This window comes from Shewanella woodyi ATCC 51908 (assembly GCF_000019525.1).
GTDB lineage: Bacteria > Pseudomonadota > Gammaproteobacteria > Enterobacterales > Shewanellaceae > Shewanella > Shewanella woodyi.
The window spans coordinates 1-115,343 of the sequence record NC_010506.1; the positions used below are offsets into that span (position 1 = coordinate 1).

93 protein-coding genes, 1 tRNA gene and 3 rRNA genes (1 of these 97 running past the window's edge) are annotated in these 115,343 nt (G+C 44.6%); 43 read left to right on the forward strand and 54 right to left on the reverse strand.

Annotation, left to right across the window (positions count from 1 at the left end; translation table 11 throughout):
* Positions 1 to 396: 396 nt before the first annotated feature.
* From dnaA to gyrB, 4 genes are all read left to right on the forward strand, one after another.
* Positions 397 to 1,785 carry a chromosomal replication initiator protein DnaA gene (dnaA, locus tag SWOO_RS00005; RefSeq protein ID WP_012322651.1) on the forward strand — a complete coding sequence of 463 codons (1,389 nt, stop codon included), beginning with the start codon at positions 397 to 399 and terminating at the stop codon, positions 1,783 to 1,785.
* A 19-nt stretch (positions 1,786 to 1,804) separates the two neighbouring features.
* A complete protein-coding gene (gene dnaN / locus SWOO_RS00010) occupies positions 1,805 to 2,905 on the forward strand; it encodes a DNA polymerase III subunit beta (RefSeq protein ID WP_012322652.1) in 1,101 nt (366 codons plus the stop codon).
* 221 nt (positions 2,906 to 3,126) lie between these two features.
* A complete protein-coding gene (recF, locus tag SWOO_RS00015; protein ID WP_012322653.1) occupies positions 3,127 to 4,224 on the forward strand; it encodes a DNA replication/repair protein RecF in 1,098 nt (365 codons plus the stop codon).
* A 1-nt stretch (position 4,225) separates the two neighbouring features.
* Positions 4,226 to 6,643 carry a DNA topoisomerase (ATP-hydrolyzing) subunit B gene (gyrB, locus tag SWOO_RS00020; RefSeq protein ID WP_012322654.1) on the forward strand — a complete coding sequence of 806 codons (2,418 nt, stop codon included), beginning with the start codon at positions 4,226 to 4,228 and terminating at the stop codon, positions 6,641 to 6,643.
* A gap of 449 nt (positions 6,644 to 7,092) precedes the next feature.
* Here the strand turns inward: gyrB and SWOO_RS00025 are convergent, their stop codons facing one another.
* Both SWOO_RS00025 and SWOO_RS25345 read right to left on the reverse strand, forming a co-directional pair.
* Positions 7,093 to 8,280, reverse strand: coding sequence for an MbnH family di-heme enzyme (locus SWOO_RS00025; protein ID WP_012322655.1), 1,188 nt, complete (start codon positions 8,278 to 8,280; stop codon positions 7,093 to 7,095).
* Positions 8,277 to 8,981, reverse strand: a complete 705-nt coding sequence (locus SWOO_RS25345) for an MbnP family copper-binding protein (protein ID WP_181950441.1) — start codon at positions 8,979 to 8,981, stop codon at positions 8,277 to 8,279. Before SWOO_RS25345 ends, SWOO_RS00025 begins: the two co-directional genes overlap by 4 nt.
* Positions 8,982 to 9,177: 196 nt before the next feature.
* On the opposite strand from SWOO_RS25345, the gene SWOO_RS00035 reads away from it, so the two are divergent.
* Positions 9,178 to 11,913 (forward strand): choice-of-anchor B family protein, encoded by a 2,736-nt coding sequence (locus tag SWOO_RS00035; protein WP_012322657.1) that lies wholly within the window; start codon positions 9,178 to 9,180, stop codon positions 11,911 to 11,913.
* Between the two features lie 30 nt (positions 11,914 to 11,943).
* On the opposite strand, the gene pxpA is transcribed toward SWOO_RS00035, so the two are convergent.
* The 3 genes from pxpA to pxpB are packed head-to-tail and all read right to left on the reverse strand — an operon-like array spanning position 11,944 to position 14,328.
* Entirely contained in the window at positions 11,944 to 12,684 is a 741-nt protein-coding gene (gene pxpA / locus SWOO_RS00040; RefSeq protein ID WP_012322658.1) for a 5-oxoprolinase subunit PxpA, read from the reverse strand.
* A gap of 25 nt (positions 12,685 to 12,709) precedes the next feature.
* Positions 12,710 to 13,651 (reverse strand): 5-oxoprolinase subunit C family protein, encoded by a 942-nt coding sequence (locus tag SWOO_RS00045; protein ID WP_012322659.1) that lies wholly within the window; start codon positions 13,649 to 13,651, stop codon positions 12,710 to 12,712.
* A complete protein-coding gene (pxpB, locus tag SWOO_RS00050) occupies positions 13,648 to 14,328 on the reverse strand; it encodes a 5-oxoprolinase subunit PxpB (protein ID WP_012322660.1) in 681 nt (226 codons plus the stop codon). Before pxpB ends, SWOO_RS00045 begins: the two co-directional genes overlap by 4 nt.
* 147 nt (positions 14,329 to 14,475) lie before the next feature.
* Here pxpB and SWOO_RS00055 point away from each other — a divergent pair, with 147 nt between their 5' ends.
* Complete coding sequence (locus SWOO_RS00055; RefSeq protein WP_041417421.1) at positions 14,476 to 15,537, forward strand: HDOD domain-containing protein; 1,062 nt, start codon at positions 14,476 to 14,478, stop codon at positions 15,535 to 15,537.
* Between the two features lie 35 nt (positions 15,538 to 15,572).
* Here SWOO_RS00055 and glyS read toward each other — a convergent pair whose 3' ends face one another.
* Positions 15,573 to 17,642, reverse strand: coding sequence for a glycine--tRNA ligase subunit beta (gene glyS / locus SWOO_RS00060; protein ID WP_012322662.1), 2,070 nt, complete (start codon positions 17,640 to 17,642; stop codon positions 15,573 to 15,575).
* Between the two features lie 11 nt (positions 17,643 to 17,653).
* Positions 17,654 to 18,559 (reverse strand): glycine--tRNA ligase subunit alpha, encoded by a 906-nt coding sequence (glyQ, locus tag SWOO_RS00065; protein WP_041417424.1) that lies wholly within the window; start codon positions 18,557 to 18,559, stop codon positions 17,654 to 17,656.
* A 164-nt stretch (positions 18,560 to 18,723) separates the two neighbouring features.
* Here glyQ and SWOO_RS00070 point away from each other — a divergent pair, with 164 nt between their 5' ends.
* Entirely contained in the window at positions 18,724 to 19,308 is a 585-nt protein-coding gene (locus SWOO_RS00070; protein ID WP_012322664.1) for a DNA-3-methyladenine glycosylase I, read from the forward strand.
* Between the two features lie 401 nt (positions 19,309 to 19,709).
* On the opposite strand, the gene SWOO_RS00075 is transcribed toward SWOO_RS00070, so the two are convergent.
* From SWOO_RS00075 to fadB, 7 genes are all read right to left on the reverse strand, one after another.
* A complete protein-coding gene (locus tag SWOO_RS00075) occupies positions 19,710 to 22,919 on the reverse strand; it encodes an amidohydrolase family protein (protein WP_012322665.1) in 3,210 nt (1,069 codons plus the stop codon).
* A 311-nt stretch (positions 22,920 to 23,230) separates the two neighbouring features.
* Positions 23,231 to 23,698: an MOSC domain-containing protein gene (locus SWOO_RS00080; protein ID WP_012322666.1), complete on the reverse strand. Its 468-nt coding sequence runs from the start codon at positions 23,696 to 23,698 to the stop codon at positions 23,231 to 23,233.
* 49 nt (positions 23,699 to 23,747) lie between these two features.
* Complete coding sequence (tusA, locus tag SWOO_RS00085; RefSeq protein ID WP_012322667.1) at positions 23,748 to 23,993, reverse strand: sulfurtransferase TusA; 246 nt, start codon at positions 23,991 to 23,993, stop codon at positions 23,748 to 23,750.
* A gap of 140 nt (positions 23,994 to 24,133) precedes the next feature.
* Positions 24,134 to 24,601, reverse strand: coding sequence for a Cys-tRNA(Pro) deacylase (gene ybaK, locus SWOO_RS00090; protein WP_012322668.1), 468 nt, complete (start codon positions 24,599 to 24,601; stop codon positions 24,134 to 24,136).
* A 13-nt stretch (positions 24,602 to 24,614) separates the two neighbouring features.
* Positions 24,615 to 25,097, reverse strand: a complete 483-nt coding sequence (locus SWOO_RS00095) for a GNAT family N-acetyltransferase (RefSeq protein WP_012322669.1) — start codon at positions 25,095 to 25,097, stop codon at positions 24,615 to 24,617.
* A 136-nt stretch (positions 25,098 to 25,233) separates the two neighbouring features.
* Positions 25,234 to 26,397 carry an acetyl-CoA C-acyltransferase FadA gene (gene fadA / locus SWOO_RS00100; RefSeq protein WP_012322670.1) on the reverse strand — a complete coding sequence of 388 codons (1,164 nt, stop codon included), beginning with the start codon at positions 26,395 to 26,397 and terminating at the stop codon, positions 25,234 to 25,236.
* Between the two features lie 21 nt (positions 26,398 to 26,418).
* Positions 26,419 to 28,569, reverse strand: coding sequence for a fatty acid oxidation complex subunit alpha FadB (gene fadB / locus SWOO_RS00105; RefSeq protein WP_012322671.1), 2,151 nt, complete (start codon positions 28,567 to 28,569; stop codon positions 26,419 to 26,421).
* 267 nt (positions 28,570 to 28,836) lie between these two features.
* On the opposite strand from fadB, the gene pepQ reads away from it, so the two are divergent.
* The 4 genes from pepQ (at position 28,837) to hemG (SWOO_RS00125) (ending at position 32,885) form a co-directional block, all read left to right on the forward strand.
* Positions 28,837 to 30,156, forward strand: a complete 1,320-nt coding sequence (gene pepQ / locus SWOO_RS00110; protein WP_012322672.1) for a Xaa-Pro dipeptidase — start codon at positions 28,837 to 28,839, stop codon at positions 30,154 to 30,156.
* The gene (locus tag SWOO_RS00115) at positions 30,153 to 30,788 is read left to right on the forward strand and encodes a YigZ family protein (protein ID WP_012322673.1); all 636 of its coding nucleotides are present in this window, start codon (positions 30,153 to 30,155) and stop codon (positions 30,786 to 30,788) included. The genes pepQ and SWOO_RS00115 overlap by 4 nt, the downstream gene beginning before the upstream one ends.
* A gap of 88 nt (positions 30,789 to 30,876) precedes the next feature.
* Positions 30,877 to 32,334, forward strand: coding sequence for a TrkH family potassium uptake protein (locus tag SWOO_RS00120; RefSeq protein ID WP_012322674.1), 1,458 nt, complete (start codon positions 30,877 to 30,879; stop codon positions 32,332 to 32,334).
* Between the two features lie 23 nt (positions 32,335 to 32,357).
* Entirely contained in the window at positions 32,358 to 32,885 is a 528-nt protein-coding gene (hemG, locus tag SWOO_RS00125; protein ID WP_012322675.1) for a menaquinone-dependent protoporphyrinogen IX dehydrogenase, read from the forward strand.
* 75 nt (positions 32,886 to 32,960) lie between these two features.
* Here hemG (SWOO_RS00125) and SWOO_RS00130 read toward each other — a convergent pair whose 3' ends face one another.
* Positions 32,961 to 33,266 (reverse strand): ArsR/SmtB family transcription factor, encoded by a 306-nt coding sequence (locus tag SWOO_RS00130; protein WP_012322676.1) that lies wholly within the window; start codon positions 33,264 to 33,266, stop codon positions 32,961 to 32,963.
* Between the two features lie 196 nt (positions 33,267 to 33,462).
* On the opposite strand from SWOO_RS00130, the gene hemG (SWOO_RS00135) reads away from it, so the two are divergent.
* Both hemG (SWOO_RS00135) and SWOO_RS25350 read left to right on the forward strand, forming a co-directional pair.
* Complete coding sequence (gene hemG / locus SWOO_RS00135; RefSeq protein WP_012322677.1) at positions 33,463 to 34,002, forward strand: menaquinone-dependent protoporphyrinogen IX dehydrogenase; 540 nt, start codon at positions 33,463 to 33,465, stop codon at positions 34,000 to 34,002.
* A gap of 89 nt (positions 34,003 to 34,091) precedes the next feature.
* Positions 34,092 to 34,802: a serine aminopeptidase domain-containing protein gene (locus SWOO_RS25350; protein WP_012322678.1), complete on the forward strand. Its 711-nt coding sequence runs from the start codon at positions 34,092 to 34,094 to the stop codon at positions 34,800 to 34,802.
* On the opposite strand, the gene SWOO_RS00145 is transcribed toward SWOO_RS25350, so the two are convergent.
* The gene (locus SWOO_RS00145; protein WP_012322679.1) at positions 34,792 to 35,238 is read right to left on the reverse strand and encodes a hypothetical protein; all 447 of its coding nucleotides are present in this window, start codon (positions 35,236 to 35,238) and stop codon (positions 34,792 to 34,794) included. The two genes, SWOO_RS25350 and SWOO_RS00145, sit on opposite strands and share 11 nt — an antisense overlap.
* A 396-nt stretch (positions 35,239 to 35,634) precedes the next feature.
* Between SWOO_RS00145 and SWOO_RS26345 the strand changes: the two genes are divergently transcribed.
* The 3 genes from SWOO_RS26345 to SWOO_RS00160 all read left to right on the forward strand — a co-directional run bounded on the left by SWOO_RS26345 (position 35,635) and on the right by SWOO_RS00160 (position 37,287).
* Positions 35,635 to 35,769 (forward strand): hypothetical protein, encoded by a 135-nt coding sequence (locus SWOO_RS26345; protein ID WP_267864804.1) that lies wholly within the window; start codon positions 35,635 to 35,637, stop codon positions 35,767 to 35,769.
* Positions 35,770 to 35,832: 63 nt separating this feature from the next.
* Entirely contained in the window at positions 35,833 to 36,261 is a 429-nt protein-coding gene (locus SWOO_RS00150; protein WP_012322681.1) for a DUF1493 family protein, read from the forward strand.
* Positions 36,262 to 36,810: 549 nt separating this feature from the next.
* Positions 36,811 to 37,287 carry a GNAT family N-acetyltransferase gene (locus SWOO_RS00160; protein WP_012322683.1) on the forward strand — a complete coding sequence of 159 codons (477 nt, stop codon included), beginning with the start codon at positions 36,811 to 36,813 and terminating at the stop codon, positions 37,285 to 37,287.
* Between the two features lie 157 nt (positions 37,288 to 37,444).
* Here SWOO_RS00160 and SWOO_RS00165 read toward each other — a convergent pair whose 3' ends face one another.
* Genes SWOO_RS00165 through def form a run of 5 tightly spaced genes read right to left on the reverse strand, consistent with a single transcriptional unit; the run spans position 37,445 to position 43,118 of the window.
* Entirely contained in the window at positions 37,445 to 38,887 is a 1,443-nt protein-coding gene (locus SWOO_RS00165; RefSeq protein ID WP_012322684.1) for a TrkH family potassium uptake protein, read from the reverse strand.
* A 53-nt stretch (positions 38,888 to 38,940) separates the two neighbouring features.
* Positions 38,941 to 40,350 (reverse strand): Trk system potassium transporter TrkA, encoded by a 1,410-nt coding sequence (trkA, locus tag SWOO_RS00170; RefSeq protein ID WP_012322685.1) that lies wholly within the window; start codon positions 40,348 to 40,350, stop codon positions 38,941 to 38,943.
* A gap of 9 nt (positions 40,351 to 40,359) precedes the next feature.
* Positions 40,360 to 41,637: a 16S rRNA (cytosine(967)-C(5))-methyltransferase RsmB gene (gene rsmB / locus SWOO_RS00175; RefSeq protein ID WP_012322686.1), complete on the reverse strand. Its 1,278-nt coding sequence runs from the start codon at positions 41,635 to 41,637 to the stop codon at positions 40,360 to 40,362.
* Position 41,638: 1 nt separating this feature from the next.
* Complete coding sequence (gene fmt / locus SWOO_RS00180) at positions 41,639 to 42,601, reverse strand: methionyl-tRNA formyltransferase (RefSeq protein WP_012322687.1); 963 nt, start codon at positions 42,599 to 42,601, stop codon at positions 41,639 to 41,641.
* Positions 42,602 to 42,608: 7 nt separating this feature from the next.
* Positions 42,609 to 43,118 carry a peptide deformylase gene (def, locus tag SWOO_RS00185; RefSeq protein ID WP_012322688.1) on the reverse strand — a complete coding sequence of 170 codons (510 nt, stop codon included), beginning with the start codon at positions 43,116 to 43,118 and terminating at the stop codon, positions 42,609 to 42,611.
* A 182-nt stretch (positions 43,119 to 43,300) separates the two neighbouring features.
* Between def and SWOO_RS00190 the strand changes: the two genes are divergently transcribed.
* The 3 genes from SWOO_RS00190 (at position 43,301) to SWOO_RS00200 (ending at position 46,010) form a co-directional block, all read left to right on the forward strand.
* Complete coding sequence (locus tag SWOO_RS00190; protein WP_012322689.1) at positions 43,301 to 44,410, forward strand: LysM peptidoglycan-binding domain-containing protein; 1,110 nt, start codon at positions 43,301 to 43,303, stop codon at positions 44,408 to 44,410.
* A gap of 128 nt (positions 44,411 to 44,538) precedes the next feature.
* Complete coding sequence (dprA, locus tag SWOO_RS00195) at positions 44,539 to 45,534, forward strand: DNA-processing protein DprA (RefSeq protein ID WP_012322690.1); 996 nt, start codon at positions 44,539 to 44,541, stop codon at positions 45,532 to 45,534.
* Between the two features lie 2 nt (positions 45,535 to 45,536).
* Complete coding sequence (locus SWOO_RS00200) at positions 45,537 to 46,010, forward strand: DUF494 family protein (protein WP_012322691.1); 474 nt, start codon at positions 45,537 to 45,539, stop codon at positions 46,008 to 46,010.
* A gap of 200 nt (positions 46,011 to 46,210) precedes the next feature.
* Here the strand turns inward: SWOO_RS00200 and SWOO_RS00205 are convergent, their stop codons facing one another.
* A complete protein-coding gene (locus SWOO_RS00205; RefSeq protein ID WP_012322692.1) occupies positions 46,211 to 47,974 on the reverse strand; it encodes a collagenase in 1,764 nt (587 codons plus the stop codon).
* A gap of 111 nt (positions 47,975 to 48,085) precedes the next feature.
* On the opposite strand from SWOO_RS00205, the gene SWOO_RS00210 reads away from it, so the two are divergent.
* From SWOO_RS00210 to hemF, 3 genes are all read left to right on the forward strand, one after another.
* Positions 48,086 to 48,649: a DNA topoisomerase family protein gene (locus SWOO_RS00210; RefSeq protein ID WP_012322693.1), complete on the forward strand. Its 564-nt coding sequence runs from the start codon at positions 48,086 to 48,088 to the stop codon at positions 48,647 to 48,649.
* Between the two features lie 74 nt (positions 48,650 to 48,723).
* A complete protein-coding gene (locus SWOO_RS00215) occupies positions 48,724 to 49,281 on the forward strand; it encodes an L-threonylcarbamoyladenylate synthase (protein WP_012322694.1) in 558 nt (185 codons plus the stop codon).
* 28 nt (positions 49,282 to 49,309) lie between these two features.
* A complete protein-coding gene (gene hemF / locus SWOO_RS00220) occupies positions 49,310 to 50,230 on the forward strand; it encodes an oxygen-dependent coproporphyrinogen oxidase (RefSeq protein WP_012322695.1) in 921 nt (306 codons plus the stop codon).
* A gap of 101 nt (positions 50,231 to 50,331) precedes the next feature.
* On the opposite strand, the gene SWOO_RS00225 is transcribed toward hemF, so the two are convergent.
* A complete protein-coding gene (locus SWOO_RS00225; RefSeq protein ID WP_012322696.1) occupies positions 50,332 to 50,781 on the reverse strand; it encodes a group II truncated hemoglobin in 450 nt (149 codons plus the stop codon).
* Positions 50,782 to 50,927: 146 nt separating this feature from the next.
* On the opposite strand from SWOO_RS00225, the gene aroE reads away from it, so the two are divergent.
* Together aroE and SWOO_RS00235 are read left to right on the forward strand one after the other, a co-directional pair.
* Positions 50,928 to 51,749: a shikimate dehydrogenase gene (aroE, locus tag SWOO_RS00230; protein WP_012322697.1), complete on the forward strand. Its 822-nt coding sequence runs from the start codon at positions 50,928 to 50,930 to the stop codon at positions 51,747 to 51,749.
* Positions 51,746 to 52,009, forward strand: a complete 264-nt coding sequence (locus tag SWOO_RS00235) for a DUF1488 family protein (RefSeq protein WP_012322698.1) — start codon at positions 51,746 to 51,748, stop codon at positions 52,007 to 52,009. The genes aroE and SWOO_RS00235 overlap by 4 nt, the downstream gene beginning before the upstream one ends.
* Before the next feature lie 19 nt (positions 52,010 to 52,028).
* Here SWOO_RS00235 and SWOO_RS00240 read toward each other — a convergent pair whose 3' ends face one another.
* Complete coding sequence (locus tag SWOO_RS00240; protein ID WP_012322699.1) at positions 52,029 to 52,571, reverse strand: gamma carbonic anhydrase family protein; 543 nt, start codon at positions 52,569 to 52,571, stop codon at positions 52,029 to 52,031.
* 779 nt (positions 52,572 to 53,350) lie between these two features.
* On the opposite strand from SWOO_RS00240, the gene SWOO_RS00245 reads away from it, so the two are divergent.
* The 5 genes from SWOO_RS00245 (at position 53,351) to SWOO_RS00265 (ending at position 61,485) form a co-directional block, all read left to right on the forward strand.
* Positions 53,351 to 54,895: ribosomal RNA gene (locus SWOO_RS00245) — 16S ribosomal RNA — on the forward strand.
* A gap of 311 nt (positions 54,896 to 55,206) precedes the next feature.
* Positions 55,207 to 58,101, forward strand: a 23S ribosomal RNA gene (locus SWOO_RS00250).
* A gap of 116 nt (positions 58,102 to 58,217) precedes the next feature.
* Positions 58,218 to 58,333, forward strand: a 5S ribosomal RNA gene (gene rrf, locus SWOO_RS00255).
* Together the 16S, 23S and 5S rRNA genes with 1 tRNA gene alongside form the textbook arrangement of a ribosomal RNA operon.
* Before the next feature lie 78 nt (positions 58,334 to 58,411).
* Positions 58,412 to 58,488, forward strand: a tRNA-Asp gene (locus tag SWOO_RS00260).
* A 492-nt stretch (positions 58,489 to 58,980) separates the two neighbouring features.
* Positions 58,981 to 61,485: a bifunctional diguanylate cyclase/phosphodiesterase gene (locus SWOO_RS00265; protein ID WP_229377277.1), complete on the forward strand. Its 2,505-nt coding sequence runs from the start codon at positions 58,981 to 58,983 to the stop codon at positions 61,483 to 61,485.
* 65 nt (positions 61,486 to 61,550) lie between these two features.
* Here SWOO_RS00265 and SWOO_RS00270 read toward each other — a convergent pair whose 3' ends face one another.
* From SWOO_RS00270 to SWOO_RS00300, 8 genes are all read right to left on the reverse strand, one after another.
* A complete protein-coding gene (locus SWOO_RS00270; RefSeq protein ID WP_012322701.1) occupies positions 61,551 to 62,552 on the reverse strand; it encodes an alpha/beta fold hydrolase in 1,002 nt (333 codons plus the stop codon).
* Between the two features lie 91 nt (positions 62,553 to 62,643).
* Entirely contained in the window at positions 62,644 to 64,419 is a 1,776-nt protein-coding gene (locus tag SWOO_RS00275) for a DUF885 domain-containing protein (RefSeq protein ID WP_012322702.1), read from the reverse strand.
* 193 nt (positions 64,420 to 64,612) lie between these two features.
* Entirely contained in the window at positions 64,613 to 65,989 is a 1,377-nt protein-coding gene (gene hemN / locus SWOO_RS00280) for an oxygen-independent coproporphyrinogen III oxidase (RefSeq protein ID WP_195742890.1), read from the reverse strand.
* A gap of 221 nt (positions 65,990 to 66,210) precedes the next feature.
* Entirely contained in the window at positions 66,211 to 66,678 is a 468-nt protein-coding gene (locus tag SWOO_RS00285) for a DUF2489 domain-containing protein (RefSeq protein WP_012322704.1), read from the reverse strand.
* A gap of 62 nt (positions 66,679 to 66,740) precedes the next feature.
* On the reverse strand, positions 66,741 to 67,277 hold the full coding sequence (yihI, locus tag SWOO_RS00290) for a Der GTPase-activating protein YihI (RefSeq protein WP_012322705.1): 537 nt from the start codon (positions 67,275 to 67,277) through the stop codon (positions 66,741 to 66,743).
* A gap of 63 nt (positions 67,278 to 67,340) precedes the next feature.
* Positions 67,341 to 68,003: a class I SAM-dependent methyltransferase gene (locus tag SWOO_RS00295; RefSeq protein WP_012322706.1), complete on the reverse strand. Its 663-nt coding sequence runs from the start codon at positions 68,001 to 68,003 to the stop codon at positions 67,341 to 67,343.
* On the reverse strand, positions 67,972 to 68,097 hold the full coding sequence (locus SWOO_RS26350) for a hypothetical protein (protein WP_267864813.1): 126 nt from the start codon (positions 68,095 to 68,097) through the stop codon (positions 67,972 to 67,974). Before SWOO_RS26350 ends, SWOO_RS00295 begins: the two co-directional genes overlap by 32 nt.
* A gap of 638 nt (positions 68,098 to 68,735) precedes the next feature.
* A complete protein-coding gene (locus SWOO_RS00300) occupies positions 68,736 to 69,356 on the reverse strand; it encodes a c-type cytochrome (RefSeq protein WP_012322707.1) in 621 nt (206 codons plus the stop codon).
* 169 nt (positions 69,357 to 69,525) lie between these two features.
* On the opposite strand from SWOO_RS00300, the gene yihA reads away from it, so the two are divergent.
* On the forward strand, positions 69,526 to 70,200 hold the full coding sequence (gene yihA, locus SWOO_RS00305) for a ribosome biogenesis GTP-binding protein YihA/YsxC (RefSeq protein ID WP_041417433.1): 675 nt from the start codon (positions 69,526 to 69,528) through the stop codon (positions 70,198 to 70,200).
* 1,358 nt (positions 70,201 to 71,558) lie between these two features.
* Here the strand turns inward: yihA and SWOO_RS00310 are convergent.
* A protein-coding gene (locus SWOO_RS00310; protein WP_195742808.1) for an IS3-like element ISShwo1 family transposase occupies positions 71,559 to 72,793 on the reverse strand; the annotation gives its coding sequence in 2 pieces (ribosomal slippage) (positions 71,559 to 72,436 and positions 72,436 to 72,793; 1,236 coding nt in all).
* Between the two features lie 108 nt (positions 72,794 to 72,901).
* Positions 72,902 to 75,661 carry a DNA polymerase I gene (polA, locus tag SWOO_RS00320; protein WP_041417859.1) on the reverse strand — a complete coding sequence of 920 codons (2,760 nt, stop codon included), beginning with the start codon at positions 75,659 to 75,661 and terminating at the stop codon, positions 72,902 to 72,904.
* Positions 75,662 to 76,060: 399 nt separating this feature from the next.
* Here polA and elbB point away from each other — a divergent pair, with 399 nt between their 5' ends.
* Complete coding sequence (gene elbB / locus SWOO_RS00325) at positions 76,061 to 76,714, forward strand: isoprenoid biosynthesis glyoxalase ElbB (protein ID WP_012322711.1); 654 nt, start codon at positions 76,061 to 76,063, stop codon at positions 76,712 to 76,714.
* Between the two features lie 36 nt (positions 76,715 to 76,750).
* On the opposite strand, the gene glpG is transcribed toward elbB, so the two are convergent.
* The 5 genes from glpG to SWOO_RS00350 form a co-directional block, all read right to left on the reverse strand.
* Positions 76,751 to 77,587 carry a rhomboid family intramembrane serine protease GlpG gene (glpG, locus tag SWOO_RS00330; protein WP_012322712.1) on the reverse strand — a complete coding sequence of 279 codons (837 nt, stop codon included), beginning with the start codon at positions 77,585 to 77,587 and terminating at the stop codon, positions 76,751 to 76,753.
* Between the two features lie 128 nt (positions 77,588 to 77,715).
* On the reverse strand, positions 77,716 to 78,024 hold the full coding sequence (gene glpE, locus SWOO_RS00335) for a thiosulfate sulfurtransferase GlpE (RefSeq protein ID WP_012322713.1): 309 nt from the start codon (positions 78,022 to 78,024) through the stop codon (positions 77,716 to 77,718).
* Positions 78,025 to 78,096: 72 nt separating this feature from the next.
* Positions 78,097 to 79,122 carry an L-threonine 3-dehydrogenase gene (gene tdh / locus SWOO_RS00340; RefSeq protein WP_012322714.1) on the reverse strand — a complete coding sequence of 342 codons (1,026 nt, stop codon included), beginning with the start codon at positions 79,120 to 79,122 and terminating at the stop codon, positions 78,097 to 78,099.
* 11 nt (positions 79,123 to 79,133) lie between these two features.
* The gene (locus tag SWOO_RS00345) at positions 79,134 to 80,327 is read right to left on the reverse strand and encodes a glycine C-acetyltransferase (protein WP_012322715.1); all 1,194 of its coding nucleotides are present in this window, start codon (positions 80,325 to 80,327) and stop codon (positions 79,134 to 79,136) included.
* A 262-nt stretch (positions 80,328 to 80,589) separates the two neighbouring features.
* Positions 80,590 to 81,237, reverse strand: coding sequence for a TetR/AcrR family transcriptional regulator (locus tag SWOO_RS00350; RefSeq protein ID WP_012322716.1), 648 nt, complete (start codon positions 81,235 to 81,237; stop codon positions 80,590 to 80,592).
* A gap of 277 nt (positions 81,238 to 81,514) precedes the next feature.
* Between SWOO_RS00350 and waaA the strand changes: the two genes are divergently transcribed.
* Positions 81,515 to 82,780 carry a lipid IV(A) 3-deoxy-D-manno-octulosonic acid transferase gene (gene waaA, locus SWOO_RS00360; protein WP_012322717.1) on the forward strand — a complete coding sequence of 422 codons (1,266 nt, stop codon included), beginning with the start codon at positions 81,515 to 81,517 and terminating at the stop codon, positions 82,778 to 82,780.
* A 596-nt stretch (positions 82,781 to 83,376) separates the two neighbouring features.
* Here waaA and SWOO_RS00365 read toward each other — a convergent pair.
* The gene (locus tag SWOO_RS00365; protein WP_012322718.1) at positions 83,377 to 84,135 is read right to left on the reverse strand and encodes a 3-deoxy-D-manno-octulosonic acid kinase; all 759 of its coding nucleotides are present in this window, start codon (positions 84,133 to 84,135) and stop codon (positions 83,377 to 83,379) included.
* A 136-nt stretch (positions 84,136 to 84,271) separates the two neighbouring features.
* Positions 84,272 to 86,230 (reverse strand): acyltransferase family protein, encoded by a 1,959-nt coding sequence (locus SWOO_RS00370; protein ID WP_012322719.1) that lies wholly within the window; start codon positions 86,228 to 86,230, stop codon positions 84,272 to 84,274.
* 303 nt (positions 86,231 to 86,533) lie between these two features.
* Here SWOO_RS00370 and SWOO_RS00375 point away from each other — a divergent pair, with 303 nt between their 5' ends.
* Both SWOO_RS00375 and SWOO_RS00380 read left to right on the forward strand, forming a co-directional pair.
* On the forward strand, positions 86,534 to 87,577 hold the full coding sequence (locus SWOO_RS00375; protein ID WP_012322720.1) for a glycosyltransferase family 9 protein: 1,044 nt from the start codon (positions 86,534 to 86,536) through the stop codon (positions 87,575 to 87,577).
* A 46-nt stretch (positions 87,578 to 87,623) separates the two neighbouring features.
* The gene (locus SWOO_RS00380; protein WP_012322721.1) at positions 87,624 to 88,520 is read left to right on the forward strand and encodes a polysaccharide pyruvyl transferase family protein; all 897 of its coding nucleotides are present in this window, start codon (positions 87,624 to 87,626) and stop codon (positions 88,518 to 88,520) included.
* Here SWOO_RS00380 and SWOO_RS00385 read toward each other — a convergent pair.
* The gene (locus SWOO_RS00385; protein ID WP_012322722.1) at positions 88,492 to 89,340 is read right to left on the reverse strand and encodes a glycosyltransferase family 2 protein; all 849 of its coding nucleotides are present in this window, start codon (positions 89,338 to 89,340) and stop codon (positions 88,492 to 88,494) included. The two genes, SWOO_RS00380 and SWOO_RS00385, sit on opposite strands and share 29 nt — an antisense overlap.
* A 322-nt stretch (positions 89,341 to 89,662) precedes the next feature.
* Here SWOO_RS00385 and SWOO_RS00390 point away from each other — a divergent pair, with 322 nt between their 5' ends.
* A complete protein-coding gene (locus SWOO_RS00390) occupies positions 89,663 to 90,418 on the forward strand; it encodes a glycosyltransferase (RefSeq protein ID WP_012322723.1) in 756 nt (251 codons plus the stop codon).
* A gap of 331 nt (positions 90,419 to 90,749) precedes the next feature.
* Here SWOO_RS00390 and SWOO_RS00395 read toward each other — a convergent pair whose 3' ends face one another.
* Positions 90,750 to 91,508 (reverse strand): glycosyltransferase family 2 protein, encoded by a 759-nt coding sequence (locus SWOO_RS00395; protein WP_012322724.1) that lies wholly within the window; start codon positions 91,506 to 91,508, stop codon positions 90,750 to 90,752.
* Positions 91,509 to 91,631: 123 nt separating this feature from the next.
* Between SWOO_RS00395 and SWOO_RS00400 the strand changes: the two genes are divergently transcribed.
* The 3 genes from SWOO_RS00400 (at position 91,632) to SWOO_RS00410 (ending at position 94,522) form a co-directional block, all read left to right on the forward strand.
* A complete protein-coding gene (locus tag SWOO_RS00400) occupies positions 91,632 to 92,378 on the forward strand; it encodes a glycosyltransferase family 25 protein (RefSeq protein ID WP_041417446.1) in 747 nt (248 codons plus the stop codon).
* A gap of 149 nt (positions 92,379 to 92,527) precedes the next feature.
* Positions 92,528 to 93,004 carry a pantetheine-phosphate adenylyltransferase gene (coaD, locus tag SWOO_RS00405; protein WP_012322726.1) on the forward strand — a complete coding sequence of 159 codons (477 nt, stop codon included), beginning with the start codon at positions 92,528 to 92,530 and terminating at the stop codon, positions 93,002 to 93,004.
* Between the two features lie 12 nt (positions 93,005 to 93,016).
* Positions 93,017 to 94,522, forward strand: a complete 1,506-nt coding sequence (locus SWOO_RS00410) for a capsule assembly Wzi family protein (protein WP_012322727.1) — start codon at positions 93,017 to 93,019, stop codon at positions 94,520 to 94,522.
* An 81-nt stretch (positions 94,523 to 94,603) separates the two neighbouring features.
* On the opposite strand, the gene mutM is transcribed toward SWOO_RS00410, so the two are convergent.
* Positions 94,604 to 95,419, reverse strand: coding sequence for a bifunctional DNA-formamidopyrimidine glycosylase/DNA-(apurinic or apyrimidinic site) lyase (mutM, locus tag SWOO_RS00415; protein WP_012322728.1), 816 nt, complete (start codon positions 95,417 to 95,419; stop codon positions 94,604 to 94,606).
* A 68-nt stretch (positions 95,420 to 95,487) separates the two neighbouring features.
* Positions 95,488 to 95,976 carry a hypothetical protein gene (locus SWOO_RS00420; protein ID WP_012322729.1) on the reverse strand — a complete coding sequence of 163 codons (489 nt, stop codon included), beginning with the start codon at positions 95,974 to 95,976 and terminating at the stop codon, positions 95,488 to 95,490.
* 803 nt (positions 95,977 to 96,779) lie between these two features.
* On the opposite strand from SWOO_RS00420, the gene SWOO_RS00430 reads away from it, so the two are divergent.
* Positions 96,780 to 98,267, forward strand: coding sequence for an SEL1-like repeat protein (locus SWOO_RS00430; RefSeq protein ID WP_012322730.1), 1,488 nt, complete (start codon positions 96,780 to 96,782; stop codon positions 98,265 to 98,267).
* 1,295 nt (positions 98,268 to 99,562) lie between these two features.
* Positions 99,563 to 100,954: a GIY-YIG nuclease family protein gene (locus SWOO_RS25355; protein WP_012322731.1), complete on the forward strand. Its 1,392-nt coding sequence runs from the start codon at positions 99,563 to 99,565 to the stop codon at positions 100,952 to 100,954.
* A 618-nt stretch (positions 100,955 to 101,572) separates the two neighbouring features.
* Here the strand turns inward: SWOO_RS25355 and moaA are convergent.
* The 6 genes from moaA to SWOO_RS00470 all read right to left on the reverse strand — a co-directional run bounded on the left by moaA (position 101,573) and on the right by SWOO_RS00470 (position 107,312).
* Entirely contained in the window at positions 101,573 to 102,559 is a 987-nt protein-coding gene (gene moaA / locus SWOO_RS00445) for a GTP 3',8-cyclase MoaA (RefSeq protein WP_012322732.1), read from the reverse strand.
* Positions 102,560 to 102,580: 21 nt separating this feature from the next.
* On the reverse strand, positions 102,581 to 104,386 hold the full coding sequence (locus SWOO_RS00450; RefSeq protein ID WP_012322733.1) for a bifunctional molybdopterin-guanine dinucleotide biosynthesis adaptor protein MobB/molybdopterin molybdotransferase MoeA: 1,806 nt from the start codon (positions 104,384 to 104,386) through the stop codon (positions 102,581 to 102,583).
* A gap of 14 nt (positions 104,387 to 104,400) precedes the next feature.
* The gene (mobA, locus tag SWOO_RS00455; RefSeq protein WP_012322734.1) at positions 104,401 to 104,991 is read right to left on the reverse strand and encodes a molybdenum cofactor guanylyltransferase MobA; all 591 of its coding nucleotides are present in this window, start codon (positions 104,989 to 104,991) and stop codon (positions 104,401 to 104,403) included.
* Positions 104,975 to 105,694 (reverse strand): ABC transporter ATP-binding protein, encoded by a 720-nt coding sequence (locus SWOO_RS00460; protein ID WP_012322735.1) that lies wholly within the window; start codon positions 105,692 to 105,694, stop codon positions 104,975 to 104,977. Before SWOO_RS00460 ends, mobA begins: the two co-directional genes overlap by 17 nt.
* Positions 105,695 to 105,697: 3 nt before the next feature.
* Positions 105,698 to 106,405, reverse strand: a complete 708-nt coding sequence (locus SWOO_RS00465; protein WP_012322736.1) for an ABC transporter permease — start codon at positions 106,403 to 106,405, stop codon at positions 105,698 to 105,700.
* 94 nt (positions 106,406 to 106,499) lie between these two features.
* On the reverse strand, positions 106,500 to 107,312 hold the full coding sequence (locus tag SWOO_RS00470; protein ID WP_012322737.1) for a substrate-binding domain-containing protein: 813 nt from the start codon (positions 107,310 to 107,312) through the stop codon (positions 106,500 to 106,502).
* 282 nt (positions 107,313 to 107,594) lie between these two features.
* Between SWOO_RS00470 and SWOO_RS00475 the strand changes: the two genes are divergently transcribed.
* Positions 107,595 to 108,974, forward strand: a complete 1,380-nt coding sequence (locus SWOO_RS00475) for a sigma-54-dependent transcriptional regulator (RefSeq protein WP_012322738.1) — start codon at positions 107,595 to 107,597, stop codon at positions 108,972 to 108,974.
* Positions 108,975 to 108,978: 4 nt separating this feature from the next.
* Positions 108,979 to 111,096 (forward strand): sensor histidine kinase, encoded by a 2,118-nt coding sequence (locus SWOO_RS00480; RefSeq protein WP_012322739.1) that lies wholly within the window; start codon positions 108,979 to 108,981, stop codon positions 111,094 to 111,096.
* Between the two features lie 566 nt (positions 111,097 to 111,662).
* Here SWOO_RS00480 and SWOO_RS00485 read toward each other — a convergent pair.
* Together SWOO_RS00485 and SWOO_RS00490 are read right to left on the reverse strand one after the other, a co-directional pair.
* Positions 111,663 to 112,127 carry a GNAT family N-acetyltransferase gene (locus tag SWOO_RS00485; protein WP_012322740.1) on the reverse strand — a complete coding sequence of 155 codons (465 nt, stop codon included), beginning with the start codon at positions 112,125 to 112,127 and terminating at the stop codon, positions 111,663 to 111,665.
* Between the two features lie 207 nt (positions 112,128 to 112,334).
* Entirely contained in the window at positions 112,335 to 113,006 is a 672-nt protein-coding gene (locus tag SWOO_RS00490) for a 7-cyano-7-deazaguanine/7-aminomethyl-7-deazaguanine transporter (RefSeq protein WP_012322741.1), read from the reverse strand.
* 300 nt (positions 113,007 to 113,306) lie between these two features.
* Between SWOO_RS00490 and SWOO_RS00495 the strand changes: the two genes are divergently transcribed.
* A complete protein-coding gene (locus tag SWOO_RS00495; RefSeq protein WP_041417863.1) occupies positions 113,307 to 114,047 on the forward strand; it encodes a substrate-binding periplasmic protein in 741 nt (246 codons plus the stop codon).
* Between the two features lie 44 nt (positions 114,048 to 114,091).
* Here SWOO_RS00495 and SWOO_RS00500 read toward each other — a convergent pair whose 3' ends face one another.
* Positions 114,092 to 115,343 carry the 3' portion of an isochorismate synthase gene (locus tag SWOO_RS00500; RefSeq protein ID WP_012322743.1) on the reverse strand. Its footprint extends 107 nt past the window's final position, so only the last 1,252 of its 1,359 coding nucleotides appear in the window; the start codon falls outside the window, past its right edge; it ends in the stop codon at positions 114,092 to 114,094.

The window sequence follows — 115,343 nt, forward strand, 5'->3', positions numbered from 1 at the left end:
TTAAGGTAAGGGCAAAAAAGAGGCCGAATTGTAATCACTTTAAGTTTGCTCGTCAACAAGCAAAAGCATCAAGCGTTAAAAATATCGGCAAATTATTCCTTAGTCAGTTATCCAAAGCTACCACTGAGTGTGGATAACTCTGTGCATGGACACTACATCTTGTGGATCCAGTGATCATAAAGCTGATCTAAGGCCGCCAATTATAGATCGATCTGGATCGCTTAATAAAGCTGGATTTAACGCTTTTTTAAAATAGGAGGATCCCGAGGGATCCTTTTGGATCGGTATTTACACAAAAAGACGATCTATCTGGGGATAAAGTTATTATAAGGATAGCGATCATTGTGATCTCACTATAGAATACCTTTCTTTGAGTGATCTTTTGGGGATAAGTACGTGGCGGTTTCACTTTGGCAGCAATGCATCGGGCGACTACAAGATGAGCTATCGGCTCAGCAGTTCAGTATGTGGATCAGACCTTTGCAAGCAGAGATGGATGGGGACACACTTGTTCTTTATGCGCCAAATCGCTTTGTACTCGACTGGGTTAGAGATAAGTACATCAATATCATCAATCAGTTCTTTACCGAACAGATGGGAAGCGATGCACCTAAGCTACGCTTTGATATTGGTAGCAGACCCTCTGCGCCTAAACCTATTCAGGCGACCGCTGCGGTGGTTAAGCCTAAGCTAGAGTCGAGCCCACAAAAAAGTCAGACTTCGTTTAATGTTAACGCTCCTGAGCCTGCAGCGACGGCTAATCACAGAAGTAATATCAATCCTACCTATCAGTTTGAGAACTTCGTTGAGGGTAAGTCTAACCAACTTGGTAAGGCGGCCGCTCTACAAGTAGCTGAAAATCCAGGTGGTGCTTATAACCCACTCTTCCTTTATGGCGGAACCGGTTTAGGTAAGACTCACTTATTACACGCTGTGGGTAATGGCATCATTAAGAATAAGCCGAATGCAAAAGTGGTATATATGCATTCTGAGCGTTTTGTGCAGGATATGGTTAAGGCATTGCAAAATAATGCCATCGAAGAGTTCAAGCGTTACTACCGTAGTGTCGATGCACTGTTTATCGATGATATTCAATTCTTTGCTAATAAAGATAGATCTCAGGAAGAGTTTTTCCATACCTTTAATGCACTATTAGAGGGAAATCATCAGATCATCTTGACCTCAGATCGTTATCCAAAAGAGATCGATGGTGTTGAAGATAGACTTAAGTCGCGTTTCGGTTGGGGCCTAACGGTTGCAATTGAACCACCAGAATTAGAAACACGTGTGGCGATCTTGATGCGTAAGGCACAAGAGAGTGGCATTAACCTCCCAGATGAAGTGGCATTTTTTATTGCTAAGCGTTTACGATCGAACGTTCGTGAGCTCGAAGGCGCATTGAATCGTGTTATTGCGAATGCTAACTTCACAGGTCGACCAATTACTATTGATTTTGTGCGAGAAGCCCTTAGAGATCTCTTGGCTCTGCAGGAAAAATTGGTCACTATAGATAATATTCAGAAAACCGTAGCTGAATACTACAAGATCAAGATGGCAGATATGCTATCTAAGCGTCGTTCGCGCAGTGTTGCTCGTCCACGTCAAGTGGCGATGGCACTGTCTAAAGAGCTAACGAACCATAGCTTGCCAGAGATTGGTGATGCTTTTGGTGGTCGTGACCATACAACTGTTTTGCATGCCTGTCGTAAAATTGCACAGTTACGTGAAGAAAGTCATGACACGAAAGAAGATTATGCTAACTTGATCCGTACGTTATCTTCATAAATCTGGGAAATTGGAACTGATGAAATTTTCAATTGATAGGGACGCCCTATTAAAGCCGTTGCAACTCGTTACAGGCGCGGTGGAGAGACGACATAACTTACCCATCCTGGCAAACCTTTTAGTAGAAGTGAGTGGTCACTCACTTAAGATGACCGGAACCGATTTAGAAGTTGAATTGGTTGGCCAGGTTCAGCTCGAAGGCGAGGTCCAAGAGGGACGCACCACGATTCCGGCGAAGAAATTCCTCGATATTGTTAAATCATTACCCGATCAAGTTGAGCTTAAAATTGAGCAACAGGAAAATCGCCTGTTACTCCGCTCTGGTCGTAGTCGCTTTACCTTAGCCACGCTTCCGGCGGAAGAGTATCCCAATGTTGAGGCATTCCAGGCTGAGATTGAGTTTACAATTAATCAGGGCACATTGAAGTCGCTGATCGATGCCACTCAATTCTCTATGGCTAACCAAGATGTTCGCTATTACCTTAATGGCTTGTTGCTTGAGACTGAGGGCAATGTGCTGCGTGCCATTGCGACCGACGGTCACCGCTTGGCGTTAAGTCACAGACAGATACAAGATACCTTGCCTGAAAAGCAGGTTATCGTTCCTCGTAAAGGTGTTGTTGAGCTTCAGCGTCTTTTTGAAGGTGAAGAGTTGGATATCACTATTGCGATTGGTGACAACGCAATTAGAGCGACGACAGCAAGCGCTGTGTTTACCAGTAAGCTGGTTGATGGCCGTTTCCCTGATTATCGTCGAGTTCTGCCTAAGGGCGGCGATAAGGTCGTGATTGCGAGCCGTAATCATCTAAAACAAGCACTACTTCGTGCCTCGATTCTGTCGAATGAGAAGTTCCGTGGTGTGCGTGTTCAGCTTGAAGAGAACTTAATTAAGATCACTGCCAATAACCCTGAACAGGAGGAGGCGGAGGAGATCTTAGATGTGGAGTATGAGAATACACCGCTTGAGATTGGCTTTAATGTGAGTTACCTGCTTGATGTGCTCAATAACCTACCCTCGGATGATGTGCGTATCACCTTAATTGATGGCAACTCTAGTGCCTTGATTGAGAATCACATCGAAGAGGACTCTATGTATGTTGTGATGCCGATGCGTCTGTAGAGCTTTACTGCAAAGCAATACTGAAAGTGCTTCTATTAAAAGACTGATTATTCAGTCTTTTTTTGTTTCTACTCCCCAGGTTAAATTTGGGCCTAATTTGATGATTTTTAGAGGCTTTGATGTCGCTTACGGATATGCTAATCTTCTTGGCTATTTTGCGTTTTATCAACAGACTTTCTTTGTTGCCTAAGCCAAGCATTTGGGTGTTAATTGAGTACTAAATGAGCCTGACACGTCTTCATATCGAAACCTTTCGAAATATTAGTTCTGCTCAACTGCATCCCAGTGACGGTTTAAATCTGATTTATGGGCAAAATGGCAGTGGTAAAACGAGTGTGCTTGAGGCGATCTACTTTCTGGGAATGGGGCGCTCCTTTCGGAGTCATCTATCTCAAAGGGTCATCCAGCACCAAGATGACAAATTAACCCTGTTTGCCAATCTGAGTTTGGGTGAGCAGGAGAGTAAAATCGGTTTGCGCCGTTTTAGAAGTGGCGAAACCGAGGTTAAGATCAATGGCGATAAGATAAAGCGTTTATCGACCTTAGCCGAGACTTTACCCATTCAGGTGATCACGCCAGAGAGTTTTTCTTTGCTGTTTGAGGGGCCGAAATCGAGACGTCAGTTTATCGATTGGGGAGCGTTTCATAGTGATAAAAGTTTTCACTCGGCATGGGCCAATGTGAAGCGAATTTTAAAGCAAAGAAATCAGCTACTTAAAAATCAAGTTTCCTATAGCCAGATTCAATTTTGGGATAAGGAGTTGGTGCGTTATTCTGAGCTGGTAACCCTGATACGAAAAGAATATGTAGACTCGTTAAATGAACAACTTAAGGGTATAATCGTAGAGTTTTTACCTCAGGTTGAAGTGAAAGTTTCATTTACACGTGGTTGGGACAGTAAAACGGATTTTGGACAACTGCTCGAGACGCAATATCTGAGAGATGTTGCGGCGGGAAATACAGGTAGTGGTCCCCATAAAGCCGACTTACGATTGCGTGTTGGCACCTTGCCCGTACAAGATGCCTTGTCTAGGGGTCAATTGAAATTGTTAGTCTGTGCATTACGTATTGCACAGGGAAAGTTGCTAAAACAACAAACAGATAAAAATAGTATTTATCTGGTGGATGATCTTCCATCGGAATTGGATGCGAAGCACAGGCAACTATTGTTGCAGCAATTGATGGATACCGGCGCACAGATTTTTGTCACCGCTATCGATCCTGCAGCGATAGTCGATTCGTTAACCACACCACCAAGTAAGATGTTCCATGTGGAACAGGGGTGTGTAACGGTAATAGATAAACCGACGAGAGAATAATATGTCAGAGAATAGTTACGATTCTTCGAGTATCAAGGTTCTAAAAGGCCTTGATGCGGTACGTAAGAGACCAGGGATGTATATCGGTGATACCGACGATGGTACTGGTCTGCACCACATGGTATTCGAAGTGGTCGATAACTCTATCGATGAAGCTTTAGCGGGCCATTGTAACGACGTTATCATCACTATCCATGCTGATGGTTCAGTATCTGTAAAAGATGATGGACGTGGTATCCCGGTAGCTATTCACCCTGAAGAGGGGGTTTCTGCCGCAGAAGTGATCATGACGGTACTGCATGCTGGTGGTAAGTTCGATGATAACTCTTACAAGGTTTCTGGTGGTCTTCACGGTGTTGGTGTTTCGGTTGTAAACGCCCTATCTAGCAAACTTCAACTTACTATTCGTCGTGATGGTAAGCTTTATGAGCAGTTCTATAACATGGGTGAGCCTGTTGAGCCGATCAAAGCGATTGGTGATGCAACAAACACAGGTACTGAGATCCGTTTCTGGCCAAGCAGTGAAACTTTCTCCGATACCCTGTTCCACTTCGATATTCTGGCCAAGCGAGTTCGTGAACTCTCTTTTCTAAACTCAGGTGTTGGTATCCGCTTAGTTGATGAGCGTGATAACAAGGATGAGTTTTTCAAGTACGAGGGCGGTATCAGCGCTTTCGTTGATTACTTGAATGTGAACAAGACTCCAGTTAACAAAGATGTATTCCACTTTATCCAAGAGCGTGAAGACGGCATTACCGTTGAAGTTGCTATGCAGTGGAACGATGGTTTCCAGGAGAATATCTTCTGTTTCACCAACAACATTCCTCAACGTGATGGTGGTACTCACCTTGCTGGTTTCCGTGGCGCGTTAACGCGTAACCTTAACTCCTACATGGAGCGCGAAGGTTATAACAAGAAAGGTAAAACTGGCGCGACTGGCGATGATGCCCGTGAAGGTTTGACCGCTGTTATCTCTGTTAAGGTTCCGGATCCTAAGTTCAGCTCACAGACCAAAGATAAGTTGGTATCGAGCGAAGTTAAGTCTGCCGTTGAACAGACTATGGGTGAGCAGTTAGGTGATTACCTAATGGAGCATCCAAACGAAGCTAAGCTGATTGTCGGTAAGATTATCGATGCAGCCCGTGCCCGTGAAGCGGCGCGTAAAGCACGTGAAATGACTCGTCGTAAAGGCGCATTAGATTTAGGTGGCCTGCCAGGTAAGCTTGCAGATTGCCAAGAGAAAGACCCTGCTCTTTCTGAAATATACATAGTGGAAGGGGACTCTGCTGGCGGTAGCGCCAAGCAGGGGCGTAACCGTAAGAACCAAGCGATTTTGCCACTTAAAGGTAAGATCTTAAACGTTGAGAAAGCCCGTTTCGATAAGATGCTTTCATCTCAGGAAGTGGTCACGCTTATTACCGCCCTAGGTTGTGGTATTGGCCGTGATGAATACGATCCTGATAAGACCCGTTACCACAACATCGTTATCATGACCGATGCGGACGTCGATGGATCGCACATTCGTACTCTGTTACTGACCTTCTTCTTCCGTCAAATGCCTGAGCTAATTGAACGTGGTTACGTTTATATTGCACAGCCACCGCTATATAAAGTGAAGAAAGGTAAGCAAGAGCAGTATCTTAAAGATGATCCTGCATTAACTGAGTACCTAACTAACTTGGCACTTGATGGTGGTGAGATCCATCCATCTGCCGATGCGCCTGCTATGTCTGGTGCACCGTTAGAGAAACTGGTTTATCAGTACCGTGAAGTTGAAGCTATCTTTGAGCGTCTTGAGCAGAGATATCCAAAACTATTGACTGAGCGTATGCTTTATCACCCAGCTCTAAGCCATGAGCTATTGAGTGATGAGGCTAAAGTTAAGCAGTGGTGTGATACCTATGTGGCAGATCTTGAAGATCGTGACACTGGTGGCGTTCACTACAGTGCTGAAGCGTTCCTCGATCCTGAGCGCAAGGTTTACCTACCTAAGGTGACTATCCGTAAGCATGGTATCGACACTAACTTCTTGTTTACTTATGACTTCCTTAACTCTCATGATTATGAGTTGATGACCAAGCTAGCCAATGCGCTTGAAGGTTTGATTGAAGAGGGTGGTTACGTTAAACGTGGTGAGCGTATGAAGGAGGTGACAACCTTCGTTGAAGCGCTTAACTGGTTAATGAATGACTCTAAACGTGGTCTATATATCCAACGTTATAAGGGATTGGGTGAGATGAACCCTGAGCAGTTGTGGGAAACTACAATGGATCCTGAGTCGCGCCGTATGCTAGTTGTGACTATCGAAGATGCGATTGCCGCTGACCAACTGTTTACCTGTTTGATGGGTGATCACGTTGAACCGCGTCGTGACTTTATTGAGTCTAACGCGCTGAACGTAGCTAACTTGGACGTTTAATAGATCTGCTACGCATCTCTATTGAGACCACTGCGTGGTAAAGATTTAGATTAAAGAAGAGCCTCAGAGAAATCTGGGGCTTTTTTATGTCTGGAACATTTATGTCTATTTGACAGGGATGTATACAAATAGACGTTGTATAGGGATATACTTATCCCCGAAGTACAGGATGTACTAGGAGGGGATTTATGTCTGGCCATGTAGTACATTTCCATACATCCATGTTGGTCACAGCGTTAGAGGGGGTTTATGTCTGGCCATTAATCTTCCCTCGGTAACAGCGTCCTGCGTTACTCTACCTTCTGAGTCCATTCAGTCGTACATTAATTGGCATTTCCGCCATCCGTGGCAGTCAGAACATTTATGTCATTCTTTGTATGTAAAAATACAGGGATGTATACAAATAGACGTTGCACATGGCAGCAAGTGTTCCTACCTCGCTGTGCAATTTACTTTGTATCTAACCAAGGATCACTAAAGGCTGGATTGTTGATAAACTCTTCATCGGTCAAGCTATGCAGAAAGGCCAGTAGCTGTTCTTTCTCTTTATCAGTTAAAGTAAACCCTTTAATAAATGGGCTCTTTAACGGGTTAAGTCTGCCATCACCTTGGTAGTCTCCATCGGTAATATTACGCCCACCAGCAGCATAGATCTCTAGTACCTCCTCGAGTGTTACCACGCTTCCATCATGCATATATGGTGCGGTTAATGCGATGTTTCGTAGGCTTGGCGCGCGAAAGCGACCATCATCCATGGGGTTTATCGTGATCTCTGCAAGTCCTCTGTCTTTTTCTGGATAGCCTAAATTTTGTGTCATTGTACCGCTGGTGCTAGCTAAACTTGGGCGCTCAGTATAGTAAAGCCCAGTATTGTGGAAGGGGCGTTTATCAAGAGGTTGCTTTTCATGGCTGGTGGATTGAGTAAAGTTAAAGCCTCCATGGCAGTGGTGACACTCTAGTCTTTCGGAAAAGAATAGATCCATACCAGCTAATTCTTGAGTGTTTAAAGCCTCATCCTGACCTTGATAGGCATAACGATCGAATGGGGAGTTTAGAGATAGCAGGCTACGAACAAAACTAGATAGAGCTTGAGTCACCTGAACAAAATCAACTTCTGACTTTGTGTTTGGAAACGCTTGTTTGAATAATTCGGGGTAGGGACTGCGTTGTAATCGAGCAAGTATCTCATCTTCATGCCCTATGGCACCCAACTCGATGGGGTTTTCACCAAAAATAGGCAGTAGTAGCTGCTGCTCTATATCGGTTAACCCATCGTGTGCCCAAGTTAAGGTTTTATTGTAAGCGATATTAATTAACCCTGGAGAGTTACGTCGGTGAAACTCCCCCGTGCTACCAACCGATACTGGCTTAGCTTCAGAGAATGCCAATGACTGTATGTGGCAACTGGCGCAACTTTGAGTCTGATTAGCTGATAGGGCTTTATCGTAAAAAAGGTAGCGTCCTAGCTCTACTTTAGCTTGGCTCATGGGGTTACTTTCTGGTACTTGTGGTTTGGGAAAACCCTGTGCAAGTGGCCATCGGTAATCTGACTTAGGTTCTGGTTGGCTTAATGTTGTGGCTAGATAGATCAGGGGAATAGAAAATACTAATAGTCCTAGCCATATCAATTTATTCATGACTGCCAACGCCAGATTTCAGAGCTGCTATTTATGCCTATTCTAGGTAATAGCTCTCTGCAGATAAGTGTGTGCGGGTCTGACATGCATGAGTCTTGCGTGATCTTTTGGTTATTTAGAGTTTCAGATAATAGGGGGGCGAGATCGAGCACTAAGCTGTTGTCACCTTGATAGGTTAAAGTGAACTTTGGTCTGTTGGGGTGATCGCACTCCTTCGTTGGTGCTCTCATTACACTGGCAGACTTACAACCTGTTGAACCTAAGTGAAATTGCCAACCTGTTTGGGGTTCTGTTTCCCTCTTTTTTGATTCATGTTTGGTGAGATCAAGTCTGAAAAATTTATGTCCCATCTGCCAAGTCCAAAACATATCGCTTTGATTCAGCGGGGATTGGCTTTTGAGCGGAGCTTGATGGTTCTGCTTAAAGGGAACACCTAGATTAAAACTGAACTCTCCTGGTTCTAGCGTGTGTTCAAATACGATTTGCCACTGGCCATCAGAGCGACAATCACTGCCTAGAAGTGCTAGGTTTTTCTGTTGTGTGAGGTGGCCATCTTGTACAAGGTAGATTGGTCTACCGTTATTTTTGAATTGACTCAGGTAGAACTGAATATTTTCTAGCCGCCATTGTGGTAGCTCTGGTAGAGCTTGATTGCAGTTTAATTCCTGCTCCCCCCACATAAGTTTAATGGGCAGTGTCATAGGTTTAGGGCTACACCCGCAAGAGAGTATGACTACAATTAAGACTATTGATAACTTTTTTATACGCTCAAATATACTTCCAACCCTACTGTTACTCACCACTCGCATTGTTACTTTCTTGTTGTTTGTATGTTAGCTTCTGAGCATACGAAATCTCAGCGTAAATTTCACTGAAATAATAGGAATAGAGGTGGATATGTCGACTAGATTGCAGATAAACCGAGTAATTACAGCTATATGGATTATATTTACTAGTTGTTTAGTTTGTAACTCTGCTATTGCACACTCGGAACATGATAAAGCTCGCTTTGTCAGTAATCAGGGGGAAGATACTGGTCTATGTGACAAAGTATTGCGCCCCTGTAAGACCATAGCTTATGCCGTAAAACACGCAAATAAAGGCGATCGTGTTTTAGTGGCTGATGGTGAGTACCACTTAAAAGATGTTGAAGATATCTTTCTGCTCACCAGTGGAATAGTGCCTGTAATGGGTGGCTATAACCGTTTTGACCACTATCAATCCCAAGCTCCACAACTCAATAAAACTCTGCTTGTCGGCGTTCCGACTGAGTTTGCAGATGAGCTTAGACTGAAAGGGTTTAGAGTGATCAATGATGGTATTGGTCAGTATGGAATTGAATTAGATGAGATGCTCAGCGCTCATCAGTCACTGCAGCAAAGCCATAGTAGTCAAACATGTGAGCAGGGAAAATCCGGTAACTTTAGCTGTGAGAATATCGATCTCGTTTCCCATATGGCTTTGAGTGCTTTTTCATCTTCACCGGCCGCAGCTAATGATATTTGGGGTCATGTTGATCTTAATACGGGTACAGAATACGCCTTGATAGGGTTGAGAAACGGCACCGCGGTAGTGAGTTTGGCCGATCCTGCCAATCCGGTAGAGGTTGGAGTTATCCCTGGTACTAGAACAAGTTGGCGAGATATCAAAGTATATCAATGGTTTGATAGTGACACTCTGCGTTGGAAGGCTCATGCTTATGTCGTATCAGAAGAGGATGCTGATCAGGTTCACATTATTGATTTGAGTCAGCTACCTAACTCTATTTCGAAAGTTGCGACCGATCGTGCCGTCACTTCGGCGCATAACGTCTACATTAGTCATGTCGACTATACGACCAATACAGCAATGGATGGTTTGTCTCCAGCATTACACATTGTGGGTCAAGATAATCAAGGGGGGGCATTTAAAACCTATGGGTTAACTGATCCCAAAAAGCTAAATACGCTATTTTCCCATTCAGGTGCAACGCGAGCTAATTATACCCACGATGCGGCTTCCATGGTGGTTGGTGATTCTCGGGCTCAATCGAGTTGCCAAACTGCTTTGTGTACTGTACTCATGGATTTTAATGAAAACTCCATGAGTCTGTGGAATATCTCTAATCATTCTCAATCTACTCAGCTTGCCGATGTAACTTACGATAACGTTCACTATGTACATTCAGGTTGGTGGAGTGAGGATAAGCGCTATGTTTTTGTTCATGATGAACTGGATGAGCAAAGGGCAGGCTTAAATACCACATTACGGGTATTTAACTTAGATAATCTTAAGTCACCTTCGCTAGTTAAGGTTTGGACGGGACCAACTAAGGCGATTGACCATAACGGTTATGTACGTGGAAACCGTTACTATATGTCTAACTATCAGCGTGGTGTGACAATTCTGGATATCAGTGACCCAACTGATCCACAACATGTGGGTTACTTCGATACTTTTCCTGCATCTGATGGCAATGCATTTAATGGAGTGTGGGGTGTATATCCTTATCTACCTTCTGGTTTGATCTTAGCGAGCGACATAACAAGTGGTCTATATGTGCTCAGAGATAATACTCAGAGTGCAACCTATGGTTCGAGCTCGTTCTCTACAAAAGAATCTACTCTCGCTGCTGGTGAAAGTGTGACTGTCACTGTTAATAGGCCTGCTGGAACGGGAGTTGTTAGCGTGGGGTATGAAACGTTAGGCGGCTCGGGTGTTATCAATCGAGATTTTGAACCGCTAGTTGGACGTTTAACCTGGGCGGCTGACGATAACGCTAGTAAGAGCATTGTGGTTAATACCATAGATAGCGGTCAAAATAAGGAGTTATTGGTTTTTGTTCGTTTGTTTGATCCGCAAGGTGGCTTAACCCTCGTAGCACCTAGCTATCACACATTAAGAGTGGGGAAGAACCCTGCTAAACCTGGGGTATTAGGATTTGCTGAGACAACTCAGAGCTTAAACGAAGGTGATAGCGCGACTAATGTCTCTGTGGTTAGGCTCACGGGAAGTGCTGGTGAGGTTAAGCTTGATTACAGCTTAGTGAGTGGAAGCGCTGTCGTCGGTGACGATATCGCCGATACCAGTGGCCAATTAGTTTGGGCTGACGGAGATGATGAAGCTAAAACAATTACGATTACGCCTATTGAAGATAACTTAGTTGAAGGCTCTGAAACGTTTCAAGTTGTACTTAAAAGTGTTGCAGGGAGTGAGCTCGGTGAATCTGAGTTAGCGGTGACCATAATTGATAACGATAGAGCCAATACGGCTCCAACGGTCAATGCGGGTGAAAACCGTGAGGTGAATGCTGGCGAAACAGTGACACTGTTAGCGACAGCAACTGATGCTGAAAATGACCCTATTACTTACTTATGGGAGCAGTCTGGAGGTGATAGCGTTTCACTGTCGGCAAATAACCTTGCTGAGATTTCGTTTGTCGCTCCAAGCCAGAGTACGTCACTAAGCTTTACTGTAACTGCTACGGACTCTTTTGGTGCGAGTTCGCAGGCTAGTGTGACTATTGAGGTTAAAGCTGCTGTCGTTGTCCCACCAACAGAGCCAAGTGGCTCGGGCGGTGGAGGCGCGATAACCTGGTTTGCACTATTTATGTTGTTCTTAATTGCAGGTTACCGAAGGACAAAATTCGATTAATAATAAAAAAGAGACTTTAAGGTCTCTTTTTTATTGGGTTTGAATGATCTGGTAAATGGATCTGGCAAACTCTAGCGCGTGTTCATTATCACCGTGGAGACAGAGGGTATCGGCTTTAACTGTCAAAGGTTGACCATCTAAGCTGGTGATTGGTTGCTGAGCGATAAACTGTTTCACTTGGGTTAATGCGGTCTGCCTATCGTGTATGACAGCCCCTTCCCGGTCACGGGGGGCTAGTGAGCCATCATTTAGATAGGCGCGATCGGCAAATGCCTCCTGAATCACAGTGAGTCCTGCAAGTTCAGCTTGCTTGACTAAAGGACTTCCCGCCAAGATCATCAACTTAAGGCTAGGATCTACCTGTTTAATCACCTCTATTAAAATAAGCCCCATAGCCTCATCCTTAGCGACTTTATTGTAAAAGGCACCATGAGGTTTCACGTGGAACATTTCGGCGTTCAGTCGCTCACAGACACTCTTTAATGCCCTGATCTGCTCTGATATAGACTCACGCAATGCCTGATTTGAGATATCCATGGGAGCGCGTCCGAAATTAATGGGATCCGGATAACTGGGGTGGGCGCCAATCTTGACGTTATTTTCGACTGCAGCTTTAACGGCAACAGTCATGGTTTGCTGATCGCCAGTGTGACCACCACAAGCGATATTGGCGGAAGTGACTATTTGGAGTAGGGCTTCATCATGGAGACCTCCTTCACCCAGATCGGCGTTGAGGTCGATAGGGTAGCTCTTCACGTTTACTCTCACCATAACCATATAACCTTATTAATATTTTCTACGAGCCATCGATGGCTCTTTGGAGGCGATAAAAGTATTGCTGCCACTCGTAGTTTGCATCATCGGCTTGGCTTGGGCTGACATGAACGAATCGAATGGTTTGTCCAGGTCGAGTTTGAGCCAGCTTCCATAAGTCAGCCTCTATCACAGTAGCAATTTTAGGGTATCCACCTGTAGTTTGTGCATCGGCAAGCAGAATGATGGGCTGACCCGATGGCGGTACTTGAACTACGCCTGGCATCACCGCATGAGAGTTAAGCTCATTGGCTGTACTTAGAGATAGCGCTTCGCCATTAAGCCGAGCTCCCATGCGGTTGCTGGCATTCGTTAGTTGCCATCTGTTGTGCCAGAAGGCTTTGCGGGATGCGGCTGTAAAAAGTGACATCTCTGGCCCAGGTAAAGCGCGGATCTCATCACTGTAACCTCTTTGCACTGCACCGATAGGCTTGGCGATAGGAAGAGGCTTACCGAGCTGTAGTCTGTCTCCTCGCACAAGCATTTGGGAGGTAGAGCCTTGCTTGTTAAGAGGTGAGTGCTGAATAATTCCGCCATCTATCGTCAAGTAAGCGCGCATTTTGGAACTTGGACCTTTGAGAGTTAAGGTTTCGCCAGCTTTGATTCTATTACGCCAACCATTCCAGATATTTCGTTCACCTATAAATATTTGATATTGAGCGCCGGTGACGACAAACCAGCTGTCACGGTTAAACTTAAGCTCCACTTTTCCGCTGGTCAGTTCAACTCCTTGAGTATCATCTGGATTGCCTAATAGTCGGTTTCCTAGGAGCAGTGCGTGACTATCCAGCGCACCGCCAATGGGGATCCCTAGATGCCGATATCCTGTTATACCTATGCCTTGGACTGTGCTAAATAGCCCTGGGGTGAGTACTTCAATATCCTCACTTGAGAGCGACACCTCTTTCTGGAGTTTGTTTATCATTGGGTAAACTCTAAACTGCTGACTTGTGTAAACCGTACCCTGTATCCGGGAGCAAGAAGGGTTGGATTCTTTGGGGTGTCAGGTGTGAACAGGGGAAGGTTGGTGCGGCCGATGAGCTGCCAGCCACCCGGTGCCTCTTGGGGGTAAATACCCGTTTGCTCGCCACCAATACCTACAGAGCCTGCCGGTATGGATAATCTTGGTGTGTTAAGTCTTGGGGTGAATAAGTGATTGTTAAGGCCATCTAAGTAGGGAAATCCCGGCTGGAAACCAAGAAATAGCACAGTGTATTCAGGGGCTGTGTGCATGCGGATCACCTCATTCGTGTCCAGCTGGTGGACTCTGGCAACTTCGTCGAGATCTGGCCCATATTTTCCACCGTAAACGACAGGGATCTCTATGCTTGGGTTATCAAGCTCTATGCCTGTGGTATCTCTCCAAAGCTCTGGCAGCCTCGCAATCCAGTCTGTCAGTTGATTGGCATCTTTAATAAATAGGGTCAGGTTATTCATCCCAGGGACAAGATCGGTAAAAGTGTTGTCCTCTCTGCACTTTTGAGCCAATTCCCAGATCCTGCTCTGAATGGTTAGCTTTGAGAGTGCTGGGAAAAGTTCGCTGCAGTCGAGTACGATTGCCCTCTCCCCTAAGCGATATACCTTAGGGCTGGTATTGCTCATTCTTGACCTTATTCATATTACATATTGTGTTTTAATAGTGTCGGTATTTGTCACTAGGAAAACAAGCTAGAAATCTTTTAATCTCATCGAGAGCCAATATATTTTGCTATACTTTAATACTATTAAATCGATAATTGGTCATAAAAATTGGTTAAGAGAATCATTAAAAAAATCTTTAATGTAAGAGACAAAACTCAGGTAGAGATGCCTAAGGCGCTCTCTACTGATCTCGGTTTTCAAACGCTTTCCTCTACACCGAAAAAAGAGCCGCTTAAGAGTAAAGCTCCCTCTTCTGAGCCATTAAAACTAGAGAGACGGGTTGATGTTTCTGCCCTGTTTTATGGCATGTTGTTTCCCTCTCAAAGTGGGGCCGAGACAGGTATTGCTAATAATCTTGAGAAGAGTGTTATCTCAGAGGTTGAGAATGCGCTTACCAGTCCTGCTGACATTGCAGAGAAAGTATTGAAGCTTCCCAGTCAATTGGCCGTTTTAGACCAAAAGCTTAAAGACGACAGTGTTGATATTGAGACTCTGTTGGAGGTGTTTAAGACTAAGCCTGTATTGAGCATTGAAGTACTTAAGCTATGTAACTCTCCTGCTTTTAAACGCTCAGATAAAGAGGTGACTAACCTGCAACAAGCTTTTGTTCAGCTAGGCCGGGAGCAGATTAGGCGCCTGGTTACGACATCTCTTATGGGAGAGATCGTCGAGATTAAGCCGATCTATTATCGCCGTTTTGGTCTACAGATATGGCGCCACTCTCAGCAGGTCTCCTATCTATCGGCAGAGTTTGGCAAGTGCGACCCTGACACGGCATTTATGCTGGGTCTGCTCCATGATGTGGGGAAAATTGCGATCTTTAAGATGCTATTAGATGCATTTCAATTGGCTGAACCCGGTGAGCAGCCTAGCTCTTCACTGTTTAAACAGGTGATGACCACAAAGTCGCTCAGCTTAAGTGCTTTGTTGGCAAAGCATTGGCAGCTTCCTGCTATCTTTGAAACGTCATTGAGTCAGCTTGCCAGTAGCCACTCTAAGCCATCAGATGAGCTTGCACTGGCTGTTTGGCGAGCAAACTTAATTAGCGAATGCTCAATGCTACTTCAGGCTAATCAGCTGGATGAGGATGATCTAAGCAGGTTGCTGATGGATGCAGGTTTGACCCGTGAGCAGTTCGATACCTACCATGAGAGGTTGAAAATGTTCTAAAAAAAAGCCCCAGTCTAGCTGGGGCTTAATCTTATTTACTGAAGCAGTGAGATATCTGCAGCGTGAAGGAACTGTTCGCGCAGGCTTGATAACAAGGCTAAGCGATTGTTCTTTAGGGCTTCATCATCTGCCATCACCATCACATCTTCGAAGAAGGTATCGACGCTTTCACGTAGATCGGCTAGCAAAGATAGCGCTTGCTGGTAGTTAGCTGCAGCAAACAGAGGTGCTAGTTGAGGTTGAAGCTCATTTAGCTTTTCAGCTAGTGCCTTTTCAGCGTTTTCCACCAATAGCTCACTGCTGATATCAGTGGCTAGTTCACCTTCAACTTTTGCCAGAATATTTGATACACGCTTATTCGCTGCTGCAAGTGCAGACGCCTGTTCAAGGCTTCTGAAGTGAGCAACGGCTTTAATACGGCTATCGAAATCAGCAGGGGCTGTAGGACGGCGAGCTAGTACTGCTAAAATCACATCTACGCTAACACCTTGATCTTGGTACCAAGCGCGGAAACGTCCCATAAAGAACTCAAGTACCTGCTCTGCGGCTTTATCATTCGTGAGATTATCACCGTGTAGCTCTTGTGCTTTAGCTATTAAATCAACAAGATCTAGTGGCAGATTATTCTCTAAACAGATACGCAATACACCAATTGCTGCACGGCGTAGTGCAAATGGATCTGCTGCACCTTTTGGTGCTTGTCCGATACCGAAAATACCGACTAAGGTATCTAGCTTTTCAGCCAGTGCAACACAGACTGAGATAGGCGCTGTTGGTACAGTATCGCCAGAGAACTTAGGCTTATACTGCTCAGCAAGGGCAACAGCGACGGCTTCAGTTTCACCGTTAAGGCGCGCATAGTGCATGCCCATAGTGCCTTGAAGATCGGTGAACTCCATTACCATGTTCGTCATCAGATCTGACTTAGAGAGTAGACCTGCACGTGAGGCTTCATCGCTATCTGCATCTATTGAGGCCGCAATATAGCCCGCAAGTTGTGAGATACGCTCAACACGCTGCTTGATTGTGCCAAGTTGTTTTTGGAAAACTACCGTTTCTAGGCTAGCAAGGCGAGACTCAAGAGTTTGTTTCTTGTCGGTTTCGAAGAAGAACTCTGCATCGGCAAGACGTGGACGAACCACTTTCTCATTACCAGATATGATCACTTGAGGATCTTTCGATTCGATATTAGTCACGAAGATGAAGTGAGGTAGTAATTGGCCAGCTTTATCGAAGACTGGGAAGTACTTCTGATCGCCTTTCATGGTGTAAACCAGGGCTTCTGCTGGTACATCGAGGAACTTCTCTTCGAAGTTTGCCGTTAGCACAACCGGCCACTCAACTAGGGAGGTAACCTCCTCAAGTAGATCATCTTCAAGATCTGCAACACCACCAATCTTAGCGGCTGCAGCCTCTGCATCTGTTTTTATGATCGCTTTACGCGCTTCATAATCGGCAAGAACCATGCCTTGCTCTTTGAGTGCAGACAGGTAGTTATCAGCATGATCTAACTCAAAACTCTTTTTACCCATGAATCGGTGACCACGAATAACACGAGCCGATTTAACGCCAAGGAGCTCACCTTCAACGAGCTCACTACCTAGTAACATAGTGACTGTGTGTACAGGACGGATAAATTGAGTCTTGCTTGTTCCCCAACGCATAGGCTTAGGAATTGGCAATTTATCGAGGGCGCGTTGTGCCATGTCATTGATAAGGCTTTTGGTTTCTACACCAACAACTTTAGCTTGATGAAGTAGCCATTCACCTTTATCTGTTTTTAGGCGCTCAGCTTGTTCAACGCTAATACCGTTACCACGAGCCCAGCCCATGGCGGCTTTAGTTGGGTTGCCATCGGCATCAAATGCTTGGGCAATCGCAGGCCCACGCTTCTCAACGACCTTGTCAGCTTGCGCTAGAACTAATTGGTTTACAGTAAAAGCTAGGCGGCGAGGGGCTGCGTGCCACTGGGCCGATTCGAAGCTTAGTTCTGCTTTTTCAAGCTCATCGGTAAAGTTGCTAACAAAAGATTCTGCCAGTTTGCGCAGGGCTTTTGGAGGCAGCTCTTCGGTACCAACTTCAATGAGTAAGTTTTCATAATTCATTCTATATACCTCTACTTACACATTGGGAAGCCAAGGGCTTCACGGGCTTGATAATAGGATTCTGCTACGCCTTTGGCCATAGTACGAACGCGGAGAATATAACGTTGGCGCTCTGTTACTGAGATTGCGTGGCGAGCATCTAGCAGGTTAAATGCATGGGATGCTTTCATTACCTGCTCATAGGCTGGTAGTGGAAGTGGCTTCTCTAAGGTCAACAGACGCTGACAAGCGACTTCACAGTCATCAAACATCTTAAATAGTACATCGACGTTAGCATGTTCGAAGTTATAGGTTGATTGCTCAACTTCATTTTGGTGGAAGATATCACCATACATTACTTTGCCCATAGGGCCATCGGTCCACACTAGGTCGTAAACACTGTCTACTTCCTGAATATACATAGCCAGACGCTCAAGACCGTAAGTGATCTCACCGGTTACTGGGCTACATTCAAGTCCGCCAACCTGTTGAAAATAGGTGAACTGTGACACTTCCATGCCATTTAACCAGACTTCCCATCCTAGGCCCCAAGCGCCCAGTGTTGGTGACTCCCAGTTATCTTCTACGAAGCGGACATCATGGACGTTCATATCGACGCCAAGGGCTTCAAGTGAGCCTAGGTAGAGCTCTTGAATATTGCTTGGTGAAGGTTTTAGAACGACCTGATACTGGTAATAGTGCTGAAGGCGATTTGGGTTTTCACCGTAGCGACCATCAGTAGGGCGTCGACATGGCTGTACATAAGCACTGCTCATTGGCTCAGGACCTAATGAACGTAGGAAAGTTTGTGGGTGGAATGTACCAGCACCAACCTCCATGTCCAGAGGTTGAACGATAGCGCAACCTTGCTGCGCCCAGTATTCCTGCAGGGTCATAATGAAGCCCTGGAATGTCTTTACGTCATGTTTCGTCGTCATGTCTACTATCTACGCCGTCAAGATGAAACCAACCTCTCAATTATGCTATTTCAGCATGCTGAGCTAGTTTGGAAATTTAAAAAATGGTTTCGATTATACCTTGAAGAAAAAGGCATATGTAGGTTATTTTTTATCTCATCAAATAAAATTTGGAATTTATTACCATGGAAAAGCAACGTTGTAGCTGGGTTGGGGCTGATGATCTATATCAAGCCTATCATGATGAGGTGTGGGGAAGGCCTGTTTTTGATAGCCAAGAGCTGTTTGCTAAGCTCTGTCTCGACGGTCAACAGGCAGGTTTATCTTGGATCACTATCCTTAAAAAGCAGCATAATTATGAAGCCGCTTTCGCTAATTTTGATCCTGCCATCATCGCTAAGTTTGATGATGACAAAGTTGAGGAGTTACTGCTTAATAAAGGGATTGTGCGTAACCGATTAAAGGTTAACTCGATCATCAAAAATGCTCGTGCTTATATGACTCATTTTTCTGACACCCAGGGTGATGATTTCTCTAGGTTTATTTGGAGTTTTGTCGGGGGGAAGCCCATAGTTAACAAGTTTAACTCTATGTCAGAAGTGCCTGCTCAAACCCCTGAGTCAGAAGCTATGTCTAAAGCTCTGAAAAAACTAGGTTTTAATTTTGTTGGACCAACTATCTGTTATGCCTTTATGCAAGCTGTGGGCCTGGTGAACGATCATACAACAGATTGTTTTTATTATGATTTAAGCGAAAAGAGGAAAAGCTAAGAAAGATCCTAGGTACTAGGAAGGGTATAGGCTGAATGCTTTGCTCACGGATTACGGAACGCTCGCAAGTTCACTTACGGAAAAGGTGAAAAGATTAGGATCTCATTTTAATCAAATTATGCTATTAGATTAAAAGTTACCTTATAAGGACAATTTTTTATCCGTCATTCAGAACTTGTTTGAGGATCTACTTTCTTTGCTTTTGTCTTTATCAGCTTATAAATAAAAAGGAGTGTTCCACGTGGAACACTCCTTTTTACATTTGGAAGTCTTTGGCTTTTCACAAATCTACATCGCGAAGCGATTTCAATTATTTTTTAGCTTTTTCACTTAAAAAATAATTTTTATGAAATATAATTTCGCGCCCAAAGTTAGCCAGATTTTAAAATTCAAAACCGCTCTTAAAGTTCAAAAAAGAATGGCTTTCGCTTATCTTCCTCTCCATTTAATTGATCCATGGTCTCGGCATTATAAAGTTTGCCATTGACCATAGTGTGGGTGACTCTGTCTGTGACTCGAATATCTTCCAGCGGATTACCGTCAATAACTATCAGGTCAGCAAGTTTCCCCTGTTTGATCGAGCCAATTTGATGATCCATTGCAAAATGTTTTGCAGGATTGATCGTGGCAGTTTTGAGCACTTCGAGATTACTCATTCCACCTTGAGCAAACATCCACATCTCCCAATGAGCAGCCAGACCTTCACGCTGACCATGGGCACCGATATTTGGCTTAATGCCTAAATCGTTCATCTCATTGGCAACTCGTGCCACATTGAAATGGTTGTAATGTTCATCTGGTGCCGTTGGTCGACGCATAGAACGCGCTTGTAGTAGATCCCCTGGCACATATTGAGAGAGACGAGGATGAGACCAAACATCTGTTTTATCATACCAGTAGTTCTCACCCGAGATACCGCCGTAAGCAACTACCAGAGTAGGGGTGTAACCCACTTCAGTCTGACTCCAGAACTGCTTAATGTCATTGTAGATGGCACCAGCTGGAAGTGAATGCTCGATACCTGTATGACCGTCAGTAATCATCGTCAGGTTATGTTGCAGTAAGCTTCCGCCTTCTGGAACCACCATCATCTCAAGTTCACGGGCAGCTGCTATCACTTGTTGTCTTTGGTTACGTCTTGGTTGGTTGTAGCTCTTAACGCTGAAAGCACCGACTTTCTTAAGACGTTCTAGATGGAATTTAGCATCGTCGAGTGAGTCTATGTGTGAGGTATAACCCGGTGCATTTGCACCATATAAAATGGTACCGGTTGAGAAGATACGAGGGCCAGCAATATTACCTGCTTTCTGCTGTTCAGATGCGGCAAAGATCTCGGTTGTGTCATTGGATGGATCATGAATGGTAGTGACACCCAGTGCAAGATTTGCGTAGAGCTCCCAATTTTGCTGCGGGATAATCTCATTTTCGCCCTGTGAGCCATGAGCGTGAGCATCAAATAGACCCGGCATCAAACTCTTACCTTTAATGTCGATCACCTGAGCATCACTTGGTATCTCTATACTGGCATCACCAACGCTGACAATATGGTTATCTTTGACTATTACGACGCCATTTTCTATTACTTTATCATCTTCCATTGTGATGATATTGCCACCGACAAATGCAACTGTTCCACGTGGAACATCTGCTTTTTGGGTAAATCCAAGATCGGTAATTTTTGGCTCTGTTGCTTTATCTGCTTTACTATTAGAAGCAGTGGTATCCGTTCCATAGGAGTTGTCGACTGCCACTTGGTAAAGTTCGGGGCCTAAAGTCCAGTAAAGTTGGTCACTATCATTGTTCCAGCTAATACTCTCACCAGCACGAACGCTGAGTTGAGTTACTGGAAGGTTATTGGCTTTAGGACCGATATTGATGGTCTCACCATGCTTAGCAAAAGGGGTGACAAAAACTTTAAAGCGCTCAGCGAAGGCTAATTGCTTTCCATCGGGAGAGACACGAAACTCTGTGGCATGCTTACTGGTATAGTGAACACGTTTTTGAAAACCGTTTAGGTTGATGGAAGCAAGTTCTGGTGTTTCACCGTGATCCATAAAGTAGACACGATCTGAGTCAGCACCAAATTGCGGTTGATAGCCGTCAGGAGTGATCTTAATACTCTCTTTACCTTTGATATCGACGCGGTAAAGTCCGGTTTCTTGAGACCAAGTTCTCGGAGTGATATAACCGCCTTTAGCCTTGCGATAAACCACGAATGAACCGTCAGGAGAGAAGGTGGGCTCTACATATTTGCCAGGCTCTTTGGTTAAGGTTTTAACCCGCTTGTTTCTGACATTAACGATACGAATACTACCTTGCTCTTCATCATCCCATGTTGAAAAGACAATGCTTTTCCCGTCACGTGACCATTGAGGAAATAGTTCTCTTAGTTCGGAATCGAGTTTAGTTAGTCGTGTTCGCTTGCCATTAGAGAGGGATTTGACCCAAAGTTTACCCAATGCTTCATAGACGACTTTTTTACCATCTGGTGATACCTGCGCCATTCGTAGCATCTTCACATCGAACTTATCTTGATCTAAGTTTTGAGTGAAGCGCACTGCAGGTTGCACATCGAGTTTAGTCTTAATCGAGAAGGGGATCTGCTTAACTGACTTTGATTCAACATCTAGCTTATTGATCTTGCCGCCAGCCCAGAAGACAATCTCTTCGTTGTCACTGGTCCAACTCATGCTTGGGTAGACACCATGAATAGCCCAAGTCTCCTGCATATCTCTGTCGAGTTTACCGTAAAGCTTATCGATTTTACCTGACTTAAGATCTAGCAGGTATAAAGATGACTGAAATCCATCGCGTTTGATATAGGCGAGTTTAGTACCATCAGGACTTGGTGTTGGGCGAATGGCACCACCAGTTCCTTCGATTAATACCTCAATATCACCGGTTTGAGTATCATAACGCTTTATCTTGTAGATCCCTTTGACCGAATCTTTTGAGTAGTGGAAGGTTTTTCCTGGGGTCGCATCTTGGCTGAAGTAGATATAACGGCCGTCTGGAGAGTAGGCGGGTTCACCTAGATCTTTCTGTTCATTAGGTCGCTCTGTCAGTTTGACGCCTTCACCACCAGCAACATGGTACATCCAAACTTCACCAGCGCCTAAGCTACGTGAACCTGTGTAGTGTTTACGGGCAACTAGGTATTGAGAGTCAGGGCTCCAGGCTGGGCTATTGAGCAGCCTAAATGTTTCCTCTGTTACCGCTCTAGGCTTGCTACCATCTGCTTCCATTATCCAGATATTATCGCCACCATCTTCATCTGAGGTGAAAGCGATATATTTACCGTCTGGGCTATATACTGGCTGCATCTGCCAAGCGATACCTTCAGCGAGCACTTTGGCTTCGCCACCCTCTATAGGCATCTGGTAGATATCACCTAGCATGTCGAATACGATATTTTTACCGTCAGGGCTGACACTGACGTTCATCCAAGTGCCTTCGGTTACATTGATATCGACTTTCTCTAATGGTGCATTGGCTGGTGCATTGACCTGCCATTTGGCCTCTTTTTTATCACTAGGTTCTTCGGCAAAAGAGGGAGAGCTGAAGCTGAGTGCTATCGCGGCGCATAGCGGCGTTAATTTATGTTTTAACATTGGGTCCCTGATCCTTATTATTATTCATTTAACAGCGCTTTCTTTATTTGGTTTCGGCTGCGTTTGAGTGCGTGAAATATGAAATTTTTAACTTACCTGACCTGTCATTACTTTGTTATATGTAACAAGGCTGTTTTTGTATGCTGTATGCAGGTTAAATATTTGACGTTATTTATCGCATATTTAGCCGAGTAGGAAAACAAAAACAGTGTAGTAATTTTGTTAATGAATGTTGAGTTGAGCCTAATACTAGGCTCAAAAAAGGATGGATAACTTGGGGCTGATACTGATGACTGTTAATGTATTTAAGATTAGCTGATAAATGAAAGTTGCTCTGGAACCTCTGAAATGGTGACAAGGTCGCCTTGAGATATTTGTGCATCATTGAGTACCCGGCAGGTAACACCACCTCGCCAATCTGGAGTCAGGGCTTTCTCTAAGCCAGCTTGTGCTATCTCCATCTTTTTGCAGGGATCGGTTTCTCCTGTGATAAGCAGCTCTAGGCTTCCAATCTTTAATAGCTTGCCTCTATCTGAAGATGAAAAACTATAATCTTGGATAAGTAGGTTGGCGCGCCGTGTTACCCATGGAAGTGGTTTATCAAGCTCAAGACAGACTAGGTTCCATTGATCCTGTGACATTACGGTGACCTGTCGCTTTCCTGGTCGGCCAAAAAAATCCTGTTCCACGCCAGCTGATTTGGTAACTTGAGCGGTCTCGACAAGCGTCATTGGACCTTGCCTTACCGGTTTAAATCCTATGGCAGTTAGTGTTGGCATTTTGGCTCCTTGCTTTCATGTTCTTAAACAACTGAAAGCTTAGGTTCGCCTATAAGCCTTTTTGGATCAAGTATTGATATGGTGTTGTTTCTGTTTGGCTGGCAAGCAACTTATGATCCATAAACTCGCAGAAGCTTGGAATATCACGGGTCGTTGCAGGGTCATCAGCAATGATAAGTAAGGTTTCACCTTGAGCCATCTTACGCACTGATTTGCGAACCATCATTACCGGTTCTGGGCATCTAAGTCCAAGTGCGTCGAGTTGATGTTGTGCTTCTGAAAATTGATTGCTCATGTGTGTAGCCTAATTGCCAAGGTCGTTTTAACAGGGGAGGCTAATATTACGCTAGCCTTAAAAGTATGCCAAGTTAGGCAAGTGATTTTGTGAAGTTATGCCTCACAAGTGGCAGATGTTCCACGTGGAACATTTAGATGCTAAACCGTAAGAGGGGTAAAGTTTGCCTTGGTTAACTGCTGCAAACTCATAGGAGTCAGCTCGATATCAAGTCCACGCTTACCACCACTGACATATATCTGTTTAAGTGATTCTGCACTGATATCAATGAAAGTGGCAAGAGGGCGTTTTTGACCTAATGGACTGACGCCACCAAGCACGTAACCCGTTGAGCGTTCCACCTCCTGAGCGGATGCCATCGCAGCCTTCTTTACTCCAGCAGCTTTGGCTAAGAGCTTCATATTGAGCTTCTCCGCTACAGGAATGATGGCGACAACGAGTTTTTCATTGTCGAGTTTGGCCACTAAGGTTTTAAAGACCAATGAGGGGGCTAAATTTAACTTAGCGGCAGCCTCAATCCCATAAGCGCCTGCATTGGCATCATGGTGATATTCAAGGATACGATACGCTAGTTTTGCACGTTTCAGGCTGTTGATTGCTGGTGTCATAACTCAATGCTCATTAGGTGATTAGATCTCGCTGCATGATCAATAAATCGATGCCACAGTATTTTACCTCCTCTACAGCTTTCCACCCCATCTTTTTATAGAGTCCCCCTGAGAGGTCTTCAGTTTGTAAGTAAAGCTGTTGGACGTTTAACTGCTTAGCCTTGGTAACGATAGCTTCTATTAGAGCTTGGCCTGCACCATTACCACGATGAGACTCACACACATAAACGCCTCCTAACCAATGTGAGTCGCTAGGGTAGCGAGAATTTTCCTGAAATCTAAGTTGAGCAGCGGCGATTAAAGATTGGTTTTTAGTTGCGACTAGCATCAATGGAATAGTGTCGGAATTGAGATACTCGGCGAGTTTGATCTCAAGAGCAGTTGTGGAGCGACTCTCCTTGCCAGAACCATCATCGATATAGCCCCACTCATCGCTATACCATTTTGCGATTTTAGGAATAAGATCAGGCTTATCCTTAAGTAAGTTAATCTCCATATTATCTACCTAGTTATCGTATGTTTATGGATACAATAGCTTGATGAATTTTTACTGTAAATAAAAACGGCAAGCTCACAGAGCTTGCCGTTTAGTTAATACCGATTGGTATAAACGCAATAAAACCTATTGGGAGTTATGGGCGCTCAAATACCGTTGCGATACCTTGTCCTAGGCCGATACACATGGTCGCTAAACCATATTTTGCATCTTTCGCTTCCATTAGGTTGATCAATGTTGTCGAGATACGAGCGCCAGAACAACCCAGCGGATGACCCAGTGCAATAGCGCCGCCGTTAAGGTTAATCTTCTCATCAACTACATCCATCAAACCAAGATCTTTAACACAGGGTAGAGACTGAGCGGCGAAGGCTTCGTTAAGCTCGATAACATCGAGATCATCAATTGTTAGGCCTGCACGCTCAAGTGCTTTTTTGGTTGCAGGTACTGGGCCGTAACCCATGATTGCGGCATCACAACCTGCCACAGCCATAGAACGAATGCGTGCACGAATAGGTAGGCCTAACGCTTTGGCTTTCTCCTCTTCCATAACTAGCATGGCTGATGCGCCATCAGAGAGAGCCGATGAGGTGCCTGCGGTTACTGTGCCGTTTGCTGGATCAAAAGCTGGGCGAAGACCCGACAGTGATTCCATTGAGGTCTCAGGACGGATCACTTCGTCATGCTCAACCTTGATCAACACGCCGTTAGCATCATGACCTTCGACTGGGTGGATCTCATTAGCAAAGCGACCCTCAACTGTTGCTGCGTGAGCACGTTGATGAGAACGTACTGCAAACTCATCTTGCTGCTCACGGCTTATGCCATGCATCTTACCTAGCATCTCTGCAGTAAGACCCATCATGCCTGAAGCTTTTGCAACATTGTTGGCAAGACCTGGGTGGAAATCGACACCGTGGTTCATCGGGACGTGACCCATGTGCTCGACACCGCCAATAATGAAAGTATCACCTTGGCCTGTCATGATGGCACGCGCCGCTTGATGTAGGGCATCCATAGATGAGCCACATAGGCGGTTTACGGTAACTGCACCAGCCTCTTTCGGAATGCCAGCAAGTAGAGCGGCATTACGAGCGATATTGAAACCTTGCTCTAAGGTTTGCTGTACACAGCCCCAAATTACATCTTCGATGTCTTTTGGATCAAGTTTTGGATTGCGAGCCAAGAGGGCTTTCATTAACTCTGCAGAGAGTGTCTCTGCACGTACATTTCTAAATACTCCAGCCTTAGAACGGCCCATGGGAGTACGGATGCAATCTACGATAACTGCTTGTTTCATTGTTCTATTCCTTCCCACTTATTAAGCTTGATAGTAGCTGCCATTATTAGCGGCGAGTTCGCGCATCGCATCTGTCACTTGGTAAAGTCCACCTAAGTGGGCGTACTTATCAGCAAGTGCAACGAAATTAGCGACACCCATGGTATCGATATAGCGGAATACACCACCTCTAAATGGTGGGAAGCCAAGACCAAATACTAGCCCCATATCAGCTTCTGCAGGCGTTGCGATAATTCCCTCTTCGAGACAACGAACTGTTTCGATAATCATAGGGATCATAGTACGAGCGATAATCTCATCGGACTCAAATGCTTTAAGATCACCAAACTCTGCGCCAAGTAGCTCATAGCTTGTAGGATCGAGATCTTTCTTTGGTTTGCCGCGGCGGTCTACTGAGTAAGCGTAGAAACCTTTGTTGTTCTTCTGACCGAAACGCTCTGAGTCAAACATGATATCGATAGCATCTTTGCCATCTTTACCCATGCGATCAGGGAAACCTTCTGCCATTACCGCTTGAGCATGATGGCCTGTATCGATACCGACAACATCAAGCAGGTATGCAGGACCCATAGGCCAACCAAACTGCTTCTCCATCACCTTATCGATTGCCGCGAAATCTGCGCCATCGGCGAGTAGACCGCTAAAGCCTGCAAAGTAAGGGAAGAGTACGCGGTTTACGAAGAAACCTGGGCAATCATTAACAACGATTGGTGTCTTACCCATTTTACTGGCATAAGCCACGACCGAAGCGATAGTCTCTTCAGAGCTGTTTTCGCCGCGGATAACTTCAACAAGTGGCATCTTATGCACTGGGTTAAAGAAGTGCATTCCACAGAAGCGCTCAGGCTTCTTAAGGCTCTTAGCGAGTAGGTTGATTGAGATGGTTGAGGTGTTTGATGTGATGATGGCATCGTCACTGACATTTTGCTCAACTTCAGCAAGCACCATGGATTTTACTTTTGGATGCTCAACAACGGCTTCGACTACAACATCGACATCTTTAACCGGCGCGTAGTCCAGTGTCGCGGTGATGTTGTTCAGTACCTTAGCCATCTTCTCTGGTGTAGAGCGGCCACGCTTAATTTGAGCGGCTAATAGCTTAGACGCTTCACCTAGACCAAGATCAAGCGCTGGCTGTGCGATATCTTTCATCACAATTGGTGTGCCTTTGCTGGCACTCTGGTATGCGATACCACCACCCATGATGCCGGCACCAAGTACAGCAGCACTGTCGACATTTTTAGCTAACTTACCCGCTTTCTTAGCTTTGCCTTTGACCAGTTGGTCATTAAGGAAGATACCGATTAGCGCTTGTGCTACGTCGGTTTTAGCGAGCTTGATAAAGGCTTGATGCTCGACCATTAATGCGTCAGCGCGTTCACTGCGAGCAGCTTGCTCGATAACGCTAATGGCTGTCATTGGCGCAGGGTAGTGTTTGCCTGCAACCTTAAATACCATGCCCTTGGCGGTGGCGAATGACATCATAGCTTCAAGCTTAGGTAGGTTTAGCGGAGCTTGCTTTTTAGCGCGGCGTGCCTGCCAATCTAACTTTTCACTTAAGGCTTCTTTCAGCATGGCGATAGCCGATGCCTCTAAATTCTCTGGTGCGACAACTGCGTCGATAGCACCAACTTTAAGAGCGGCTTCTGGCTTATGATCTTTACCAGTTGTGATCCACTCAAGTGCGTTATCGGCACCAATAAGGCGGGGAAGACGAACTGTGCCGCCAAAACCTGGAATTAATCCAAGCTTAGTTTCTGGTAGGCCAAGTTTGGCTGTGGTATCAGCAATACGGAAATCCGTTGCGAGTACGGTTTCAAAACCGCCACCCAGTGCAAAGCCATTAATGGCTGAGATCGTGGGGAATGGCAGGTCTTCAATTTTATTGAAAACAACGTTTGCTTCAGCAATCCAAGGAAGAAGAACACTCTCCTCTTGAGCAAATAGACCGAGAAATTCAGTGATGTCAGCACCGACAATAAAGGCGCCTTTTCCTGAAGTCAGAACGAGACCTTGAATATTCGTGTCTTGCTTAATTGCGTCTAATGCAGCATTGAGTGAGTCTATTGTCTCTCTGTCTAGTTTATTGACAGAGCCGGCAGCGTTAAAGCATAACCGAGCAATATTGTCTTCAAGTAACTCAACCTGAATCGTAGGACTTTGGTAGATCATTGCTTGCTTCCTTTTGCGTGATACCCGTCTTAGAATGTTGTGACTGTAGGGTCAGTTTACCCGGGTAATTTCTCTATCTCGCCTTAGGTCATCATCTGACCAGTTGCTGTCAGTGTGCGACGAAATCAAATAAATTACAACACCCAATTTAAACACTTGTTTGATTGTTGCTTTGGTGGAGTGATTTTTATGCTTTATGTTAAACTGTTTTTAGTTACAGATTTGCTTCCGATTTAAAGAATTAGAATTAATAATAGGATAAAAGATATGGATCAACTGGCTAATCATTTTAAATCTCATATAGCAGAATTAAATCATCGTGTTGCTGAGATTATCTCCCGTGAAAACCTCTCAGGTTTAGTGATCCATTCCGGTCAACCTCATCGTCAGTTTCTTGATGATATGGATTATCCCTTTAAGGTGAATCCGCACTTTAAAGCTTGGCTACCTATTTTAGATAACCCTCACTGCTGGTTATTGGTCAATGGTCGCGATAAACCGCAACTGATCTTTTATCGCCCAGTTGATTTTTGGCACAAGGTTGCCGACCTTCCAGATGCTTTCTGGGCAGAACATGTGGAGATTAAACTGCTTACTAAAGCCGATAAAGTGGCTGAACTTTTACCAAGTGATATCAGTCAGTGGGCTTATATTGGTGAGCACTTAGATGTGGCTGAAGTGCTTGGATTTAAAACCCGTAACCCAGATGCTGTGATGAGCTATCTTCATTATCACAGAGCAAGTAAGACACAATATGAGCTGTGCTGTTTACGTAACGCAAACGAGATAGCTGTTAAGGGTCATCTTGCTGCTAAAAATGCCTTCTTTAATGGTGGAAGTGAGTTTGAGATCCAGCAGGAGTATCTGACTGCAACAAATCAGGGAGAGAATGAGGTACCTTACGGTAATATCGTGGCCCTCAATGAGAACGCCGCTATCTTGCATTACACCAAATTAGAGAGTGTGCGCCCAGAGAGTAGACACTCCTTCCTTATCGATGCTGGGGCTAACTTTTTCGGATACGCTTCAGATATCACCCGTACTTACGCTTTCGAAAAAAATATCTTCAGTGAGCTTATTGAAGCCATGGATAAGATGCAGCAGGAGATCATCTCCATGATGCGTCCCGGTGTGAAGTACGTGGACCTGCATATTGCAACTCATCAAAAGCTGGCCAAGATATTAGTCGATTTCGATATCGCCTCAGGGGAGCCTCAGTCACTAGTTGATCAGGGCATTACCAATGTTTTCTTCCCCCATGGACTAGGGCATATGTTGGGGCTTCAGGTTCATGACATGGGGGGATTCCTCCACGATGAGCGCGGCACCCATATTGCCGCTCCTGACGCACATCCATTTTTGCGATGCACACGTACATTAGCCGCAAATCAGGTACTGACTATCGAGCCGGGTATTTATATCATTGACTCTCTGCTAAATGAGTTAAAGCAGGATAGTCGTAAGAAGCAGGTGAACTGGCAGACTGTTGACCTTTTGCGTCCATTTGGTGGGATCAGAATTGAAGATAATGTCATCGTTCATGCTGATCAAAATGAGAATATGACCCGTGATTGTGGTTTAAATTGACTGACAGTTATCGGATCCCGTCGGCTGAATTGATCATAGAAGAGGAGATAAAGCATAGTCGCTTTATCTCTTTTCTTTTTCACTGCCAGTCTTACGAAGAGCTGAAGTGTGCACTTACTAACATAAAGGCAGATTACCCAGGAGCTAACCATTATTGCTATGCTTTTGTCGCTGCAGAGCCTGGCAATACCCTTGCTATGGGCTCCAGTGATGATGGTGAGCCATCAGGCAGTGCTGGTCGTCCTATGTTGGCCACTTTGCAGGGCGCTGATGTGGGCGAGATAGGCGCCGTTGTGGTGCGCTATTTTGGTGGCACTAAGTTAGGTGTTGGTGGGCTAGTGAGAGCATACAGTTCAGGGATAAAACAGGGGCTGACTCAGTTAGAAACTCAGCTAAAACAGATCCGTTATCCCGGTTTACTGGTATGTGATTATAATCAGCTTAAAGATGTTGAGTATCTATTAGCGCAATATGATGGAGTGATAGAGGAGCGGGACTTTATGGAAAAGGTTACCCTCAACTTTGCGATCCCTAAGCGGTTTCAAACTGAATTAAACCGCGATCTGGCTACCATGAGCCAAGGGCTTTTAGCGGCTAAGTTTGATTTTCACAAGAGTGATTCAACCCATTAATTTGTTTCTGTGATGGGTTACCATTTTGTGAGAAACTAGCTTAGTGGCCGAATTGCCATCTATGGAAAATGGACGTGATAAAACCTGAATGCAATATAGAACAATAATAAGAATCACTGGATTCTTAATGGGACTCTTCTCCCTGTCACTGCTTCCTCCAGCCTTGGTTGCGGTGATCTACAAAGATGGTGGTGGTACCGCTTTTATCCAGGCTTTTTTTCTCAGTCTCTTTTTAGGCTTCCTGCTCTGGTACCCTAATCGGAGGCATAAAAAAGATCTTCGAACCCGTGAGGGCTTCTTGCTGGTTGTATTGTTTTGGGCCGTACTGGGATCTATCGGTGCCGTGCCATTCATCTTCACTAATCAACCAGATCTGAGCATAACCGACAGTTTTTTTGAATCCTTCTCTGCACTCACGACTACAGGGGCAACTGTGATTGTTGGCTTGGATTCTCTTCCAAAAGCTATTCTCTTCTATCGACATCTGCTGCAGTGGCTCGGTGGCATGGGGATCATTGTACTCGCTGTGGCCATTTTGCCTATGTTAGGTATTGGGGGGATGCAGTTATATCGGGCGGAGATGCCCGGACCTGTAAAAGATAGCAAAATGACCCCACGTATTGCCGAAACCGCTAAGGCGCTTTGGTATATCTATTTTGCACTGACTATCGCCTGCGCCGTGGCTTACTGGCTGGCTGGAATGGATGTGTTTGACGCCATCTGTCACTCATTCTCAACCATAGCAATAGGCGGTTTCTCGACCCATGATGCCAGTATGGGTTACTTTGATAGCACTGCGATAAACATGGTTTGTGTGGTGTTTTTATTGATCGCAGCGCTCAATTTTAGTTTGCACTTCGCCGCGTTTACTCGGCGGGGAATCAATCTAAAGATCTACTTTAAAGATGCGGAATTTAAAGCCTTAGTGATAGTGCAGTTGGTGCTCACGGGGATCTGTTTTGGTGTGCTATACCACTCGGGGATCTATGACTCCCCCGAACAGACATTAGATTTCGCCCTGTTTCAGGCGGTATCTATCTCGACGACGGCAGGTTTCGGTACCGAGAGCTTCCATATGTGGCCACTGTTTCTTCCTATGCTACTCATCTTCTCCAGCTTTATCGGTGGCTGTGGCGGCTCTACCGCTGGTGGCATCAAGGTGATACGTATGATCTTGCTGTTAAAGCAGGGCTCAAGAGAGCTAAAACGTCTTGTCCACCCCAGAGGCATGTTCTCAATTCGTATCGGTGATAAGGCCCTGCCTGATAGAATTATCGATGCTGTGTGGGGCTTCTTCTCTGCTTATGCTTTGGTATTTGTGCTCTGTATGCTGCTATTGATGGCGATGGGAATGGATAACATCACTGCGTTTAGTGCCACCGCTGCTTGTCTTAATAACCTAGGTCCAGGGCTTGGTGAAGTGGCGAGTAATTACGCCAGTATTGGTGACGGTGAGAAGTGGGTGTTGTTAATGGCCATGCTGTTTGGTCGACTTGAGGTATTCACCTTGCTCGTGCTGTTTACCCCGACATTCTGGAAAAACTAGCAAAAACTACTTTAGGATTATCGATGAATAAGACGCTTATTATCTACTCGACGGTTGACGGACAAACCCGTGCAATTTGTGAGCTAATGAAAGGGGTGAATCAGGCCGCTGAAAGTGAAGTGACATTGGCTTCACTTGAGGAGGCAAAAGCGTTGAGTTTGGCTGACTTTGATAAGGTGATGATTGGTGCCAGTATTCGATATGGTAAGCATAGGCCTGAACTTTATCAGTATATCAATAATCACCATGCGGTATTGAGTGCCAAGCCTAACGCTTTTTTTACAGTGAATGTAGTGGCAAGAAAGCCTGAGAAAAACACTCCAGAAACGAACCCCTATATGAAGAAGTTTCTCGAGCTATCGCTGTGGAAGCCTCAGCAGTTAGGTGTGTTTGCTGGTAAGATCGATTATCCCAAATACCGTTTTTTTGATAAGACCATGATACGTTTTATCATGTGGATGACAAAAGGCCCCACGGATACATCGGGTACTTATGAATTTACCAACTGGCAGCAAGTTGAGGAGTTTGGCAAGGCATTTGCCGATAGATAGATTTTGGTTTTCGCCGATAAAAAAGCCTGCTTTAAGCAGGCTTTGTTGTCTCTGTAACTCTCAAGTTCATAAGTATTAGGCGCAGTACTGCTTATGCAGTATGGAGATCACTTCGGTGACCTGCTCATTTTTAAGCTTATAGAAAACAACCTGAGAACTCTTGCGTGTTGAGACAAGATCTTGTGCCCGTAACACTGCTAAGTGCTGTGATAGTGCAGATTGGCTTAGTGGGACAGTTTCATTCAACTCAGTGACGCTATATTCATTCTCAAGTAATAAACATAAGATCATCAAGCGGTAGGGATTGGCAATCGCCTTTAGCCACTTTGCTGCATTTTCTGCATTAGATACCATCGCATCTACATCGATTTCTTTTTGCATAGGGTGACTCACTCCTAGGATTAGCCAATTCTAATTGAGTTGTTCTGTAATGACAATGATACCGACCCTAGTCGAGATCTCAATTTTGAGTGTAAATTATATGAGCTAGCGCTAATTTGTGATCAATTATCCTGTTTATTCTTCGACAGACTGAAACAATAGAGCAAGCAATCAAGATTATAAATTAGGCATATGAATGAAATCTATTCTCGTACTGTATTACTCCCGAGGCGGGCATACCGCTAAAATTAGTCGTGCCATTGCTGAGCATATTGAGCATCAGGGGCATAAATCTCGGGTGATGCATATTAGCGAAGCGGTAAAAGAGGGATTAGATTGGGCCAAGTATGACAGTGTCGCACTGGGAGCTTGTGTCATGTATGGCAGCTACGATAAAAGTGTCTTTGCATTTACGACCGAGCATCAAGCAGCCCTTAGCGAGAAACCAAACAGTTTTTACAGTGTTAATGTGGTGGCTCGTAATCCAGAAAAACGTGTTCCAGAGAATAATAAATACCTGCAGAAATTCATTGAGCTTTCCCCTTGGAAGCCTAATGATGTCAAAGTGATCGCTGGTAAAGTAGATTATCCAGCATGGCGCTGGTGGGACAGACTCGCTATTCAGCTAATTATGAAGATGACGAATGGCCCAACTGATCCTAAATCAGTCATCGATTACACCGACTGGGATGACGTTAAGCTTTATGCTGAACATCTGATCCGTTTGGCTGATTAGTTACTCTGCATTATATTCCTGTTATTGTGTCGTAATGCAATGAAGTTTAGCGGCTTAACCTGTTGAGCCGTTATCAGGAGTCTGTATCTTTGAAGCTAGTACTATTGCCTGGAATGGATGGAACAGGGGAGCTTTTTTCTTCGTTACTTTTTTCCCTATCGGAATATGAGTGCGAAGTTATAGCATTACCGCAGACAGGGCCTCAAGATTACGCATCAATAACTGAATATGTAAAAGAGAAATTACCCCAAAATGACTTTATCTTAGTGGCGGAGTCATTTTCTGGCCCCGTGGCTGCTAGGCTAGCCAAAGAGGGGGCAGAGCATTTGCAAGGGGTTATCTTCGTAGCCACTTTTTTATCAAAACCTCATTGGTTACTTCTCTCTATTGCCAGAGCTCTTCCTTTAAAGTTACTTTCGGCTTTGCCATTTGCAAAACTCTTTGTTAAAGCGTTATTTCTAGGTTCTGCTGCAAGCAATGAGTTGGTTGAACAGTTTCAATCGATTGTTGACTCACTTCCCCCTCGGGTCATCAAGGCAAGACTAAGTTCAATGCTATCACTCTCATTCTCTGCTGAGTTAATTGAGCTTCCAGTAGGATATATTCAAGCGACTTCAGATTATCTAGTGTCGTCAAATAAGGTCACTGAGTTTAGTGCCTGTTTTAGAGAGCTACAGGTTAGAAGCGTTGAGGGGCCTCACTTTATACTGCAGGCAAACCCAGCTAAATCTGCTGAGGTAATCTCTGAGTTGGTTACTCTTTTTGGCAAGCAAACAGGTAAAGGGCGAGTTACTTTTTAGATCTTCTTAGAGATATATCACCGCTGATGACTTCGGCGTGTTCACCTATGATATTGATAAGCTTTGCTTCTATGTGCATCGACATAGGAAAATTCATATCTGGCTGCTTGATAATCACCTCTGCATAGGTTCTATGTCGATTAGATAGAAAATAGTATCGCCCATCCCACACACAGTCGAAATAGAAATTTGGCTCGCTTAGGTTGATGTTCTCTAACCTATTTTTTGCATTAACAAGATAGTTTTCAGTGGTGATAATACTGCAGCGGTTTTGCTGCGAACCGTCACTGAACTTGTAGATAAGCGCAGGTTTATTAGCCAGCTTTCCTTCGCTGCCCCCTAGGTAAGTGTTGAGTTCAATAACCGTGGCATGTGTCTTTATCGGCAATATGATAACCGGGAATATTATTGAGGCAGTTTGAAACAGAGATCGCATTATGAGCTCTTTTCCTCTTGCTAGATTTCAATTTGGTCTATTTAAAACCTCACTAGCCTATAGAATGCTCTTAGATAGTCTTTTGCGCAATATCTTATTGATATAAATAGTTTAATTTGTTTTTGCTAATTCAGGGAGAACTTGTTCTTGATGAGCGATGAAGTCGATATAAGGTTGGTATGTTACTGATTAATAATGGCTGGCTAGTGATTTTTTCTGCTTAGTCCATAAGATAGAGAAACTACAACCTAGGATGCATAAAAGGCAGGTAGCCTTTTTGCTATCAAAATCAGCTGAGAAAAATCTATAACAGTCATAGAAACTTCGATACTGTCCTTGTATGGTATTAAAAATCAATTAAGAACGAGTAATTCTACAGGCTCGTTAGGCATCTATATGAACTTAGATGAGTTGGCCAACTCTGTGTCAGAATCAGAGTTAAGAGAAAGACTCATTCACTCGGTAGGAGAGTGGAAGCAAGATGATCAAGATATTGAGGAGCTCGCTTATCTAATGGGAAAATGGCAATGAATCTACACAACAACGCTTGCGTAGCAAACTCCATGTAAATGCCTAACAAGGCAAGGCAGTCGGATGGCTTTAGGTATACCTTTGGATATTGCAGAAATTCTAAACTTTGTAGCGATTGAATCAGGTACAAAGATCGAAAAAGTTCATCTTAATAGCAATATATCTGATGAGCTTGGTATTGTTGGTGATGACTTTCACGAATTAATAGAAGCATACTCAAACAAGTATCACGTAAATATGGATGAATATCTGTGGTATTTTCACTCAGAAGATGAGGGGGTAAATATCTGGTCTTTTATTTTTAAACCACCATGGAAAAAGGTAGAAAAAATTCCAATAACACCTCAAATGCTCTTAAACTTTGCGATTAAAGGCAAGTGGCTAGTTGTTTATCCAGAGCATAAAGTACCAACTAATCGAAATGACATTACATACAGTAATTGTCTTTGGTTAGTTTTAATTATCGGTTTTTTGGTAGCGTGTTATACCTAATGGACTAATAAATAAGAATAAAAAAGTTTGTTGTTTTCGTTGTTCAACATTTTAGCAAACAATCTTTTGCCCATTATTAGGGCGCTATAGCTACTGGAGGATCGGTGGTAGTTTTAGATGAAGAGCACATGTCATGGATTCTTTTCCAAAACACAAACGATATGTATTTGTCAGTAGTTTGTGGAACTGTCGGCATGTTTACCGTAGAGATTCAATTAACCAATTCTGAAGCAACAAGTTATAAATTAACGGGCAAATCATATATCGATCAATTTGCTAGTAGTATCTGCGCGAAACCAGACTATTTTACACCTAGGAAAGTAGCCAATTTCAAAACTAAGTTTAACGTCACTGAGGCGCTATCTGAATGGCGAAATTCGTAGAGTTGTAGCTATAACAAGTGACTCAAAATGACGCAAAATGCTTGGCTGGCTAGTGATTTTTATCTGTTTAAGCATTAATACGAGAATCACTTTAGCAAATGGTTATTCTCTCGAAATCGAAGAAGCGATAAGATGATGAAAAAAGTCCAATAATCATGGAGATCTCATGATGAATATAGTGAAAGTAGACGATAGCAATGCTCATGTTTACGCTAATCTTTACCAAGGATATAGTGCTGAATTTTCAAAAATTATTGACGACAAACCAGACGAGAACGGTGTGTTTGAGATTTATCCTCGGCTAAAAGGTAGTGTTACAGGCTACTTACTTTACGTGGAGGGTATTCCTGCTGCTATAACAGCCATAGATGAAACATCACCAAAAGCGTATGAGATTTGTGACTTTTACGTTTTGCCTTGCTTTCGTAAAAACAAAGTAGGGAAGCGCTTTATTTCTAGTTTGTTTGAATGTCTTGGAGGTTCGTGGGAAATCAAGCAAGTAGCGGGGGCGGAGCATGCTATCAGTTTTTGGCGTGACGTAGTGAGTGACTATACATCTGATGATTACGTAGAAGATGTGTATGAAGACCATAAGTGGGGAACGGTAACAAGGCAACGTTTCGCACACGCCAAAAATGCCTAAAAACGACTGTGGCGACTTTTTAGGCCTGGTAATTCTAAGTTGTGGTCGAGCTTCAGTATAGTGAGCAATCAGTTCGGCATATAACGTTAGTCAGAAGCTATGCTTCACTCATCGTGTCGAATTGGCATTTCCGCAAAGGCTTTCGCTAATACTTCCGCTAATATTTCCAAAAGCTGGGATGGAAGAGCACTGCCACGGTCAGTATCTCTAAGCGTCCCAAAAGCATACCGATGGCAAGTGCCCATTTGGCCACATCTGGTAGGGTAGAGAAGTTTCCTGCCGGGCCAATAACGTCACCAAGTCCTGGACCTACGTTGGTGACTGCTGTGATCGCACCAGTAAAGCTGGTCATTGGATCGAGTCCAGTTAATACCAGTATGATTGATAGCAATACGATAACGAACGCAAACAACAAGATAAAGGTCACCAGAGAGCGGACAATATCGTCGCTGATGATTCGGTTATTGTAGCGCTCTTTAAACACACCGCTGGGGTGAAACTGTTGCTTTAACTGCTCTCGCATGATGGCGCCGGCTATCTGGAAGCGGAAAATTTTTATCCCGCCTGAGGTCGAGCCTGAGCAGCTGCCAGCGAACATTAAGAAGAGGAAGGCGATATTGGCCAGTGCGCCCCAGGCTGTGTAGTCCGTGAGACCATAACCTGTGGTGGTAACAACTGACACGACATTGAAACTGGCGAGTCTAAGGGCATCGAGTGGGCTCATCTCATGACCTAGCCAGAGCCAGAAGGCTAAGCTCATTGATACCAATGAGATAAACAGGATAAAGCCTTTAACTTGTGCATCATTCCACACCCAGAGTGAGCGTTGCTGAATGCTGTTAACGAACATTAACAGCGGCAATCCGCCAGCTGCCATAAATACCACGCCAACCCAGTGAGCTTGATTTGAGAATGCCGCCATTGAGCTGTCTGAGGTGGAGTAACCGCCAGTAGAGAGCGTGGTCATGGCGTGATTAATGGCTTGGAACCAGTTCATTCCCGACAGATGATAGGCAATCCCACACAGTACAGTGAGGAGGATGTAGATATAGAAAAGGTGTTTCGCCATATCTTGCGTTCTGGGGATCGCTTTATCGCTCCAGTCTGAAGACTCGGTTCTAAATAGCCTCATACCACCGACATTGAGGAAGGGCAGTACAGCCACAGCCATCACGATAAAGCCAATTCCCCCCATCCACTGCAGTAGAGAGCGCCAGATCAGAATACTGTGATCCATTGAATCTAGACCAGATAGAACCGTTGAGCCTGTGGTGGTGATCCCCGACATGGTCTCGAAAAATGCATCGGTATAGTTGATGCCGTGATACAAGGTAAAGGGCATGGCGGCAAAGAAGCTGACGATCAGCCAAGTTAAGCTGGTTAGTAGAAACATATCTCGAATATTGAGGTGCAGGTTTCTACTTCGTCCCTGATGTATGCACGCACTGGCACAGGTACCAGTAAATAGGGAGGAGATCATAAATGCACCCACAGTCTCTTCGCCATAGAAGAGGGCGAAGATAAGTGGGATAAACATAAAGACTGTCAGTGTCGACAGAAAAATGCCTAAAATAAATAGCAGAGGTCGAAGGTTTAGCATAGTGCTTAAATCCTTTGAAATCGTATGACTAGCGGTTAGCTGCTATGCAAACCTTAGAAGAAGAAAGCACTGGGTTGGAAGAGTTTTTCAACTTCACCAACAAACTTCTTATTCACCAGGAAGAGAATAACGTGATCTCCCTGCTCAATAATGGTGTTATCGTGGGCCATCAACACCTCATCGTCACGGACGATGGCACCGATAGTCGTGCTGGGCGGCAGCTTTATTTCGCCTATCTTCTTACCTACCACTTTAGACGTTTTAGCATCACCGTGGGCGATAGCTTCAATGGCTTCCGCTGCTCCACGCCTTAGGGAGTAAACGTTACAGATATCGCCCTGCCTGATATGGGTCAGTAGTGCAGAGATAGTGGCTTGTTGTGGTGAGATAGCTATATCGATATTGGCTTCCTGAACGATATCCACATAGGCTTCACGCTGAATAAGTACCATGACTTTCTTAGCGCCCATGCGTTTTGCCAGTAACGCAGCCATGATGTTGGCTTCATCGTCGTTGGTAACCGCAATAAATACATCGGTTTGATCGATATGCTCCTCTATGAGTAGCTCTTGATCTGAAGCGTCACCACAGAACACCGTCGTGTTTTCGAGCTTTTCAGATAGCTCTTCTGCGCGCTCCTGCTTATGTTCAATAAGCTTGACCGAGTGATTACGTTGAAGCTGCTTAGCTAAGCCTAAACCTATGTTACCCCCGCCAGCAATCATGATATTGCGGTAGGTGTTATCCAGCTTCTGCATCTCACTCATAACTGCGCGCACGTGGCGGCTATCGGCGACAAAGAATACCTCATCATCGGCTTCGATAATGGTGGTACCTCTCGGCATAATTGAGCGGCCTTGTCTGAAGATTGCAGCTACCCGGGTATCAATATTGGGCATATGTTCTCGCAGTGCGGCGAGAGCGTTGCCCACTAAAGGACCACCATAATAGGCTCGAACTGCCACTAAGCTTAGGCGACCTTCGGCAAACTCTAGCACTTGCAGCGCGCCTGGGTACTCAACCAAGCGGCGGATATAGGAGGTGACAAGCTGTTCGGGGGCGATCAACTCATCGATAATAAAACCACCACGGGGACTGTTATCATTTTTCTTGGTTTCGCTATTAATAAATAGCTTATCGCGAAGGGCTAAATACTGCTCAGAACGGATCCGTGCGATTTTAGTTGGGGTTCCAAATAGCGAGTAGGCGATCTGACAGGCTGCCATATTACACTCATCGCTGTTGGTTACTGCGATCAACATATCAGCGTCTTCAGCCCCTGCATCTTTTAAGGTGTTGGGGTGAGCGCCATGTCCGAATACCACCCGCAGATCATACTTATCCTGCAGTGAGCGTAATCTTCGTCTGTCGTTGTCGACTATGGTGATGTCGTTATTTTCACCAACTAAGTTTTCAGCTAAGGTGCCACCGACTTGGCCAGCACCTAAAATGATAATCTTCATGGCCTTGCTTTATCCCTTTACTAGGCGTGCGTAATAGAATCCGTCCATATTCTCCGTGCCCGGAGTGATCTGCCAGCCTATGTCGTCAGGATTTGGCTGCTGCGAGATAGCAATGAGCGTAGCATCATGCGTTCTTTCAAGGAAAGCACTAATCTGCTGTGCATTCTCTTGTGGAAGAATTGAGCAGGTTGCGTATAGCAGTGTGCCACCAGGTTTAAGCCACTTCCAGCAATGATCCAATATCTTGCTTTGAAGCTGGGCTAACTCTTCAATATCAGCCTGTTTTCTTAACCACTTGATATCTGGATGACGACGAATGACACCTGTTGCTGAGCAAGGGGCATCGAGCAAAATTCGGTCAAACTTATCACCTTGCCACCAGGAATCGATATCAGCCGCATCGCCATGAACTAGCTTAGCGTTTAGTGAAAGGCGGTCCAAATTCTGCTGTACCCGCTCGAGTCGGTTAGCATCGAAGTCCACCGCCACTAACTCTGTGTCAGCGCGCTCAAGTATGTGGCAGGTTTTACCGCCAGGAGCGGCACAAGCATCGAGAATTAACTCGCCATCGGCAGGGGCCAATAGGGTGGCAGCCCATTGCGCTGCGCCGTCCTGAACTGAGGCCGCACCTTGTTCAAAACCTGGCAATTGCATCACGTCTTTAGGGCTCTCAAGTAAGATAGCATCGCTACTTTGTCCCGCTGAAGCTGATATCTCAGCCTCTGCTAGCAGTGCTAGATATTCATCGCGAGTTTGAGAGCGAACATTGTTGCGTAACCACATTGGTGGACGTTGATGACTGTTTTCAATGACTGTTTGCCAACTGTCTGGGTAGGCCTGTTTGAGGCTTTTTATTATCCAAGCTGGAGTATTGTAAGTCAGCGTATCGTTGTCAGTCGGCAGTGGCTTCTCTTGACGCTGAATATTACGCAGCACTGCGTTGATCACTTTTACTAGGCCATCGAACTTTAGCTGGCGACAAGCTTCCGCAGTTTCTGAGATCGCCGCATGGCTTGGGATACGGGTAAAGTAGAGTTGATAGCAGCCGACCAAAAGCAGTTGGTGCAAAATCCTCTGCTTCCCTTTAAGTGGTTTAGCCATGCAATCGCTGATCAGTTTATCGAGTTGTGGCAGTTGACGCATCACCCCGTAACTTAGCTCTGCTAATAGGGCTTTATCTTTACCGCTTTCGCAATGTTTCTGCTGTTCAGGCAGGGCAACAGAGAGGGAGATCCCTTTCTCCAATACCTGAAAAACGACCTTGGCCGCAAGTGCACGCAAATTCATATTACTCAGCCTCTTTTGTGCTGTTTAAAACTGTGCCAGGGGTAAACCACTCGCTACGGGAGTTGAGAATATCTGCAACACTCAGTGGTTTCTTGCCCGGTAACTGCATATTAAGCAAGGTCAGTACACCGTCACCAGTGGCTATCTCTATGCCCTCTTTGCCTGCCGAGATAATTGTGCCTGCTGGAGCCTGTGACTTAGATTGGCTGACGTGGGCTTCTCTTACCTTGATGCTGGCATCTTGGTGAGAAAAGTGGCTAATAGGCCAAGGGTTAAAGGCTCTGATCTCACGCCAAAGTTGAGCTGCAGACTTATTCCAATCCAGCTCCGCTTCCTCTTTACTTAGCTTCTCGGCATAGTTTGCCAGTGCTTCATCCTGCTTTTCTGCAGCCAGTTCACCTTTGGCGAGTCCCGTCAAGGCTTCGACCAGTGCTTCTGGTCCCTGTTCGGCCAGTTTTTCATATAAGCTGGCTGAAGTATCGCTATCTTCGATTGGCAACTGAGTTTTTAGCAGCATATCACCAGTATCTAGGCCGATATCCATCTGCATTATGGTAACGCCAGTTTCTGTGTCACCAGACCAAAGTGCTCGTTGGATAGGTGCTGCACCGCGCCAGCGCGGTAAGATTGAGCCATGTACATTAATACAGCCAAGTTTTGGTGTATCAAGCACGACTTTAGGTAAGATCAACCCATAAGCTACAACAACCATGATATCGGCATTTAAACTGGCCAGTTCTGCTTGCGCTTGCTCATCCCTTAAGGAGGTAGGTTGATATACCGGGATCTCATTTTCCAGCGCCAACATTTTTACCGGGCTGGCCTGTAACTTTTTACCGCGTCCAGCAGGTTTATCTGCTCTGGAGTATACGGCGATAACATTATGTTCAGAGTTGATAAGAGCTTGAAGGTGGCGAGCTGCAAAATCTGGTGTACCCGCAAAAATAACGTTTAATGGTTTCAAGAGCTCTCTATCCTTTCTTTTCTTGGCGGGCAGCTTTCTCAAGCTTCTGCTTGATTCGTTGACGCTTTAGTGGCGATAGGTAATCGACAAACAATTTACCTTTAAGGTGATCTAATTCGTGCTGTAAGCAGATCCCAAATAGACCATCCGCCTCTAAGGTAAACTCATTACCTTCGCGATCTAGTGCTTTGATGGTGACATGCTCGGCGCGCTCAACATTGGCGAAGATGCCTGGAACGGAGAGGCAGCCCTCTTCATTTTCGAAGTGGCCGCTGCTAGCAACTATCTCCAAATTAATGAAGACTTTTGGTCTTTCCACTTCATCTTGAAGATCCATGACTATCAGCTGGTGATGGTAATCCACTTGTGTGGCTGCCAGCCCGATACCTTTCTCTTCGTACATGGTTTCAAACATGTTATCGATCTGCGTTTGTAAGTCAGCATTAAACTCTGTTACTGGCTTGGCAATCGTGCGTAATTTCTCATCTGGAAAACGTAAAACTTTTAATAAACTCATACATAAACTCTTAACAAGTCTGTCAAATCTTTATCAGTTGGTTATACTGACTCTAGCTAATGCTTCAATTTTAATCCTTAGTGGCATTCAATAACAGCAAAAGCTCTATATATACGTAAACTAGTTCAAAGTGCTTTATATATCGTACTCGGTTCTGCTTTAGATATTAAAGAGCTATCAGCATGGAAAACCCCATGAAACGACTAATTTTATTCGCTTTAATGACATTTAGTTGCTCTATATTCGCAGATACCCTCACTTTGAAGTCCGGTCATCCAGATTCCTATGTTGTTGTGAAGGGAGACACACTCTGGGATATCTCTGAACATTTTCTTAATGACCCTTGGCGCTGGCCTAAGTTATGGGGCGTTAATCCTCAAATTGCGAACCCTCACCTCATCTATCCAGGTGATCGGCTGACTTTAGTTTTCATTGATGGCGAACCTAGATTAGTCGTTAAGCCCCATAAGCGTAAGAGCCCTGAAGGCAGAATTCATGCTAAGGGCGATGCGATACCAGCGATTGATCTTTCGTTAATTGGTCCCTACTTAATTCAAAATCGTGTTGTCGATGGTGATTGGTTTGATAAACAACCTATGGTGCTGGGTGGGGAGAGCGAATCTAAACATCATATCGTTGGCGATATTGTTTATGTACAACAAGTTCTGACCTTAGGTGATAAGTTTGGTGTTTATTCTGAAGGTCGTGAGTTTGTCAGTAAAGAGAATGAAGTGCTTGGGAAAGAGGTGGTTTTAACTGCCAGTGGACGTGTGGTTGAGTCTGGCCCTATCTCTAAGATTAAGCTACTGAGCAACTTTCGTGAAACTAAAGCGGGATACCGTATTTTACCCATCGAGAGTGATTCACTGCTCTCCGCTTACTTTATGCCCAAAGCTGCGACAGTGACTGAGCCTGGCTCAATCCTCGCCTCTGAAAAGCACCTAAGAGAGATGGGTAAACTGGATGTGGTCTATCTTGATAAAGGGGTAGAGGATGGGGTTGAACCTGGTGATGTTTTCTCAATCTATCGAGATGGCATCGATGTGGTGATAAATGGTGATGGACAGCCTGTACTGCCTGCAGAAAGAAGTAGTTATGAAGATCTGCTAAGTGGTGTTTCCTCCGATAATGCCATTAAGATGCCTGATATCTTCCGTGGTCGATTAATGGTGTTTAAAGTTTTTGATAAGACCAGCCTTGGTCTTATCATGGCGAATAAGAAAACTGTCCGGGTCGATGATAAGTTGGTCCAGCCAGATTCGATAAACCTATTAAAAAGTTTTGCTGATTAACGTTAACTGAGAGGTTATCTATAAGCGACAAACTGGTCGATTGGCTAGTTGTTAATGCAGTACCCGGGCTTGGACCTGCTCGGATAAAACAGCTACTAAACTACATGGATGTAGAGGAACTTAGGCAGATGTTAGCGCATGAAAAGTCAGCGCTTCCTCTGCCGGAGAGTCTACTTGAGCGTGAGCTTGCCCCTAATCTTAATTTAGTTGAATCGGCTTTAGCGTGGCAGGAGTCTGCTGATAACCACGCCATTATCTGTTTCGACGATCCACACTACCCTAGTTTTTTAAAGCAGATATCTGCTCCTCCCCCCATCTTGTTTGTCAAAGGTGAACTGGATGCATTTTTTCCTCCGGCACTGGCAATTGTTGGCAGCCGAGCAGCGTCAAAAGCGGGTTTACAGCTTGCTTATCGGTTTGGGAGTGAGTTGGGTGAGCTAGGGTTCGGTGTTTGTAGTGGAATGGCTGTAGGCGTTGATGGTTCAGCACATCAGGGTTGCCTCGATAGTGGTGGTAAAACTCTGGCAGTGTTGGGTACGGGAGTTGATGTCATCTACCCTAAGCGGCATCGAAAAATCTATGAGGATATTCAGGCTCATGGTGCAATTGTGAGTGAATTTTGGCCTGGCACTAAGCCCTTTTCGGGGAATTTTCCGAAACGAAATCGAATTATCAGCGGTCTATCTATAGGAACCTTAGTGGTTGAAGCCTGCAGGAAAAGTGGTTCATTAATAACTGCCAGATTGGCCCTAGAGCAGGGGAGAGAAGTTTTTGCTATTCCTGGTAGTGTCTTGGCAGAAAATAACCAAGGCTGCCATGATTTGATTAAAGATGGAGCCAAACTTGTCGAGAATGTGGCCGATATAATAGAAGAAGTATCAGCTTTATGTGATTTTCACCTTGAAGAACTGAAAAGCAGTCACCATATAGGGGAAGAGAACGCTTCTGATTTGCCATTTGCCTCACTGTTAGCTAGTGTTGGATATGAGACTACACCAATTGATGTTGTGGTTGAGCATAGTGGAAAGGCCATAGAGTTAGTATTAGAGCAAATGCTTGAACTTGAGTTGCAAGGTTGGGTCGCTGTAGTACCCGGTGGTTATGTAAGAATAAAGAGGAGCTAGCCATGTTTGATATCCTCATGTATCTGTTTGAAAACTATGTTCACAGTGAAGTTGAGTTCCTGGTGGATGAAGATGAGTTAACGCAAGAGCTAACTCGTGCTGGCTTTCACCAGTCCGAAATTATCAAGGCTTTGTCTTGGCTTGAGAATTTAGCTGAGTTGCAGGAAGGGGATAAACCTTACTTATGCAACCATGCTCAACACTCCTTTAGGATCTACACTCAAGATGAGATGGATAAACTCGACGTCGAATGTCGTGGTTTCATCCTATTTCTTGAACAGATTGAGGTTCTAAATGTTGTGACGCGAGAGATGGTTATCGATCGTATTATGGAGTTAGATGAGAGCGCGTTAATTCTCGAAGATCTCAAGTGGGTTGTACTTATGGTGTTATTTAATGCCCCTGGTAATGAATCAGCTTATGAGCAGATGGAAGATCTAATCTTCGAGCAACCTGATGGCAGACTTCATTCATAGTGAACCCCAGTCATAGTGATAAAGAAAGGAGGCTTAAGCCTCCTTTTTTGCACATGGATGTGCTTATCCCTGAACGCAAGGGTGCAAGATGTTCCCTACATCTGTGGCACATTTCCACACATCCATGTTGGTCATTGCGTAAGAAGGGATTTGTGTCTGATACCCATCGTCTCTACACCCCCCTTTAAGATTAAAGCCACTTAATAGTGCAGGTGTTTCTTATCCTGTACTAAGTGAGTTGGTTTTAAGTATTCCCGATAGCTGTAACGGTTTAGTTTATTGATCTTAACCTTAACCTTATTCTTATCTTGGTTATCATCAAATTGGTTAACTTGAGTGTTAAGCCAGTTAGAGAACTCTGGCTGATATTGAGTGAGTGACTGCAGCAGTTGTTCATAGCCCTCAAAGTAGTCGGTTTTCAGGAATTGACTTAGCTGAACAAAATCACTGTGGTGGTGCTCAGCGAGAAAGCGAACCGCCATATAGCTCCACTTATAGGTCCTGTCTTGGCCATCATCATATTCTGTGGCAAAAATCTCCTCAAGAGTCGGCGCTTTTTCTATATCACGTTTGATGACTTTTAGTGTGTTTGGGTTGGAATCACCTTTAGCGATATATTCCGCTAACCCTTCAGACCACCAGACCATTTTAGATGGGAAATGACCGAAGCCTCCATATTTTACAAAGTGACCATCTAGGTAATGAACGTATTCATGATTTAAGTTCCAAATTGCAAACTCTGGTTGGATCCAAAATTGGCGATAGGCAAAGAAGGTGGCTTGGTTTCCAGGCTTAGAGGGAGTGCCTTCGATATACATACCACCATTGTCGGTATTGATATCAAATAGTAGCTGACCATAAGCGTTATATTGGCTCCAGTTTTTAAAGGCAACGACTCTAAGCGCTGTATTAAAATCATTTGGCGTTGCTTGATGCCCTGTCTCGAGTATCTGGTGGAAGTTTGCTTCTTGTGAGGTCAATTTGGTGCAGCTGCTTGCCAGCTCCTCTTGATTCAGATCTTGGGCCAAGATAAACAAGCTGTCGGAGCAGGGGTGATGTATGGGTAAAATGTCGGTTAGTTCTGGGATGCGGCAGATATCACTGTTCTGTTCACAACGATCTTTTCCTGCAAAGGCATTTACATGAAACCCTAAGGTGTATGTGTCTTTGGCATCATCCCCTCTTATTGAGATATCTACTTTGGCGATCTCAGCAACTGCTTTATCTATTCTATCTTCAGCTAATGTGGGTTTATTCTCGTCGCTAGTTGGTAGGGCTAGGCGATAGAGGCCAAGTGCCCAGTATGCGTTTGCCTTTGGCCAGTCGTTACCCTCTCTGATGCTGGTATTTGAAGAGGCAAAGTCTAATAATGGCTTGGCCAGATCTAAAGCGACAATTTGTTGATTCAACTCTCCGTCTACATCCTTTCTTGCACTGTTAAATAACATGCCGTAGGCCCTGAGTGTTTCCCAAAGTCCGTAGTCGTTAGCTAAGTTAGTATTGCTTTCACCCAGTGAAATAAGTTGAGCCTCAAGCATGGGTAGAAGCTTTGCGAGTTGCTGCGCGTTGTCATTATCACTGTAGTAGCGATAAATCGTCACAGCAAAATGCTCCTGTAGGCGAGGGGAACGAGAAAAAAATGGTTTATTTGTGAGTTCAGATAGGCCAAGAGTGAGGGCTTCAATGCTGGAACTGTCGAGTAGTTCTTTAGGGCCAAAATAACTAAAAGCACGGAGGTAATAGAGGAGCTTATCTGCTTGTTGCTCATCGTTAACACTCGCTAATGCTAAACTTACCTGTATAAATATATCTTTAGTTAACAGTGGACTATCTGCTTTAAATAGAGATTGCTCTTGAGCTTCCATGATCTTGTTTATCTGTGTGTTATCTAAACTTATCTTTGCAGTTGAGCTGCAGCCAGAGAGTGAAAGAAGCGCAAGAGCAATAACTGATTGGCGAAACATAATAATCCTTAATCTTTTTGGATACAATATACTGATCTTTTGTCGATATAACTAGTGGTATTACCGCCATAGCTTGATAAAATATGAGCATATAAGGTAAGTGAGATAAGCATGTCTAAGATCGATCAACAGCTATTTAGCTCCCATGAACACGCTTTAGAGAAAGAGTACGAGCTCTGTCCTAAGTGCGGTAGTGAGCTCTCTGTGAAAAATAGCAAACATGGTGGTTTTATTGGCTGTAATAACTATCCCAATTGTGATTACACCAGACCGCTTGTTCAACATGAGTCGATAGAGACTCAAGTGATTGAGGGCTCATCATGCCCTGAATGTGGTAATGAACTGGCTGTTAAATCTGGTCGATTTGGTATCTTTATCGGTTGTACTCACTACCCTGAATGCAGACATATTGAGAAGCATGATCAAGAGGAAGCGGGTAACGAGATCCCTTGCCCGTTATGCAAGAAGGGTCATGTAGAGCATAGAACAAGTCGTTTTGGTAAAACCTTTTATGCCTGTAGCGGTTACCCTAAGTGTAAATTCCTTGTCAATTATCACCCCGTCAATGAAGCTTGTCCTGAATGTGGTTTTGGTATTTTAGTTGAACGAAAAGGTGCTGCTGGTGGACGCCTTGAGTGTCCGCAAAAACAGTGTAAGTACAAGCGACCCATATAGATTGGTAGTTACCCATCATTTGCTCTTTGGCATAGTCCATTAAGAGTCGTTTATTGATTATTGAAGGTTTTAATATGTTAGAGCAGGCTCCTGCTGAAGTTAAACAGGTGATAGAGAGTGGTGGGGTGGTTGCGTACCCGACAGAGGCGGTTTATGGCCTAGGTTGCGATCCCGATAATGATGCTGCTATTACTAAATTGTTGGCGATAAAGAAGCGGCCTTGGGAGAAGGGATTGATTTTGGTTGCAAGCGATTATCAGCAACTGCTTCCCTATATCGATGATTCACAACTGACCGAAGAACAGCGTGAGCGGGTATTCAGTAAATGGCCCGGTCCGTTTACCTTTATCATGCCGATTAAACCTGGCATCTCTAATTTGTTATGTGGCAGTTTTAATTCACTCGCAGTAAGAGTTTCCGACCACCCGACAATTCAAGCGATATGTCAGCAGCTTGGAAAGCCATTAGTCTCTACCAGTGCCAATCATTCAGGTGAAGAACCAGCAATGAGCCATGAAGAGATCCTTGCCAAATTTGAAGGGGAGATAGACGCTTTAGTGGCAGGTAGCTTAGGGGAACAAAGAAAGCCTTCTACTATCATAGATGCCATCAGCGGCAAGATATTACGTTAGTAAATAATAATTAAAAAAGGGAAATAGCATGTCTGTACCAGACGTAAGTGTAGTTAAAGCGTTTTTGCTCGATCTTCAACAGCGGATCTGTGATGGATTGGAGCAGCTTGATGGAGAAGCCAAGTTCAAAGCTGACTCGTGGAAGCGCGAAGAGGGTGGTGGTGGAACTAGCCGGGTATTAACTCAAGGTAAGGTGTTTGAACAGGCTGGTGTAAACTTCTCTCACGTTACCGGTGCGGCTATGCCCGCTTCTGCAACTGCTCATCGTCCCGAGCTCGCAGGGCGTAGTTTTGAGGCCATGGGGGTCTCACTCGTTATCCATCCAAATAATCCTTATATTCCCACTACTCATGCTAACGTCCGCTTTTTTATTGCGAAAAAAGAGGGAGCTGATCCTGTGTGGTGGTTTGGTGGTGGTTTCGATTTAACACCTTACTATCCATTTAAAGAGGATGTGATTGAGTGGCATCAAAATGCTCATGATCTTTGTCTTCCTTTTGGCGAAGAGGTATACCCTAAATATAAGAAGTGGTGTGATGACTATTTCTACCTACCTCATAGGGATGAGACTCGCGGTGTGGGCGGGCTATTCTTTGATGATCTCAATGCCGAAGGCTTCGACACTAGCTTCGCCTTTATGCAAGCAGTAGGTAATGGCTTCTTAACTGCTTATGCGCCTATTGTTCAGCGCCGTAAAGAGACACAATATGGAGAGAGAGAGCGTGAATTCCAGCTTTACCGTCGTGGCCGTTACGTTGAGTTTAATCTGGTGTACGACAGGGGCACCCTATTTGGATTACAAACTGGCGGGCGTACTGAGTCGATTCTAATGTCGATGCCACCTTTAGTTCGCTGGGAGTATATGTACACACCAGAAGAGAACTCACCAGAATCATTACTCTATTCTGACTATCTGACTCCAAAAGATTGGTTGTCGTTGAATAAATAGCTGTAGCAGATTTTGTCATAGACATAGAAGCCCTACCTCAATTCTACTGTCTATGACCTATCTTTGTGTGAATATACTAATCAAATAGCACTATTTAATGCTTATTGGTTACGCATATGGTCAGCGAGAGTGCTGATTGCTTGGTAGATTGCGGCTTGATGTTCAGGGTGACTAATCTCTATCTCAATGGCCCGCTTCATACAAAATAACCACTGGTCTCGCATCTCTTCATCTATTTGAAATGGCATATGACGTGCCCTTAATGCTGGATGACCGTATTTTTGTTCGAACAATCCAGGCCCGCCTAACCACCCACTAAGAAATTCAAATAGCTTCTGCTCCGACTCTGTTATTGGTGCTTTATGGATAGAGAGCAGTTCACTGGCTCGGCCTTGTTGCAGCATCTGCAGATAAAACTGGTGGGCTAAAGCGCGTATTACAGGTTCGCCGCCAATCAAATCATAGGCATTAGATTGTTGCGGATCTCTGACACTATCCTCACTCTGAGGTGATTTGGGGCTATTTTGAAAGATTTTTTTAATCCAATTCATAATGACTATTCGATAAGAGCTTAAGTTTGCCGTGATTATATCAGTTCAAAATAGAGGAGTAATATGCAGAGTTAGTGATTGCCCCGAGAGTCAGTCTGGGTAGAATGATAGCTCCTTTGTATACCAGTTAGAGACAGAGAAGAGTAATGACCGATAGATATGCCGTTTTTGGAAATCCCATATCCCATAGTAAATCGCCTCTGATCCACGGGATCTTTGCTAATGAAACTCAACAAGTTCTGGACTATGAAGCGATACTTGCACCTAAAGATGGCTTTGAGAGCTGTTTGAAACTGTTCTGGTCTCAAAACGGCAAAGGCGCAAACGTCACCGCCCCCTTCAAAGAGCAAGCTTTTAATCTCTGTGATGAACTGAGTGAAGAGGCCAAGTTAGCTGGTGCCGTCAATACGCTAACCCTGCTCACTAATGGTAAAGTGCGTGGAGATAACACTGATGGTCTAGGTTTGGTTGCCGATCTGATAAGAAATATCTCAAGTCTAGAGGGAAAACGAGTGTTACTTCTTGGTGCTGGTGGTGCGGCAAGAGGTTCAGTACTTCCCCTACTGAAAGCGGGATTGAAGGTCTATATACATAACAGAACTCAGGAGAAAGCTGAAAAGTTAGTAGAGATCTTTACTCCTTTCGGTGATGTTAAAGCTCTATCTATTGCTGAACTTATTGCGCCATTTGATATTATTATCAACTCCACATCCTCAAGTTTAAGTGGTGATGTACCTGCAATACCAAGTTGTGTGATTGGTGTTGAGTCACTCTGTTACGACATGATGTATAGCAAGGAGATGACCTCATTTAATAGCTGGGCTCTGGAGCTAGGAGCTGTCAAAGCAATAGATGGTTTAGGTATGCTTGTTGGTCAAGCTGCAAAGAGCTTTGAGTTGTGGCGAGGAGTGACACCTGAAGTCGATACGACAATCAAACTGTTAAGAGAGAAGATTAAGAGCGAATGAATCAGAGTATTTTATTTCCGGACTTGCAGGAGTGGAACGAAGAGCTACAGGAGATCCATTTTCCGGCTCAAGTACAAGGAGCTAATATTGAATGTAGGATCTCTCTTGCACGTTTAGTCAAACTTGAGGGGAAAGAAGTTCAGAGCCAACAGGAGGCGCTTAAAGTATTTGATGCTTATCGTTTCGATATTGAGGATGAAGTTGAGATGCTCATCGAACAAGAGGAGTTTGATGAGCAAGGTAGAGTTGTACTGATATAGGTGCTATTTACTAGCGTGTTTAAACGCTTTCTTGTAAATACTCGTTTTTCAATCTGACATAGTTTTCTGCCGACTCAGGTAGGAACTTGAGTTCAGCTTCAGTCAAGGGGCGGATCTGTTTAGCTGGGCTGCCAACGTAGAGAAACCCGCTCTTTAATACCTTATTTGGTGGAACGAGCGATCCTGCGCCTAAGATCACATCATCCTCCACTATCGCACCATCTAATATGATGGCTCCCATTCCAATTAAAATACGATTACCAACAGTGCAACCATGTAGCATCGCCTTATGGCCAACAGTGACATCATCACCAATTAAAAGTGGGTGACCATTGGGGTTGGAGGCTGACTTGCGGGTGACATGAAGAATTGTGCCATCTTGTACATTGGTTCGTTTGCCTATCTTCATATGGTTGACATCACCTCGCGCGGCAACCAAAGGCCAAATACTCGAATCGTCATCAAGATCAATGTCTCCTACGAGCACACAAGCCTCATCGATATAGACATCTTGATGAAGAGTAGGAGTGACTCCCTTATAAGATCTGAGTGAGCTAGACATGAATGAGTCCTTAAAATGGTAATTTGAGCATTATGATACCAGTTCATATAGGTGTGTGTTCAGTTCAAAGCTCCTCATAACTTTCAATTTTAGGGACATTTAGGCAGAAATGTTTATTCCCTTACTAGGTTTGTGTATGAAAAATGACTGAAAAGGATGTTTTGTCAGCAAACAGTATGAGAATGGATATTTTCTTAATAAAAGCCCTTGCACAGTTGCGAGTAATCCCTATAATGCGCATCCACTGACACGGCACAGCAGGCCAATCGCTCTTAGCAAACGCTAGATAGAATGGGACTTGCAGCATAGTCGGTACCTCTTCTCTGTTGATAAACAAGAGTTGAGGTTGAATCAAAACTCTTTGGAGATTTGATTCAGGTGACAAACGCTTTAAGGGCTTCGGGTTTGTTTCTTTTTACGAGAGTGTTAACTCTGCTGATTAAGAAATCATCGCTTGAAAAACTTCTTCAAATAAGCGCTTGACGCCAACCACGGAGAGTGTAGAATACGCCTCCTCAAGCCAACGACCAAGCGTCAACGGCCACACAATAGTGTGATGCTCTTTAACAATTCAAAACAAGAAATCTGTGTGGACACTCACAGGTGTTGAGTTATTCGAAATTGCTTTCTTGTCCTTCGGGATGTAAGCAATCAAAAATTTTCTCAATGAACCACTGAGTGACCATAGCAATATGTAAACTATGAATCGCAAGATTCATAAAACAGTATAATTCATTGAGCCGTTCTTCATTCTTAATCGGATGAGAACAAAAAAACTTTAATTGAAGAGTTTGATCATGGCTCAGATTGAACGCTGGCGGCAGGCCTAACACATGCAAGTCGAGCGGAAACAGGAGAGTAGCTTGCTACTTTCGCTGTCGAGCGGCGGACGGGTGAGTAATGCCTAGATATCTGCCTAGTCGTGGGGGATAACAGTTGGAAACGACTGCTAATACCGCATACGCCCTACGGGGGAAAGGAGGGGACCTTCGGGCCTTTCGCGATTAGATGAGTCTAGGTGGGATTAGCTAGTAGGTGAGGTAATGGCTCACCTAGGCGACGATCCCTAGCTGTTCTGAGAGGATGATCAGCCACACTGGGACTGAGACACGGCCCAGACTCCTACGGGAGGCAGCAGTGGGGAATATTGCACAATGGGCGAAAGCCTGATGCAGCCATGCCGCGTGTGTGAAGAAGGCCTTCGGGTTGTAAAGCACTTTCAGCGAGGAGGAAAGGTTAACGGTTAATAACCGTTAGCTGTGACGTTACTCGCAGAAGAAGCACCGGCTAACTTCGTGCCAGCAGCCGCGGTAATACGAGGGGTGCAAGCGTTAATCGGAATTACTGGGCGTAAAGCGTACGCAGGCGGTTTGTTAAGCCAGATGTGAAAGCCCCGGGCTCAACCTGGGAATTGCATTTGGAACTGGCAAACTAGAGTCTTGTAGAGGGGGGTAGAATTTCAGGTGTAGCGGTGAAATGCGTAGAGATCTGAAGGAATACCGGTGGCGAAGGCGGCCCCCTGGACAAAGACTGACGCTCAGGTACGAAAGCGTGGGGAGCAAACAGGATTAGATACCCTGGTAGTCCACGCCGTAAACGATGTCTACTCGGAGTTTGGTAACTTAGTTACTGGGCTCCCAAGCTAACGCATTAAGTAGACCGCCTGGGGAGTACGGCCGCAAGGTTAAAACTCAAATGAATTGACGGGGGCCCGCACAAGCGGTGGAGCATGTGGTTTAATTCGATGCAACGCGAAGAACCTTACCTACTCTTGACATCCACAGAACTTTTCAGAGATGAATTGGTGCCTTCGGGAACTGTGAGACAGGTGCTGCATGGCTGTCGTCAGCTCGTGTTGTGAAATGTTGGGTTAAGTCCCGCAACGAGCGCAACCCTTATCCTTATTTGCCAGCGAGTTATGTCGGGAACTTTAGGGAGACTGCCGGTGATAAACCGGAGGAAGGTGGGGACGACGTCAAGTCATCATGGCCCTTACGAGTAGGGCTACACACGTGCTACAATGGTCGGTACAGAGGGTTGCGAAGCCGCGAGGTGGAGCTAATCCCAGAAAGCCGGTCGTAGTCCGGATTGGAGTCTGCAACTCGACTCCATGAAGTCGGAATCGCTAGTAATCGTGGATCAGAATGCCACGGTGAATACGTTCCCGGGCCTTGTACACACCGCCCGTCACACCATGGGAGTGGGCTGCACCAGAAGTAGATAGCTTAACCTTCGGGAGGGCGTTTACCACGGTGTGGTTCATGACTGGGGTGAAGTCGTAACAAGGTAGCCCTAGGGGAACCTGGGGCTGGATCACCTCCTTACCTATACGACTAACTCGATGTTTGCTGAGTGTTCACACAGATAACTTGTTCTTGTTAGAGCGAGTGGCATACCTAAACGGTAATGCTTGTTCTTTAAAAATTTGGAAAGCTGATAGTATTAATTTAACGATTAATGCGAAATAAATAATTGAGTTCTCAAACACTTAAATCAAGTGCCGAACGATTTACCTTAGGGTAATGAATTCATGAGTATTCTTTTGGCGAAAGTAAACACCATTAGTTGCGATACAACGACTGAGCTTACCCGCTTGGTAGAGTTTGTTTCCTTGTGAAACTTATTTGGGTTGTATGGTTAAGTGACTAAGCGTATACGGTGGATGCCTTGGCAGTCAGAGGCGATGAAGGACGTAGTAACTTGCGAAAAGCGTTGGCGAGCTAGTAACAAGCATTTGAGCTAACGATGTCCGAATGGGGAAACCCACTTACATAAGTAAGTATCATTAACTGAATACATAGGTTAATGAGGCAAACCCGGGGAACTGAAACATCTAAGTACCCGGAGGAAAAGAAATCAACCGAGATTCCCCTAGTAGCGGCGAGCGAACGGGGATTAGCCCTTAAGCGTAGAGGGTGTTAGTGGAATGAGTTGGAAAGCTCAGCGGCACAGGGTGATAGCCCCGTACATGAAAACTAACTTTACGTGAAAACGAGTAGGACGGGACACGTGACATCTTGTCTGAACATGGGGGGACCATCCTCCAAGGCTAAATACTCCTGACTGACCGATAGTGAACCAGTACCGTGAGGGAAAGGCGAAAAGAACCCCTGTGAGGGGAGTGAAATAGAACCTGAAACCGTATACGTACAAGCAGTGGGAGCGGTTCTTGAGACCGTGACTGCGTACCTTTTGTATAATGGGTCAGCGACTTACATTTTGTAGCGAGGTTAAGCGAATAGCGGAGCCGTAGGGAAACCGAGTGTTAACTGCGCGTTTAGTTGCAAGGTGTAGACCCGAAACCCGGTGATCTATCCATGGGCAGGTTGAAGATTGAGTAACATCAATTGGAGGACCGAACCGACTTATGTTGAAAAATGAGCGGATGACTTGTGGATGGGGGTGAAAGGCCAATCAAACCGGGAGATATCTGGTTCTCCTCGAAAGCTATTTAGGTAGCGCCTCGAGCGAATACCATTGGGGGTAGAGCACTGTTAAGGCTAGGGGGTCATCCCGACTTACCAACCCTTTGCAAACTCCGAATACCAATGAGTACTACTCGGGAGACACACGGCGGGTGCTAACGTCCGTCGTGAAAAGGGAAACAACCCAGACCGTCAGCTAAGGTCCCAAAGTTATTGCTAAGTGGGAAACGATGTGGGAAGGCTTAGACAGCTAGGATGTTGGCTTAGAAGCAGCCATCATTTAAAGAAAGCGTAATAGCTCACTAGTCGAGTCGGCCTGCGCGGAAGATTTAACGGGGCTAAGCAATACACCGAAGCTACGGGTTTGCACCTTTGGGTGCAAGCGGTAGAGGAGCGTTCTGTAAGCCGTTGAAGGTGAAGGGGTAACCCACACTGGAGGTATCAGAAGTGCGAATGCTGACATGAGTAACGATAAAGGGAGTGAAAAACTCCCTCGCCGAAAGACCAAGGGTTCCTGTCCAATGTTAATCAGGGCAGGGTGAGTCGACCCCTAAGGCGAGGCCGAAAGGCGTAGTCGATGGGAAACGGGTTAATATTCCCGTACTTCTGCTAACTGCGATGGAGAGACGGAGAAGGCTAGGCTAGCGCGGCGTTGGTTGTCCGCGTTTAAGGCTGTAGGCTGTTCACTTAGGCAAATCCGGGTGAACATTAGGCTGAGAGTTGATGACGAGGTCCTAAGGGACTGAAGTAGTTGATGCCATGCTTCCAGGAAAATCTTCTAAGCTTCAGGTTAGCAGGAATCGTACCCCAAACCGACACAGGTGGTTGGGTAGAGAATACCAAGGCGCTTGAGAGAACTCGGCTGAAGGAACTAGGCAAAATGGTACCGTAACTTCGGGAGAAGGTACGCTCCCGACGGTGATGAGACTTGCTCTCTAAGCTGTTGGGAGTCGCAGATACCAGGTGGCTGCAACTGTTTATCAAAAACACAGTACTGTGCAAACTCGCAAGAGGAAGTATACGGTATGACGCCTGCCCGGTGCCGGAAGGTTAATTGATTGGGTTATCTTCGGAGAAGCTCATGATCGAAGCCCCGGTAAACGGCGGCCGTAACTATAACGGTCCTAAGGTAGCGAAATTCCTTGTCGGGTAAGTTCCGACCTGCACGAATGGCGTAATGATGGCCACGCTGTCTCCAGCCGAGACTCAGTGAAGTTGAAATTGCGGTGAAGATGCCGTATACCCGCGGCTAGACGGAAAGACCCCGTGCACCTTTACTATAGCTTGGCACTGAACATTGAACCTACATGTGTAGGATAGGTGGGAGCCTTTGAAGCAGGAACGCTAGTTCTTGTGGAGGCAATCTTGAAATACCACCCTTGTAGCTTTGATGTTCTAACTCTGGCCCCTGAATCGGGGTTGAGGACAGTGCCTGGTGGGTAGTTTGACTGGGGCGGTCTCCTCCCAAAGAGTAACGGAGGAGCACGAAGGTTGGCTAAGTACGGTCGGACATCGTACGGTTAGTGCAATGGCATAAGCCAGCTTAACTGCGAGACATACACGTCGAGCAGGTACGAAAGTAGGTCATAGTGATCCGGTGGTTCTGAATGGAAGGGCCATCGCTCAACGGATAAAAGGTACGCCGGGGATAACAGGCTGATACCGCCCAAGAGTTCATATCGACGGCGGTGTTTGGCACCTCGATGTCGGCTCATCACATCCTGGGGCTGAAGTCGGTCCCAAGGGTATGGCTGTTCGCCATTTAAAGTGGTACGCGAGCTGGGTTCAGAACGTCGTGAGACAGTTCGGTCCCTATCTGCCGTGGGCGTTGGATGATTGAAGGAAGCTGCTCCTAGTACGAGAGGACCGGAGTGGACGAACCGCTGGTGTTCGGGTTGTTATGCCAATAGCATTGCCCGGTAGCTACGTTCGGAATCGATAACCGCTGAAAGCATCTAAGCGGGAAGCGAGTCCTAAGATGAGTCATCCCTAGGAATTAAATTCCTCTAAAGAGCCGTTCGAGACTAGGACGTTGATAGGTCAGGTGTGTAAGCGTTGTGAGGCGTTGAGCTAACTGATACTAATGACTCGTGAGGCTTAACCATACAACCCAGATGGGTTTTATGAGTAGCTAGTGTGATTACTTCATAAGCACAAAAGAATACGAACTTGATTTAAGTTTGAGACAATTATTTAAAGCTTTCTAAGTTTACCCAATTAGTCTGGAAACAATAGCATTGTGGTCCCACCTGATCCCATCTCGAACTCAGAAGTGAAACGCAATCGCGCCGATGGTAGTGTGGGGTCTCCCCATGTGAGAGTAGGTCATTTCCAGGCGCCTAATAAGCTCAAAAGAGCACGTCTCCTAACCATGACAAGTTAGCGACGGTAAAAGAATTTAGACTTCGGTCTAAAGGAGCGGTAGTTCAGTTGGTTAGAATACCGGCCTGTCACGCCGGGGGTCGCGGGTTCGAGTCCCGTCCGCTCCGCCAACACAAAGACGAAAGCCTCTGCAGAAATGCAGAGGCTTTTTTCGTTTTGAGGAAAAAGGAGCGGTCACTTTCAACCATCCATGGTCTACGTGACATTTGTACATCCATGCACTTTACCGTTCGCGACCATCCTTGGTCTTCACGGCATTTGTACTTCCATGTACTTTGTAGTTCAGTTGGACTAAAATTGTTCCAGACAATTTTTAGCATACACTCCATCCATGGAGATATTAGGGCTTTTCATTAGAGATAGTCTTTATATATCCTGTATATAGCTAGTTCCGCATCTCAGTCTCTCGTTTAGAGCATTTATCTGTGTGTCATTCCATGGTGTTTGAGGCCTATTAGAATATGGTCTTTTTGGCTATAAAATTGTGTGTTTTCCATTTACCTAGTTATTAAATCATGGGTTATTTTGCCTCACAGGAGAATTATCGTTAGCATAGGGTATGTGCGTTTTTATGATTATTTGTTCTTTTAGGTATTTTGCTCTTGTTTAAAAAGTTTAGGCCTTCGTTAGCCTATGGTATTCCGATCTTTACATCCCTCCTCTATCTCTGTCTGATGACAGCGGACTATTTTTATGAGCGCAGTGAGAAACGGGAGGAGGCGATCTCCACTGAAGTTGCTCATATCGAGCAGCACCTGATTAGAATGCAGCACATTGTTGAGTCTGCACTTTCTATGCAGGATTCAGCAAGAATAGAGCAGGAGATCTCTTTAGCGGCAGCAGATTTGAGTATCATGGTTTATACGGTACTAAACAGTAAAAGCGTGATACGTTTTGCTAATCATCTAGTATGGCGAGACAGTTTAGCGACTCAAGTTATCGATGGTTATGATCTGGAGCTTCATCGTCGTACGACTAAGGAGAGCGCTCCGACAACCTTCGTTAACTCAGAGCGGTTGTCGATACAGACTTATTATCCTCTGCACACTAACTTTCAAAATGATAAAGCAGATCTCCATGATCTTATCTATATGGAGTATGACATCTCCCCTTTGATAAATAAGGTAGATAATGATGTGCAATCTAGCTTTATACGATCAGTCGCTGTGAGTCTGATCGGTATCTTGTTATTCCTGCTTCTTATGCATATCTATCTGATACGCCCCTTGAGAACTTTGGGGCTGAAAGCAAGTAGTTCGGCTCAGTTGCCTAATGGCTTAGGTTCAAACGATAAACCTGTTACTGCGATATTTAGTGAAGTGGTGGCGATTCAAGAGCACCTTAGAGATTTTTCAGAGAAATTAAGCCACAGCAAAAAACAGCTTAATGATAGCCAGAAGAGGTGGCTGTTTGCCGTTGAAATTTCGAAAAACGGTATTTGGGACTGGAACTTAAAGAGTAATGAAGTGTTTCTTTCTGATCGGTGGAAAGAGATGCTTGGATATGAAGTCGATGAGTTAAAGCATGAGTTGAATACCTGGCAGGAACTGCTGCACCCAGAAGATAAGATAGAAGCACTAAAGCTGTTAAATCAATATCTCAATAATGAGATGGAGGAGTTTGAGAGCGTACATAGGCTTAGGCATAAGGAAGGGCATTATATCTGGGTATTGGACAGGGGAATGGTTGTTGATTGGGATGAAACTGGAGCACCAGTTCGGATGATCGGTACTCACACTGATGTTTCTGATGATGTGAGAAATCAACAAGCGATTATTCACCAAACTAAGCATGATATTTTAACTGGCTTGGCAAATCGAAGTGCCCTACTTGATGAGCTTTATGCGCTTAAGGTTCAGCAACAAGGTGATTTCGCGGCACTGTTTGTGATCGATCTTGATAATTTTAAGATGATTAACGATGCCCTAGGTCATCACAGAGGTGACAGGATTCTAATTAAGGTGGCGGCGCGTTTATCGAGCCATTTTTCTACTAATGTTTTGATCGCTCGTTTAGGCTCTGATGAGTTTGTTTTATTAGTTAAGTCATTAGGAGATGATCTGACTAGCGTAAACAGACGTACAGTCGCTTTGGCTAGTCAGATCCGTCAGATGGTGGGTAGAAGTTTTCATATTACTAACCAGACAATAAACATCTCTGCCAGTGTTGGGATATGTGTTCTTAATGATCTTGCCAATATGGAGCCGGAGCAGATGCTGCAACATGCTGATCTTGCAATGCATCAGGCAAAAGAGAAGGGGCGAGATGCCCATGCAATCTATAACACTGAAATGGAGGAGATTGTGCAAAAGAGTTTGTGGATCAGCAGCGAGTTAAAACGTGCAATCGTAAAAGAACAGCTCTCTTTAGTATTCCAGCCGATCCTTGATAGAGATGGTGAAATTGTGTGTGCTGAAGTGTTATTGCGTTGGACACACCCCGAGAAAGGCCCTATTTCACCAGCTGAGTTCATCCCCGTTGCTGAGGGGAGCGGTCTGATTCAAGAGATAGGGTATTGGGTGCTAAAGGAGACCTGTTACTTTATCAATAGACTGAAAGCGCGAGGCATTGTTTTATCTTCAGTAGCCATAAATGTCAGTGCAAGACAGTTCAATCAAGATCTCTTTGTTGAAAATCTACTTACTGAGATCATGGAGCAGGGTCTTGCAGCCGATACCATTGAGCTTGAGTTGACCGAATATGCTTTATTGACCAATCTGGATATCATCAAGCAGAGGATGCATGTGTTGAAAGAGTCAGGGATCTCAATTGCAATTGATGACTTTGGTACAGGTTACAGTTCGTTAAGTTATCTGCAAACTCTACCTCTATCTAGACTTAAATTGGATGCGGCTTTTGTGAGTAAAATAGGCGAGAACGATGCCTCTAATGCTATCGTTAAAGCTATCATCAATATGGCTCACAGCTTAAACCTCAAGGTTGTGGCTGAAGGGGTTGAAACGCAGGAGCAACATCAGTTTTTGCGAGATCATGATTGCGACACATTTCAAGGCTATCTGTTCAGTCGCCCCTTAGATGAAGAGGCGTTTATTCAATCTCTACTTAAACCAAATACAATTCAAGATGGCAAGTTAACCTGCTTATAAGTGTCGCCGTGAATTAGTTCGCCAAAAGACACTCTGAGTAGATCAGCTTCTTATACTGATTGCTATTACGGCTTCGCAGAATACTTATCAAAGAAGTTAATTAGCTCTGTAAGCGTCAAGTTTCTGCTCTCATCTCGCTCCATAAAGAGCTCATGACGAGCATTAGGGATATTGATAAGCATACAGCGGTCACTGACGGCGTGGTACTGGGCGAAGTTATCGACAATAGTATCTTCATCAGCCTGAAGGATTAAGATGGGCGTATCACTGTTTTTAGCCGCTTCAACCGTCTTTTCCCCTGCATCAATTGATTCAAATAACCAGTGGTTGGTTGGTGACCCGAGCTTTAACTCTGGGTGGATCTCATAGAGTGTGCGGTAATTTTCGTAACGCAACTGACTATGGGTAAGATCATTTTTGGCAAAAGCTACAGGGTCGTAATCTTTACCACCCAAAATATAGTTGGGCTCTTTGTTGGGCGAGCTAGTATCTAGCTGTTTAGCCAACCAGCGGATAAAGCGGCGACTAATAGGCAGTTTAATGCCATACATGGGGGCTGAAAAAACAGCCGCCTTGAATGTTTGTGGGTGTTTATTCAGATAAAGAGTACCTATGGCCCCACCCATAGAGTGGCCAACTAGAAACAGCTCCTGATGCTGATTTGGTGTCACTATTTCGTCGATAAAGAGGGCGAAGTCTTCGACATAGGTATCAAATCTGTCTATATGGCCTTGGTGTGTGTTGGCTGTGGTTCTACTTGAAAGGCCTTGGCCACGATGATCGATGGCGTAAATGCTATAGCCCTGCTGATAAAGATCAAATATCAGCTCTTGGTATTTTAAATAAGATTCAACTCTACCATTACTGATCACGATAGCCTTGGTGCTACCTGGATGTGCTACATAAGCATAAGCTAAGTTGATATTGTCAGAGGTTTTGATGACCGATTGGGTGACTGTTTGCCAAAATGCTTGCTGCTCAGCTGTGTTGAGTGCGTGCTCCGATGAAAAAGTGTTATCAGCAGCTTGAGGTTGAGCGTGTGTTTGTTGATCTAGGGCTAGAGACATATCTTCTATAGAGTTCGTTATGCTTATTAGCCAGTGTATACCGAAACTGTTTGTGAGCCACTATGTTTCTCGTGACTCACAAACTACTTATCTATCCTTTTTGGGTCAAGATAAAGTCTTGGATCTGCTGCTCCAGCACCGACATGGGCACAGAGCCATTTTCGAGTATAGCGTCATGAAAGGCTCTGATATCAAACTTTTCTCCTAGCTCTTGCTCGGCTTGGGCACGTAGTCGCTTAATGGTGAGCTCACCCACTTTATAAGAGAGCGCTTGTCCTGGCCACGAGATGTACCTGTCTATCTCTGTCGTGACGTTGTGTAGCGATAGCGCGGTGTTGTTCGCCATAAAGTCCAGTGCTTGTTGACGGCTCCACCCTTTAGCATGCATACCTGTGTCGACAACGAGTCGCGCGGCGCGCCACATCTCATAGGTCAGTCGTCCAAAATTACTGTAGGGATCTTGATAGAAGCCCGCTTCTAATCCTAAGTACTCGGAATAGAGGCCCCAACCTTCACCGAAGGCTGAGATATAGCTGTAACGGCGAAAGTTTGGTAGTGAAGTCAACTCAGTATTGAGGGCTATCTGCAGGTGGTGACCAGGAACAGCTTCATGAAGTGTTAGGGCTTCCATCTCGTAGAGTGGACGTTTGTCCAAGGCGTAAGTGTTGACCCAATAGTAACCTGGTTCATCATCTCGGCTCGAACCTGAGTAACGTCCCGTGGTGTACTTAGGGGCAATCTCTGCTGGTACTTCCTGAATGCCATAGGGAGTGCGTGGCAGTTTCCCGAAATACTTAGGCAGCATTGCATCGGCTTTCTTGGCGATATAGGCGGCTTCTTTTAGTAATTCCTCCTTGGTTTTGGGATAAAACTGGGGATCGGTACGAAGAAAGTTAAGAAACTCAGCAAATGTTCCCTTAAAACCCACCTCAGCAATAATTGCTTCCATCTCACCGCGTATACGTTTGACCTCCTCTAGCCCTAATTCATGGACTTGATCTGAGGTCATCTCTAAGGTGGTGTAGTACCTAACTCGGTTTTCATAGAAGGCTTCGCCATCGGGTAAACTTGCCGTGGCTATGCTAGTGCGGGCGTTAGGGATATAACTTTGAGTCATAAAGTCATAGAACTGCTGGTAAAGAGGCAGAACTTGTTTCTCAATCAGCTTATGGCCCTGTTTTTTTAGAGCTGTTCTTTGTGCCTCACTAAAGTGCTTGGGGAACTCAGTGAAAGGTTTGAAATAGCCACTCTCCTCTACAGGTACCAGAAAGGCGCTGATGCTGTTTTCAAATCCATTGAGGGTGACCTTAGGCGGGGTGATACCTGCTGCTAAGCCCTGCTCGAGCCAATAAGTCTGCTGGGCAAAGTATTGAGGCAGTGCTGCGAGTTTTTTTAGGTAGTTGGTGTAATCCTGTTCATTAGCAAAGCGATCCTTAGCTATTGAGCCTATGTAGGCGTGAAAGCCGCTCTCCGATGAGATGGGAAGGTAGTGGTCTTTATAGCGGTAGAGGTCGACATCGTTTTGGAGCTGATCTTGTAGGATGCGCGCGTTAATCGACTCCTCTTTTGAAAGTGCCTCTCTGTCGAGGGCTTTGAGTTTGTTAAGTACGACTTGGCGTCTGTTATCTAGCTTAGCTAGGCTGTCAGGAGATAGATCAGTGAGCTTGCCCGCCTGAGCTAAATCTCCTTGGGAATAAGCAAAGTCGGGGCTGGCATCTAAGGTTATCTTCCAGGCTTCATCAATCATACTTTGCAACGACAGGTTTGGCTGAGTTTGAACTGTTTGACTCGTTGCCTCTGGTGCAGTATTTACCTGGCAGGCTGTTAAACTGATAGCGAGTAAACTAGGTACAAGTATTCTGTACATAAAAAGTCCTTTATCTGTTTTTATAATTTGGATTTTTAAGCAGAAGAGACCCTAGCATTATTTTAGAATTTTGTATGCAATCTTGTTAGTTTTCGCTGTGATTATCACTTTGATGAGCTGCTAGTGTGGGCGTTTATGGATAAAAAAAGCCGACACTCAGGTCGGCTTTTTATGGTTTAACTTTTACTTCTCGTTAAATAACGCGAGAGAATTGCTGCTGTCTTGCCTTTTCACGGTAGTAAACATCAAAACAGATACAGATATTACGGATCAACAAACGGCCAGTAGGGCTGATGGTGATCTTTCTGTCTGTGATGTCGACTAGCTTATCATCGATAAAGGTTTGCAGTAGTTTAAGGTCTTCACTGAAGTACTCTTCAAAGTTAATACCTAGTTTCTCATCGATTTGAGCCATATCAAGGTCAAAATGACAGATAAGCTGCTTAATCACCACACGACGGATCTCATCGTCACGGTTTAAGCTACAGCCTTTCCACAATGCATGACCTAACTTATCTACTGACTCATAGTAAGGGCGAATGTCTTTTTGGTTTTGAGCGTAACAGTCACCGATCTGGCTGATTGATGATACACCCAGTCCCAATAGGTCGCACTCCTCTTGAGTGGTATAACCTTGGAAGTTTCTGTGCAGACGACCTTCATTTTGCAGAATCGACAGTTCATCATCTGGCTTAGCAAAGTGATCCATACCTATGTATTGGTACCCTGCACCCGTTAAGGTTTCGATAGTCTGGTGGAGCATATCTAGCTTCTGCTGAGGTGATGCTAGATCTTCATCTTTAATCTTACGCTGAGCTGCAAAACGGGCAGGCAGATGTGCGTAGTTAAAGACAGATAAACGATCTGGGTCGAGATCTAGCACGCGCTGCATTGTCTCTGCGAAAGTCTCAGGTGTCTGGTGTGGCAGGCCATAGATAAGGTCAATGTTTGTTGAAACAAAGCCTAGCTCTTTTGCTCTGGCCATCAGGTCAAAGATGAACTGCTCATCTTGCTCACGGTTTACCGCGATTTGAACCTTTTTATTGAAGTCTTGTACACCGATAGAGATGCGGTTAAAGCCCGCTTCTTTAAGCGTATCAAGCATAGAGAGCTCAATCTCACGTGGATCCACTTCGATAGAGTATTCGCCTTTATCAGCGACATTGAAGTGCTCTTTGATAAGTGAAGAGAGCTTTAGGATCTGATCTGGGCTTAAAAAGGTCGGTGTACCGCCACCCCAGTGAATTTGAGTTACAAGGTAGTTCTTAAACAGCGGAGCACGTTTAACGATTTCAGCAGCTAGGTATTCGATATATTGATCGGCTTTATGTTGGTGACGAGTGATCACCTTATTACAGCCGCAGTAGTAGCAAAGCTTAGCGCAGAAAGGGATATGCAGATAAAGAGATAACTTATCGCTTTTGCTGTTTGCAATGGAAGTGAGTAGCTTCTCTTCAGTAAAAGAGTCATCAAATTCCAATGCCGTAGGGTATGACGTATAACGGGGACCGCTGTAATTGTATTTTTCGATCATTGACTGATCCCAACTAATTTGGGTGGGCTGCTTCAAGGCGTGTCCTCCGGGTAGTAATTTAGCAAGGTGTAAAGTATGCATCGTTATTCATTGGATAACTATGATCCATGTTATAAAAATGAAGTCTGCATAATTAAAGAGTGAAAGAATATCCCTGAAATCGAGGTGAATGTCAGTGTTCCTGTGGAGAATTTGTGCACGGACTCACGCCTTAACCCTTTTTATCCTATTTAATTCTTAGCTTTACCTAAAAAGTGTTAATGCAAAGGAGTAGGGGTAAACGTGGTGAGCTGCTTAGCTTCTTGCAAAATTTCTGTCTCTAATTCGGCTTCTGAGCGCATACGAGCATAGTCGAGCTTCATGCGGGCTCTTTTCTCAAGCTGCTTACGCTCGGCCATAATGGGGTGAGACTCAATCACGGCAAAGTGTTTAAAGATAGCTGGGTAATCGTTGGCCACCTGCTCAGATAGCGAGATAATATTGAATAAGTTGGCAATTCTCATCACACCTTCAGATAGCTCACACCTATCCTCCAACATCGCGGTGGCGATATAACGGATACTATCTAAGTGCTCTTCGAGTTTAGCTTTATGGGCGGCATCTAGCTCAGCCTGTTTTGCTAGTCTATCGGCAGTCTGCTTACGTAGTTTGAGTATTAATATGGTGGCGTAGCAGGCTAGAGAAGCTACGATGATAAAACCGAGTATAAGCAGTACTGTTGTCATCTTTTATCCATATATAGAGAAATGGCATCAATATCGATGCCATTTTAGAAGGTAGAAAGTCTTTATTCTTTGTTTTGGAAATCTTTAAGCAGATCAGCGCCCGATTCAAACTTATCGAATAGATCGTCATCGCTGTTGGTGACTGATTTCATCACATGCTCAAGATCATCCTCTTCGGTAATGCCTAAACGCTCCATTAGTGCTTCGATCTGGTTTAGTTGCTTCTCTAACCACTTTTGATCATCTTGTGGTAACTCTCGTCCCTCTTCAAGCATATCAAGAAGCTGGTTTAGTCTTGGATCGTCTTCTAATTTAAGTAACTTCTGCTCATCAGTGAGCTTAGGCCCTTTCTCTTTTTTAGGTGCAACAACCTTAGAGGGAAGATCGAGTTTTACAGCCACTTTGCTACCGTGACGAGGATCTTTTTTCTGAGTCGCAGTGCCGTTTACACTACCTACAACCTTTTTGTTGTGGCGGCTACCGGCTTTATTGCCTGTGTCTTTCTTTTTACCAGAAAGAACACGTTCGTTCTTCTTGGTTCTGGGAGCTAACTTAGGTGAGTTTTCATTAGCTTTACGCGATTTTTTAGAGTGTGCCATGGGTTTTCTCAATAACTGGTAATACGAATTTGGTATGGAAGCGCCGATGAAATATCAAGCTAGCTAACTTTGGCCGCGTGTTATATCAGATCCTGATGGTTTTTGCACCAAAATGAGATCATTTGCTGCGAATAATAGCTTAAAACCCGCCTGCTCGGCTAGATACTCGAAAGTTGAGCGTTGATAAAAGCTGACATGGGTCAGGTTGTTCTTGTGGTGCCATTTATCGAAAGAGTGGATATCTGTGAGTAATTTGGTGCTAATGGCGAGCCAGCCTCCAGGTTTGAGCATGGTGCCTAGCAGAGACCACTCTTTAAAAGGAAAGCGGAAATGTTCAAATACTTTGTAGCAGCAAATATAGTCATAATGCTGCTTTAATAGGTGGTGATCGGGTGCAAAGAAGGGATCATATTGTTCAATATGGTGCTGATGTAGTCCCGTACTTGAAAGTGAGCTTGAGTCTAACACTCGGCCAAAGTTAAGGCCGGATAGTGGTGCTGATGAACCTTGTTCACATTGCGCAATTAAACTGATTAGAAATTGAGTCAGTGCAGCCTGCTTCTTTCTGTTGCTTTCAAGATATCTATTCTTCTCAACTTGAGGGGGAAGGTGAGAGGTCGCATCGGAAAAAATTAACTGGCAGTGGCTGCATGTATACATGTCGCGTTTTTTGTTGCGGTGAAATAGAGAGGTATCAGTGTTGTGGCAAAGGGGACATCTGTGCATCTTCAGCATTCACTAATCGAGATAGGTCGTAGGACAAAGTAGCATAAAAAAAGGCGACAGTATGACTGTCGCCTTCAAAAAGTGTCAAAGACACCAATTCTTGTTCCAAGTTTCCGTACTTGCTATGCGACTTTCCCGGTCAGTATCCATCTTTTTTTTGGCTGCTTTCCATGCATAGTATTTTAGTTGTCGGTCATCCAGACACTTTCTTAATATCCTGAGTCATCCTGACCACAGCTTCCGTAGATGGTCTTCATGACACATCACTATCCAAATCGTCATCTTTGACGTTTAATAAACCATCCCTGTTTGGTTTACTGTTAGCTTAGTTAATCATTACTCTAAAACAGCAAGCTGCGAAGTAATCTTCTCTAAACCTGTAAGGGAGCGCTACTAGAGCTATTTGGCCTTCCTAACCAAGTTCCTTACAAAAGTTTTACTGACCTGGATTTCAAGTGAAATCACGACTCTTTATTATTTTTAGAGAGTGGTCTTAATTATATTATTGTTATTGAATATATTTATTCTTATATCTTAAATGTAATTGTAACCGAAAACTGTAAGTTGTTATTAGATATTTTATACAAACAGATGGGTTCATCTCGGTACGGGCTCAATTAAACCTAAATCTGTGATCACTGTCAAGCATGTTTTTAAGGTAAGTTTACGTAAAGGTAATGCTAAAGTACAAAAAAAGGTGGCCTCGCCACCTTTTTTTAACATGCCTAAATACTACTTAAGGCTTGATATATATTTAGATAATGCTTCTGCATCTTCAGTTGTAAGCTTGCTAGCAATATCTTGCATCATGCCATTTAAATCGTTGTTACGACTTGTATCACGAAACTTATTTATCTGGATCGTGAGATAATTAGCATGTTGTCCACCGATTGCAGGGAAACCTGCTAGTTCAGAACCTGCTCCACTAGGACCGTGACAAGCGATACAGGCAGTAATGCCACGAGCGACATCACCGCTCTTGTATAGTTGCTCACCTAGTTCAGGAATATCTGCGACTTCCACTTGAGTTTGTGTCTGTGAAGCGTAAAATGCCGCGACATCTTTAATATCTTGGTCGCTAAGCATCATGGCCATTCCGCCCATGATTGGATCGTTACGACCCTCTTTACCACCTGTCTGAGCAGCGCTGCGGAAATCGCGCATCTGCTTTTCAAGGTAAGTCGCTTGTTGACCGGCAAGTTTTGGGTACATGTCTATCATGCTGTTACCATCAACACCGTGACAGGCAGAACAAACGACGGCTTTCGTTTTTCCTGCTTCAGCATTACCTTCTGCCATTGCAGGTGAAGAGATTGAGGCTAAAACAGATAGCGCAAGAGCTAACTTTTTCATGGCGTTCCAACTTATTTGTTAAATTTTTTGTCCTGAGCTTACTAGCATAGCTCGCAAGCGTGATAAAATGTACTTATTGTGATCGAGGTAATATTTTACACGAAATTGTGAAAATGTAAGCAACTCTTCGATATTTAAAGTGCAAAACATCATATTTTTGGAGTCGGTAGTGACTGAATCTCGTATGGATTTTCGTAAAGCAAAGTTTTTAATCAGTGCTCCTGATATTGCGCATCTTAACCAGTATTTACCGGGAGATGCAGGGGTTGAGATCGCGTTTGCGGGTCGTTCAAATGCCGGTAAATCGAGTGCATTGAATATGCTAACCGACCAAAAAGGGTTAGCAAGAACCAGTAAAACCCCAGGAAGAACACAATTAATTAATGTGTTTGAGTTAGATGAACACCGCCGATTGGTGGATCTGCCTGGTTATGGTTTTGCTCAAGTTCCTTTGGCGCTGAAGAAAAAGTGGCAGTACGCCCTAGGTGAATACCTGCAAGAGCGCCAATGTTTAACTGGCGTTGTGGTTTTGATGGATATTAGACACCCTCTTAAAGATCTCGATATGCAGATGATTGAGTGGGCAGTTGAAAGCGAGATCCCTGTACTTGCTCTGTTAACCAAAGCGGACAAGATGAAGCAGAGTGAGCGGATGAAGATGATTAACGAGGTGAGAAAACACCTTGGTGATTATGATGACCGAGTCAAAGTTGAAGCATTTTCATCGCTAAAAGGCTTAGGTAAGCCTAAAGTGCTGAGTATTTTGAATGAGTGGTGTCATCCTGAATGGTTAATGGAAGCGATAGCCGAAGCTGAAGCCGCTGATGAGAGCGAAAATGATTAAGTAATACCAATTACTATAAGTATCGAATAACCAAAGCCCCGATTTCATTTTATGAGGTCGGGGCTTTTTGTTGCCATAAACAGATGCCGTTAAACCATTATGTAGTGATAAACGGTATTGTTTTACTTAAGGGAGGCTTTATCTAGGAGGTTGAATTTTAGATAAAAAAATAGCCGACGGAAAAACCATCGGCCCAATTAGCTCTTTTGGGGAGAAGCTAAATTCAACAAGACTCAAGTACCAACTAGCTAAGCTTTTTGACACTCAATATCGATAGCATACATGGAAAAAGGGTGGTTTTAAAGTAAATGCTCTAAATTAAATTTTAGGCGAAAAAAAGCCCCAGCAAACTAAGTTGCTGAGGCGCCATAATTTGGCTATTCACTATAAACTAGCGAATTAAAAAGGTCTGAAAGATAGAACATCTTAACCTCTGTACCCTACGCAGAGAATAATACCCCATTGACCGTAATTTAGAAAACTGTTTTTCAAATAAAAGCGTAACAATGTGACACAAGTCCAACCTTAAGCAGCTTTTTTACTCAGATTTTGATCCTGTTATTATGATTTTTTGCCTATATATAAATCGGTTAGCTATTTTTGGATGCTTTTGCATCATATTCTGATCTTTTTGCCACATTTATGCCTTTCTGGGCTGTGAAAAGGAGGCATACCAATCAGTATGAGAAGTTGATCTACTCAGAGTGTTTTTTGGCAAACTAATTCAAGGCGAATGGATGATAGAATGGTTGCTCCCTTGTGAGTTCATTCAACGCAGAAGTAGGCAGCCAAAAATACTCCTTCACTGGCGAGTTTTAGCGGTGCAGATGCTGTGACTTTTTATAAACAAAGAGGGAGCTTAACCCTAGTTTCACTATGCTCTTCACTCGTTGCAAAGAACATGGTCTTGTATGTTCCTGACATACATAAGACATTTCCTCCACTGACCCATAGGGATATGGGAAATGTCTTTAAAACATATGGAACGCTTAAGACCCTGGAGGTCAGATGTAGTGAATGTCATTAAAGCACGACTATATGGTCTATTTTGTTCCATACAAAATAAGACATTTCTTCCTTTCCATGGAAGTCAGATATAGGAGGTAGGGCGAAGCACGACTGAATGGATTCAGGAGGTACGAAGCTATGGATGGCTGAAGGTAGAATAATGCAGGAGCAATTATCGAGAGTAACGCAGGAGCAGTTACCGAGGATGCTAGAGCCGAGGAGCAATTAAGGACCTTGCCCTAAGACCGCTAAACTCTCGCTGAGCGATCAAATCTTTATACTGATTGGTATTAGCTGTTTTAGAGAAGCAAAGGTCAATGTCCCATCCTGAAATAGGTTGACGGTTTTAATTAGACCAGTTGCTCTTGCTGCTGGTCTTTTTTATGCACTTGATTTGGTGTTCTCATACCTAAACTCAAGTGCGGCCTCATTTCATTGTATATAAAAACTGACTCTTCAACGAGTCGCTTTAACTCATCAAGATTGCTGCACGGATATAACAAAAACTCTTGCTTCAAAATACCATTTACTCGCTCCGCTAATGCGTTTTGATAGCAATCATACCCATCCGTCATTGATGCTCGGATACCATTTTTCTGTAATGCTGACTGATAGACTGCTGAACAATACTGTAACCCTCTGTCTGAATGATGAACTGCATGGCCTTGATATTGGCGATTATTCACTGTCATTTTTAAGGCTTTAACTACATCAGTTGCTTTCATCTCATCACTAAGTTCATAACCCATAATCTTACGACTAAACGCATCCGTCACCAGTGACAAGTAGTGAACACCTTGCTCTGATTGAACATAAGTTATGTCACTCACAAAGACCTCTTCAGGCGATAAAGGCGTAAACTCTTTGAGTAAATTCGGGTGTTTCTTCATCCAGTGTTTACTGTGGGTTGTCTTGGTATAGTTATGCTTAGGTTTTACCAATAACCCTTCACGTTTCAAGTAACTAAAGAAGTTATCTCGCCCAAGTTTAATTCCTTTCTCGATGAACTTGGGTTTCAGTAAAAAGTAGAGTTTCCTGCCACCCACACGTGGCATAAAGCGACGGATATCAAGCACCATTGCTTTTACTGGGGCCAGTTCTATAGCTCGGCAGAGTTCTCTCGTTTCTCTTTGGTAGATAGCTTGTCTTGTTATGCCAAGAAGCTCGCAAGCACGATTTAAGCTTGTTACTTTCTGTTTTTGAAGACTTCTCGCTCCCTGGCTAAGTACTTTTTTCTTAGGCCTGCGCCATACTCAGCATCAATGATATCAACGGCTTCATTGAGTAATAGATTACGTAAATGTTCATCCTCAAGCTCTTTTTCAAGGCGCTTTATTTTTTGAGCTGGCGTTTCTTTAGCTTTGGTGGTCTTAGGCATGGTTATTCTCACTGGTTGAGTCCAATCCATCTTACCGTGCTTTCTGAGCCAAGTAAGTACGGTTGAACGACCTTGGATACCATAAATGCTTTGAGCTTGCTTATAAGTCATGTCGCCTTTTTCAACGGCTGCTACAACTTGTAATTTAAAGCCTAACGAATAATCTCGTTGTGTTCGCTTAACGTGGGTGGGGATTTGAGTTGTCATAATAAAGTCCTAAATGTGTAAACACATTTCAGGACAAGACACAAAAACAAAAAAAGCCTCTAAGAAGTAGAGGCTTTTTATTGATTACTTTTACTTACTGCAGAGGCGTTAGTGAGCTTGCTCCCAGTTGTCGCCTATTCCGCCTTCGGCGAGTAGTTCGACATCTAAGCTAACTGCATCGGCCATCATCTTACATATCTGCTCTTTTAATGCTTCAGCTTTATCACTATCGACCTCAAATACCAATTCATCGTGTACCTGCATGATCATAGTGATCTCACCATGGGTCTCAGATTCGATCCAGCTAGCAATATTGATCATTGCCTTCTTAATAATATCAGCGGCTGTTCCTTGCATAGGCGCGTTAATTGCGGCGCGCTCGGCGGCTTGTCTGCGCATGGCGTTTCTGTCTTTAATCGCAGGTAGATAGAGTCTGCGGCCATAAAGAGTCGAGACGTAACCAAGATCAGCGGCTTCTGCTCTGGTGTCTTCCATATACTTGAGCACACCTGGGTAGCGATCGAAGTAAGTGTCGATATACTTTTGCGCTTCACCGCGAGGAATATCAAGCTGCCTAGCAAGACCAAATGCAGACATGCCGTAGATTAAGCCGAAGTTAACGGCCTTAGCACGGCGGCGCTGCTCTGTGGTGACCTCACTGAAATCAACACCAAATACCTCTGCTGCCGTGGCTTTATGAATATCTTTACCTTCAGCAAAAGCGGTGAGTAAGCCCTTGTCTTGTGACAGATGAGCCATGATCCGTAGCTCGATTTGAGAGTAATCGGCTGCCAGCACTTTTTTACCCTCTTGAGCAATAAAGGCATGGCGTATGCGGCGTCCCTCTTCGGTTCGGATCGGGATATTTTGCAGATTAGGTTCGCTGGAAGATAAACGACCCGTTGCGGCATTAGCTTGGTGATAACTGGTGTGTACTCGGCCAGATTGAGCATTAACCATTAGGGGAAGCTTGTCAGTGTAAGTGCTTTTAAGCTTCGCTAAGCTTCTGTGTTGCAAGATTATCTTAGGCAATGGGTAATCTAGAGCAAGCTCGACCAACACCTCTTCGGCGGTTGAAGGGGCTCCCTTGGGGGTCTTCTTAATCACTGGGTAGCCAAGCTTCTCGAAAAAGAGTGCTTGTAACTGCTTAGGTGAACTTAGATTGAAGGTTTCTCCAGCTATTTCGAAAGCATCTTGCTCTAGCTTATCGATAGAGATAGCGATCTCTTGGCTTTGCTGACCTAGCATCATGCTGTCGATAAGTACGCCTTGGCGTTCGATCTTTGAGAGTACTTGAACCAGTGGCAGTTCGATATCAGTAAATACTGAAGCAAGCTTTGGTTCTTTCTCTAATCTTGCCCATAGATGTTGATGTAATCTAAGGGTGATGTCGGCATCTTCTGCGGCATAAGGGGCAGCTGTTTCGAGATCGATCTGATTAAAGGTGAGCTGCTTAGCGCCTTTCCCGGCGATCTCTTCGAAACTAATATTTTTATGACCTAGGTATTTAAGTGCCAGATCATCCATATTGTGCTTTGAAGCTACCGAGTTAAATACGTAGGACTCGAGCATGGTATCGAAGGCAACACCTTGTAGCTTGATGCCGACATTGGCAAAGATGCTGATGTCATATTTAAGGTTTTGTCCCACTTTTTTAAGCTTGGGATCTTCAAGTAGAGGCTTAAGCTTGGCGATAGCCTCATCGAAATCCAGTTGCTCAGGAGCATCGAGGTAATCGTGTGCTAATGGGAGATAAGCGGCTTTGCCAACCTCTACAGCAAACGAGATCCCCACAAGCTTAGCTGTCATGTAATCTAGGCTGGTGGTCTCAGTGTCGATAGCAATGAGATCTGCTTTGGTGAGTTGTTCGATCCATTTGTCCAAAGCTTCATGAGTCAGAATTGTCTCATATTCGGCGTCGATAGCCTGTGGAACAACCTCCTCTTCATCTGCACTGTTATCTGAGCTTTGAGCTGAGCTGCCTTTATTGTCTAAGACTTCGGCTAACCAGCGCTTAAATTCCATCTCGCCATAGTATTTCACCAGATCATCTTTATTCGCTGGTGCAATGACTAACTCTTTCCAGTCTTGCTCCATCTCTACATCGAGTTTAATGGTCGCTAACTCGTAGGATAACTTAAGCATCTCACCATGTTCGGCGAGTTTGGCAGGCATGGTTTTAGAACCTCTAAAGCCTAAAGCCGGTATCTTTTCTGGAGCCGCTAAGATCTGCTCGACGCTACCCGCCCCTGTTAGCATAGCCACTGCTGTTTTCTCACCAACACCTGGAAGACCTGGAATGTTATCTGCCTTATCGCCCTGCAGTGCTAGCAGATCAATAATCAACTCAGGCCCTACACCAAACTTTTCAGTCACCTCTTCCGGTCCCATAATGGTATTGGTCATGGTGTTGATAAGTGTGACATTATCATCGACCAGCTGAGCCATATCCTTATCACCAGTGCTGATTAGGACGGCGCGTCCCTCTTTGCTGGCTTGTGTCGCAATCGTGCCTATCACATCGTCGGCTTCGACGCCGGGAATACAGACAAGAGGTAAACCTAATGCGCGAATAATATTATGCAGTGGCTCTATTTGGGTGCGAAGATCATCTGGCATAGGTGGACGCTGTGCCTTGTACTCTTCGTACATATCATTACGGAAAGTTTTACCTTTTGCATCGAATACCACAGCCATCTGACTTGGTTTATATTGATTAAGTAAGCTGCGTAGCATGTTGATCACGCCATAGACTGCTCCAGTCGCTTCCCCTTTTGAATTTGTTAGATGTGGTGGTGCGTAATAGGCTCGGTAGAGGTATGAAGAACCATCCACAAGAACTAAAGGGTTTTCAGCAATTTTAGGCATAATAAGTATTCGGCTTTGGTTTCGAGATCTGTTTTCGATAGTGGCGCTAGCATGCCATAGAAGGGAGTTTTCGGCCATGATAATTTAACCTACAGCCTGTGGATAAGTCTGTGTGTTAAAAAAAACAGCAAGAGTGAAAGTTACGAACTCATTCAATTTGAGTGGTAGCTAAGCTTATGAAAAGTTAGGTTAAAATAAAAAAGTGTGAAGTAGGTTCTAGTTTCTTTATTTTATTTTTATTTTGTGGACTTTATTATTTTTGTTCTTATAGCTCTTATCTCTTGGTTGAATAAACAGCAGTTGATAAAGTTGATGAACTAACTTAGCACGAAAAATAAACAGATCAAGAGATTTGTTATCCTCTTGTTAAAATAAAAAAGTATATATGGAGAGATTTTAATGAAAAAAATAGCAGTGCTTCTGAGTGGGGCTGGTGTTTTCGATGGTAGCGAGATCCATGAGTCTGTTTTAGCTATGTTAGCGCTGGATAAGTTAGGTGCAGAGTATCAATGTTTTGCTCCTAATATTAATCAGATGCATGTGGTTAATCATTTAACTGGTGAGGTTGAAGCTGGCGAGCAGCGTAATGTATTGATTGAGTCAGCGCGCATCGCTCGTGGAGAGGTAAAGGCCACCGATGAGTTGGATATCGCTATTTTTGATGGGTTGATCATCCCAGGTGGGTTTGGTGCGGCAAAAAATCTGTGTAACTTTGCAACCAATGGCAGTGACTGTGAAGTTTCGCCAGAAGTAAGTGTATTTATTCGTGAGTTTGTTGAGGCTAGTAAACCAGTTGGATTTATCTGTATCGCACCGATTATGATCCCAAGGCTGTATGGTGAAGGTGTTAACGGCACCATAGGCTCAGATCTCGAGACGGCACAAGCGTTTAATTTAATGGGTGGCATACATCAGGCAGCAGAGGTTCAAGAGATTATTGTCGACGAAGAGAGAAAAGTGGTGAGTACGCCAGCTTATATGTTGGCTGGCAGCATCTCGGAGGCGAATATCGGCATTGAGAAGCTAGTTAAAAAGGTGCTAGAACTGGTTTAACGTTAAAGCCCTAAACATGAAATCGATTTAGGGCTCTTAAACTCGTCTTTTACTGTCGATAAATCCTTGCAGTAGACCAACTACAAGCCCGCCTACATTTGCACAATTAGCGATCGAGAGGCCGAATAGATCGGTAAAGCCAAAAACGAGCCATAACAGCATAAAGCCAATATAGGCTGGAGGCAGGCCTATACCAAGTTCTGGGCGTTTTACTCCCATGATCCAGGTATAACCGACCACGGCATACACCACGCCAGATAATCCACCAAAGTTAGGGCCGCTAACGTAGTACTGGACGAGGTTAGGTACGGTTCCAGCCACTAGCAGTAAGATAAACAGCGGAGCAACCCCAAGTTTGTTCTCAATTTTTCCTCCTAGATACCACCACCAGAGTAGATTAAAGATGATGTGCAGGGCGGAGAAGTGAAGCAAGATCGGCGTGAAAATCCGCCAAAATTGACTGAGATCTGGGCCGGGAGCCGCACCGAAGAAGGAGAGGTATTCGTAAATAGGGTTGGCAAAACCTAAGTTGAAGCCTGCAAACACTAAGATGCAGATAAAGAAGACTGCCAGCGTAAGAGGACCAGCGCCTGAGATAAACTGAGTTAACAACTGCAGAGATGGCGCGCCATAATCCATTTTTAAGCGTGTATCACCGTTATCCCATGAGGCTTGTAGATATTTATCGTCGTGGGGGTTTAGCACGAATTGCTGAAACTCCATGGTGGCTTTCAGACTATCGTGATCATGAACTACGGCTATAATGACACCTTGTTCAGAGGGGATGACTTTGCAGTCGACGTTCTCACCTTTGAGATAATCGACCAGAGCTTGAGCTGCTCTTTCATTAGGTAACCTGCCTATCTCTATCATAGGAGAGCCTTATATCTAGAAGGGGAACTTTAGATAGGATAGCACTCTTTGATTAGATAAATACAAGTATCTCTAATTAATACAAAGACTAACTTAGTAAAGCCTCTTAAGGTTTATACTGATTGGTATTAATCCTCAGACTCTCGCCACGCTTGATAGCCACCATCTAAGCTATATACCTCATCGAATCCCTGTTCAACCATATACTGCGCTGCACCTTGGCTACTGATCCCATGGTAACACACCACAATCAAGGGCTGATCCATATCCGCTTCAGCGATGTAGTTGGCAAGATTATCGTTATTAAGGTTTATTGAGTCTTTGATATGTGCAGATTCAAAGCTTGCTGCATCACGGATATCGACAATTTGAGTCTCTGGGTTGGTTTCTGACAGTTGAATCAACTGGCTCACGCTAAGGTGTTGGAAGGTAGACATAATCTTACTCTGTAGGGTGAAAAATATAAAAAAGGACTGATTCTTCAGCCCTTTTTTGGCAGTCAATAACGGTTAATCCCAGTTTAGGATAACCTTACCCGATTGACCCGAACGCATGGCATCGAAGCCCTGTTGGAACTCATCAACCTTGTAATGGTGGGTAATAATAGGTGAGATATCTAGCCCTGACTGGATTAAGCTCGCCATCTTGTACCAGGTTTCAAACATCTCACGACCGTAGATCCCTTTGATGATGAGCCCTTTGAAGATAACTTTACTCCAATCGATAGCCATATCGCCACCAGGAATACCTAACATGGCAACTTTACCGCCATGGTTCATGGTATCAAGCATTGAGTGGAAAGCAGAAGGCACACCAGACATCTCAAGACCGACATCGAAGCCCTCAGTCATGCCAAGTTCGCTCATGACATCTTTAAGATCCTCTTTAGCCACATTGACGGCGCGTGTTGCTCCCATCTTTTGGGCTAACTCAAGACGATACTCGTTAACGTCGGTGATGACCACATGTCGTGCACCAACATGACGACAGACAGCTGCGGCCATAATGCCGATAGGACCTGCACCTGTGATCAATACATCTTCACCCACAAGATCGAAAGAGAGCGCAGTGTGAACCGCATTGCCAAATGGGTCAAAGATAGAGGCCAGATCGTCAGAGATATCATCGGGGATCTTAAAGGCGTTAAATGCCGGGATCACTAAGTATTCGGCAAAGGCACCATCACGATTAACGCCCACGCCTGACGTGTTACGACATAGGTGAGTACGGCCTGCACGACAGTTACGGCAGTGACCACAGGTGATGTGCCCTTCGCCAGAAACGCGATCGCCAATAGAGAACCCACGGACCTCTTGGCCGATATCGACAACTTCACCGACATATTCATGACCGACGACCATAGGCACTGGAATCGTGTTCTGTGACCACTCATCCCAGTTGTAGATATGGACATCAGTGCCGCAAATAGCGGTTTTTCTAATCTTAATCAGTAGATCATTATGGCCCATCTCCGGTTTCGGAGCATCGACCATCCAGATCCCCTCTTCTGGTTTAAGCTTGCTTAGTGCTTTCATCCCATCGATCCCTATATGATGCCCATCTCTTTGGCGATACGAGTAAATGCCTCGATAGCTTTATCTAGCTGCGCTTTAGTGTGCGCCGCTGACATCTGAGTGCGAATACGTGCCTGACCTTTAGGTACTACTGGGAACGAGAAACCGATAACATAGATATTCTCTTCAAGTAATCTGCTGGCAAAATCACCGGCAAGTTTTGCATCACCGATCATTACCGGAATAATCGCATGGTCTGCACCACCTAAAGTAAAGCCTGCTTCTGTCATCTTTTCACGGAAGTAGCGGCTGTTTTCCCATACAGCTTCACGCAGAGCCTGACCCGACTTTAGCATCTCAAGTACATGGATAGATGCGGTGACGATCGAAGGTGCTAATGAGTTGGAGAATAGGTAAGGGCGTGAGCGTTGACGTAACCAGTCGACAACCTCTTTTTTAGCCGAAGTGAATCCACCTGAGGCACCGCCGAGTGCTTTACCCAGTGTTCCAGTAATAATGTCAACGCGGTCCATCACTTGGCAATGTTCGTGGGTACCGCGGCCATTTTGGCCAACGAAACCGACGGCGTGAGAGTCATCGACCATCACAAGTGCGCCATACTGATCAGCAAGATCGCATACACCATTGAGGTTAGCGATAACGCCATCCATAGAGAATACGCCATCGGTAGCGATCATTATGTTGCGTGCGCCAGCTTCTTTCGCCGCTTTTAGCTGGGCTTCAAGCTCAGCCATATCATTGTTGGCGTAACGGAAACGCTTAGCTTTACATAAACGTACGCCATCGATAATCGACGCGTGGTTTAACGCATCTGAGATGATGGCATCTTCTGGGCCTAATAAGGTTTCGAACAGACCAGCATTAGCATCGAAGCATGAAGAGTAGAGAATGGTGTTTTCCATGCCTAAAAATTCGCTAAGACTTGCTTCAAGCTGCTTATGAATATCTTGAGTACCACAGATAAAACGTACTGAAGCCATACCGAAACCATGATCGTTTAAGCCACCTTGTGCTGCTTTAACTAACTCAGGATGGTTAGCTAAGCCAAGGTAGTTATTGGCACAGAAGTTCATCACTTCAGCACCATTTACCTGAATTTCAGTCTGCTGAGGAGAGACGATAATACGCTCACTCTTGTATAAGCCTTCCGCTTTTACTTGGGTAAGTTGTTGATTAATTTGATCGTAGAATGAGGTCTTTGCCACCTGAATTCTCCTTAATTAGCATTATTTTGTTTGTTGGAGTGGCGGCATTTTAACCTTAAACTTGCTCAGGCTCACAGCCTTTTTTTACTGGTAGGAGCTAGATTATTTAGTTTAGTGCAAGGGGCTTTTTCACATAAAAAAAACTAATCAGTAACAATTTGGGTTGTAGTAGGGGAGATTCGCTTCTTAGAAGTTGATTGTAGAGGGGGTTTTAGGATTATTTGCTCCACCAATCAGGCTGGTGGAGCATGGCCTGTAGCCGCTATTCGATGGGGGCTGCTGCTAACTCTCGGTAGTGCTGCTCCAGTCTGACAAATGTCGTGCGAGATTCTGAAGTTGAGTAAGCTTTCGATATCATCAGTATTCTGAGCAAGCCTTCATAGAGAGATGACTTAGTGATCTCCATCTGGCTCGAGTGAGTCTGTTTATAGCCAATCCAAAAACACACTATCATACGTATGGTTTCGGCAAGGTGTGGGATCTCCTCCTCATCGATAGCGATAACGCCATCTTGATTGAGCTTGCTTAACACATGGCTGCAGCGAGTAAGCACTTGCTGTTGAGTGACGAGATAGAGAGACTTAAGTTCCTCATCACGATTTAAGATATCCGTCAAATTGGCATACATAAAACGGAACTCCCACATGGCATAGAACATGGCATCGAAGTAACCGATAAGTAGATCTATGGTGGCGGGCTCACCTTCGTAAGGCTGAAAGCTTGTCTCTAGATGTGCTTGATACAGGCTAAAGATGGAGCGAATGATGTCCTCTTTATTACGGAAGTGATAATAGAGGTTACCAGGGCTTATTCCTAAGTGGGCGGCGATATGGTTAGTGGTGATATTGCGTTCACCTTTCTCATTAAATAGCTCTAGGCTGGCGTAGATTATTTTATCGCGGGTTTTCATTTTCGTCCTAATTGAATCTATGTTAAGTGTTATTCACAGGTCGATTGATACTGGCCCATCATAGTCCTGATCTTTGAAGAGTGAAGATACCCAAATTGTTCGAGAGGTATACTAGCACTGTCAGAATTCATCAGGCAAAACTGATTTAAGTTAAATTTAATATTCTTGAGAATAAGCTGTGGCAATTGGAGAAGCACCCTGTCAATTATCGCTATTTTTATCGCTTGTGTTAGCATTGCCCTTTGTGCCGTTAGCACCCACTTAAGTGTCAAATTCCATGAACCGTTTTTTATATTCAGTACTGCTTTATCTTCTACTACCTCTGCTTGTCCTCTATCTGGCGTTTAGAGCCATAAAAAGCCCAGATTATCGAGGCCGTTGGGGAGAGAGGTTTGGGCTGAGCAAATTGAAACAGAGCGATCTCTTGATCCACTCCGTTTCTATGGGGGAAACATTAGCGGCTATCCCTTTGATAAAAGCGGTTCAACAGCAGTACCCACAGATGTCCATCACAGTGACCACAACCAGCCCGACCGGTTCGGCTGAAGTGATAAAAGCCTTAGGCTCAAGTGTGCAACATTGTTATCTTCCCTTTGATATCTCTGTGTGTGTGAAACGTTTTCTCAATCAAGTATCGCCTAAGCAGATCATCATTATGGAGACTGAGCTTTGGCCAAACTTGGTCCATCAGGCCTCAAAGCTTGGGGTGAAAATCATGTTAGCCAATGCCAGGTTGTCACAAAAGTCGGCAGATCAATATCAAAAGCGGATCACCTTGAGTCTACCTATGCTACAGAGCTTAGATATGATTGCGGCGCAATCTCAGCAAGCTGCCGAGCGATTTGTTGCTCTAGGTGTTAGTCCTGATAAAGTTAAGGTCTGTGGCAGCTTAAAGTTTGATCTCACCATTCCTGCAGAGAAGCTTGTGCAAGCTAGAGCACTGCGTGAGCTGTGGCGTGATAATAATGCCCCTATTTGGGTTGCTGGCAGTGTTCACCCCGGCGAGTTTGATGCTATGTTAAAGGCTCATAAGCGTTTACTGCTAGAAAACCCCGACGCCTTACTTATCATGGTTCCCCGTCACCCTGAGCAGTTTAATACTGCAGCTGAGCAGATCACTGCATCGGGTCTTAGCTTGGCTCGCCGAAGTCAGCAAGATGAGGTGAGCGCGACTACCCAAGTACTGCTAGGTGACACCATGGGTGAACTTCTCACCTTTTATGGTGCTGCGGATCAAGCTTTTGTGGGGGGAACCTTAATCGATAATGGTGGCCACAACCCACTGGAACCTGCTGCATTGGGATTACCTGTCTATGTGGGGCCAAACCATTGGGACTTTGCCGAGATCGCCGGCTTGCTTAATGATGCCGGAGCATTAAAGGTGATCGCCAGTGGCGAGGAGTTAGCGACTGAGCTGCTGGCTAAGTTTCATGATAAGCCAACTTACCAAGCCGCCAGTGAAGCTGGTTTACGGGTTGTGGATGCTAATAAAGGTGCCCTGAAACAGCAGTTTGAACTTGCCTGCACCTTGATTGATGCTTAAACCTATCTCTGTCTTTTAGTTAGAAGGGCGGGCTTCGCCCTTCGAGGACGGCACTATGTGCCTTCGAGAGCGTTCGCAGGCTCACTGCTAGAACGCTGCGCTACGAGTGAGCTATTGTCGCTCTTACCCTCGTTTCTTATCTTCTCGGCTTTGCTTCTCTCCGTGTTCTTCGTGTCCTCTGTGGTAAATCGCTTTTTTGAGTGTTGAGAGGGCGGGCTTCGCCCTGCTAGGACGACACTATGTGCCTGCGAGGACGTTCGCAGGCTCACTGCTAGAACGCTGCGCTACGAGTGGCGAGTGAAAAATCGTTATTCTTATCCTATCTCCCTATATTTTAGTCTTTGTTCCTCTCAGTGGTCTTCGTGTTCTCTGTGGTAAATCGTTTTTGAGTGTTGAGAGGGCGGGCTTCGCCCTGCTAGGACGGCACATCGTGCCTGCGAGAGCGCTGACAGACTCACTGCTAGAACGCTGCGCTACGAGTGGCGAGTGAAAATATAGAAGTTGGGAGTTAATAGCATTCAGTAAACAAACCAAACAGCAAACCTGCCTAATGAACCCACTAAAAAGAGACTTGAAACTCGCTATCAGGCAAGTGACTAACCTTTTGAGTAACCCACCATCAAGGCTTGCCAGTTTTCTTGAGTAAAGTGTAGTGAGCTGAGGATCCCTTTCTCCTTATTGAAGGAGCGCTGTAGCCTCTCTAAATTGGCAGTTTGCCACTTAGTTGAGGGCTGGCGGATCTCGCCTCTGTCGAAATCGATAAGATAGAATTTATCGTCAGTGATGAGAATATTCTTGGCATTAAGGTCGGCATGATAAACACCGCGCTGGTGGAACTGAGCGATACCGCTACCCAGTTGCTGCCATTGGCTGTCAGACATAGGGGACTTACTTAATTTAGCCACCAGATCTTGTGCACCTTCGACACGCTCGATAATGATATCGGCGCGGTAGTGCAGGCCATGTCGCTCAACATTGGCCGCTACAGGTTTAGGTACGGGAAAACCTTCATTATAGAGCTGTACAAGCAGGGCAAGCTCGGCCACTGCGCGAGTCTTGTGAAGCCCTGTGTATAGGTAACTATCCTTACTCAGCTTCTCCATTAGCCCACCACGGTAGTAGTGACGAAGTACCCACTGGCTATCATCCCCTTCACTTAGGTCTGGTTTCACAAACCAAGTGGTGTAACGCCCTTTTGATGAACCCGTTATCGCCGATTTTTGTTGCCAATACTCCATGGTAAACCAGTTGCTGGAGATGGTATCTGGCGTGGGGTGACAAACAGCGATCGCTCCTTGAGGAGAGCTGATTATCTGCATCTCAGTTGGCGTTGTCACAGGTGAGGCTATTGGCATAGGGAGTTGGCTTTTATGGTTAAGGTTAAAGTTAGCAAGCTAGCCCTATTCTACAGTAACTTAGATACTGAGTTAATCATCCTTACTGAGATTTTATGGCTGAGAGCTAGAGCCCTTATCAGGGCTCTATATTGAGCTATTTACTATAGCGTTCAATATGTGTTTGTTGAGGGGCTGCTTTAGCGAGCTCCTCAAACGTATAGCCGGGTTTGGCTGAAAGGCGCTTTATCAGTTGTGGAACTATGACCTGCTTGGCGATCAGCCGTGATCCAGCTTGCGTTAAATGGCCGTAATCGAATACCAAGAGTTGCTGTTTATCTGTCTTAGCCAAACAGGTCATCTCCTTGTCTATACAGAGGCTGTCGACGAGTGAGATAAAGGTAATATCTTCATCTTGGGTTTGAATATCGAGTTTATCGTCGCTAATTAAAATCGAGTTATCTAACGCTTGATCTGTAATGTATTGGCCCTTTTCCTGCCAATGACGCTCTGCAATTACGTAGGGAAGTGATGGACGCCACTGGGGAACAGGTCCGATTAATACTGTCTCCTTTGCTCCCAACTGCGCCAGCTTAGCCTCAATCTGTTCCCAGTTGGTATCTTCGTGATGGTTAGCCTGAGCAATGATGACGATGTCAGGTTTAATTCTGCTTATCGTTTCAAGCGCTATTTGATTAGAGGTGTTACAAGCTTGGGCTAAGCTCGATTGATCATCACTTTGCTTAAGGCTGGGTTTACAGCCCGAAGAGGCGACTTGATAAAAGTTGATTGTATCAGGGAGAGTTTCTCTTAAACCCAATGAGAGAGCTTGGGCATGGGAGTCTCCCCAAAGCATGACGCCGCCAGTACCACCATCTGAGTGATTACAGCTTGCTGCTATTTTTGCTTCACCCGTACTCTTTAGCGAGTGGTAGGCATTGCATTGATCTAGGTAGGCACCTTGCAGAGGAAAGTGTTCATACTCCTCCAAGAACTTGGCTTGAGCTGTTGTGCTATATGGCCGTATCTCTGAGGTGATCCCATGGAGCTGGTAGATTGTGATACCAGCGACTAAGGTGATGGTAAATAACCACTTGGGTGTTAGTAGTTGAGTAGGCAGATACCTTGTTATTTTACCTTGCTCTATTAGCTTGTAGGATAGCCAGCCTAAAATGAGCGAGGCTAAAACTCCCATTAAGACAACACCACTGTTTTGCATGTAACCCATCTGGTAAAGATAGATACAAACAGGCCAATGCCAAAGGTAGATTGAGTAAGAGCTATTTCCAAGTTTTTGCATTATCAAATTATTAGTGAAGAGGGATTCTTGTCGATTAGCGATAATAATCATCGAGGCGCCAAACACTGGGAGCAAGGTGAGATAGCTTGGCCAAGCATTATTGGAAGAGATAAATAGGTAGCTTAGCAAGATCATTACCATGCCTGATACTTCAACAGGCTTACTTAACTGAGGTGATAATTTTAAGGGGTAGAGGAATAGCAAACCGCCAAACAATAGCTCCCAAGCTCTGAAAGGAAGATGAAAAAAGGCTTTTTCAGGTAGATGGCTAGACATATATAAGCCAAACATAAAGCTAGCAAGTGTCAGTGACACTAACCAGAGTTTTATTGCATCGACACTGAACCTCTTTTTCAATCCTAATATCAGCAGTGGGTATAGCATATAGAACTGCCATTCAAGAGAGAGTGACCAGGTATGTAGTAGCCATTTCTCAGTTGCCGATGCGGTGAAATAGCCGGTTTCGTTGGCGTAGATGAAATTAGAGACAAAGGCGATACTGCTTGCTGCATGTTTCGCCAAATCTCGATAATCTGAAGCTGAAAAGTTAATCCAACCAAATATCAATAAGCTGATACAGAGTATCGCCAGAGGCGGTAGGATTCTTTTTGCCCTTGAAGAGTAAAAGCCGCTTAAAGTAAATCTGTTTTGTTCGATGCCATTAAAGATAATGGTGGTCATCAAGTAGCCAGAGATAACAAAAAAAACATCTACGCCAGTAAAACCTCCAGGTAGCAGGTTTGCGTCGAAGTGGAAGAGGAGGACGGCAATAATTGCCATAGCCCTTAGGCCATTAATGTCTTTTCTGAATAGCATGCTTATCCCCCGAAAAATCGATGATTATCTATAGGGATAAAAACGAGTCAATATCAGATTTAACTTTTTTGCTATATATGTTTCAAGTGTATGTTTTTACATATTTTAAATGATGTTCTGCATATGTTTTTATGGTGTCTGTATTGTTGCGCATGTATCTTTGTGGTTGCGGATTTGTTTGCAGCGTTCGCGAGTGAGAAATGTGATTAAGGGCTTTCAGCTAGCGTTTTTCGCTTTAAGTTTGGAACCTCATCCAATCTCATTTAAACTCCCTTGGTGACTCCTTTAAAAGCATCTCTCCTTATGAGCCTAAACTTAAATAGCATTACCTCTTTGTGTTTACTTCGCCTCTCAGCAATTGGCGATGTGTGCCATGCCGTAGCTATGGTGCAAGCGATACAGAAGCAATACCCCAACCTCAAGATCACTTGGGTGATAGGTAAAGTTGAATATCAGCTTCTTAAGCACTTGCCTGGCGTGGAGTTTGTTATTTTCGATAAGTCTCAGGGGTGGAGAAGTTACTTTAATTTGAGAAAAGCGCTGGCAGGACAGAGGTTTGATGTTTTGCTGCATATGCAAGTTGCGCTGCGAGCAACGATTGCATCATTGGCTATCTCGGCTAAAACCCGTATTGGCTTCGATCGTGCCCGCGCAAAAGAGGGGCAGTGGTTAGTCACAAACCATAGAGTGGATGCGATAGCCTCTCCCCATGTGCTTGAGGGCTTTATGGGGTTTGCTAAAACCCTAGGAGTGACAGAGTTAACGCCACAGTGGAATATTCCTGTCCCAGAGGCTGATACTGAGTTTGCTAAGCTGTTACTACCCGATGGAGAGAGGAGTTTAGTGATCTGTGCGGCTGCCAGTAAAGCTGAGCGTAACTGGTTACCTGAGCGCTATGCAGCTGTCGCTGAACATGCCATTGCTAAAGGTTACCGAGTGATCCTGTGTGGTGGACCTACTGAGTTAGAGCAAACTTTGGCGCAACAGATTGTGAGTCACAGCTCGCGGCCACTGGAAAATCAAGTGGGTAAGACCACACTGACTCAGCTACTGGCGGTATTAAAGCAAGCTTCAATCGTATTAGCACCTGATACAGGACCTGCTCATATGGCGGTTACACAGGGTACGCCAGTTATCGGGCTATATGCCCACTCCAATCCTGGGCGTACAGGGCCTTATATGAGTCTTGAACATGTGGTGAGCGTTTATGACAAGGCGATAGCGAGTCAACATAGTCAGCCAGTTGTTTGGGGAACACGAGCCAAAGGTGAACACCTTATGGAGATGATTGAGGTCGCTCCTGTACTGTCTGTGTTTGATGATTTAGCCCGTGAGTTTGATAAGTAAGTATCTATAGTAAATTAATCATAAGTTTTATCTTGAAGGTGTATTGATGCAAGAGTTGAAAAGGGTGTTGTTCGAGCTGTCAGCCCAAGAGTTTGTGTTTATTCCTAATCCGGGCAATGCCGGAGATTCTTTGATCAATGCTGCTAGTTTTCAGTTTCTAGATGACATGAAACTTAACTACAAGGTTATATCTCCTCGAGAGATTAAACAGACTTTGAAAAAAGGGCGCTCGATTGTAGATAAGTTTAACCTTAAGGATAAAGTCATTGTGCTTGGCGGTGGTGGTGGATTTACTGAACATTACCCCTACTCCAATGCCTTAGTTAGCGCTCTTGATAAGCAAGTTAAGCAGCTTATTTTGCTCCCTTGTACCATAGAGGGCTATCAGGAAACCTTGAGTGGGCTTAGCGATCGTGTAACTGTATTTTGCCGTGAGAAGGTGAGTTTCGAGTATCTCAATCGCGTCTGTAATGGGCCGACAATATACCTGAGTCATGACATGGTATTTGCTGCTGACTTTACACGTATTATGGCGGTAACATCCTCTCTTTCATCTATTCGAAATCGTATTAAAGCCGCTAAGAGCCGTGCTCAAGTTGCTGATTATATTAAGCGTAATGGCATAGTTAAATTGAATGCTTTACGGTTAGATGAGGAGCGCAGTGATATCGAAGTGCCAACTGAGAATATGGATATGTCGGCACTATTTTCGTTGGGGACAAAAACCAAAGCCACAAATTTCTATGCTGCTCAGGAGTTTTTGTCACACTTAGATAAGTTTGAGCAGGTTGTGACCAACCGATTGCATGTGTGTATCGCGTCAACCCTGTTAGGTAAGCAAGTTACCTTCCTTGATAACTCCTATTTTAAAAATCGTGCCGTGTTTGATCGCTCAATGGGTAAGTTCAACAATGTTAAGCTAGTGAGTGAGTTACCAAGCTAGCATCAAATTCATCGACTTGGGGTAATTCGACTGCTATAAACTCGTTTATCCCTAGCGGGCACCAGCGGGCCCTGTTGATTTGGATATCTTCAAAAATAGCTCTATTGGCTTCTAGAAGTGTTTTAGGGCTTTCATCATGGTAGATATGAAAAGCGATACCCGCGTATTTTAGGCGCTTTCTTTTGATGCCACTGTTGATCATACGCAGGGCGAACTCTTTATCTTCAGGCCCCCAACCTTCAAATTGTGTATTAAAGCCGTTGACGGTTAATACATCTGCTTTCCAGAAAGCCAAATTACACCCGTGGATCCCCTCAACACTGGTTGTTTGTGTCTTGCTCATCAGCTTAGGTTGCCAAGCGAGTCTAAAAGCATTCTCTCGTCCACGAGATAAGCCTCGACTAAACAATGTTAGTGGCTTAGGGGATTTGAACTGCTTTTGACTTAACTCTGCGGACAATTTGACGCGCTTGCCGGTAATAAAGAAGCCTTTCTCTGCGTGCTTTAGATGATCAGCAATGAACTTGTGGTGCAGAATCATATCGCCATCGATCATGATGATGTAGTCCATCTTAGCGACAGAGATAGCCTTATTTCGGCTACGTGACAATCTAAAACCATTGTCCTCCTGCCAGCTATGAATAATTGGAATCGAGGAGCGGCCTTGGTATTGGCGAATCACCTCTTTCGTTTCCTCTGTAGAGCCGTCATCGGCAATAATGATCTCATCAGGAGTGACTGACTGAGACATGACGCTCTCAAGTACTCGAGCTAATGCTTCGGGCCAGTTATAAGTGGTAATGATGAGTGATGAGGTCATGATGCTTTCCAATCTTGAAAATAACGAAAAAGAGTGAGTATTTTATACACTCATTTTTCTCTGGTTAAGAGCTGAAAGCCAGTTATCATGGGCTTTTTGTGACCTTGTGCATACGCTTGTTTTTTGTTTGATCTCTTTGTTGTCTTTGTGTGTTTTTTTGATTTTTAGTCTGTTGTGAGTTGGTTTTTTGTACTAAGCGATTTAACAGCATAGTTACAGCTGTTTTATTTGCTTACGTGTGTTTCTTAGTTGTTTTCAACGTTGCTAGTGTGTGCTTTTTTGGTAGACTATCCACACATTTTCTATTTTGAGAGTTAGGTAAGTGGATCATCCAAACGTTTCATTCGTACTGACTAGCTGTAATCGATTTGATCTGCTCGAAGAGACCTTAATTAGTTTCTTTAAGTTTAATACTTACCCGATCGCGCAATATGTGATTATTGAAGATAGTCACAATCGAGATAAGCTCGATAGAGTGCTAGCTAAATTCCCCGATATCGATTTCACTGTGCTTAACAATGAGCCGCAATTAGGGCAGATGAAGAGTATCGATAGGGCTTACTCAGTGGTCACTTCCGAGTACATTTTTCACTGTGAAGATGATTGGGAGTTTTACCGTGAGGGCTTTATTGAGGAGTCATTTAAAGTTCTCAATGCCGATGAGAAGGTGGTGACCATCTGGCTTAGAGAGCAAGATGACACCAACGAGCATCCGGTAGAGCCTGAGATCTTCTATTGTGGCGAAGATAATTCCACTCCTTATCAGATCATGATGCGTAACCATAGGCGCCGTGAACACTCAAGTCTATGGCATGGCTTCACCTTTAATCCAGGTTTAAGAAGACTCAAGGACTATCAACTCTTCGCACCTATCGGCGAGTTGGGAGGCGAGTTGAATATGAGCGAGCTTTACCATGAGAAGGGGTTTAAGGCTGCGATATTTCCTAAAGGGTCGGTGCGCCATATTGGCGATCATCGCGGCATTAGATATAAGGTTGGTCAAAGCCAACTGGCTAAAGATTTCTCCGTTGGCTTTAAAAGAGTCAAAGCCAAGGTATGTCATATCCTAGGAATATAATAGTGGTTAGTCGCTGGCGCTATATACCCAAACAACTTCAAGATGCAGGATTCAGCATGTCGAGAAGTGACAGAGTTCAAGGCATGAAATAGTAGGACTAGTTATTCTAATTCAATATTTCATAACACAGAAAAATGTTGCTTCTCGCCTTGCCCTTCGGGAGTTCCCGTAGAATCGCTGCACTGCGTTAGTGATATCGACAAGGGAATAACCATTATCCTCAATCACTGCCTTATTCAGCTATCCTACGGGGGCTCTGAAACGAGCATCTTGAGGTAGCTTGGGTATACTGTAAATGCTTGTGTATAGCGATGTTTCTATCGTATCAAGCCTATTTATTATCTTTTAACTGATGGTGTTCATACAGCTTGGCCTCTTTGATAAAGGCGTAATAGGCGTCCATAACGGCTAAGATAAAACCGCGTCTCCCAGAGAATATTTTTCGTTGAATAAAATACTCTTTGATAAAGATAAGCGGAAAAACCGTAATCAACTTCAAGTTGGAAAACTTCTTCCCTTTAGCAAACTTTTCATCGGCTTTTAAGCCTGAATAACTGTTGTTTTTGCTGGTGATAGCTTCAATTGAGCAGTAGCCAAAGTGATCAAAAGTCTCATTAATAAAGATCTCCTTGCCATCTACCGTTGCGCTTTCATGGGCTAAGCGTGAATCATCAAAGAAAGACTTTGAGCGCTTATAAAACCTATGGTTATTAGGTTTCTTACTCCAAGAAGATAGAGGTTTATCGATAAAGATATCGTTGCGCCAAAAGCGAACGCTGTCGGCTTTATCTTGTTCCATAATTGTCTTAAACGCTTCGATTAAACTGGTGTTTATCGCTTCATCGCCATCTAAGTTCAGTACCCACTCGTGTGAGCAGAGGGACATGGCGTACTGCTTCTGTTTGGCGTAACCCTGCCAAGGGTGGGAGTAGATTTTAGCACCATAACGCTCGGCTATCGCCAAAGTACCATCTGTACTTCCTGAGTCGACCAATATCACCTCATCTAAAAGAGCAACACTTTGTAGTGTTTTCTCAATATGCTTCTCTTCATTCTTGGTGATGATAAATACGCTAATAGGCAGTTTCATAATGGCTTCGTTAAGGCAAATTAATTGAACAGGATTCTAACATCAAATAGGGAAATTTTATGAAATAAAATAGCTGCATGTTATTATCCTCGCCAAATATGTTTCTACTCTTTCGATGGTCCAATGAAATTTAATGTAATGGTGATTAATCTCGATTCCAGCACTGACAGGTGGGAGTCTATGACTAAACAGTGTGAACCTTTAGGCATCACGCCTGAAAGGGTTTCTGCTGTGCGTGGCAGCCTGCTAAGTGAGAAAGAGAAGAGTGATGTTTACCAGCTTTCGGCCAACCTTTCTAAGTATGACAAGATACTCAACGATGGTGAAATTGGTTGTTACATGAGCCATATTCGCTGCTGGGAGCAGATAGTCGAGCAGGAGTTAGATTTTGCTTTGGTGTTAGAGGATGACGCCATATTAACCGATAACATTATTAAGTATGTCGAGAAGTTAGCGCCTAGCAGTGCTGATTGGGACTACATTAAACTGTCCCATGGCAGTAAGGTTAAGTCTGCCGTTGACTCCATGGATCTTGGTGACGGTTTAACGTTAAGAAAAGAGCTAAAACTGCCCTCAACTACCACTGGACAGCTGATCTCACTCTCTGGGGCGAAAAAGCTGTTAGCACACGCCTACCCAATCACTAGACCGATAGATATGGATATTCAGTATTGGTTTGAGAAATCACTTCGCTGCTTTGTGGTTGCGCCTTTTCCTATCTTAAACGGCGACTTTGGTAGTGAGATCAATAAAACCGACGATAGACGTTTTGTTAAGAAAAGACCGATTCGACGTGTACTGCAAAAGCTCCGCTATGAAATACTACTCTTGTGCAGCCGTCATAAGTTACCTGATTTCCCTAAGTTATAGGGTTAATCAACCCAGGGATAAAAATTTATCCCTCTATTAGTGTTGAGCCGTATGTGGACAATTCACATGCAAAAATAAACCAAGTAAGATGTGTGTCTGACTCATCTGTCGTTCCAATGGATGTTGGAATCATCACCGGATAGAAAATAGTGCATAAACGAGCAATATATCCAGGGACTTTTGATCCCGTAACTAACGGACACGCTGACCTTATTGAAAGGGCGGCTAAACTTTTCCAGCATGTGGTGATCGGCATTGCCGCCAATCCCTCTAAGCAACCAAGGTTTACTCTTGACGAGCGAGTTCAACTACTTAAGCTCGTGACCGCACATCTTGATAATGTTGAAGTGGTGGGATTTAGTGGTCTGTTAGTGGATTTTGCTAAAGATCAGCAAGCGAGTGTGCTTGTGCGAGGATTACGGGCTGTATCTGATTTTGAGTATGAATTTCAGCTGGCCAATATGAATCGTCGTTTAGATCCTGATCTCGAAAGCGTCTTTTTAACACCGTCGGAGGAGAACTCATTTATCTCATCAACGTTAGTGAAAGAGGTCGCGTTGCACGGTGGGGATGTCAGCCAATTTGTTCACCCGGAAGTGAGTAAAGCACTTCTTAGCAAAGGATAGCCGTTAATTATTATGTTGAAATCTTATAGCACAAAGCTTATTGCCGTTTTTCTGTTTTGTACTTCTTTGTTGTCAGCCTCGTTTGCAGCCCTATCGGCTCCCTGGGTCGATGTGTCTGATATCTACCTAAGGGCTGATATTCAGGCGTTGGCCGATGAAGGCGTGATCACTGTGCCTGTTAATACCTATCCACTGATGTGGTCTGGTATTGCGGTTGATCTCGATAAAGTTGAGCCATCAACTCTGACGCCTGCATTAGCAAAAGCGTTCGCTCGAGTGAATTTCTACTATCGTAATGCCGTAGGTAACAAAGGTAACACACGGATTAAGGCCGCTGCTGCAACGGATCCTGCTCGTTTCCAGCACTTTGGTTCAGATTATCGTGAAAAAGGGGAACTGCAGGTTTCCCATGAATACCTTGGTGAGCGTTTCGCTTATAAGATTGCCGCCTCTGCTAACTATGATGCGACAGATGATAAAGAGTTTCGCCTCGATGACTCTTATATAGCGATGGCGCTGGGTAACTGGATGTTTACCGCCGGTGCCATTGAGCAGTGGTGGGGGCCAGGTTTCGATTCCGCCATGCACAGATCAAACAATGCGCGTCCTTTGCCATCTGTGATGGTGACTCGCAATAATGCGGCAGCCTTTGAAACCCCTTGGCTCTCTTGGTTAGGCCCTTGGACGCTAACAGCAGGTGTGAGCCGTCTAGAGGAGGAGCGTGCTATTGCTAATCCTCTACTGTGGAACTTTCGCAGCTCACTACGCCCCTTTAGACAACTAGAGATAGGTTTCTCGTGGGCAACCCAGTTCTGTGGAGAGGGCGAGGAGTGTTCGTTTAAGAGCGCGCTGAAATCGATAACTGGTCAACGTGATTGTCGTGCTGAAAATGTCGGCGAAGTTGGCTGTAGTAGTTACGGTAATCAGATGGCCGGTTATGATGTTCGCTTTAGCGATACTTGGTTTAATGTGCCTTTTGGTATCTATTACGAGAAGACCTGTGAAGATGCTAACGGTTCAGCCCCTTGGGACATTGTCGATTGTGGTCACGCAGCGGGTCTAGATACACGTTTTAGCTCAGACAGCGCTCAGTACAGACTGTTTTTCGAATACACAGATACCATGGTCGCCTGTGGTGCCGATGATAATGTCTTTAACTGCATGTATGAGCATAGCGAGTACAAAAGTGGCTCACGTTACTACGGTAAAACCTATGGCAGCACCTATGAGAGCGATGCCATCGTTTATGCGCTGGGCTTAATCGGCCAGTTTGAAAATAGTAAAGGGCTCACCTCTATTGTGAGATATGCTCAGCTTAATAAAGATGGTTCAAGCCGGAACAATGGCTGGGCGCCACAGTCGCCTAAAGAAGATCTGTTAATGTTGGAGCTGAGCTACCGTATGCCTATTTGGCAGGGGATGATGAGTGTTGGTGGCACTGTGTCTCAATCTGAGTTTGAGGTTGAAGATAAAAAGACAGATGCGACACTATTTGGCACCTACGAGTATCGTTTTTAGAAGAAGGTTTGAGATTTTAGGATCTAGAAGCAGCTCGCTGCGTAACTCGCAGTGAGCTTGTGAACCTCCTAGATTTTTTCTTTATCTCGTTTGGCACAAGCCACAGAATACAGTGGCTCTCTGGCCTAACTTAATCTCACTGAGCAGGTTACCACACTGAGTACAGCTCTCTCCTCCGCGGCCATAAACGTGAAGCTTCTGGGCAAAGTAGCCAGGCTTGCCTTCGGCGTTGGTAAAGTCTTTTAGGGTGGTTCCCCCCTGTTTTATCGCATTGGCTAAGATCTGTTTCACCTCTGAAACTAAGATAATCAAGCGCTCTTGATCTACCTTACCCGCTTCCATTTGTGGATGTATTCCCGCTGCAAAGAGAGCCTCGTTAGCGTAGATATTGCCTACACCAACCACGATATGGTTATCCATCAGACAGAGCTTTATCGCTTTTTTCTTCCCTTTTAACGATTCAAACAGATAGCTTGGATTGAATGCATCAGTTAAAGGTTCGGGCCCAAGTTTAGACAGTAGGGGGTGTGCATCAATGGGCAGCTCATACCATAACCAAGCACCAAAGCGCCTCGGGTCGTTAAAGCGCAGTATCTTGCCACTGGCCAAGCTTAAATCGATATGGTCATGCTTCTCAACCGGAGTGAGCTCTGTCACCACCCTTAAGCTGCCAGACATACCTAGATGCACAATTGTCGTACCTGCATCGGTATCAATAAGCAGATATTTAGCGCGGCGATGCACACTACGTATGGTTTGACCGACAATCTGCTGCGCCAAATCAGGGACGGGCCAACGCAAGCTGGCGTTACGTACGGTAAGGCCTGTGACCTCTTGGTCAATCAGATAGGGTGAGACCCCTTGACGGGTGACCTCAACTTCCGGAAGTTCTGGCATATTAGCTCTCTGGTTTAGTTCTCTTATGTTTAGGTTTCTTGTTTAGTTTTTTATATTAGCTTTCTTGTTTAGTTGCTTGTTGTGTCATTCAGGGGAGCCGCCGATATCTTAGTGATAGGTGTTAAGGCTTCTCTTAAGCTAGGTGGGATCTGATACCAGTTCTTTGCTGGAGAGACAAGCAAACCATGGGCTGGATACCAGAGCCAAGCTTGCCCTTGGCTATTATTGGCAACCAGAATTGTCACATTGATGGGAGCATCAAGGCTCTCCTGTTCCATTAAGCCTTGCTGATCTGCCACAGGTGAGAGTTGTATCTCACTCCATGCCGTAGCCCAGGTTTTACAATTGAGCACATCTTCATGGCACTGCCACTGGCTTCCCTTGCTTAACCAAAGTTCATCGAGCTGCAACTGAGCTAATGGCGCTTTATCGTCAAACAGAGGCGCTGCATCCGATGGCAACTCGGCAGTGCGATCATCGAGCAGAGTGAGTATGGCGATCATCGATGCCGTAGCAAAGATAAGAATGTTATTCCATTTTTTACGTGAAAGAGCCATGGCGTGTTAATTCAGTTGCTTATCTAATATTGAGTGTTTAGTCAGTGTATCCACAAGTTAGGCTGTCTTCAAATGAAGACTTATTACATTTATTCTTTTTGGGTCTGGCCTATATTGGTATTTGCTTAAGTGTCTGAAGCTCATCGCTCCATTGCTTTTTAGCGCCTCCCAGCGGGGGATATGCAGATGCCTCTGCGAACCGCCGCGAGCACATCCTTGTGGGCTCTACCAAAACATCCATGTTTTGGAAGCTCGCAGTTGCATCTACACTGGGTGATTTACAAGAAGGTTTTTGTCGTTTCAATTTATGACTAATGTGTGCAGTTCCCTTAATCCTCTTCATCGTTTAGAAAGGGGCTTCGCCCTTCTAGGACGGCACTGCGTGCCTACGAGAGCGTTCGCAGGCTCACTGCTAGAACGTTGCGCTGCTAGTACAAAGAGTGTAGTTGAAAGCTACCGTACTCTTACCTGACTTATTACCAATAACCTCACTTATTACACAACCCATTTCAGTGTGCTTAATGAGGTTTAGAGCAGGTAAGGATAGTCATCCCTAAACTTTATCATTCCATCACTAAAATCACCATTTCTAACCTGATCGACGTCATAACCTATCTCGGCGTGCTCGATAAGAGCTAACAGCATTGATAATTAGCAGTCGAGTTGTTATGTAATTGATTAGTAGTATCTGACTTTATTATTGTATTCAATCTGTTTGAAAATGTTATCATTTTGCTTTGTCGTGGTTGCAATTCATCAATAGCTGCAGTAATGCTCATCGATTTAACTATATAAGGGATTTTATGCGGTATGAAGCAAGTGAGTTGGAGTTAGCTTTTGTTAGCTTAAATAAAAACGAAAGGCCACTTTGGGCATTGGCTGCGGTGTTTATTAGTTATGTCTGTATGCTATTTCTGATGTTTTTTGCAGAAAAATATGTAGGCGGTACAATTCTGCATTTTATTGTTCAGCCATTCGTTGTTGGGTTTTGTACGCGTTATGTTGGGCGATTGTACTCTATTAAAGCACGTGCTCCTTCTGTGATTTTGTTCGCATTTTTATACATCTGCATAGGGGTACTCGCCAGTCTGCAGGCCTTATATTTTATTGCCTTACCTATTCCTATGTTAATCGTTTTCTTCACAAGTAGAATAAAGCTTACAAGAGTTCAAGAGTTTGCTTTACTTGAGTATCAAACAACTTCATTAGATATAGATCTTCATCCAAGAAGTAGAAAAACCTTGTATGCATTTTTAGGAGTACTTTTTATTACTGCTTTAACCGTATATTGGTGGACAAGTAATGCAAATAGCTGCATGAATGCTCTTGAAGGTAGTAATAATTCTTTTGTGGTAGAAAGTTGCTCGTATAACCAATTCTCTTCATTGGAGGAGATGGCAACTATTGAGGATGAGCTATCCATTGACTTATTTGGTACATTTTCATTGCCTAGCCCTGAAGCATTATTGATAAAAGAAAAGGCTGAGTCTGGTGATGTATTTTATCAACGCTTCTATTTCGTAATCTTAGCTATCTTTTATCAGAAAAGTGTTTTGTGGGAGGGGAATTTTATTGTCGAGCGACACCGTGAAGAGGTGGCTTATTGGTCAGCGATTACGGCAGCTGATGGCTTCACTCCTGCAATGATAAAAATACTCAATGGCTTACTTGACTTACCTTTAGTCTCTGAGGAGCAGAAACTTGAAGCAATGGATTTGGCTGAGGAGCTAGTTATTAATGGTTCTGAAGAAGCATATTTATTAACTCTGGTTGGTAAATTGGTAACGATTGAGGATGTAAGGCAATTGTTTCATCAGCAATCTAACACGCTTGACTTGCTAACAGAGGAGCAGTTGGAAAATTTGATGTATGCATATAAACAAGGTGATTATTTTTACAATTTGTCAGATTTTGATCCATCTATAGAAGTTGAGGAGCCTTATACTAAAAGTATAAGAGTTCCTCGGCAAAAGGATAAAGTTATAGACGTGTTGAAAGTGATGTCTAAAAAGTTTAATGACACAGATGCCTCATACCAAGTTGCTCAAATGTTGTTAAGAGAAAGTAGCCTCGAGTCGATAGATTTTTTTACCTTAGCTGCTGAACAAGGTCATGCTTACGCAGCAACAAAGTTAGGTTCTTTATATTTTTGTTCTGGCAGAAAAGTTGAGAGTTTGTCTTGGTTGAAGAGGGCTATTAAGCTGGGGAGCAAGGAGGCTGTTGCAATTCAGAGGAAGATTATAAAAGGCGAGTCTTTATCTGTTTGTCAGAGGGGGGATCGGAAGCTGTAACACCTTTAGGGTAGAGTGGATTCGCCCTGCTAGGACGGCACTGCGTGCTTACGAGAGCGTTCGCAAGCTCACTGCTAGGACTCTGCGCTGCTAGTTAAAAGCAAAAGATGTCTCTTTTTTGCTCCTCTCCGTGGTCTTCGTGTTCTCCGTGGTAAATTGCTTTTTTGGGTGTTGAGATTAGAGGGCGGGCTTCGCCCTGCTAGGATGGCACTGCGTACCTGCGAGAGCGTTCGCAGGCTCACAGCTAGGACTCTGCGCTGCTAGTTAAAAGCAAAAGATGTCTCTTTTTTGCTCCTCTCCGTGGTCTTCGTGTTCTCCGTGGTAAATTGCTTTTTTGGGTGTTGAGATTAGAGGGCGGGCTTCGCCCTGCTAGGATGGCACTGTGTACCTGCGAGAGTGTTCGCAGGCTCACTGCTAGAACGCTGCGCTGCGAGTTAAGATCAAGAGATATTCTCACCACAGAGCGCTTCGCTCCACGGAGATCGCGGAGAAAAGCTGGAGGAAGAAATGTTGGTTTTTGGCTCTCCGTGGTCTTCGCCCTGCGAGGACGACACTGGGGGCCTGCGAGCGCGGCGCTGCTAGTTAAAAGCCTTAAGGGAGGAGAAGCGTCTACAGAACGCGTTGCTCACGGAATAGCCTGTGGCTACGGGTAAAAAAACTGAAGTAGTGAGTTATGTTAGTGGTTGCTTAACTATCTGTAATATAATGAGTAAATTGAGTAATGCTACAAACCTAATCAGTGAAATTACTGATAGACATACAGTATACATATCGCTATATTCTCATCCAACAGGATAACCCTAATGTCACCAGTGGCTTTGTACCACTAACCAGTACAACATTAGCGGACACTTGCATTAGGGACGATGTACCAGTTTACATATCAGCTTATGTTTTCAGTTTATGAATTAGATAACAACCTGATATCCATCACGAATCCATCCCCCCCCACACAAGCGTATATTCCCTTTAAAGTCTCTCAAGACAAACACAGTGTTAAAGGTGAGTGCTGTGCTGACCACAGAGCGCTTCGCTACACAGAGTTCACGGAGAAAAGAGAGAGGCTTAAGCTGAGAAATATGGGCTTTGAACTGCGAAGGTAAACATTCTTAGTAAGTACTTTGTAAACCTCGACAAGTTTTTGATCAAATAGCTATTCAGGGCACCTTACAGAAAAATATTACTTAATTTTCAATGGCTAATAATATGCTCTTTAAGTTGCTAGAGAGTTATCGTGTTGATACGTAATAAAAAGTAGAGTTAAGTTATGAATCATAGAAAAAGGAATGAAAGTTATGGTAGCAATTGATATGAATATATTAATAGCTGGAGTTGTACTTTGCTTTATTGGTATCTCGGCATTATTTTTTACTCTAAAGAAGCGTAAATCAATTCTCCTTACAGCAACTAAAGAAGCTGAAACACTTCTTTCCCAAAGCCAAGCTAAAGCAAGTAATATCGTTAATTCTGCTGAGAAAACGAAGAAAAACCTGTTAGATGAAGCTGAAAATAGAAAAAGATTCTTGTTAGAAGAAGCTGAGCAAGGAGTTATTCCTTTCCATGAAAGAGTTGAACGCTTAAAGCTTGCAGATAAAGAAATAACTTCTCGCCTTAAGCAATCAAGATCCATCATTGATGATATTACAGATAAAAGCTGTTCTCATGCCGCAGACATAGAATTATTAACAGAAGAAGATCTCCTTTCAAGTCAATCTTATCAAGATGATAGAAAAGATGTGAAGGCTAGATTAAAGAAATTAGCTGTGAATGCGATCGATGGTGTTAGAGGAAGCGGTTCAAATGTAAATATCGGGAAGTTTGTTTCTATTTCTGCTAAAGCAGACATGGCTGGAGCATTGCTATTAACTACAGTAGAGATGCTTTGCACTAAGACTAATGCAAACAATGGACACCAAGCCTTAGAAAAGTTATCGGAGTCTATTATTGCAACAGAAGCTTTGATTAAATGTATTGATAGCAGAGCTACAATCAATCAAGAATTTAAAGCTTTACTCATCAAAAGGCTAGAAATAGAGATTCATTTTAAAAAAGCAAAACAGCTGGCCAAGGAAGAGCAGAGAGAATTAAGGGAGCAAGAGAAAGAAGAGAGAAATGCAAGGCAAGAAGCAGAGCGAATTCAGAAAGAAGCAGAAAAAGAAGAGAGAATAAAAAGCGATGCAATTGCAGAACTTGAAAAGAAAATGGCTGAAAAATCTGATGCAGAAAAAGCAATTTATCAAGAAGAGTTAAATCGATTAAAACTAGAGCTTGAAGAAGCCCATCAAAAATTTGAAAGGGCTAAAAGTCGCGCGCAAGAAACTAAACAGGGTCACGTATACGTTATATCAAATATTGGCAGTTTTGGAGAAGATATACTTAAAATTGGTATGACTAGAAGAATGGACCCTATGGACAGAGTTAAAGAGCTTAGTGATGCAAGTGTTCCTTTTACATTCGATGTTCATGCTTTAATTGAGTCTGATGACGCACCTAATTTAGAATCTACTTTGCACAAGGTTTTCGATGATAAACGTGTGAATAAGGTCAATCGCAGAAAAGAATACTTCAATGTGAACCTTAGTGAAATTGAGCAAGAGCTCCAAAGGTTAGATATTAATGCGCTAATAAATAAAGTAGCTAGTGCTGATGAATATTACCAGTCTATAAGACTTGAAAAGTGCTTGTAATAAAGAGATAAACACTCAGGTGTAGATGCGGCAGTGAGCTTTGATGACAAGGCCGATAATGTTCTCGATATTATTCGGCATTTCCTACTATCCGTGTGGGTTAGATGTCATCGTAGAGACTACAGGGATTGTACTTTACAACGATATCCCTATCTACAAACAAAGGGGTCGTAGCCAATTAGCCAAAATCGAAGAGATAAACACTCAGGTGTGAACGCGGCTGTGACCTTTGGTTTCATGGATGAAACCGTAGAGCGCCCATGGATGGGTTTACAGCGTGTCACAGAAGTGTTTGCACGTTGGCCTGCTGCAAGCAATAAGTAGCAATATAGTCATGGTGTTCGGATTATCGCCAAACACCAAACCTGCCCAATGAACCCCTACAAAAAGTTACTTGTAACTTGCTATCAGGCAAGTTCTCTAATGCCGTCTCACAGAAGTATCTGCACATAAGGTCGCTCCTTGGCATCCTTGCACGGCACCCACGGCAGGTGATAAACACCATTGAAGCTATGGTTACCAACAAACCATCAAAAATATAACCTGCCTAATGAACCCCAAAAAAGATACTTCACCACTTACTATCTGGTAAGTGACTAAAACTTGTTATCAGGCAAGTTAACCCCCAGTTGCATTCATAAACCGCAATATCTGCACATCGCCCTCATCCCCAAACACATGTTCTTTCGGTTTACGCTTAATCGCCTCTAAAATCGTGGTTTTTAACCGCTCAATATCGCCGGGGAACTCACGCACGATAGCTTTGAGATCCACCGAGTGTTCGTTGCCTAAACAGAGGAGTAGGCGACCTTCAACCGTAACGCGTACTCGATTGCACTCATGGCAGAAGTTATTGCTGTGGGGGGAGATAAAGCCCACATGGATTGAGCTGCCTGGCATAGTGTAATAGCGTGCGGGGCCGCCGGTGCGTTTGTCCGATACCGTGAGCGGGTAGCGCTGTGAGATGATAGCTTTAACCTCTTCACTGCTGCAGTGACGGCTTTTCTTGCGCTCATCAATTATGCCTAAGGGCATCTCTTCGATAAACGCGATATCTAGTTCTCGACCACGACAAAACTCGATAAGATCGAGTACTTCATCATCATTTTGTCCACGAAGGATCACCGCGTTGATCTTGATGCGTTTAAAGCCTGCGGCCTTGGCGGCGTCTATCCCTTGTATCACCCGCTCAAGTTTGCCATTGCGGGTCAGATCGGTAAAAAGCTCAGGTTTGAGGGTGTCCAAGCTGATGTTTAATCTTGCTAATCCTGAGCCTCGCATCTTCTGGGCAAACTTGGTGAGTCTGGAGCCGTTGGTGGTCATAGAGAGCTCAGTGAGTCCTGGAAGCTCGCCTAAGAGCTTAACTAACCGATCGCAGTCGGTGCGAACCAGCGGCTCTCCGCCAGTTAAGCGGATCTTTTTAACGCCTAGTTCGGTAAAGGCTTGGCCTACCCAAGCTAGTTCTTCGAGGCTTAATACCTGATCTCGTTCGAGAAAGCAGGGGTCTTCGCTCATGCAGTAAACACAGCGAAAATCGCATCTATCGGTAACAGAGAGACGCAGGTATTCCACCGTACGTCCGAAGGTGTCGACGATTAAACTCATATTAGAACCCTACAGAGTTACCTATAAAAGGTCGGCAAAAGGTTGAATGTAAACGGTATCACCTGGATTCAACTGTTCATCTTGTTCACCGATAACGACGAAACAGTTTCCCTTTACCATTGAGCTCAACATCCCTGAACCTTGTGCACCTGTAGTGGTTACATGTAGCTTGCCATCTGCCGCTAAGTGAAATACACCTCGAGTAAACTCGGTGCGTCCGACACGGCTGCGCATCTTGCAATCGGCAACAGCGGGAACCATGGTCTGGCTCCAGTTTTTCTCGCCCGCAAGCTTTCTTAGGGCGGGTTGGACAAATTGCATAAAGGAGACCATAACGGCAACTGGGTTACCCGGTAAGCCGAAGAAGAGGCTGTCACCTATCTGTCCGAAGGCCAAAGGCCTGCCAGGACGCATATTGATGCGCCAGAAGTTAATCTGTCCCACTTTTTCTAGAGCCAGCTTGATAAAGTCGGCATCGCCAACGGAAACTCCACCTGAGCTGATCACCACATCGGCTTTTACCGCCGCTTGGCTCAGTGCATCTGCTAGTGCCTCTTCTGAGTCATGTATGATGCCTAAATCGATCACCTCACAACCTAGCTTTCTTGCCATCGATTTTATGGTAAAGCGGTTTGAGTCGTAGATGCAGCTTGCTTTGAGTGGTTCACCGGGCTCACACACTTCATCACCAGTTGAGAACACGGCGACTTTAGGGCGTCTAAATACCGGCAGTTTGCCAAAACCTAGTGAGGCGAGCATACCTTGCTCTGGTGCCTGCAGGCGGTTATGAGCCGCTAGCGCTGTTTTGCCTTTAGCGATATCTTCACCTGCCAGTCTGACATGTTGACCTAAGGTGATATCACCTTGAAAGCTCACATTGTTGCCGCTCTCTGTTGCCAACTCTTTCATCTGCACGGTATCAGCACCTGCGGGTACTGGTGCGCCTGTCATGATGCGTACAGCTTCACCAGCTTGCAGGGTGCCAGCATATTGGTGACCCGCCATCACATCGGCGACTAAGGTGTAGCTTTCTAACATGGGCTCAGAGTAGTTAAACGCATAACCGTCCATGGCCGAGTTGGTCTGTTGAGGTACATCTACTGGTGAGATTGCATCTTGGGCGAGTACGCGGCCATTGAGTTCGTCGAGTTCGACAAGCTTGTGCTCAGTTACAGGGGTCACATAGGAGAGTATTTTCTCTATGCCTTGGCAGACTGAAAGTGTTTTGCTGCTATCGAGTTCGCAGCCGCACTCCGGGGTTTGGGGCGTTAAAGGTAGCTTGCTGGTGGGCTGCCAGTTTTGAGCATATTCGATAACGAAGTCGGCTATCTGGCCTACGTCATTGATATCGAGTCGGCGTAGTTCGCTAGGAACTTGTGTGTCGTCACAGCAGGCGATCGCTTGAATATTGCTGTCGTGGGTATGAATAAAGGGTTTTCCGTGGGCGGCACGGTGAAGCTCTATCTTAGGCAGCTCAAGCTTTTTAAATCCCTCGACGAGTACGATATCGACGGCGTCTTGCTCAATCTGCTGCAGTAGGTGAGGCAGTTCGGGCGCTTCATCGACCTCATCTTCTGTCATCAATGCCCAACGTATATGGGAGGCGACCAACATCTGTCTTGCGCCAGCTTTGCGCATCTCGTAACTGTCTTTACCGGGAATATCCACATCGAAGTTATGATGAGCATGCTTAATGACGGCGAGTTTTATGCCGCGATTATTCAGCTCAGGAATGAGCTTCTTCAGCAGAGTGGTTTTTCCTGTGCCACTGTAGGCACAAAATCCGAGGACAGGGATCGACAGCGGATTGGTAAAGGGAGTAGACATTGATACCTCGAATATTATTTGGCAATTGCCTCAGCAAGTTGTTGTTTTTGTTCTGGCGTATTCACATTAATAAAGGCATTAGGTTGATCTGAAAATTCGGTCACGACACAGTGATGTTTAGCGTACCAAAAATCTATTTTACGCTCGCCACCATCTAAAAATGCCTTCATGGAGTCACGTAAACTGGGTTTTAACAGCAGTACGACAGGCTGTTCGCGTTTTCCATCGCTTGCCACGGCAAGCTCAGCGCCCTCACTCTGGATTTTAGTCAGCATACGCTCAACAAGATCTAAAGGTAACAGTGGGCAATCACAAGGAACCACTAACAGATAATCTGCTTGAGTCTGTCCCATGGCGGTGATCATACCAGCCAACGGCCCTAAGTAGCCTGAGTCTTCATCGCTGAAAACCGGGTAACCTAAGTCAGCATAACGACTTTGGTTACGATTTGCGTTGATCATGATCTCCTTAACTTGAGGTTTTATCCGATCTATCGAATGTTCTATCATAGGCTTGTCTAATAGCTCGACTAAACCTTTGTCGTTCCCACCCATACGTCTGGCCATGCCGCCAGCTAAGATGACAGCATCAATTCGCAATGACATATCTTGGTTCCTGTAATGTTGTTTGGGGACTCGTGGCGCAGCTTGCATCGTTAATTGATGAGCTAATACCTTGATTCTCAATACGCCAGTTTTGGTCGCATAAACTAGTTAGTGCGCAAGATTGATGGCTACTGACTAGCATTCCTGTACCTAGCTGTTGCAGATCTTTGACCATAGCTAAGACTAACTCTTGAGAGTAGGTGTCCATGTTAGAGGTCGGCTCATCTAGCATGAGTAACTTGGGTTGCATAATCCAAGCTCTGGCGATAGCCAGACGCTGCCGCTCACCACCAGATAGACTAGAGGCTGCTTGCTTAGTGAGATGAGTCAGGCCTGCTTTTTCTATCGCATCCTGGGTTCTTTGCTCTATAAGCTGTTTGCTTATGGTGCAAAATGGGTGCGGGTAGCGCAGGTTGTACTCAACACTGCCATCGAACAGGTAGGGGTGTTGGTGCAGATAAACTGCCTTGCCCAGCAGAGAGTTTGAACGCCACCAAGGCAGTGGTGCGAAGCCTTGAGTGGTGATTTGACCTTTGGTTGGTGCAATCAAGCCTGCTAGCATCTTCATCAAGGTGGTTTTGCCACTGCCGTTATCACCTTGCAGGTGTACGGTTTGACCTTGAGAGAGCTGTATTCTCTCGACGGCGAAGAGCCTGCGCTCACCAAAGCGCATCTCGATATTTTGAGCGATCACTTTAACCATATCTTAATGGCTCCTCGGCTCAGCTTTTCCCCTTAGCGTACCTAAGGTGAAGTTGAGAACAAGTGACAGGATAAGCAGCACTAAGCCAAGCGCTATCGCTTGTGCAAAGTCCCCTTTACTGGTTTCCAAGGCGATGGCCGTGGGTATATTACGGGTGACATCGGCAATGTTACCTCCCACCATCATTGAGCAGCCTATTTCAGTTAATATTCGGCTAAATCCCGCGACGATGGCCAGCAGTAGAGGCACTTTTAGCTCTCTGCAGAGTGTCCAGATGGATCTGAACCAAGAGGCGCCTAAGGTACGTGATGTTTCCCATGCACGCCTATCGACACTAGTAAAAGCGGCTTGGCTCATCGAGACTAGCACGGGGGCGCAGATCAGCATCTGACCCAGTATCATCCCCTTTTGCGTGAATAGCCATCTTAGATCGCCCAAGGGACCCATGCGAGTCAGCATTAGGTAAACCAGTAGACCGATAACGACTGTGGGGATCGATTGCAGGGTTTGGATCATATTGGTGATAAACCAGCGTCCGCGAAACCGTCCGAAAGCCAGAATAAAACCCAATATCATTGAGGGAAGTAGAGTGATCGCCAGTGCTGCAAAAGAGACAGAAAAGGAGACAGAAACAATGGACCATACATCTGGATCCAATGAAAACAGCAGGCCTAAGGCCTGCTGTATAAGGGCTAACCAGCCTTCATTCATCTGTGATACACCAATTTGAAAAATGGCGCACCTAGAACATTAGGTGTGCCTGTTACACAAGATTGTAAATAAAAGCTTAAGCAGAACCTTAGGGTCATTCGCTATATGTTGCCTTAAATAGTTGCTCACCTTGAACCTTATAGCTATTAATCATGCCTTGAGCTTCAGCACCGATTAACCAGTCACTAAAGGCACGTGCGCCTTTATGATTCAGTTCAGGGTATTTTTCTGGGTTAATTAATACGATCTGATAAGGGTTTGCTAGTGCTTTACCGCCATCATAATCAATCGCAAGATCTAATTTTGCTTTATACGCTACAAATGTACCACGATCTGACAGGGTGTAACCCTGAAGCTCGCTAGCCATTAATAGTGTCTTACCCATGCCTTGGCCTACGGCTTTGTAGCCATTAAAAGTCAGCGCGATATCGGCATTTTTCCAGATAATTAACTCTTTCATGTTAGTGCCAGAGTTATCGCCACGAGAGATAAAGGTGGCGCCAGACTTGGCTATTTTAGCAAATGCTTCCTCTGCTGTCTTACTGCCACGGATCTTAGCTGGGTCATTTTTAGGGCCTAAGATCACAAAATCGTTTTCCATAATGCCACGAGGCAAAATTCCGAAGCCTTCGTTAACGAATTTTGCTTCAGCCGCTGGCGCGTGAGTCATCACTAGATCCACATCGCCTTGGCGAGCAAGTTTTAATGCTTTGCCTGTGCCTGTTGCTATCACTTGTACTTTATAACCAGTTTCTGCTTCAAATTTAGGCAGTAGGTTTTTCAATAAACCTGAGTTCTCTGTACTGGTTGTTGTCGCTAACTTGATAATCTCTTCTGCTGTTGCAGGCATAGCTGTGACTAGAGTTGCAGCTAAAGCTAAGCTGAAGATAGATTTAAGGTTTAACATTCTTGCTCCTTGGCGTTTATGGAAATGGCCCTCTGCCAAGATGGACCACTTAAAATTTTGTATTACTCTTAGAGACTTATTTAGCAAGTTGAGTGCCAACTTATCCTGTCCGATTTTTGCTTCACAAAACATTGGGCTTTGTGATCTCCATCGCAAATAGAAATGGTCCAATACAGACATTTTGTCCCACGTGCCTCATTCTTTGGTTCACAGTGACCTATTTGCTCAACTATGGTGATAGAATCACCAGTATATGAGTCAAAATGTCCTAAAGAAGACAATATGAGCCAGAGTAATAAAGAGCTAAAACCCCTTCCATCAGCCGTTTCTGTGCTTATTGTTGACGATGAGCCCGGAATGCGCAGCTTTTTGAAAAAAGCCCTCTCGAAAAAGTTTGCCTTAGTCGAGACCGCTTCCAGCGTTGAAGATGCTGAGCAGCTACGAAGTCGCTGCCATTTTGATCTACTTATTGTTGATATTCGCCTGCCTGGACGTTCAGGAATTGAGTGGCATGAAGCCTTAAATGATCAGGAGCGCCGCTCAGATATCATCTTTATGACGGGTTACGCCGATATGGATGTTGCCATTAAAGCGCTGCGAGCAGGTGCTTCAGACTTTATTATGAAGCCATTTCATTTAGAGCAGATGATGAAGGCGGTTGATCGCTGCATCGAACGGCGTCTACTTAAGCGTGAAAACCTGATGCTTAGGCGCGAGGTCTCTATAGGTCAATCCTCTACCATCATAGGCAGCAGTGATGCTATGCAGGAGGTGAAACACATTATTGAGCGTGTGGCGCCAACCAATGCGGTTATTTTGATTGAAGGTGAATCAGGCACAGGTAAAGAGCTGGTTGCCAGACAGCTGCATCTGCTTAGTGGAAGGCAGGGCCCCTTTGTTCCCGTTAACTGTGGTGCTATCGCGCCTGAGCTACTTGAAAGTGAGTTGTTCGGCCATTGTGCTGGGGCATTTACTGGTGCTAAAGGCAATCGTGAAGGTCTATTTAGTTTTGCCTCTGGCGGCACTATTTTTCTTGACGAGATTGGCGAGATGCCACTTAAGATGCAAACCGCACTGTTGCGCGTACTTGAGCAGAGAACCATCCGGCCTGTAGGCAGTGAAAAAGAGACCAATATTGATGTCCGGGTATTGGCTGCCACAAATAGAAAATTGGCTGAAGAGGTTGAGGCTGGCCATTTCAGACGCGATCTCTACTATCGACTCAATGTGCTCGATATCTTAATTCCTCCTTTGCGAGAGAGACCCGAAGATGTGGTGGAGTTGACGCATCACTTCACCCGCCAACTTGCGTCTGAGCTTGGGGTGAAGGAGGTGGTCTGGAGCCATGAAGATATGCTAAAGCTACAGCAGCATGAGTGGCCGGGTAATATCCGTGAGTTAAGGAATATGATTGAACGCTGTATTTTACTTGGCAAACCCCCGGCTGAGTATTGGAAGCAGCAGCCAAAAGCCGAAGTGGTAGGTGAGTCGGGTTATCCGCTCAATTGGTGCCTTAAAGAGGTCGAAAAGCACCATGTGACTCAGGTTGTCGATGCTCATAATGGTAATAAATCTGCGGCAGCAAGGGATCTTGGTGTTTCTAGAAAGACCCTAGATAGAAAGTATAAAGAGTGGTTTGACAGTGAAAGTGCCGGAGAATAATAGGATGTCTTTCTTCCCACGAATTTTTGGCATTAACTGGCAGCAGATGCAGGCAAAGGTGCGTTATCGCATCTTGATTTTAACCTTGCTCCCGATATTGTTAACCTTGGTAAGCTTAGTGTTTATCACCATCTACTGGAACATTAGCTACACGGGCAAGCAGCTGTTTATGAAGGTGAAAGCTGATCTTACTGTTGCCAATAACACCTTAATTTCAGTGCAGCGCAGTCAAGAGAAGCAGCTTGAGATGGTGATGGAATCTTGGCCATTTCAAAATGACTTTAGATTGTTTTCCGGCACTAAACAAAAATATAGAGATGAGATAGATAGTTTACTCGAAGAGCGAAAAGAGCAGCTTAATTTAGACTTTTTACGGTTAGTGAGTGTCTCTGAAGCGGCAGCCGATCCCGATCTTCGTCAGATGTTGCAGCGAGTGAATGGGGTCACTCCCTTTTCTGGGTTGATGGTGTTATCACCGGAGCGTCTAGCCAGAATTGATCCTGAGTTGGTTAAGCTTGCCAGTATCCCCCTTGTTGAAACGCCTAGATCTCAAAAGCCAAGTAAGAGTGTGGAGGAGCGGGGGATGTTGAGCCGTAGCCTGCTCCCTGTGCCCGATGCACATGGTAATGTCTCCTGGTATCTCGATGGCGGTATTTTATTTAATCGCGATATCCGTATTGTCGATCATATTCGCGATCTGGTTTATGACAAGGGCACACTTCCTGAACGCTCTATAGGTACTGTCACTATCTTCCTCGACAATACCCGCATTAGCACCAATGTACCGCTGCACTTTTTCCCCCAAGGCGATCAATCCGTTGGTCGAGCCTTAGGTAGCTTGGTCTCTGAGGAGGTGAAGTCAAAAGTGTTAACTCAGGGGATGCTTTGGGTCGATCGCGCTTTTGTATTTAATGATTGGTTTATCTCGGCTTATGCGCCCCTTGAAGATGTGCAGGGCAAGCGAGTTGGCATGATCTACACAGGATTTTCAGAATCGCCTTTTATCCATAATTATCTACTGAATATTATCGAATTAGGTACCATCTTGATGTTGGTACTGCTGGTATCGGGACTGTTGGTTTATCGAGGGGCGTACAGTTTACTTCAGCCTATTGAGCGTATTCACCATGTTGTTAAGGCGGTGCAGTCGGGACGTAACTTACGTATTGGCTCACTAGGGCTAGAGCGTGACAATGAGCTATCCAATTTGGCGGAGCAGTTTGATCGCATGTTGGATCTGCTGCAGAAGCGTAATACTCAGATCCAAGCGGCAGCAGAGCAGCTTGAGGTGAAGGTGGAGGAGCGCACGCGCAGTCTTCAGGAGAAGACGGTTGAGCTACAAAATAACGTCGAGCTGTTAAATGAAACCAGACAGCAGTTGGTGACCAATGAAAAGCTTACCGCTTTGGGTGAGTTAACGGCGGGTATCGCCCATGAGATCAATAACCCAACAGCGGTTATCTTGGGAAATATGGAGCTGCTTAAGTTTGAATTGGGACAGAACGCCGATTGTGTTGAGGAGGAGATCGAGCTGGTTATCCAGCAGGTGGGACGAATTAGCACTATTATTCGTAGTCTTCTGCAGTACAGCCGACCAGGAGAGTTCAATGCGCCTTTAGAGATGCATCAACTCACCCCTATTATCGAAGAGATGTTGGTGTTGGTTAGGCACTCGATTAAGGAGCAGAAGGTGGTGCTGACTCAGGAGCTCAATGCCAGTTACCCCATTGAGGTTAATCGTCCTCAGCTGCTTCAAGTATTGATTAATTTAGTGGTCAATGCTGCCCATGCGATGAATGAAGATGGACGCATCTGGATACGCACCTATGACTGGGTTGTGAAGGATGAGCCTATTGGTGTGAAGATAGAGGTGGAAGATGAAGGTAAGGGGATCCCTAAGGAGCAACTTAATCGTATCTTCGATCCTTTTTATACCACCAGAGCCGATGGGACAGGATTAGGCTTGTCTCTGAGTTACGGGATCATCAAGCGTATTGGTGGCACCATAGAAGTGAGCTCCACCGTGGGCAAGGGGACGCTATTTACCATAGGTCTCTACCATAAAGCTAAAGAAGATCAGAATGACACCCCCTACAAAGGGCTGCATTTTAACGAGAGTTGATGCTGGGCTGATTGCTAGGCAAAAAAATGCCGGGAAAATTAAATCCCGGCTATAAGAGTGTGTGAGCAATGTCTTGCAGAGAGAACTAGTTCAAAAATTACTAAAATAAGTCAACAGAGATGAAGTGCTTCGTTATCTTATTTCTGAGTAGTTCTTGGAACGCATGCAAATAGTAATCATTATCATTTGGGTTGGCAAGTCTTTTTGTTCACTTTTTTTACTTTTCTGTTAAGTTACTGAATAAAATAGCTTTACGTTATAGCCTTTAGCAACAAGCTTGGCTTGTTGTGGGGAATGCTGTGGATGACCAGTGGATCTTTAAGCTGAAATTTAGACAAAAAAATGCCGGGAAAATAATATCCCGGCTATAAGAGTGTGTGAGCAATGTCGTGCTTTGCAAACTCGTTATACATAACCCGACAAGAATCTGAAGGGAGCGAACAATAACCAGAGATGAAGTGTTTATTAGTTCAGTTATGTATTAAGAGTTTTTGGAACGCATGCAAATAGTAATCATTATCATTTGAGCTGGCAAGTTTTTAATTACCATTTATCCAATCTTTACATTAGGCCACTAATGACTTTTGTAAGCTTATTTTATTAAGTTCTAATTTATCAGTGTCTTGCTTAAGATTGGTGATCTGATATTGGTTTGAAATAAGCATCTTAAGCATGGAGGTAAAGCGATTTAAGGTTTTTACCTCAATCTGATGGTAGCCCTGCTCTTTCGCCCAACGCTCTTGAGTTTGTAGTAGCTGCTTTGCTAAACCTAAGCCTCTGAACTCAGGTAAGATCCCGCCCAACCAGCTGTAGAACTGGCCATTATCACGTTCATATCCCAGTTTAAACCCAGCAACTTCTCCCTCAACCTTGATAAACAATGCCAACATTGGCTTGTCTGATAGGCGTGTTTGATACTCTGTCATTGGGTAAGCGTTATCAAATTCAGGGATCGCTTGATTAAGCTCCATAAGGCTTTGTAACAACTCTGGAGTGACTATGGTTGCTTGCACTATTTCAACTTGATACATCTTGATTCTCTCTGTTTAGCTAGATGCAAAAGAACATTAGCCAGCCATGAAATTGGAAAGGCGGCTATTTTAGTTGAAGCTTGGGTATAAAAACAACTGGTCTGTCCAGTATTTTTGAGGAAATTTTACACAAAATTGAGAGGGGGCTCGCTAAGCAATTAATTAGCAAGCATTAACGGTGTAATGCTTGCTTGGTCGTGTTGGCGCTTAGGCTAAGTTTTGTTGGTCACCAGTAGCCTGAGATGGATTAACTATCTTCTGCTCGAGTATTTTTAGCAAAACGCCGTAGGCAGGCAAGAATAGGCCTAAGCTGACAATCAGTTTAAATCCATAATCTACCGTTGCGATTTCGGGCCAGTGCTGAGCCATAAAGGCATCAGTTGAAGCGTAAAAGGCCAGAGCGAAAAAGACAATCGTATCTACCAGATTGCCTATTAAGGTTGAAGCTGCTGGAGCTACCCACCAAGAGCGAGTATCTCTGAGTTTTGCAAATACAGTGATATCCATTAATTGACCGACTAAGTAGGCGGCAAAACTGGCAAAGGCGATACGAAATACAAAGGTATTAAATTCAGATAGTGAACTTAGTCCTTGAAAGCTGCCTTGATGAAAGAGTACTCCCATTAGGTAGGAGATAAGCAGCGCTGGCAGCATCGCCTTGAGGATAATGCGCCGTGCCGGACTTTGGCCAAATATTCTGACGGTCAGATCCGTTGCCAAATACACAAATGGAAAGCTAAATGCGCCCCAAGTGGTATGAAACCCAAAGATCTGAAAGGGCAGTTGAACCAAGTAATTACTGGCGCAAATAATGGAGATATGGAAGCCGACGAGCAACAATAGTGCACGACGGACCTGTGTGGTCGTTAAGGTTAACATCTTGTGGCCTTTTTAATTACGTTTTCACGGTCGCGGGGTGAGGGAACCCGCTGTTGCATATAACTTGTTTGAATTTCGGTGGCGATAATGAATGATTAAGTCGCTTCGGATCCTGTTAAGGGCGAAGAATTATAGAGATCTTTTCGTGAGTGACAAGTGCATTTTTAAGATACTCATCAAAAATGGATAAATTGTTCTAAAATTAGGTGACGGTATTCCCTGACTATCTATTGATTGGCACTGAGTACTTTTAGATTAACGAGAGCGCGCTAACTCTCAACAATGGCCTATAACAATATAATGAATAGACTAAAAATCTACTTGTTCATACTCTGCTCAAGCTGGGTTTCTCCTCAGTTAATGGCAACCCCTCAAACCATACAGGTCGCGACTGAGTCTTGGCTTGGTTACACCAATGAAGATGGAACTGGATTCTACTTCGATATCTTAAAACATGTTTTTCCACAAAAGGATTGGACGCTTGAGATAGACATAGCTCCCTTTTCCAGAGTCAGGTACCTGCTCAATCATGAACGTGCCGATATAGCGTTAGGCTTCTATGTGGGTGATAAAACGAAGGCGCTATATAGTGAACATGCGGTTGAGGTTGATAGTGTCGATGTTGCGTTAACACCTGAAATGGCACAGATATGGGAGGGGGTTAATAGCCTCTCTTTTAAAAAAGTGCAGGCGTTGCTGGCCTATCGCTACGATGAGTTTATTGATGTTCCCATGTATTACGAGGAGAGCAGCAACTTATTGGATATGCTTAATCGAGTTAATCGGGGTCGGATAGATGCGGTACTGGACTATAAGCCAGCTATGCTAGCGAAAGCTGCAAAATTGGCTCAGCCCAGACAATTCGTGATTATTGAGAATATATTTCAAGCCGAGATCTATTTTGTGTTTGCCCAAAACAGTAAGGGAGCGCTATTAAAAGCTCACTTCGATATTGAGCTACAAAAAATGATCGACAGTGGTGAGCTAGATAGACTATTCCAGCAGTATATGGGTCAGGAGGCCAGCAGACTTTTGCGTTAGATACCAATCAGTACAAAGATTTGATCGCTCTATGCTAATTGGTATTAAAGCTCGGTAAGAATTGAGAGTATGGTGGTGAGTTTATTCTCCAGCTCTATCCACTCAGAGTCGGCCTCAGATCCTGACACTATGCCTGCTCCAGCAAACAAGTTGATACGACCAGGTTCGATTAGCGCGCTGCGAATCGCCACAGCAAATTCACTCTCGTACTTGTTAAAGTAACCACATGCCCCCGCATACCAACCTCTGGCATAGCCTTCACTTTGGCGAATAAAACTCATGGCAGGCTCTTTGGGTAAACCACCAACTGCCGGTGTTGGATGTAGCGCTTGAAGTAACTGAAAGTCATCAACCCCAGGCTTTAACTCCGCACGAATTGAGCGATGAAGGTGCTGAATGTGACTGAGCTTAAACACTTTAGGAATGCTCTCTGCACCCACATAATTACTCAGAGGTGTTAGCGCATCGACAATATGATCTTTGACCAATCGGTTCTCATGGCTATTCTTATTATCTTCCATCAGTGTCTGAGCAAGCACCTTGTCCTCTTCAAGGTTCAAACCTCTGGTAGTGGTGCCTGCCAGAGCCTCGGTGAATAGCTCTCTTTGTCTACGCCGATATAACCGCTCCGGAGTACAGGAGATAAAGGTGCTATCGGGACTAAACTGAAAGCCAAACTGAAAACTGTTTTTATTCCGCCCTTGCCAACAAGCAAGTAGCATCCAAGGATCGACAGGTTGATTTATCTCAAGTTGAGTTAAACGGGAGAGCACAACCTTAGGGGTCTCTTGGATAAACTTTTGATGAGTGACCTGATTAACCAGTTCAGTCCAGCGGTAGCGGTCTGGTCGATCGCTACGACTTAAGATATTTATCTTGTTTGGTGGTGGTAGAGGCTTTGGAGAAGCAAGCTGAGCTAAGCTCGTCATGGCCTGATCGCGTTCTGATTCGGCGTTACCCGTTTCGCAGTTTAGGTTTACCAGCAGCTTGTAGTCGTTACCATGACGCCTAAGCTCGACCCGAGGAAGGACAAAGTGGGCACGGCCAAATTCAGGCCAACACTCTGTGGTTCTATCGAAAGCAACGCCACCGTAATAACGGATATCTTGATTGTTTGAGAGCGCTCTTTGCTTCTGATATTCAATAGAGAGTTGATTATCATCAATATTATCTGCGTAGAAGAAATCTTTACAGCAACCGATCGCTGCCACTTCCTCTTCCGTGTCTCTGCCCTTCCAATAGATCCTTGGGTAGCAAGGTTGAGCTGCAAGCCAAGCGATGGCTGGAACAGGCTTA

Excerpts from the sequence above, each read along its gene's own strand:
- pepQ (WP_012322672.1), top strand. The coding sequence starts at position 28,837 with ATGGATCAACTGGCTAATCATTTTAAATCTCATATAGCAGAATTAAAT.
- SWOO_RS00460 (WP_012322735.1), bottom strand. The coding sequence starts at position 105,694 with ATGGTTAAAGTGATCGCTCAAAATATCGAGATGCGCTTTGGTGAGCGC.
- glyS (WP_012322662.1), bottom strand. The coding sequence starts at position 17,642 with ATGAATTATGAAAACTTACTCATTGAAGTTGGTACCGAAGAGCTGCCT.
- SWOO_RS00475 (WP_012322738.1), top strand. The coding sequence starts at position 107,595 with ATGAGCCAGAGTAATAAAGAGCTAAAACCCCTTCCATCAGCCGTTTCT.
- SWOO_RS00495 (WP_041417863.1), top strand. The coding sequence starts at position 113,307 with ATGAATAGACTAAAAATCTACTTGTTCATACTCTGCTCAAGCTGGGTT.
- dprA (WP_012322690.1), top strand. The coding sequence starts at position 44,539 with ATGTTAGCGCATGAAAAGTCAGCGCTTCCTCTGCCGGAGAGTCTACTT.
- tdh (WP_012322714.1), bottom strand. The coding sequence starts at position 79,122 with ATGAAAGCACTAAGCAAGCTTAAACCAGAAGAGGGGATCTGGATGGTC.
- SWOO_RS00300 (WP_012322707.1), bottom strand. The coding sequence starts at position 69,356 with ATGAAAAAGTTAGCTCTTGCGCTATCTGTTTTAGCCTCAATCTCTTCA.
- SWOO_RS00395 (WP_012322724.1), bottom strand. The coding sequence starts at position 91,508 with ATGAAACTGCCTATTAGCGTATTTATCATCACCAAGAATGAAGAGAAG.
- SWOO_RS00240 (WP_012322699.1), bottom strand. The coding sequence starts at position 52,571 with ATGTCTAGCTCACTCAGATCTTATAAGGGAGTCACTCCTACTCTTCAT.
- hemG (WP_012322675.1), top strand. The coding sequence starts at position 32,358 with ATGAATAAGACGCTTATTATCTACTCGACGGTTGACGGACAAACCCGT.
- SWOO_RS00215 (WP_012322694.1), top strand. The coding sequence starts at position 48,724 with ATGTTAGAGCAGGCTCCTGCTGAAGTTAAACAGGTGATAGAGAGTGGT.
- dnaN (WP_012322652.1), top strand. The coding sequence starts at position 1,805 with ATGAAATTTTCAATTGATAGGGACGCCCTATTAAAGCCGTTGCAACTC.
- pxpA (WP_012322658.1), bottom strand. The coding sequence starts at position 12,684 with ATGGTGAGAGTAAACGTGAAGAGCTACCCTATCGACCTCAACGCCGAT.
- waaA (WP_012322717.1), top strand. The coding sequence starts at position 81,515 with ATGAACCGTTTTTTATATTCAGTACTGCTTTATCTTCTACTACCTCTG.
- SWOO_RS00275 (WP_012322702.1), bottom strand. The coding sequence starts at position 64,419 with ATGTACAGAATACTTGTACCTAGTTTACTCGCTATCAGTTTAACAGCC.
- SWOO_RS00375 (WP_012322720.1), top strand. The coding sequence starts at position 86,534 with ATGAGCCTAAACTTAAATAGCATTACCTCTTTGTGTTTACTTCGCCTC.
- glpG (WP_012322712.1), bottom strand. The coding sequence starts at position 77,587 with ATGATAGAGATAGGCAGGTTACCTAATGAAAGAGCAGCTCAAGCTCTG.
- glyQ (WP_041417424.1), bottom strand. The coding sequence starts at position 18,559 with ATGACGACGAAACATGACGTAAAGACATTCCAGGGCTTCATTATGACC.
- SWOO_RS25355 (WP_012322731.1), top strand. The coding sequence starts at position 99,563 with ATGGTAGCAATTGATATGAATATATTAATAGCTGGAGTTGTACTTTGC.
- SWOO_RS00370 (WP_012322719.1), bottom strand. The coding sequence starts at position 86,230 with ATGCTATTCAGAAAAGACATTAATGGCCTAAGGGCTATGGCAATTATT.
- SWOO_RS00205 (WP_012322692.1), bottom strand. The coding sequence starts at position 47,974 with ATGTTTCGCCAATCAGTTATTGCTCTTGCGCTTCTTTCACTCTCTGGC.
- SWOO_RS00075 (WP_012322665.1), bottom strand. The coding sequence starts at position 22,919 with ATGTTAAAACATAAATTAACGCCGCTATGCGCCGCGATAGCACTCAGC.
- SWOO_RS00380 (WP_012322721.1), top strand. The coding sequence starts at position 87,624 with ATGCAAGAGTTGAAAAGGGTGTTGTTCGAGCTGTCAGCCCAAGAGTTT.
- recF (WP_012322653.1), top strand. The coding sequence starts at position 3,127 with ATGAGCCTGACACGTCTTCATATCGAAACCTTTCGAAATATTAGTTCT.
- trkA (WP_012322685.1), bottom strand. The coding sequence starts at position 40,350 with ATGAAGATTATCATTTTAGGTGCTGGCCAAGTCGGTGGCACCTTAGCT.
- SWOO_RS26345 (WP_267864804.1), top strand. The coding sequence starts at position 35,635 with ATGAACTTAGATGAGTTGGCCAACTCTGTGTCAGAATCAGAGTTAAGA.
- SWOO_RS00410 (WP_012322727.1), top strand. The coding sequence starts at position 93,017 with ATGTTGAAATCTTATAGCACAAAGCTTATTGCCGTTTTTCTGTTTTGT.
- SWOO_RS00480 (WP_012322739.1), top strand. The coding sequence starts at position 108,979 with ATGTCTTTCTTCCCACGAATTTTTGGCATTAACTGGCAGCAGATGCAG.
- hemF (WP_012322695.1), top strand. The coding sequence starts at position 49,310 with ATGTCTGTACCAGACGTAAGTGTAGTTAAAGCGTTTTTGCTCGATCTT.
- SWOO_RS00190 (WP_012322689.1), top strand. The coding sequence starts at position 43,301 with ATGGAAAACCCCATGAAACGACTAATTTTATTCGCTTTAATGACATTT.
- polA (WP_041417859.1), bottom strand. The coding sequence starts at position 75,661 with ATGCCTAAAATTGCTGAAAACCCTTTAGTTCTTGTGGATGGTTCTTCA.
- aroE (WP_012322697.1), top strand. The coding sequence starts at position 50,928 with ATGACCGATAGATATGCCGTTTTTGGAAATCCCATATCCCATAGTAAA.
- yihI (WP_012322705.1), bottom strand. The coding sequence starts at position 67,277 with ATGGCACACTCTAAAAAATCGCGTAAAGCTAATGAAAACTCACCTAAG.
- moaA (WP_012322732.1), bottom strand. The coding sequence starts at position 102,559 with ATGAGTTTAATCGTCGACACCTTCGGACGTACGGTGGAATACCTGCGT.
- SWOO_RS25345 (WP_181950441.1), bottom strand. The coding sequence starts at position 8,981 with ATGACACTGCCCATTAAACTTATGTGGGGGGAGCAGGAATTAAACTGC.
- SWOO_RS00150 (WP_012322681.1), top strand. The coding sequence starts at position 35,833 with ATGGCTTTAGGTATACCTTTGGATATTGCAGAAATTCTAAACTTTGTA.
- SWOO_RS00165 (WP_012322684.1), bottom strand. The coding sequence starts at position 38,887 with ATGCTAAACCTTCGACCTCTGCTATTTATTTTAGGCATTTTTCTGTCG.
- SWOO_RS00070 (WP_012322664.1), top strand. The coding sequence starts at position 18,724 with ATGGAAAAGCAACGTTGTAGCTGGGTTGGGGCTGATGATCTATATCAA.
- rsmB (WP_012322686.1), bottom strand. The coding sequence starts at position 41,637 with ATGAATTTGCGTGCACTTGCGGCCAAGGTCGTTTTTCAGGTATTGGAG.
- SWOO_RS00200 (WP_012322691.1), top strand. The coding sequence starts at position 45,537 with ATGTTTGATATCCTCATGTATCTGTTTGAAAACTATGTTCACAGTGAA.
- hemG (WP_012322677.1), top strand. The coding sequence starts at position 33,463 with ATGAAATCTATTCTCGTACTGTATTACTCCCGAGGCGGGCATACCGCT.
- SWOO_RS00095 (WP_012322669.1), bottom strand. The coding sequence starts at position 25,097 with ATGGAGATTAACTTACTTAAGGATAAGCCTGATCTTATTCCTAAAATC.
- SWOO_RS00025 (WP_012322655.1), bottom strand. The coding sequence starts at position 8,280 with ATGAATAAATTGATATGGCTAGGACTATTAGTATTTTCTATTCCCCTG.
- SWOO_RS00400 (WP_041417446.1), top strand. The coding sequence starts at position 91,632 with ATGAAATTTAATGTAATGGTGATTAATCTCGATTCCAGCACTGACAGG.
- SWOO_RS00385 (WP_012322722.1), bottom strand. The coding sequence starts at position 89,340 with ATGACCTCATCACTCATCATTACCACTTATAACTGGCCCGAAGCATTA.
- glpE (WP_012322713.1), bottom strand. The coding sequence starts at position 78,024 with ATGTCTACCTTCCAACACCTTAGCGTGAGCCAGTTGATTCAACTGTCA.
- mutM (WP_012322728.1), bottom strand. The coding sequence starts at position 95,419 with ATGCCAGAACTTCCGGAAGTTGAGGTCACCCGTCAAGGGGTCTCACCC.
- SWOO_RS00270 (WP_012322701.1), bottom strand. The coding sequence starts at position 62,552 with ATGTCTCTAGCCCTAGATCAACAAACACACGCTCAACCTCAAGCTGCT.
- elbB (WP_012322711.1), top strand. The coding sequence starts at position 76,061 with ATGAAAAAAATAGCAGTGCTTCTGAGTGGGGCTGGTGTTTTCGATGGT.
- tusA (WP_012322667.1), bottom strand. The coding sequence starts at position 23,993 with ATGAGCAATCAATTTTCAGAAGCACAACATCAACTCGACGCACTTGGA.
- fadB (WP_012322671.1), bottom strand. The coding sequence starts at position 28,569 with ATGATCTACCAAAGTCCTACGATTCAGGTTGAGTTACTTGAAGACAAT.
- SWOO_RS00235 (WP_012322698.1), top strand. The coding sequence starts at position 51,746 with ATGAATCAGAGTATTTTATTTCCGGACTTGCAGGAGTGGAACGAAGAG.
- SWOO_RS00420 (WP_012322729.1), bottom strand. The coding sequence starts at position 95,976 with ATGGCTCTTTCACGTAAAAAATGGAATAACATTCTTATCTTTGCTACG.
- pxpB (WP_012322660.1), bottom strand. The coding sequence starts at position 14,328 with ATGAGCAATACCAGCCCTAAGGTATATCGCTTAGGGGAGAGGGCAATC.
- SWOO_RS00045 (WP_012322659.1), bottom strand. The coding sequence starts at position 13,651 with ATGATAAACAAACTCCAGAAAGAGGTGTCGCTCTCAAGTGAGGATATT.
- ybaK (WP_012322668.1), bottom strand. The coding sequence starts at position 24,601 with ATGACACCAGCAATCAACAGCCTGAAACGTGCAAAACTAGCGTATCGT.
- SWOO_RS00470 (WP_012322737.1), bottom strand. The coding sequence starts at position 107,312 with ATGTTAAACCTTAAATCTATCTTCAGCTTAGCTTTAGCTGCAACTCTA.
- SWOO_RS00365 (WP_012322718.1), bottom strand. The coding sequence starts at position 84,135 with ATGCCAATAGCCTCACCTGTGACAACGCCAACTGAGATGCAGATAATC.
- SWOO_RS00035 (WP_012322657.1), top strand. The coding sequence starts at position 9,178 with ATGTCGACTAGATTGCAGATAAACCGAGTAATTACAGCTATATGGATT.
- SWOO_RS00485 (WP_012322740.1), bottom strand. The coding sequence starts at position 112,127 with ATGTATCAAGTTGAAATAGTGCAAGCAACCATAGTCACTCCAGAGTTG.
- SWOO_RS00080 (WP_012322666.1), bottom strand. The coding sequence starts at position 23,698 with ATGCCAACACTAACTGCCATAGGATTTAAACCGGTAAGGCAAGGTCCA.
- gyrB (WP_012322654.1), top strand. The coding sequence starts at position 4,226 with ATGTCAGAGAATAGTTACGATTCTTCGAGTATCAAGGTTCTAAAAGGC.
- SWOO_RS00430 (WP_012322730.1), top strand. The coding sequence starts at position 96,780 with ATGCGGTATGAAGCAAGTGAGTTGGAGTTAGCTTTTGTTAGCTTAAAT.
- SWOO_RS00450 (WP_012322733.1), bottom strand. The coding sequence starts at position 104,386 with ATGTCTACTCCCTTTACCAATCCGCTGTCGATCCCTGTCCTCGGATTT.
- mobA (WP_012322734.1), bottom strand. The coding sequence starts at position 104,991 with ATGTCATTGCGAATTGATGCTGTCATCTTAGCTGGCGGCATGGCCAGA.
- SWOO_RS00145 (WP_012322679.1), bottom strand. The coding sequence starts at position 35,238 with ATGCGATCTCTGTTTCAAACTGCCTCAATAATATTCCCGGTTATCATA.
- def (WP_012322688.1), bottom strand. The coding sequence starts at position 43,118 with ATGAGTTTATTAAAAGTTTTACGTTTTCCAGATGAGAAATTACGCACG.
- SWOO_RS00285 (WP_012322704.1), bottom strand. The coding sequence starts at position 66,678 with ATGACAACAGTACTGCTTATACTCGGTTTTATCATCGTAGCTTCTCTA.
- SWOO_RS00350 (WP_012322716.1), bottom strand. The coding sequence starts at position 81,237 with ATGAAAACCCGCGATAAAATAATCTACGCCAGCCTAGAGCTATTTAAT.
- SWOO_RS00120 (WP_012322674.1), top strand. The coding sequence starts at position 30,877 with ATGCAATATAGAACAATAATAAGAATCACTGGATTCTTAATGGGACTC.
- SWOO_RS00490 (WP_012322741.1), bottom strand. The coding sequence starts at position 113,006 with ATGTTAACCTTAACGACCACACAGGTCCGTCGTGCACTATTGTTGCTC.
- SWOO_RS00225 (WP_012322696.1), bottom strand. The coding sequence starts at position 50,781 with ATGAATTGGATTAAAAAAATCTTTCAAAATAGCCCCAAATCACCTCAG.
- SWOO_RS00465 (WP_012322736.1), bottom strand. The coding sequence starts at position 106,405 with ATGAATGAAGGCTGGTTAGCCCTTATACAGCAGGCCTTAGGCCTGCTG.
- SWOO_RS00130 (WP_012322676.1), bottom strand. The coding sequence starts at position 33,266 with ATGCAAAAAGAAATCGATGTAGATGCGATGGTATCTAATGCAGAAAAT.
- SWOO_RS00160 (WP_012322683.1), top strand. The coding sequence starts at position 36,811 with ATGATGAATATAGTGAAAGTAGACGATAGCAATGCTCATGTTTACGCT.
- fadA (WP_012322670.1), bottom strand. The coding sequence starts at position 26,397 with ATGAAACAAGCAGTTATCGTAGATTGCATCCGTACTCCCATGGGCCGT.
- SWOO_RS00210 (WP_012322693.1), top strand. The coding sequence starts at position 48,086 with ATGTCTAAGATCGATCAACAGCTATTTAGCTCCCATGAACACGCTTTA.
- SWOO_RS00295 (WP_012322706.1), bottom strand. The coding sequence starts at position 68,003 with ATGCACAGATGTCCCCTTTGCCACAACACTGATACCTCTCTATTTCAC.